The organism is Gordonia mangrovi, assembly GCF_024734075.1.
Taxonomy (GTDB): Bacteria; Actinomycetota; Actinomycetes; order Mycobacteriales; family Mycobacteriaceae; genus Gordonia; species Gordonia mangrovi.
The window spans coordinates 286,532-400,472 of sequence record NZ_CP102850.1 but is presented as its reverse complement, the minus strand read 5'-3'; the positions used below and the strand labels follow the sequence as shown (position 1 = coordinate 400,472).

109 protein-coding genes and 4 pseudogenes (1 of these 113 only partly in view) are annotated in these 113,941 nt (G+C 67.7%); 66 read left to right on the top strand and 47 right to left on the bottom strand.

What is annotated here, in order from left to right:
* Positions 1-39: 39 nt before the first annotated feature.
* From ychF to NWF22_RS01905, 4 genes are read left to right on the top strand one after another with little or no spacing between them, the layout of a single operon-like run.
* Entirely contained in the window at positions 40-1,119 is a 1,080-nt protein-coding gene (gene ychF, locus NWF22_RS01920) for a redox-regulated ATPase YchF (protein ID WP_160900872.1), read from the top strand.
* 33 nt (positions 1,120-1,152) lie between these two features.
* Complete coding sequence (locus NWF22_RS01915) at positions 1,153-1,434, top strand: type II toxin-antitoxin system RelE/ParE family toxin (RefSeq protein ID WP_160900873.1); 282 nt, start codon at positions 1,153-1,155, stop codon at positions 1,432-1,434.
* Positions 1,421-1,723: a HigA family addiction module antitoxin gene (locus NWF22_RS01910; RefSeq protein ID WP_129907290.1), complete on the top strand. Its 303-nt coding sequence runs from the start codon at positions 1,421-1,423 to the stop codon at positions 1,721-1,723. The genes NWF22_RS01915 and NWF22_RS01910 overlap by 14 nt, the downstream gene beginning before the upstream one ends.
* Positions 1,720-2,004, top strand: a complete 285-nt coding sequence (locus NWF22_RS01905; protein ID WP_160900874.1) for a putative quinol monooxygenase — start codon at positions 1,720-1,722, stop codon at positions 2,002-2,004. The genes NWF22_RS01910 and NWF22_RS01905 overlap by 4 nt, the downstream gene beginning before the upstream one ends.
* A gap of 69 nt (positions 2,005-2,073) precedes the next feature.
* Here the strand turns inward: NWF22_RS01905 and NWF22_RS01900 are convergent, their stop codons facing one another.
* Positions 2,074-2,877, bottom strand: coding sequence for an ABC transporter permease (locus NWF22_RS01900; RefSeq protein WP_160900875.1), 804 nt, complete (start codon positions 2,875-2,877; stop codon positions 2,074-2,076).
* Positions 2,874-3,809: an ABC transporter ATP-binding protein gene (locus NWF22_RS01895; protein WP_160900876.1), complete on the bottom strand. Its 936-nt coding sequence runs from the start codon at positions 3,807-3,809 to the stop codon at positions 2,874-2,876. Before NWF22_RS01895 ends, NWF22_RS01900 begins: the two co-directional genes overlap by 4 nt.
* Positions 3,810-4,019: 210 nt before the next feature.
* On the opposite strand from NWF22_RS01895, the gene NWF22_RS01890 reads away from it, so the two are divergent.
* The gene (locus NWF22_RS01890) at positions 4,020-5,207 is read left to right on the top strand and encodes a winged helix DNA-binding domain-containing protein (RefSeq protein WP_160900877.1); all 1,188 of its coding nucleotides are present in this window, start codon (positions 4,020-4,022) and stop codon (positions 5,205-5,207) included.
* Between the two features lie 735 nt (positions 5,208-5,942).
* Here the strand turns inward: NWF22_RS01890 and NWF22_RS01885 are convergent.
* A complete protein-coding gene (locus NWF22_RS01885; RefSeq protein WP_160900878.1) occupies positions 5,943-6,695 on the bottom strand; it encodes a hypothetical protein in 753 nt (250 codons plus the stop codon).
* A 464-nt stretch (positions 6,696-7,159) separates the two neighbouring features.
* Here NWF22_RS01885 and NWF22_RS01880 point away from each other — a divergent pair, with 464 nt between their 5' ends.
* The 5 genes from NWF22_RS01880 to NWF22_RS01860 all read left to right on the top strand — a co-directional run bounded on the left by NWF22_RS01880 (position 7,160) and on the right by NWF22_RS01860 (position 13,314).
* Positions 7,160-7,504 (top strand): hypothetical protein, encoded by a 345-nt coding sequence (locus NWF22_RS01880; RefSeq protein ID WP_160900879.1) that lies wholly within the window; start codon positions 7,160-7,162, stop codon positions 7,502-7,504.
* A gap of 103 nt (positions 7,505-7,607) precedes the next feature.
* Positions 7,608-8,567 carry a glycoside hydrolase family protein gene (locus NWF22_RS01875; RefSeq protein WP_258321408.1) on the top strand — a complete coding sequence of 320 codons (960 nt, stop codon included), beginning with the start codon at positions 7,608-7,610 and terminating at the stop codon, positions 8,565-8,567.
* Positions 8,568-8,873: 306 nt separating this feature from the next.
* Positions 8,874-9,803 carry an alpha/beta hydrolase gene (locus NWF22_RS01870; RefSeq protein WP_258321297.1) on the top strand — a complete coding sequence of 310 codons (930 nt, stop codon included), beginning with the start codon at positions 8,874-8,876 and terminating at the stop codon, positions 9,801-9,803.
* A 151-nt stretch (positions 9,804-9,954) separates the two neighbouring features.
* Positions 9,955-11,220: an ATP-grasp domain-containing protein gene (locus NWF22_RS01865; protein WP_160900882.1), complete on the top strand. Its 1,266-nt coding sequence runs from the start codon at positions 9,955-9,957 to the stop codon at positions 11,218-11,220.
* A gap of 57 nt (positions 11,221-11,277) precedes the next feature.
* Entirely contained in the window at positions 11,278-13,314 is a 2,037-nt protein-coding gene (locus tag NWF22_RS01860) for a hypothetical protein (RefSeq protein ID WP_160900883.1), read from the top strand.
* Between the two features lie 7 nt (positions 13,315-13,321).
* On the opposite strand, the gene NWF22_RS01855 is transcribed toward NWF22_RS01860, so the two are convergent.
* Complete coding sequence (locus NWF22_RS01855; protein WP_202398178.1) at positions 13,322-13,972, bottom strand: Rossmann-fold NAD(P)-binding domain-containing protein; 651 nt, start codon at positions 13,970-13,972, stop codon at positions 13,322-13,324.
* Positions 13,972-14,346, bottom strand: a complete 375-nt coding sequence (locus NWF22_RS01850; RefSeq protein WP_202398179.1) for an SDR family NAD(P)-dependent oxidoreductase — start codon at positions 14,344-14,346, stop codon at positions 13,972-13,974. The genes NWF22_RS01855 and NWF22_RS01850 overlap by 1 nt, the downstream gene beginning before the upstream one ends.
* Before the next feature lie 270 nt (positions 14,347-14,616).
* Between NWF22_RS01850 and NWF22_RS01845 the strand changes: the two genes are divergently transcribed.
* Both NWF22_RS01845 and NWF22_RS01840 read left to right on the top strand, forming a co-directional pair.
* A complete protein-coding gene (locus NWF22_RS01845) occupies positions 14,617-15,333 on the top strand; it encodes a methyltransferase (protein ID WP_160900884.1) in 717 nt (238 codons plus the stop codon).
* Complete coding sequence (locus NWF22_RS01840; protein ID WP_160900885.1) at positions 15,330-15,530, top strand: CDGSH iron-sulfur domain-containing protein; 201 nt, start codon at positions 15,330-15,332, stop codon at positions 15,528-15,530. Before NWF22_RS01845 ends, NWF22_RS01840 begins: the two co-directional genes overlap by 4 nt.
* Positions 15,531-15,568: 38 nt before the next feature.
* On the opposite strand, the gene NWF22_RS01835 is transcribed toward NWF22_RS01840, so the two are convergent.
* Positions 15,569-16,615, bottom strand: a complete 1,047-nt coding sequence (locus NWF22_RS01835) for an iron-containing redox enzyme family protein (protein ID WP_160900886.1) — start codon at positions 16,613-16,615, stop codon at positions 15,569-15,571.
* 157 nt (positions 16,616-16,772) lie between these two features.
* On the opposite strand from NWF22_RS01835, the gene NWF22_RS01830 reads away from it, so the two are divergent.
* A complete protein-coding gene (locus NWF22_RS01830; RefSeq protein WP_160900887.1) occupies positions 16,773-17,771 on the top strand; it encodes a YihY/virulence factor BrkB family protein in 999 nt (332 codons plus the stop codon).
* Positions 17,772-17,859: 88 nt separating this feature from the next.
* Here the strand turns inward: NWF22_RS01830 and NWF22_RS01825 are convergent, their stop codons facing one another.
* From NWF22_RS01825 to NWF22_RS01795, 7 genes and pseudogenes are all read right to left on the bottom strand, one after another.
* On the bottom strand, positions 17,860-18,756 hold the full coding sequence (locus NWF22_RS01825) for a formate/nitrite transporter family protein (protein ID WP_160900888.1): 897 nt from the start codon (positions 18,754-18,756) through the stop codon (positions 17,860-17,862).
* Positions 18,757-18,912: 156 nt separating this feature from the next.
* Positions 18,913-20,538: a LuxR C-terminal-related transcriptional regulator gene (locus tag NWF22_RS01820; RefSeq protein ID WP_160900889.1), complete on the bottom strand. Its 1,626-nt coding sequence runs from the start codon at positions 20,536-20,538 to the stop codon at positions 18,913-18,915.
* A 56-nt stretch (positions 20,539-20,594) separates the two neighbouring features.
* Positions 20,595-21,704 carry a flavin-containing monooxygenase gene (locus NWF22_RS01815; RefSeq protein ID WP_160900890.1) on the bottom strand — a complete coding sequence of 370 codons (1,110 nt, stop codon included), beginning with the start codon at positions 21,702-21,704 and terminating at the stop codon, positions 20,595-20,597.
* Between the two features lie 176 nt (positions 21,705-21,880).
* A pseudogene (locus NWF22_RS01810) lies at positions 21,881-22,797 on the bottom strand (class I SAM-dependent methyltransferase).
* A 97-nt stretch (positions 22,798-22,894) separates the two neighbouring features.
* Positions 22,895-23,248 carry a Fe-S protein gene (locus NWF22_RS01805; RefSeq protein WP_160900891.1) on the bottom strand — a complete coding sequence of 118 codons (354 nt, stop codon included), beginning with the start codon at positions 23,246-23,248 and terminating at the stop codon, positions 22,895-22,897.
* A gap of 63 nt (positions 23,249-23,311) precedes the next feature.
* Positions 23,312-24,688, bottom strand: a complete 1,377-nt coding sequence (locus NWF22_RS01800) for a diacylglycerol/lipid kinase family protein (protein WP_258321296.1) — start codon at positions 24,686-24,688, stop codon at positions 23,312-23,314.
* A gap of 15 nt (positions 24,689-24,703) precedes the next feature.
* The gene (locus NWF22_RS01795; protein ID WP_258321295.1) at positions 24,704-25,165 is read right to left on the bottom strand and encodes a PNPOx family protein; all 462 of its coding nucleotides are present in this window, start codon (positions 25,163-25,165) and stop codon (positions 24,704-24,706) included.
* A 121-nt stretch (positions 25,166-25,286) separates the two neighbouring features.
* Here NWF22_RS01795 and cynS point away from each other — a divergent pair, with 121 nt between their 5' ends.
* A complete protein-coding gene (gene cynS / locus NWF22_RS01790) occupies positions 25,287-25,739 on the top strand; it encodes a cyanase (RefSeq protein WP_160900892.1) in 453 nt (150 codons plus the stop codon).
* Between the two features lie 141 nt (positions 25,740-25,880).
* Here cynS and NWF22_RS01785 read toward each other — a convergent pair whose 3' ends face one another.
* Together NWF22_RS01785 and NWF22_RS01780 are read right to left on the bottom strand one after the other, a co-directional pair.
* The gene (locus tag NWF22_RS01785; protein ID WP_258321294.1) at positions 25,881-27,305 is read right to left on the bottom strand and encodes a S1C family serine protease; all 1,425 of its coding nucleotides are present in this window, start codon (positions 27,303-27,305) and stop codon (positions 25,881-25,883) included.
* 118 nt (positions 27,306-27,423) lie between these two features.
* Positions 27,424-28,023 (bottom strand): TetR/AcrR family transcriptional regulator, encoded by a 600-nt coding sequence (locus NWF22_RS01780; protein WP_160900893.1) that lies wholly within the window; start codon positions 28,021-28,023, stop codon positions 27,424-27,426.
* A gap of 115 nt (positions 28,024-28,138) precedes the next feature.
* On the opposite strand from NWF22_RS01780, the gene NWF22_RS01775 reads away from it, so the two are divergent.
* Complete coding sequence (locus tag NWF22_RS01775; RefSeq protein ID WP_160900894.1) at positions 28,139-29,200, top strand: oxygenase MpaB family protein; 1,062 nt, start codon at positions 28,139-28,141, stop codon at positions 29,198-29,200.
* A 2-nt stretch (positions 29,201-29,202) separates the two neighbouring features.
* Here NWF22_RS01775 and NWF22_RS01770 read toward each other — a convergent pair whose 3' ends face one another.
* The gene (locus NWF22_RS01770; protein WP_258321293.1) at positions 29,203-29,907 is read right to left on the bottom strand and encodes a guanylate cyclase; all 705 of its coding nucleotides are present in this window, start codon (positions 29,905-29,907) and stop codon (positions 29,203-29,205) included.
* A 34-nt stretch (positions 29,908-29,941) separates the two neighbouring features.
* On the opposite strand from NWF22_RS01770, the gene NWF22_RS01765 reads away from it, so the two are divergent.
* From NWF22_RS01765 to NWF22_RS01755, 3 genes are all read left to right on the top strand, one after another.
* A complete protein-coding gene (locus NWF22_RS01765; RefSeq protein WP_160900895.1) occupies positions 29,942-30,136 on the top strand; it encodes a hypothetical protein in 195 nt (64 codons plus the stop codon).
* The gene (locus NWF22_RS01760; protein ID WP_160900896.1) at positions 30,133-31,185 is read left to right on the top strand and encodes a PHP domain-containing protein; all 1,053 of its coding nucleotides are present in this window, start codon (positions 30,133-30,135) and stop codon (positions 31,183-31,185) included. The genes NWF22_RS01765 and NWF22_RS01760 overlap by 4 nt, the downstream gene beginning before the upstream one ends.
* A 136-nt stretch (positions 31,186-31,321) precedes the next feature.
* A complete protein-coding gene (locus tag NWF22_RS01755; protein WP_160900897.1) occupies positions 31,322-31,720 on the top strand; it encodes an Rv0313 family protein in 399 nt (132 codons plus the stop codon).
* Between the two features lie 39 nt (positions 31,721-31,759).
* Here NWF22_RS01755 and NWF22_RS01750 read toward each other — a convergent pair whose 3' ends face one another.
* Positions 31,760-32,242, bottom strand: a complete 483-nt coding sequence (locus NWF22_RS01750) for an acyl-CoA thioesterase (protein ID WP_160900898.1) — start codon at positions 32,240-32,242, stop codon at positions 31,760-31,762.
* A 157-nt stretch (positions 32,243-32,399) separates the two neighbouring features.
* Here NWF22_RS01750 and NWF22_RS01745 point away from each other — a divergent pair, with 157 nt between their 5' ends.
* Positions 32,400-33,602: a cation:proton antiporter gene (locus tag NWF22_RS01745; RefSeq protein WP_160901431.1), complete on the top strand. Its 1,203-nt coding sequence runs from the start codon at positions 32,400-32,402 to the stop codon at positions 33,600-33,602.
* A 110-nt stretch (positions 33,603-33,712) separates the two neighbouring features.
* On the opposite strand, the gene NWF22_RS01740 is transcribed toward NWF22_RS01745, so the two are convergent.
* The 3 genes from NWF22_RS01740 to NWF22_RS01730 form a co-directional block, all read right to left on the bottom strand.
* Entirely contained in the window at positions 33,713-34,033 is a 321-nt protein-coding gene (locus tag NWF22_RS01740) for a transglycosylase family protein (RefSeq protein ID WP_160900899.1), read from the bottom strand.
* A gap of 286 nt (positions 34,034-34,319) precedes the next feature.
* Positions 34,320-34,955, bottom strand: a complete 636-nt coding sequence (locus tag NWF22_RS01735; RefSeq protein WP_160900900.1) for an HhH-GDP family DNA glycosylase — start codon at positions 34,953-34,955, stop codon at positions 34,320-34,322.
* Positions 34,956-35,110: 155 nt separating this feature from the next.
* Positions 35,111-36,427 (bottom strand): cytochrome P450, encoded by a 1,317-nt coding sequence (locus NWF22_RS01730; protein WP_160900901.1) that lies wholly within the window; start codon positions 36,425-36,427, stop codon positions 35,111-35,113.
* On the opposite strand from NWF22_RS01730, the gene NWF22_RS01725 reads away from it, so the two are divergent.
* A complete protein-coding gene (locus NWF22_RS01725) occupies positions 36,426-36,596 on the top strand; it encodes a hypothetical protein (RefSeq protein WP_160900902.1) in 171 nt (56 codons plus the stop codon). The genes NWF22_RS01730 and NWF22_RS01725 overlap by 2 nt on opposite strands.
* Before the next feature lie 56 nt (positions 36,597-36,652).
* Here NWF22_RS01725 and NWF22_RS01720 read toward each other — a convergent pair whose 3' ends face one another.
* The 4 genes from NWF22_RS01720 to NWF22_RS01705 all read right to left on the bottom strand — a co-directional run bounded on the left by NWF22_RS01720 (position 36,653) and on the right by NWF22_RS01705 (position 42,907).
* Positions 36,653-37,798, bottom strand: a complete 1,146-nt coding sequence (locus tag NWF22_RS01720; protein WP_160900903.1) for an acyl-CoA dehydrogenase family protein — start codon at positions 37,796-37,798, stop codon at positions 36,653-36,655.
* Between the two features lie 49 nt (positions 37,799-37,847).
* Positions 37,848-39,083 (bottom strand): acyl-CoA dehydrogenase family protein, encoded by a 1,236-nt coding sequence (locus NWF22_RS01715; protein WP_160900904.1) that lies wholly within the window; start codon positions 39,081-39,083, stop codon positions 37,848-37,850.
* Positions 39,084-39,253: 170 nt separating this feature from the next.
* On the bottom strand, positions 39,254-40,429 hold the full coding sequence (locus NWF22_RS01710; RefSeq protein ID WP_160900905.1) for an AI-2E family transporter: 1,176 nt from the start codon (positions 40,427-40,429) through the stop codon (positions 39,254-39,256).
* Between the two features lie 90 nt (positions 40,430-40,519).
* Positions 40,520-42,907 (bottom strand): acetyl-CoA acetyltransferase, encoded by a 2,388-nt coding sequence (locus NWF22_RS01705; RefSeq protein ID WP_160900906.1) that lies wholly within the window; start codon positions 42,905-42,907, stop codon positions 40,520-40,522.
* Positions 42,908-43,052: 145 nt separating this feature from the next.
* Between NWF22_RS01705 and abmR the strand changes: the two genes are divergently transcribed.
* Complete coding sequence (abmR, locus tag NWF22_RS01700; RefSeq protein WP_160900907.1) at positions 43,053-43,571, top strand: ATP-binding transcription factor AbmR; 519 nt, start codon at positions 43,053-43,055, stop codon at positions 43,569-43,571.
* Between the two features lie 195 nt (positions 43,572-43,766).
* On the opposite strand, the gene NWF22_RS01695 is transcribed toward abmR, so the two are convergent.
* Positions 43,767-44,741 (bottom strand): hypothetical protein, encoded by a 975-nt coding sequence (locus NWF22_RS01695; protein WP_233750881.1) that lies wholly within the window; start codon positions 44,739-44,741, stop codon positions 43,767-43,769.
* A 58-nt stretch (positions 44,742-44,799) separates the two neighbouring features.
* Positions 44,800-45,366, bottom strand: a complete 567-nt coding sequence (locus NWF22_RS01690; protein WP_160900908.1) for an HhH-GPD-type base excision DNA repair protein — start codon at positions 45,364-45,366, stop codon at positions 44,800-44,802.
* Positions 45,367-45,492: 126 nt separating this feature from the next.
* On the opposite strand from NWF22_RS01690, the gene NWF22_RS01685 reads away from it, so the two are divergent.
* Entirely contained in the window at positions 45,493-45,927 is a 435-nt protein-coding gene (locus tag NWF22_RS01685) for a hypothetical protein (RefSeq protein ID WP_160901432.1), read from the top strand.
* 170 nt (positions 45,928-46,097) lie between these two features.
* On the top strand, positions 46,098-47,618 hold the full coding sequence (locus NWF22_RS01680; RefSeq protein WP_160900909.1) for a sugar porter family MFS transporter: 1,521 nt from the start codon (positions 46,098-46,100) through the stop codon (positions 47,616-47,618).
* Between the two features lies 1 nt (position 47,619).
* Here the strand turns inward: NWF22_RS01680 and NWF22_RS01675 are convergent, their stop codons facing one another.
* The 4 genes from NWF22_RS01675 to NWF22_RS01660 all read right to left on the bottom strand — a co-directional run bounded on the left by NWF22_RS01675 (position 47,620) and on the right by NWF22_RS01660 (position 51,542).
* Positions 47,620-48,324 (bottom strand): lysoplasmalogenase family protein, encoded by a 705-nt coding sequence (locus NWF22_RS01675; RefSeq protein WP_160900910.1) that lies wholly within the window; start codon positions 48,322-48,324, stop codon positions 47,620-47,622.
* Entirely contained in the window at positions 48,321-49,511 is a 1,191-nt protein-coding gene (locus tag NWF22_RS01670) for a lipase family protein (RefSeq protein ID WP_160900911.1), read from the bottom strand. The genes NWF22_RS01675 and NWF22_RS01670 overlap by 4 nt, the downstream gene beginning before the upstream one ends.
* A gap of 35 nt (positions 49,512-49,546) precedes the next feature.
* The gene (locus NWF22_RS01665; protein ID WP_373691974.1) at positions 49,547-50,383 is read right to left on the bottom strand and encodes a hypothetical protein; all 837 of its coding nucleotides are present in this window, start codon (positions 50,381-50,383) and stop codon (positions 49,547-49,549) included.
* Positions 50,384-50,678: 295 nt separating this feature from the next.
* On the bottom strand, positions 50,679-51,542 hold the full coding sequence (locus NWF22_RS01660) for an Rv1157c family protein (protein WP_373691973.1): 864 nt from the start codon (positions 51,540-51,542) through the stop codon (positions 50,679-50,681).
* A 272-nt stretch (positions 51,543-51,814) separates the two neighbouring features.
* Here NWF22_RS01660 and NWF22_RS01655 point away from each other — a divergent pair, with 272 nt between their 5' ends.
* From NWF22_RS01655 to NWF22_RS01640, 4 genes are read left to right on the top strand one after another with little or no spacing between them, the layout of a single operon-like run.
* Complete coding sequence (locus NWF22_RS01655) at positions 51,815-52,855, top strand: thiamine ABC transporter substrate-binding protein (protein ID WP_373692001.1); 1,041 nt, start codon at positions 51,815-51,817, stop codon at positions 52,853-52,855.
* Positions 52,831-54,453 (top strand): ABC transporter permease, encoded by a 1,623-nt coding sequence (locus NWF22_RS01650; protein ID WP_160901436.1) that lies wholly within the window; start codon positions 52,831-52,833, stop codon positions 54,451-54,453. Before NWF22_RS01655 ends, NWF22_RS01650 begins: the two co-directional genes overlap by 25 nt.
* Before the next feature lie 17 nt (positions 54,454-54,470).
* The gene (locus tag NWF22_RS01645) at positions 54,471-55,508 is read left to right on the top strand and encodes an ABC transporter ATP-binding protein (protein WP_160900912.1); all 1,038 of its coding nucleotides are present in this window, start codon (positions 54,471-54,473) and stop codon (positions 55,506-55,508) included.
* The gene (locus tag NWF22_RS01640; protein ID WP_202398181.1) at positions 55,505-55,909 is read left to right on the top strand and encodes a (deoxy)nucleoside triphosphate pyrophosphohydrolase; all 405 of its coding nucleotides are present in this window, start codon (positions 55,505-55,507) and stop codon (positions 55,907-55,909) included. The genes NWF22_RS01645 and NWF22_RS01640 overlap by 4 nt, the downstream gene beginning before the upstream one ends.
* Positions 55,910-55,936: 27 nt before the next feature.
* Here the strand turns inward: NWF22_RS01640 and NWF22_RS01635 are convergent, their stop codons facing one another.
* Both NWF22_RS01635 and NWF22_RS01630 read right to left on the bottom strand, forming a co-directional pair.
* Entirely contained in the window at positions 55,937-56,374 is a 438-nt protein-coding gene (locus tag NWF22_RS01635) for a VOC family protein (protein WP_160900913.1), read from the bottom strand.
* 25 nt (positions 56,375-56,399) lie between these two features.
* Positions 56,400-56,576: a hypothetical protein gene (locus NWF22_RS01630; RefSeq protein ID WP_202398182.1), complete on the bottom strand. Its 177-nt coding sequence runs from the start codon at positions 56,574-56,576 to the stop codon at positions 56,400-56,402.
* Positions 56,577-56,739: 163 nt separating this feature from the next.
* Between NWF22_RS01630 and typA the strand changes: the two genes are divergently transcribed.
* From typA to dapC, 9 genes are all read left to right on the top strand, one after another.
* On the top strand, positions 56,740-58,665 hold the full coding sequence (gene typA, locus NWF22_RS01625; protein WP_160900914.1) for a translational GTPase TypA: 1,926 nt from the start codon (positions 56,740-56,742) through the stop codon (positions 58,663-58,665).
* Positions 58,666-58,841: 176 nt separating this feature from the next.
* Positions 58,842-60,644, top strand: coding sequence for an ABC transporter family substrate-binding protein (locus NWF22_RS01620; protein WP_160901438.1), 1,803 nt, complete (start codon positions 58,842-58,844; stop codon positions 60,642-60,644).
* Between the two features lie 14 nt (positions 60,645-60,658).
* Positions 60,659-61,561, top strand: coding sequence for an N-acetyl-1-D-myo-inositol-2-amino-2-deoxy-alpha-D-glucopyranoside deacetylase (gene mshB, locus NWF22_RS01615; RefSeq protein ID WP_160901439.1), 903 nt, complete (start codon positions 60,659-60,661; stop codon positions 61,559-61,561).
* The gene (locus tag NWF22_RS01610) at positions 61,561-61,935 is read left to right on the top strand and encodes a facilitated glucose transporter (RefSeq protein ID WP_160900915.1); all 375 of its coding nucleotides are present in this window, start codon (positions 61,561-61,563) and stop codon (positions 61,933-61,935) included. The genes mshB and NWF22_RS01610 overlap by 1 nt, the downstream gene beginning before the upstream one ends.
* Before the next feature lie 66 nt (positions 61,936-62,001).
* Positions 62,002-63,126 (top strand): FO synthase, encoded by a 1,125-nt coding sequence (locus NWF22_RS01605; protein WP_160900916.1) that lies wholly within the window; start codon positions 62,002-62,004, stop codon positions 63,124-63,126.
* A gap of 17 nt (positions 63,127-63,143) precedes the next feature.
* The gene (locus tag NWF22_RS01600; protein WP_160901440.1) at positions 63,144-64,628 is read left to right on the top strand and encodes a flavin-containing monooxygenase; all 1,485 of its coding nucleotides are present in this window, start codon (positions 63,144-63,146) and stop codon (positions 64,626-64,628) included.
* A complete protein-coding gene (gene cofG, locus NWF22_RS01595) occupies positions 64,625-65,869 on the top strand; it encodes a 7,8-didemethyl-8-hydroxy-5-deazariboflavin synthase CofG (RefSeq protein WP_160900917.1) in 1,245 nt (414 codons plus the stop codon). The genes NWF22_RS01600 and cofG overlap by 4 nt, the downstream gene beginning before the upstream one ends.
* Before the next feature lie 518 nt (positions 65,870-66,387).
* On the top strand, positions 66,388-66,717 hold the full coding sequence (gene fdxA, locus NWF22_RS01590) for a ferredoxin (RefSeq protein WP_160900918.1): 330 nt from the start codon (positions 66,388-66,390) through the stop codon (positions 66,715-66,717).
* A 9-nt stretch (positions 66,718-66,726) separates the two neighbouring features.
* Positions 66,727-67,848 carry a succinyldiaminopimelate transaminase gene (gene dapC / locus NWF22_RS01585; protein WP_160900919.1) on the top strand — a complete coding sequence of 374 codons (1,122 nt, stop codon included), beginning with the start codon at positions 66,727-66,729 and terminating at the stop codon, positions 67,846-67,848.
* Between the two features lie 34 nt (positions 67,849-67,882).
* Here the strand turns inward: dapC and dapD are convergent, their stop codons facing one another.
* Entirely contained in the window at positions 67,883-68,851 is a 969-nt protein-coding gene (dapD, locus tag NWF22_RS01580; protein ID WP_160900920.1) for a 2,3,4,5-tetrahydropyridine-2,6-dicarboxylate N-succinyltransferase, read from the bottom strand.
* Between the two features lie 38 nt (positions 68,852-68,889).
* On the opposite strand from dapD, the gene NWF22_RS01575 reads away from it, so the two are divergent.
* Positions 68,890-69,597: a DUF6597 domain-containing transcriptional factor gene (locus NWF22_RS01575; protein ID WP_160900921.1), complete on the top strand. Its 708-nt coding sequence runs from the start codon at positions 68,890-68,892 to the stop codon at positions 69,595-69,597.
* On the opposite strand, the gene NWF22_RS01570 is transcribed toward NWF22_RS01575, so the two are convergent.
* A complete protein-coding gene (locus tag NWF22_RS01570; RefSeq protein WP_160900922.1) occupies positions 69,579-69,989 on the bottom strand; it encodes a VOC family protein in 411 nt (136 codons plus the stop codon). The genes NWF22_RS01575 and NWF22_RS01570 overlap by 19 nt on opposite strands.
* A gap of 136 nt (positions 69,990-70,125) precedes the next feature.
* Between NWF22_RS01570 and dapE the strand changes: the two genes are divergently transcribed.
* From dapE to NWF22_RS01525, 9 genes are all read left to right on the top strand, one after another.
* Positions 70,126-71,226: a succinyl-diaminopimelate desuccinylase gene (gene dapE, locus NWF22_RS01565; protein ID WP_160901441.1), complete on the top strand. Its 1,101-nt coding sequence runs from the start codon at positions 70,126-70,128 to the stop codon at positions 71,224-71,226.
* A 17-nt stretch (positions 71,227-71,243) separates the two neighbouring features.
* Positions 71,244-72,071, top strand: coding sequence for an LOG family protein (locus NWF22_RS01560; RefSeq protein ID WP_160900923.1), 828 nt, complete (start codon positions 71,244-71,246; stop codon positions 72,069-72,071).
* Positions 72,068-72,604, top strand: a complete 537-nt coding sequence (locus tag NWF22_RS01555; protein WP_160900924.1) for an LOG family protein — start codon at positions 72,068-72,070, stop codon at positions 72,602-72,604. The genes NWF22_RS01560 and NWF22_RS01555 overlap by 4 nt, the downstream gene beginning before the upstream one ends.
* A 96-nt stretch (positions 72,605-72,700) precedes the next feature.
* Positions 72,701-74,497 (top strand): long-chain-acyl-CoA synthetase, encoded by a 1,797-nt coding sequence (locus NWF22_RS01550; RefSeq protein ID WP_160900925.1) that lies wholly within the window; start codon positions 72,701-72,703, stop codon positions 74,495-74,497.
* A gap of 68 nt (positions 74,498-74,565) precedes the next feature.
* On the top strand, positions 74,566-75,429 hold the full coding sequence (gene folP / locus NWF22_RS01545; RefSeq protein ID WP_160900926.1) for a dihydropteroate synthase: 864 nt from the start codon (positions 74,566-74,568) through the stop codon (positions 75,427-75,429).
* Positions 75,426-76,493 carry a glucosyl-3-phosphoglycerate synthase gene (locus NWF22_RS01540; RefSeq protein ID WP_160900927.1) on the top strand — a complete coding sequence of 356 codons (1,068 nt, stop codon included), beginning with the start codon at positions 75,426-75,428 and terminating at the stop codon, positions 76,491-76,493. Before folP ends, NWF22_RS01540 begins: the two co-directional genes overlap by 4 nt.
* 73 nt (positions 76,494-76,566) lie before the next feature.
* The gene (locus NWF22_RS01535; RefSeq protein WP_160900928.1) at positions 76,567-76,944 is read left to right on the top strand and encodes a DivIVA domain-containing protein; all 378 of its coding nucleotides are present in this window, start codon (positions 76,567-76,569) and stop codon (positions 76,942-76,944) included.
* 161 nt (positions 76,945-77,105) lie between these two features.
* A complete protein-coding gene (locus NWF22_RS01530; protein ID WP_076479797.1) occupies positions 77,106-77,273 on the top strand; it encodes a DUF3117 domain-containing protein in 168 nt (55 codons plus the stop codon).
* Positions 77,270-78,196, top strand: a complete 927-nt coding sequence (locus tag NWF22_RS01525) for a putative RNA methyltransferase (RefSeq protein ID WP_373692000.1) — start codon at positions 77,270-77,272, stop codon at positions 78,194-78,196. Before NWF22_RS01530 ends, NWF22_RS01525 begins: the two co-directional genes overlap by 4 nt.
* Here the strand turns inward: NWF22_RS01525 and glgA are convergent.
* Positions 78,183-79,349 (bottom strand): glycogen synthase, encoded by a 1,167-nt coding sequence (gene glgA / locus NWF22_RS01520; protein WP_202398185.1) that lies wholly within the window; start codon positions 79,347-79,349, stop codon positions 78,183-78,185. The genes NWF22_RS01525 and glgA overlap by 14 nt on opposite strands.
* A gap of 127 nt (positions 79,350-79,476) precedes the next feature.
* Here glgA and glgC point away from each other — a divergent pair, with 127 nt between their 5' ends.
* Positions 79,477-80,691 (top strand): glucose-1-phosphate adenylyltransferase, encoded by a 1,215-nt coding sequence (glgC, locus tag NWF22_RS01515; RefSeq protein WP_160900929.1) that lies wholly within the window; start codon positions 79,477-79,479, stop codon positions 80,689-80,691.
* Between the two features lie 34 nt (positions 80,692-80,725).
* Here the strand turns inward: glgC and NWF22_RS01510 are convergent, their stop codons facing one another.
* The 3 genes from NWF22_RS01510 to cofD are packed head-to-tail and all read right to left on the bottom strand — an operon-like array spanning position 80,726 to position 83,687.
* The gene (locus NWF22_RS01510; protein WP_160900930.1) at positions 80,726-81,295 is read right to left on the bottom strand and encodes an NUDIX hydrolase; all 570 of its coding nucleotides are present in this window, start codon (positions 81,293-81,295) and stop codon (positions 80,726-80,728) included.
* Positions 81,292-82,650 (bottom strand): coenzyme F420-0:L-glutamate ligase, encoded by a 1,359-nt coding sequence (locus NWF22_RS01505; protein WP_160900931.1) that lies wholly within the window; start codon positions 82,648-82,650, stop codon positions 81,292-81,294. The genes NWF22_RS01510 and NWF22_RS01505 overlap by 4 nt, the downstream gene beginning before the upstream one ends.
* Positions 82,647-83,687: a 2-phospho-L-lactate transferase gene (cofD, locus tag NWF22_RS01500; protein WP_160900932.1), complete on the bottom strand. Its 1,041-nt coding sequence runs from the start codon at positions 83,685-83,687 to the stop codon at positions 82,647-82,649. Before cofD ends, NWF22_RS01505 begins: the two co-directional genes overlap by 4 nt.
* Before the next feature lie 692 nt (positions 83,688-84,379).
* Here cofD and NWF22_RS01495 point away from each other — a divergent pair.
* The gene (locus tag NWF22_RS01495; RefSeq protein WP_171011557.1) at positions 84,380-84,637 is read left to right on the top strand and encodes a WhiB family transcriptional regulator; all 258 of its coding nucleotides are present in this window, start codon (positions 84,380-84,382) and stop codon (positions 84,635-84,637) included.
* A gap of 62 nt (positions 84,638-84,699) precedes the next feature.
* On the opposite strand, the gene NWF22_RS01490 is transcribed toward NWF22_RS01495, so the two are convergent.
* Positions 84,700-85,146 carry a metallopeptidase family protein gene (locus NWF22_RS01490; RefSeq protein ID WP_160901444.1) on the bottom strand — a complete coding sequence of 149 codons (447 nt, stop codon included), beginning with the start codon at positions 85,144-85,146 and terminating at the stop codon, positions 84,700-84,702.
* A gap of 255 nt (positions 85,147-85,401) precedes the next feature.
* On the opposite strand from NWF22_RS01490, the gene NWF22_RS01485 reads away from it, so the two are divergent.
* From NWF22_RS01485 to manA, 3 genes are all read left to right on the top strand, one after another.
* The gene (locus NWF22_RS01485; RefSeq protein WP_160900934.1) at positions 85,402-85,881 is read left to right on the top strand and encodes a DUF3499 domain-containing protein; all 480 of its coding nucleotides are present in this window, start codon (positions 85,402-85,404) and stop codon (positions 85,879-85,881) included.
* Between the two features lie 126 nt (positions 85,882-86,007).
* Positions 86,008-87,126: a hypothetical protein gene (locus NWF22_RS01480; protein ID WP_160900935.1), complete on the top strand. Its 1,119-nt coding sequence runs from the start codon at positions 86,008-86,010 to the stop codon at positions 87,124-87,126.
* Positions 87,127-87,130: 4 nt separating this feature from the next.
* Complete coding sequence (gene manA / locus NWF22_RS01475) at positions 87,131-88,372, top strand: mannose-6-phosphate isomerase, class I (protein ID WP_160900936.1); 1,242 nt, start codon at positions 87,131-87,133, stop codon at positions 88,370-88,372.
* Here manA and eccE read toward each other — a convergent pair.
* Positions 88,369-90,132: a type VII secretion protein EccE gene (gene eccE, locus NWF22_RS01470; protein ID WP_233750883.1), complete on the bottom strand. Its 1,764-nt coding sequence runs from the start codon at positions 90,130-90,132 to the stop codon at positions 88,369-88,371. The genes manA and eccE overlap by 4 nt on opposite strands.
* A 146-nt stretch (positions 90,133-90,278) precedes the next feature.
* Between eccE and eccB the strand changes: the two genes are divergently transcribed.
* Complete coding sequence (gene eccB, locus NWF22_RS01465) at positions 90,279-91,772, top strand: type VII secretion protein EccB (protein ID WP_160900937.1); 1,494 nt, start codon at positions 90,279-90,281, stop codon at positions 91,770-91,772.
* 4 nt (positions 91,773-91,776) lie between these two features.
* Here the strand turns inward: eccB and hpxO are convergent, their stop codons facing one another.
* Together hpxO and NWF22_RS01455 are read right to left on the bottom strand one after the other, a co-directional pair.
* Complete coding sequence (hpxO, locus tag NWF22_RS01460) at positions 91,777-92,934, bottom strand: FAD-dependent urate hydroxylase HpxO (RefSeq protein WP_160900938.1); 1,158 nt, start codon at positions 92,932-92,934, stop codon at positions 91,777-91,779.
* A gap of 127 nt (positions 92,935-93,061) precedes the next feature.
* Positions 93,062-93,703, bottom strand: a complete 642-nt coding sequence (locus NWF22_RS01455; protein ID WP_373691972.1) for a TetR/AcrR family transcriptional regulator — start codon at positions 93,701-93,703, stop codon at positions 93,062-93,064.
* 108 nt (positions 93,704-93,811) lie between these two features.
* On the opposite strand from NWF22_RS01455, the gene NWF22_RS01450 reads away from it, so the two are divergent.
* From NWF22_RS01450 to nrdF, 8 genes and pseudogenes are all read left to right on the top strand, one after another.
* Positions 93,812-94,381: an NAD(P)H-dependent oxidoreductase gene (locus NWF22_RS01450; RefSeq protein WP_160900940.1), complete on the top strand. Its 570-nt coding sequence runs from the start codon at positions 93,812-93,814 to the stop codon at positions 94,379-94,381.
* A gap of 600 nt (positions 94,382-94,981) precedes the next feature.
* A complete protein-coding gene (locus NWF22_RS01445) occupies positions 94,982-95,215 on the top strand; it encodes a redoxin NrdH (protein WP_160900941.1) in 234 nt (77 codons plus the stop codon).
* Between the two features lie 153 nt (positions 95,216-95,368).
* On the top strand, positions 95,369-95,839 hold the full coding sequence (nrdI, locus tag NWF22_RS01440) for a class Ib ribonucleoside-diphosphate reductase assembly flavoprotein NrdI (RefSeq protein WP_160901446.1): 471 nt from the start codon (positions 95,369-95,371) through the stop codon (positions 95,837-95,839).
* A 59-nt stretch (positions 95,840-95,898) separates the two neighbouring features.
* A pseudogene (locus NWF22_RS24475) lies at positions 95,899-96,486 on the top strand (ribonucleotide reductase N-terminal alpha domain-containing protein); the annotation flags it as partial.
* Positions 96,475-97,386 (top strand): annotated as a pseudogene (locus NWF22_RS24470) (Hint domain-containing protein); the annotation flags it as partial. The pseudogenes NWF22_RS24475 and NWF22_RS24470, both read left to right, overlap by 12 nt.
* A gap of 315 nt (positions 97,387-97,701) precedes the next feature.
* Positions 97,702-99,318, top strand: a pseudogene (gene nrdE, locus NWF22_RS24465) (class 1b ribonucleoside-diphosphate reductase subunit alpha); the annotation flags it as partial.
* A gap of 13 nt (positions 99,319-99,331) precedes the next feature.
* Entirely contained in the window at positions 99,332-100,075 is a 744-nt protein-coding gene (locus NWF22_RS01430) for a maleylpyruvate isomerase family mycothiol-dependent enzyme (RefSeq protein WP_160900943.1), read from the top strand.
* 58 nt (positions 100,076-100,133) lie between these two features.
* A complete protein-coding gene (gene nrdF / locus NWF22_RS01425; RefSeq protein ID WP_160900944.1) occupies positions 100,134-101,135 on the top strand; it encodes a class 1b ribonucleoside-diphosphate reductase subunit beta in 1,002 nt (333 codons plus the stop codon).
* Between the two features lie 47 nt (positions 101,136-101,182).
* On the opposite strand, the gene NWF22_RS01420 is transcribed toward nrdF, so the two are convergent.
* From NWF22_RS01420 to NWF22_RS01405, 4 genes are read right to left on the bottom strand one after another with little or no spacing between them, the layout of a single operon-like run.
* Positions 101,183-101,974, bottom strand: a complete 792-nt coding sequence (locus NWF22_RS01420; RefSeq protein WP_160900945.1) for a hypothetical protein — start codon at positions 101,972-101,974, stop codon at positions 101,183-101,185.
* Entirely contained in the window at positions 101,971-104,901 is a 2,931-nt protein-coding gene (locus tag NWF22_RS01415) for a DEAD/DEAH box helicase (protein WP_160900946.1), read from the bottom strand. Before NWF22_RS01415 ends, NWF22_RS01420 begins: the two co-directional genes overlap by 4 nt.
* Positions 104,902-104,961: 60 nt before the next feature.
* Complete coding sequence (locus tag NWF22_RS01410; protein WP_160900947.1) at positions 104,962-105,711, bottom strand: isocitrate lyase/PEP mutase family protein; 750 nt, start codon at positions 105,709-105,711, stop codon at positions 104,962-104,964.
* Complete coding sequence (locus tag NWF22_RS01405) at positions 105,698-106,633, bottom strand: TroA family protein (protein WP_202398361.1); 936 nt, start codon at positions 106,631-106,633, stop codon at positions 105,698-105,700. Before NWF22_RS01405 ends, NWF22_RS01410 begins: the two co-directional genes overlap by 14 nt.
* Positions 106,634-107,016: 383 nt before the next feature.
* Here NWF22_RS01405 and ctaD point away from each other — a divergent pair, with 383 nt between their 5' ends.
* Genes ctaD through NWF22_RS01385 form a run of 4 tightly spaced genes read left to right on the top strand, consistent with a single transcriptional unit; the run spans position 107,017 to position 111,287 of the window.
* On the top strand, positions 107,017-108,801 hold the full coding sequence (gene ctaD / locus NWF22_RS01400; RefSeq protein ID WP_160900949.1) for an aa3-type cytochrome oxidase subunit I: 1,785 nt from the start codon (positions 107,017-107,019) through the stop codon (positions 108,799-108,801).
* Between the two features lie 23 nt (positions 108,802-108,824).
* On the top strand, positions 108,825-110,054 hold the full coding sequence (serB, locus tag NWF22_RS01395) for a phosphoserine phosphatase SerB (protein WP_160900950.1): 1,230 nt from the start codon (positions 108,825-108,827) through the stop codon (positions 110,052-110,054).
* 8 nt (positions 110,055-110,062) lie between these two features.
* A complete protein-coding gene (locus tag NWF22_RS01390; protein WP_160900951.1) occupies positions 110,063-110,833 on the top strand; it encodes a peptidyl-tRNA hydrolase in 771 nt (256 codons plus the stop codon).
* The gene (locus NWF22_RS01385) at positions 110,826-111,287 is read left to right on the top strand and encodes a cupin domain-containing protein (RefSeq protein WP_160900952.1); all 462 of its coding nucleotides are present in this window, start codon (positions 110,826-110,828) and stop codon (positions 111,285-111,287) included. The genes NWF22_RS01390 and NWF22_RS01385 overlap by 8 nt, the downstream gene beginning before the upstream one ends.
* A gap of 32 nt (positions 111,288-111,319) precedes the next feature.
* On the opposite strand, the gene NWF22_RS01380 is transcribed toward NWF22_RS01385, so the two are convergent.
* Entirely contained in the window at positions 111,320-112,315 is a 996-nt protein-coding gene (locus NWF22_RS01380; protein WP_160900953.1) for an LLM class flavin-dependent oxidoreductase, read from the bottom strand.
* A 155-nt stretch (positions 112,316-112,470) separates the two neighbouring features.
* Here NWF22_RS01380 and NWF22_RS01375 point away from each other — a divergent pair, with 155 nt between their 5' ends.
* Complete coding sequence (locus tag NWF22_RS01375; protein WP_160901447.1) at positions 112,471-113,301, top strand: ABC transporter ATP-binding protein; 831 nt, start codon at positions 112,471-112,473, stop codon at positions 113,299-113,301.
* An 89-nt stretch (positions 113,302-113,390) separates the two neighbouring features.
* Positions 113,391-113,941: the 5' portion of an NUDIX hydrolase gene (locus NWF22_RS01370; RefSeq protein ID WP_160900954.1), read on the top strand. The gene runs 265 nt beyond the window's last position; the window shows 551 of its 816 coding nt (coding positions 1-551); the start codon lies at positions 113,391-113,393; its stop codon lies off the right edge, out of view.

Here is a 113,941-nt window from a genome sequence, read left to right as displayed (position 1 = left end):
ACGACGGGCGACGATCGGCGGCCGATAGACTGGACGCCCGTGAGTCTCACCCTCGGAATCGTCGGTCTTCCCAACGTCGGCAAGTCGACCCTGTTCAATGCGCTGACCCGCAACGACGTGCTGGCGGCCAACTACCCGTTCGCGACCATCGAACCGAACGTCGGTGTCGTGGAGATGCCCGACCCGCGGCTGAATCGGCTGGCCGAGATCTTCGGCAGCGAGCGCATCCTGCCAGCGACGGTGTCCTTCGTCGACATCGCCGGCATCGTCAAAGGTGCCTCCGAAGGCGAGGGCATGGGTAACCAGTTCCTCGCCAACATCCGCGAGGCCGACGCCATCTGTCAGGTGGTGCGCGTGTTCGCCGACGACGACGTGGTGCACGTCGACGGCCGGGTGGATCCGCTCTCCGACATCGGCGTCATCGAGACCGAGCTGATCCTCGCCGACCTGCAGACCATCGAGAAGGCGCTGCCGCGGCTGGAGAAGGATGCGCGGAAGAAGAAGGACCTCGCAGAAACCGTCGCCGCGGTGCAGAAGGCGCAGGTGATCCTCAACGAGGGCACGACGTTGTTCTCGCAGAAGGATTCATTCGATCTGGCCACGGTTCGCGAACTCCATCTGATGACCGCCAAGCCGTTTCTGTACGTCTTCAACGCCGATGAGTCGGTGCTCACCGACGACGCGCGCACACAGGAACTGCGGGATGCCGTCGCGCCCGCGGACGCCGTGTTCCTCGACGCCAAGGTGGAGAGCGAGTTGCTCGAACTGGACGAGGAGGACGCGCAGGAACTCCTCGACTCGATCGGCCAGACCGAGCCGGGGCTGCGGTCGCTGGCCCGCGCCGGATTCCACACCCTCGGCTTGCAGACCTACCTGACCGCCGGACCCAAGGAGTCGCGTGCGTGGACCATCCACCGCGGTGACACCGCCCCCAAGGCCGCCGGAGTCATCCACACCGATTTCGAGAAGGGCTTCATCAAGGCCGAGATCGTCTCCTTCGATGACCTGGACACCAACGGTTCGATGGCTGCCGCGAAGGCCGCCGGCAAGGTGCGCATGGAGGGCAAGGACTACGTGATGGCCGACGGCGATGTCGTGGAATTCCGGTTTAACGTCTAGCGTTATTAACGCATCGCGGTATATTCTGGGTGCGTGATCCGGTCGTTCGGCAACAAGGACACCGAACGCCTCGGGCGTCGTGAACGCGCTCGCTCGATCGATCCGCGGATTCACCGGGTCGCGCTGCGCAAACTTCGTCAGGTGGGATCGGCAGAGTCGCTCGACGACCTCACGGTCCCACCCGGGAATCGGCTCGAAGCACTGAAAGGTGATCGGGCGGGACAACACAGCATCAGAATCAATGACCAGTGGCGAATCTGCTTCGTCTGGGCGGACACTGGGCCGGAGGAGGTCGAGATCGTTGACTACCACTGACAAGATCGCGCCGATCCATCCCGGGGAAGTCCTCATGGAGGACTTCATCGAAGGTTTCGGCATCACGCAGAACAAGTTGGCGGTGTCAGTGGGTGTGCCTCCGCGGCGCATCAATGAGATCGTGCACGGCAAGCGCGCGATCAGCGCTGACACGGCCTTGCGACTTGGGAAGTACTTTGGCACATCGGCTCAATTCTGGCTCAATCTGCAGTCGCATTACGACCTGGACCTCGCCGAGGACCGTGCAGCAGAGCAGATTGCCGCGATCATTCCGCTTCAGTCGGCATGACAGAGGTCGTCATTGCGGGATTCCTGGTCTGTGCGAATGCCGAGGAGGCCGACACTGTCGAACGACACCTGATGCGGCACGTCGACCTGACACGAGCAGAGCCGGGATGCTTGTCCTTCGATGTCGACCGGACCGGCGATCCACTGATCTGGCGGGTTGACGAGCGATTTGTCGACGAGGCGGCGTTCGCCTTCCATCAACAGCGAGTGGCGGACAGCGAGTGGGGCCGCGCCACCGCCGGCATAGAACGCCGGTACTCGGCCACAATCGGGGAAGGCTGATGCACGGTTACCGGTCACGCAATCCGGTCGAGTTCCGGTCGGCGCACAGCGGCCTGGGCCACCTGGTGGCTACTTGACTTCTGTGTGCAGCACCCGCATCACACCAAGCGTCAGCGGAATGGCGACCCAGATGACGGCCGACACGGTCAGACGACTCCACTCCCCACCGGCGGCCCAGTCGCCGGATTGAAACGGCACACTCGTGGTGGTGAGATCGACCCACCCGGCCAGGTTGTTCTTGAACCACGGCACCAACTCCGAGAGCAGCGACATCGCGGTGGGCAACGCGAAGTAGGCGACGATCGCGCCCGGCGTGTTGAGAATCAGTGCGGCGAAGCCGAATCCGACAAGCAGCCACAGCATCTGTAGCGTGAACGAGTTGATCAGCGCGGCGGCGGTGAACTCCCACGAGCCGGCCGGATCGCCGTAGATCAGGCCGGCCACCACATTCGCCACCGCCCCAAAAGTCAGCGACACCACGACAGCTGTGATACCGGCGATGAGCGCGACCCCCAGCTTCGCGAGCAGGATACGTTCGCGCCGCGGCTCCATGGTGAAGGTGGTCAACGCATTTCGCTGACTCCACTCGCTCGTGACGAGCAGGATCGCCATCACCGGAAGGATGGTCGAGATCGGTATGTTCATCATGGCGAAGAATTCGATGAAGTTCAGATGCCCGAGACTCTGCCGATCGGCGATCAGCATGGCGATCACCACGATCGCCGAGATGACTCCGACAGATGCGGCCAGCCAGAAGCCGGCCCGGGTGTCGACGAGCTTGCGGAGTTCGACGCGGGTGAGTCTGCTGAGCGGGATCGGCGCAGCATCGCGCTCGACGGCAAGCGACGGTGGTCGATGGAGGGTGGTGGTCACGACTGTGCTCCTTGCAGGGCGGTGGCGTCACGAAACGTCGGGACGGATTCTCGTTGGGTCTGCTGGGTCAGTTGCAGGAACATCTCTTCGAGTTGTGCGCCGTCACCGACGCGGAGCTCGACGAGTGGAATCTGTTGTCGCAGTGCGATCCTGCCGATGTCTTCGGGCGCGGCGTCGGCGGTGAATCCACCCTCAGTCACCGGTTGCGCGGCGATGCCGGCCACCGACATCGCGTGCGCCAGCGCGTCGTCATCGAGGGAACGCACCCGCGTGCCACTGCCCGCGAGGAGTTCTTCCTTGGTGCCCTCGGCGACGATGCGTCCCTGGCCGATGACCAGGATCTCGTCGGCGATGATCTCGATCTCGTGCAGCAGGTGCGACGACAACAGCACGGTACCGCCGCGATTGGCATAGTCGCGCAACAGGCTTCGCATCCAGTGGATTCCTGCGGGGTCGAGACCGTTGGCCGGCTCGTCGAGGATGAGGATGTGCGGGTCGCCGATGAGTGCGTTGGCGATGCCGAGTCGTTGCCGCATGCCGAGTGAGTAGTTGCGGACGCGACGGTTCGCCTCGTCCGGGGTCAGGCTGACGAGATCGAACATCTCGTCGACTCGACTGCTCGGCACCCCCAGTGTCATCGCGGTCAGGCGCAGGATCTCCGCGCCGGTCCGTCCGGCATGCTGCGCCGACGCGTCGAGCAGAACCCCGACTTGAGCTGCCGGGTTGGGGATTTCGCGATACGGGCGATCGCCGATGCGAACCGAGCCCGACGTCGGCGGGGTGAGGCCGACCATGATGCGCATCGTGGTGGACTTGCCGGCGCCGTTGGGGCCGAGGAAGCCGGTGACCAGGCCCGGCTTGCACACGAACGAAACGTCGTTGACCGCGACATGGTCGCCATACCGCTTGGTCAGGTTCTCAACTGTGATCATGGGACTAGATCGTGTCGCGTCGAGTACCTCGGCCACATCGGGTGGAAGGCTGAAAACCACCCTGATTGTTGCCGTAGACCGCACGGGTGAGAGCCGGGGTTTACCCCGAGTGCGGCGCGCGGCTCATCTCCGCGTGCCCGATCCGCGGCCGGAGCGCGACGCTCTGATTGCTGCGACTGCGGTGGTCCGCGGCCTGACTACGCTGGCGTCATGGCTGAGGTGGTCGAGCGCGCGGATGTGGTCTCGTATCGGCTTGCCTCACATGGGCTGAGTCTGCGCGCCGCCCCGGATCAACTCCTCGCGGTCGTAGGTCGGTGCGGCATCCAGAACACCCCGCCTGGTTCAGCGCTGCTTGCGCTCCATGCTCGGGCCGCCAAGGTCGGACCGGACTCGATCGACCGAGCAATCGAGTCCAGGTCACTTCTTCTGACGTGGAGCATGCGCGGTGCTCCGTACTACATGCCGACGTCGGACGCCTGGGTGTTCACGACCGGCGTCTTGCCGACGACCGATCACGCTGCTCGGCACTTCGTTCCCGGTGTTGAGCAGGCGGTCGACTGGCTCGGGATGTCTCTTGGTGAGGCGACGGACCGAGTTGCTGATGCGACGTCGACCGTGCTGCGCGGACGAGAGTTGGCGATCAACGAGCTGGGGGCGGAGGTCGCGAAGGTGATCGCTCCTACGCTGACGCGAGAGCAGCGGGAGGTGTGGACCTCTGAAGGTCCCTACGCGAAAGGGCAGCCGATCGGTGAGGCGGTCGTGCACTTCTGCGTCCGCTTGCTCGCACTTCGGGGACTCGTGTGCTTCGCGCCTCGATCCGGGAACAAGGCACCGTTCGTTCTCACGAACGAATGGTTGGGGCATCCGATCGACGTGATGGATCCTGCCAGGGCCCGAGCAGAGCTGCTGCGTCGTTATCTGCATGCCTACGGGCCATCGACGCGCGGTGACTTCGCTGCGTGGCTTGGTGTGCAAACCGGCGACGTCGATCCCTGGTGGAGTTTGCTCGATGGCGAGCTGGCCGAGGTCGACTACGGCGGGACGAGGTGGATGCTCACCTCTGAGCTCGACTCACTGCGAGCTGCCTCGATGCCTGCCGGAGTGAGGATTCTCCCGCCGCGCGACCCGTACACGCAGCTTCGTGACCGTGAGACGATCGTCGCGAAGAAGTATCACCGGGACGTGTGGAAGTCCGCTGGTGACCCTGGGACGTTGCTTGTTGACGGCGAGGTCGTGGGCATCTGGCGTCCACGCAAGAGCGGGCGCGACCTGCACCTCACGTTCGCGACGTTCGGAGGTTTGCCGAACGAGACGCGAGACGCCCTCGACGTCGAGGCGGCGTCGATTGCGCCGCTGAGAGGTGCGGCGTCGGTGTCGACGGAGTTCGCCACCTACTGATCTTTGGCGATCACCTGAGGTTGCGCCGTGCCGCAACCCGATCGAGTTCAGATTCAATGCGTAGAGAACCCCCTCGGCCGACCGGCCGAGACGTCGCGCGCCCGGCAACCAATCGCGCGTGCAATTGCGCGCGCGGTTGATTGGCGGGCGCGCGAGGGGGCCGAGGCCTGACATCGTCGCCGTGCGGCGGGATTCCGCTGGTAGTCATTTCCCAGTAGACGGTGAGCGCAAGTCAGCGATTCGCCGTCGATACAAGCGTTGCCGTACCGCTACTCGTGGCGTCTCACACCGCTCACGACGTGGCTAGATCCCAAATCGGCGGCCGGCCGCTGGCACTCAGCGGACATGCCCTGCCGGAGACGTATTCGGTGCTGACGCGTCTCCCTGGTGACGCGCGAGTGTCACCGTCGGACGCCGTACTCCTGATCGACGACAACTTTGTCGAGACGCTCGGCCTCCCCGCCGGCGGTCATCGGTCGCGACAGCGGCCGCTATCGCTTCCTCCTCCGCCTTGTCAGGAACAATCGGATCGCCCAATCCCGTTGGCGTGAACCTCTGACCCAGATGTCACCACAGCGGGTGGTGACGATGGTGGTCGACGTCGGGACGCGCTCAGGTGTCATCTGGGACAGCGCCGACACCGGGGTTGAGCCCTGACGTCCCGCACCGGGGCCTCACAGCCCGTGCCATCGCAGCGGTCCGCGGAGTCCGATGACGACGTGGGCACCAGCTGTTTCACCGAGCCGGCATGTTCGGATACGTCGTCGCCGGCGTGCTCGGGCGGGGTGGACGGGTTCCGTAGATGATGAGCAGCACGCCCCCGACGAGCAGCAGCGCTCCCGCGACTCCCAGCGTCCAGGCGAGCGGGACCACCAGGTCGACGCGAGCCCCGGCCGTCAGGTCCGCGGTCACGCCGGGCGTGCCGTCCGCGTTCATCACCACCATGGTGTAGGTCCCGGGTTGCAGGTCCCAGGTGAGGGTCTGTGTACCGCTGCCGCTGGCCTGCGCGGTCCAGAATGTCTGCTCGGTGGGCGGACCGTCAAGGACACCGTCGCCGCCTCGTCGGGTGAGGGCGGCCCGAAAGGGTTCGGCCGTGATGTCGCTGACCTGGTCGTAGCCGGCCGGACCGAGGTAGCGCTCCACATCGCTGCTCGGCGCGATCCCCACGAAGACGTCGGAGTCCGGCGACTGCGCGCTGAGCCGTATCGTCGCGAGGTTGCCGTCCGGCCACCAGTCCGTCGGCCCGAGCTCCCCGAAAGCGAGGTGCTCGCTGGCTATCGCGACAGTCGGGGTGCTGTAGCGCTCGCTCGGTGTGGAGAAGAATCCGTCGTCGCGCTGAGCGAGCACCCACCCCAGTCCGGCCCCGGCCAAGAGGAGCGGAACCGCGACGAGTAGGAGGAGGACACCGATGATCAGCGGCACCGGACGGGTCCGACGAACTGGCGCGACCGGCGGCACCGGGGTGTAGCGCTGAGGCATCTCGGTCATGGCACTGATCTCCTTTACCCGCCTGCGTTGGTCATGAGAATGCGGCGGCCGTGCGCGGCACGACCACGTCGGTGAGGTAGTCGACGAACTCGTCGGGCTGCTCGAACAGCGGCCGGTGACCGGATCCACCACGCGCACAGCAGCGCCCACAGCGCGACCGGTACCAGGGCTGCGACGTGGCGCGCGGTGAACCAAGAACTCCCCGAACCGGATCGGAACGCGGCGGCGGCCGCGCCGCCGTCGCGCTGAGCGTCGTCGGCTGCTTCGGTGCACCCCGAGTGGGGTCGGCCAACCCTGGTCGGCACTGGAAATCTCCTGGTGGTGTTCCGTTGTGGTGGTTCCACTCTGCTGCTGCGGCGCCGGCCGCTCAAGAGCCGATGGTCGCGGTGCGAAGGACTTTGGTCCGATGCCCCGGACCGGCGGCGAGGCCCGCGCAACTACTCGCCGCAGCGCGTCGCACGTCGGTGACTGCGCCCGTGTTCATCGTGTGCGCGTGGTCGGCCCGCCGCCACGGGGCGGGACCGGCCACCACCACGGTGATCGCACTGCTCGGGTTCGACCTCGGCGGTGGAGTGTATGTCAACAACACCCGGGCATGCGCACGGTGGTACGAACATCCCGGTCAGGGCACGAGAGAGCACCTGGCGTTCGCCGGTGGCGGTCTCGTGCTCGACAGAGTGCTCGGTCCCTCGCACGCCGCGGGCTGGTTCGCGGGGGCGTACTACCCCAAACTGCTGATGGGCCATGCGGCGGCATCGCTGTGGTCTGACGAGCAGCTGCACGCCCCTCCGCCACCGACTCTGCCCTGAGTGCGGCCGCAGACGTGCCAAATCCCTGCACAGCGTGATCGTCGTGGTCGATACTGCATCGGTGATGCATCTTCGGCGAGGTGTCTGCGTTGCCCTGACGGTGATGTGGTTGGCCGTCACGACAGTGGCGGTCGTCGGCGCAGGGACGGGCGGAGCCGCACCGCCGACGGGCTGGCGATACACAATGGTGGCGTTCAGCAATGCCAGCGACCGCGACATGGACGTCTACACCTCGAGCGACGGTACAACGTTCCAGCTCCTGCGTAAGGCGGCCTATCGGCCACCGGCAGGTCGGGTGCGCGATGCGAGCATCATCCGGCACTCCGACGGCTGGTACTACATCACCTACACCACCATCGACGGCGCGAACATCGGCTTCGCGCGCAGCCGAGATCGGCTCGGCTGGACGCACATCGGCAACTGGCCGGTCCCGCTGTGCTGTGCACTACTGCCGGGGACGGGCGACGGCCGCGGACTCGGTTCCTCGAGCGGACCCGGCTCGTCCGGCTCGTCCGGCTCGTCCGGTTCGATCGGGTCGAGCGACCTTCCGTCCCTGTCACCGTTCACCACCAAGGCCTGGGCGCCGGAGTTCTTCGTCGACGGTGGTCAGGTCAACATCATCCTTTCGATGTCGACCGGTGGCGGCTTCGTGCCGTATCTGATGACAGCGCTCGATCCTGCGCTGCGACTGTGGAGTCCGCCGGTGCCCATCGTCGGGATCGGTGCCGACCACATCGACACCACCGTCGTGAAAGTCGGCGCGACGTACCACGCATTCACCAAGAACGAGACGACGAAGGTCATCGAGCATGCCGTGGCGCCGTCGCTCGTGGGGCCGTACAGGTTCGTACCCATCCGGAACTGGGGCCGCTTCGTGGAGGGGCCGGTGCTGACCCAGTTGCCCAACGGTGCGTGGCGGATCTATCTGGACGCCTATAAGAGCGGACGGTATCTGTACTCCGACAGCACCGATGGGCTGCGCACCTGGTCTCGGCCGGCGACGGTGCCCCGTCTGTCGGGGACGGTGCGGCATGTCGGCGTGGTGCGCGAGCAGGTTCCCTGACGTGACCTGCGGAATTGCGATGGGCGAGTGAGCTTCGCGGCCGAACCGTTGTCGGGGGTGTTTGCGGCATTCGCCGGTGTGGCCGCGATCGACCCATTCAGCGACCGCATGGGCGGCCCGCGGCACCGTGTGAGTGGTCGCTGCGGCATCACCGCTGCCCGTGACTCGTCTGCTCGCCCGGTGACCGGTGCGCCCATCCGGTAACTTCTGTGTGGTAGATCACCGATCGTGGGGCGGGGGAGAACGTGGGGGAACTCTGTGCTCAGAGCTGCTTGGCGTGCGGCGTGTGCCGTTTGCCTGATTCTGGTGAGTACGGTCGCGGTCGGAACGGCCGACGCCGAGCCGCAGGCGCACATCACCGCGGTTGTGCAGGAGACCGACACGCGTAGCGCCGTCTGGGTGGACTCGCCGGCCTTGGGACGCAGCATCAAAGTGTTCGTGTTGACCCCGCGTCGGGTGAACGGCCCGCGGCCCATTCTGTATCTGCTCGACGGAGCGGGTGCTCGAGGCAACGACAGCGACTGGCTCCGAGCCGGCGGTGCCGAGGAGTTCTTCGCCGACAAGGACGTCACCGTCGTGCTCCCGACCGGCGCGTACGGCACCTTCTACACCGACTGGGAGCGGCGCGACCCGGCGGTGGGCAAACCCATGTGGGAGACATTCCTGACCAAGGAACTACCGCCGCTGATCGACACCCGGTTCGACTCCACCGGCCGCCGGGCGATCGCCGGCGTCTCGATGGGCGGGCAGGCGGCCTTCACGCTCGCCTCGCGGGCACCACACCTCTACCGTGCTGTCGGATCGCTCAGCGGCTGCCCCCCGGTGTCATCTCCGGAGGGTGAGGCCTATGTGCGCGCCACCCTGTCACGCGCCGGGGCGAACGCCGACAACATGTGGGGACCCGTGGGCACCGACGGCTGGCGTGCGCACGATCCCGCTCGGCGGCTGGACGAACTCCGCGGCAAGACACTGTTCCTCTACGCGGGCGCGGGTCGGCTCGGACCGGCCGACATCAAACGCGACGTGACACCGGAGGAAGGGCTCTACCAGGTCGTTCTCGCAGCCTCGTCGGCATTTGAGGTCGCCGCGCACAACTGCTCCCAGCAGTTCGGGGCGCAGTTGCGCGCCGCCGGGCTGCCGTTCACCGACGCCGTGCAGGTCGTCGGGACACACCACTGGTACTACTGGGCCAAAGAGTTGTCGACCATGTGGGACGCGGTCTCGCCGGCCCTCTGACCTGCGCTCACCCCGATTTGCCCTGGTTCAGGCGCTGGGTGTCTCGGGTATTGCAGCCGGCGCTGGTGGAGTCCGGCGTTGCCATCTATGTACCGTGGGTCGCAGGAAGAAGCAGCATGAACCGCGCACGATCTGCAGCGAAAGGACATGCATGACCACGCCTGCCACGACAACACAGGACGCGCCCGCGAAGGCGATCAAGAATCCCGACAAGGGGTATGTGGCCCTGCTGGGCTGGAGTCTCGGAGCCATCGAGGCCGCGGACCGATTCGACCGCCGCTACGTGGTGGTGGCCCCCGAATGGGCCGAAGACTACTGCGCCGAGCACGACATCCCGTATCTGTCCTGGAATTTCGAGCGACTCAACGACCGATCGATGGAGATCGCCGAGACGCTGCGGGACATGGGCGTCGACGTCGCGATCCCGCTGTTCGAGGAGACCGTGGAGTGGGCCGGCGCCATCAATTCGGTGTTGATGGACAAGCCTCGGCTGTTCGGCCAGGCGATGCTGCTGCGCGACAAGGCGTTGATGAAGCGCCGCGCGCAGCTCGGTGGCATCCGGGTCGGCATCTTCGAAGAGGCACACGACCGCGACGACGTGGTCCGCTTTCTGCGCCGGGTGAACCAGACCCTGCTCAAACTCGACGGCGATCCGAACGACCCGATCCACCTCAAGGCGTTCGACAAAGCGGGCTGCCTCGGACACCGCGTGATCCGCACCCCGGATGAAGTCGACACGATTCCCGACGAAGAGTTCCCGGTGTTGATGGAGTCCCATCTCGACGGGTGGGAATTCGCGGTCGAGGCGTGGGTCCACAACGGGAAGATCAAGTTCCTCAACATCTCCGAATACGTTACGTTGGGGTATTCGGTGTTCGTCCCGGCCACTCCCGAGCTGGAGAAGTATCGCCCGGCGATCACCGCGCAGATCGAGAAGCTGATCAAGACCTTCGACATCGACTTCGGGTTCGTGCACCCCGAATACTTCGTGACCAACGACGGCGAGATGTACTTCGGTGAGGTCGCCTATCGGCCACCGGGCTTCAAGGTCTTCGAACTGTTGGAGCGTGCCTACGGATTCAATGCCTATCAGGCGCTGATTTTGTCCTTCGATCCGAAGACCACCGAGGAGGAGGTCGACGCATTCTTCCCGCGTGAGGTCGAGGACGCCAGTGGTGTCGCGGGATGTTTCGGCGTCTACCCACGCCGCCGGGTGGTCTCCAACCTCGAGATCCCCGACGAGACGGCAGACGACGACTACTACGAGACCAACGACCTCTCCGAGCCACTCGAGGAAACCGTCACCAAACGCACCGCCTTCGGAACGCACTGGGGTCTGCTGTACTTCTTCGGTGAGGATCCGTACCGGATGCGCGACCTGCTCAAGCGTCAGGAAGAACTCGATTTCTACGTGTGAGCTGACGATGCGGGCCATCAGGGCGCGCGTGCAGCGAAAGCGCGAGAACGACAAAGGATGCCAGTGCCCGTGACATCTATCGACCACCCCGACACCGGCCGGGCATTGGCGTCGCGGGTCGAGCAACTCGATCATGCGACGTCCGCCATGGCCGAGGCGCCCGATTTCGCCAAGCCGGGCAAACTGCGCCGCGTGTTGGATGCGCTACGGCGAGTCCTCACCCAGCCGGGCGGTTGCGCGGCCGTGCGCGCGCGGGCGGCGGCCCTCGAACACGCGGGTGTCTTCACCGGCTCCGACTGGGATCAACCCGACATCCTGGTACCGGCGCTCGCGGGTCCCAGCCTGCACAGTGAGCACACCGACACGGTGATTCTCGAGTCGACGAGCGAGTTGCGGCTCGTCGCCATCGCCGTCGGCGAACACCACCGCCCGGATATGACCGCCGACGATGCGCGCCGCTTCCTGTCGCAGGTGCTGGCGCTGAACCTGGATCTGTTGCTGGCCCCGATGTCCGAGGCGGAACGGGCCCGGCAGGGCGGCAGCGCGCGGGTGGCCCGGGCCGTGTTCGGCTACGTGGTCGACGAGATCGGCTATGGCAGCGTGCTCGACGAACTCGTGGAGGAGATCTGGCGGATTCTGCGCCAGCGGCCGATTCAGGTCGATCATGTGAAGGCCATGGTGACCCGGATCGCGATCCACCGCAGCGACCCCGACGTCGACCTGGGCACCGCGGCGCAGGGACTCGACCGGTTGACGACCGCGCTGTTCGGTCCCACCGAGGCGTGTCGCGAGGACCCGGGCATTGACGTCTACCTGTCGCGGCTGTCGGCCATGGACGCCGAGGGCCTGGAGTTCGAGGCCCGCGGGTTCGCCCGGGCCATGCACGACACCGGCTTGGTGTCCGGGTATCACGCAGCGTTGGTGCGATTCCTGGTGGAGGACAACATGTTCCTCCTGCCCGAGGCGCTCGGCCTGTCGGAGGTGGGACGCAATTGCCTGCTCCGCTACACCGATCTGGTGCAGCAGTTGATCCTGCGTGCCGTGAACCCGCAGCATGCGCAATGCCTCTACGGTCTGGCGCTGCTACTCGATCGCGGGATTCTGCATCAGCCGCCCGTCGTTCCGTCGCTCTGGCGTCAGGTGTCGTTGACGCTGGCACCCGCGGTACGGGAACGTCTGCACTCGGCCTTCGGGCCGGCGGTGGCACCCGAGGCGCTGTTGCTCGGCGGTCTGTTGTCCATGCTGGGGCAGCCATTGGGTGTGGGCCAGGGCGACAATCCGACCTGCCAATCGGCCCGAGCCCTGTCGATGTGGGCGTACAACGATCCCGACTACCTGCTGCAGGTGGTGGCGTGGGCGGCCCGCGACGACGAGGTGGTGGCCCACTTCGAAGGTCAAGCCATCTCGTCGGCCGAGAGCGCCGGCGGCGTCGCGGCGGCCGATCCGATCGATCTCGATCCGGTGTCGTTGCTCGTCGTGCCGCATCTCGACCGCATCTACGCCGAGATGGTGCGGCGCTGTGCCGACCGTCCCGGCGATCCGCACCGCTGGGTGAACCCGGAATTCCACGGCTGGTGGTCGGCCCGCGGTTTCCGCATCAACGTCGACGTGGCAACCGGCGACATCGTGGACCTCGACGACTTCATCCGCCGGTTCTACGCCGCCTATCATCCGCGCTACAACGGTGATCAGCCGCTGATCCACCCGCAGCCGGCCGGGATCGCGTTCACCGACAGCGCGGCCCGCTATGTCGGCTGGCACGCCATCACGATCCTGCGGGTGGCCGCGGACCCGAACGGCGACATCCGGGTCTACTTCTTCAACCCCAACAACGACAGCGGTCAGGACTGGGGCGACGGCGTGGTGGTGGGGACTGCCGGCAACGGTGAACGACCGGGTGAGGGATCACTGCCGTTCGCGCAGTTCGCTTCTCGGCTCTACATCTTCCATGCCGATCCGCTCGAGGACGGCGCGACCGCCGATGTCCCGGCCGGCGACGTCGCCGAGGTGATCGGCTACGTCGAACGCAGCTGGGGCGCCGACCGGGTGATGCGGGCGCTCGAAGCCGGCGCGGCCGACGACCCGGCTCCCTGATGAACCATCACCCGGCGAAGAAGTCGGCAAGGCCGGTCGTCGCCAGGCTGGTCTCCCAGAGCACTCGCTCCGATTCCGCGTCGCGTTCGGCCGGGAGCAGTTGTGCCGCACCCGGCTTGCCGCGTCCGGGTGGCCCGTAGAAGTCGCCGCTGCGGGCATCGGCATCGCACGCGGCGCGGGTGATGCCATCGGCACCGGCCTCGACCGGCTGGGCGACGCGCAGTGTGCGCCACAGGATCAGCCGGTCGATGAGCGCAGTGCCGCCGGCCGCGGCCGTCTTCGCCTGTAGTCCGGAATCGGTGGGCCCCGGGTGTGCGCACAGGCTCATCACGCCGGACTCCGCCGGCGGAATCCGATCATGCAACGCATAGGTGAACATCAGATTGGCGAGCTTGGACTGCTGATACCTCCGCCATTTTCCGAATCCGGTAAACCCGTCGCCGCCGAGGTCACCGCCATGGGCGGCGAGATAGGTGGCGTCCAGCGGTTTCCCCCGCCGGGCGCCGCTGGTGTGGTTCACCACCCGGGCCTGTCCGCGTTCGGCGGCGGCCGTCGCCAGTGCCGGCCACACCAGCGCCGTCAAGAGGAAGTGCGACAGATGGTTGGTCTGCATCTGGACGTCACAGCCGTCGACGGTCGCCTGGTCCGGCAACCCCATCACGCCGGCGTTGTTGCACAGCACGTCCAGCCGTTCGGGCAGATCTCGGTGAGCATCCGGGCCGCCGCCCGCACGCTGTCGAAGCTCTGCAGATCGCACGGCACCGCCACCACATCGACGCCTGCACCGCGCAGCTCGCGCAGCGCGGTGTCCGCGCGTGCCGACGGTCGATTCAGCAGGATGATCCGCGCGCCCTGCATCCCGCATCGCGATGCCATCACCCGACCGGTGCCGCTGGTGGTGCCGGTGATCGCGATGGTGCGTCCGTCGAGTCGAGGCGGCGTGAAAACTGCGGAGTCGGCGGTGGGCGACGGCGATGATGCCGACGGTGACGGCGGCCCAGGGGACGACGACGAGGCAGGGGAGGCGGACACGGTGCTCTCCTCGTGTAGCGGCGGCAGCTGGATGAGGTGACCGAATGATCAGCACCATTAAACACCGCTGATACCGGTCGGCACGCTCAAGAGCAACCGTCGGCGCGCAGTTGCGTTTCAGAGTCCGTGCCGGTGGGAACGATGCCGAGGCGGGGACATCATCTTCCGCATGCGACGGCCGAAAGGTGGAGGCGTGACGTTTTCCGTGGATCACGCAGGAATGCGAGGACTTCCGGTGGCAGCCGGTCTCGGCATACCGGCGGTCCGGCCATGACGGTGGCGCCGCTGGTCGCGGCGGGGATCTCCGTCTTCGATGCCGACGTCTACCTCCCTCAGCAGGACACCGCTCTTCTGATCGACGCAATGCACGCCCTCGGCGTGCGGGGTGTGCGCGTCCTGGATCTGTGCACCGGCAGCGGTGCGGTCGCGATCGCCGCTGCCGCCGCCGGGGCCCGCGAGGCAGTTGCGCTCGATTCCTCGCGGAGTGCGGTGGAACATGCGCGGGCGTCGGCTTTCGCGGCCGGCCGATCGATCACGGTGCAACACGGCGATCTCGCAACCGCGACCGGCTGGTTCGACGTGGTCACCTGCAATCCGCCCTATGTCCCGACGCCGACGGCCGAGAACCCCGCATTTCACCCGCCCGGACCCGCCCATGCCTGGGATGCGGGCGTCGACGGGCGAGCGGTCCTCGATCCGCTGTGCGCGCAGGCACCCACCTTGCTGGCACCTGGTGGCACACTGCTACTGGTGCACTCGGAATTCGCCGATGAGGATGCCTCGCTCACCGCGCTGCGTGGCGGGGGGCTCGAAGCCGACGTGATCGGTGAACGCGTCATCGCCTTCGGGCCGGTGATGACCGCCCGCGCGCGGTGGCTCGAGGCGCGCGGGCTCCTGGAGCGCGGTCGCCGAGTGGAGCGGCTGGTGGCCATTGCGGCGACCGCGCCCGACCCGATGTTCCAGCCGAGTAGAGGGCGACTCCGATGACGTCGGCTCGCCGGCGGACTGTACGCGTCGTGCGCGGTGGCCCGGTCCTGGTCGAGGGGCCGGTCGACATCGAGTTGCCCGATGGCACGCGTGTCGAGTCGGATCGCTTCATGGTCGCGATCTGCGCGTGCGGCCGCAGCAAGAACTACCCCCTCTGCGACACCAGCCATCGCAGGCGTCGACGCCGGACGAGCTGACCGACCCCAGACCGCCGAGCACCCGCCGACGCGGGCGGCTACAGATCCCCGGCGAGTGCGCTGCGGCCCTCCCGCCAGGCGGTCATCAGGTGTGCATCCAGCGCGTCCTCCACGAAGAGGAAGGCGCGGATGCCGAACACGACATCGGCCTCGCAGTCGGGCTCGGCGCGCACCAGGTCGCCGACCACGTCGGTGCGCAGGATCTGTTCGTGGACCGCATCCGCCTCGACATGCTCGCGGTAGAAATGCCGGCAGGCCTCGGGTGCCTGCAGGCGCTCGAGCCCCGACAGCAGCCGCTGCGACCCGGGCGGCGAGGTGATCTCCGTGGCCGCGAGATGTCCGACTGCTGCGCCGCGGTACCGGCGATGGAGGCCGAACAGCGACATCAGGTTCACCGGTGTGAGGGCCGCCGCCGGGGCGATGTCGAGATAGCCGAGGTAGTCGTCGCCCAGGCCTGCGGCGCGCAGCAGGTCGGCGAACAACTCCTGGTGGACGGCCTCCCCGCGTCCACCGCCGAACTCGTCGAATTCGACGGCGACGTAAGCAGCCTTGGCGTGGCCGCGCAGCCGCGGAATCGCCCACGCGTGCGGATCGGCCTCCTTGAGGTGAAAGACGGAGCGCACCGCGAACATCTGGCGGTACTGATCCCACGTTCCCGCGTCACGCAGGTGATAGGAGGCGCCGTCGCCATCGGGAGACTCGATGCTCAGTTCATCCATCTCATGCGCAGCCGTGTCGCCGGGCCCGACCGGGACGTCGTGGTGCAGGGCGGAAAGAAAGTGTCCTTCGAGCTCGCCGCGCACCGCCAACAGCGCGGGGTGCCACTCCCAGGCGGGGTCGACGCCGGCGAATCCGACGTAGTGCAGCTCGTAACAGAGGTAGAGCGCGAGCTGGAGATCATCCCCGTACGGGTCGACGGCCGACAGCGCGGTCTCGGCGACCGAGCCCGGCGTACGGATCTCGCGCGGCACATGCGGATCGGCGCGCAGATACTCCGTGACCAGGGTCGACAGTGGCCCCCGGGCGGCGGGCAGCGGGGGAGCCGATCCCCGGGTGGCCGTGGGGCCGGTCAGTTGGCTCGTCATCCTCGTATCGTGCCTCTCGTCGGCGTTGCCCGTCAGCGAGCGTCCCTACCAGTAGACATCCGGAGTAGCCGTTCCGCCCAGACATGAAACAGCGGCTTGTCGGACCGGCGCATCGCCGGTGGGCAGTCCGCCGTGACCTTTGGGTACCGTTGCCTCGATGCGCGCGGTGTGGGAACGGTTCAGAGCCCGACTGCCACCGCGCGCGCGATCCGGTGTCGACCTCGCGGTCGCGACGGTCAAGGATTCCGGGGACGACCGCATCACCGGGCTGGCGAGCGAGATCGCCTTCTGGGTGCTGCTCAGTCTGCCGGCGGTGTCCATCGCGATGGTCTCGCTGGCCGGCCTGCTCGACCCGGTGCTGGGTTCCGACGCCCGTGTGCAGCTCATCGAACGCATCGAGGAGATCGCCGCGCAGGTGTTCCGTCAGCAGACCGTCGACGATGTGATCGCCGCGATGCTCGACCGGTTGCTCATCGAGGGGTCGCCGTCGGTGTTCTCCATCTCGTTCCTGATCGCGGTCTTCACCGCCAGCCGCATCCTGCGGGTGCTGGTGTTGGCGGTCACCATCGCCTACGACCTGGACGAGGAACGTCCGACGTGGATGGCCCGGGTGCTGGGGCTGGTGTTCTCGGTGATCGGCTTGGTCCTGGGTGTGGTGTTGGTGCCGCTGGTGGTGGCCGGTCCGCAACTGGGCTACATCGTCGAACGACGGTGGGGTCTGGAGTCGCTGCCGCTGGGCGAGATCTGGACACTCGCGTACTGGCCGGTGGCCGTCGTGGTGCTGACCCTGGTGGTGGCGTCGCTCTTCCACTGGGCGACCCCCCGTCGGACCCCGTTTCATCGAGATCTCCCCGGGGCGCTGCTCGCCACGTGTGGCGGGCTCGCGGTCAGTGCGGTCCTGCGTCTTTACACGGACACCGCATTCGGCGGCGACGCGGTGTATGCCCCGCTCGCCGCGCCGCTGGCCATCCTGGTGTGGGTGTGGGCGGTCGCGATCGTGCTCCTCTTCGGTGCCGAACTCAACGCCGAGATCGAGAAGGCACACCCCAGCAACGGCTGGCCGCCGCCGCGCCGGCGCTCCCCGGTGGAGGTCGGCGCCAGCGGCCTCTCCCGTATCCGACGGATAACGGGTCCCGATCGCCGCGACGCCGAGTGAGCGCCCAACGCGGTTGGTCCCCGGGACCTGCCACATCCTCCACGAGTTCGGAGAGGAGTTGCGAAGTCCCGGGACGAATGGCGCGTGATCAGGAATCGGCGACGACTGCGCGCTCCTTGGCGTCGGACTTCTTCGCCTCCACCTCCTGCGCGACGTCGATCTCCGTGGTGCCGGCCGGGACCCGGCGCGAGGGGCCGGTCCGCCCGTGCGTCGCATACAGCATCAACCCGACGAACGTCAGACCGCCGACCAGATTGCCGAGCACCGTGGGGATCTCGTTCCACACCAGGTAGTCACCGATCGAGAAGTCACCGCCCAGCATCAGACCCGACGGGAACAGGAACATGTTGACGATGGAGTGTTCGAAACCCATGTAGAAGAACAGCATGATCGGCATCCACATGCCGATCACCTTGCCGGGCACCGACGTCGACATCATCGCGGCGACCACGCCGGTCGACACCATCCAGTTGCACAGCACACCGCGGATGAACAGTGTGAGCATGCCCGCGGCGCCGTGTTCGGCGTAGCCGACGGTGCGGGAATGGCCGATCTCGCCGAGCTGCTGTCCGACCGCATCGGGGTCGGTGCTGAATCCGTAGGTGACGATGATCGCCATGAACACGGCGACGGTGAACGCGCCCAGGAAGTTGCCCACGAACACGAGGCCGAAATTGCGCAGCATGCTCTTGAACGTCACGCCGCGCCGTTTGTCGATCAGCGCCAGCGGCACCAGGGTGAACACGCCGGTCAGCAGGTCGAAACCCAGCAAGTACAGCAGGCAGAACCCGACGGGGAACAGCACTGCACCCAGCAGTGGCTCACCTGTCCGGACGGTGATGGTGACCGCGAATGCTGCGGCGAGCGCGAGTATCGCACCCGCCATGTAGGCACGGATGAGCGTGTCCCGGGTGGACAAGAACGTCTTCGCCTCGCCGGCGTCGACCATCTGTTTCGCGAACTCGGCCGGCTTCACGTACGACATGAGAGCTCCTCAGGTTGACGGTGAACGCGTGCCAGTCAATCGAGTCAGAATGTCGGTTTTGTGTCATGGCGTGGAGACGGTGTTACGTCCTTCTCACGGGGCCGGCGGGCGGCTGTGAAGTGGTGTCCGTTGTCGCCGACGTGGCCTTGCCCACAGTCACATCAGGTCGTGCTCGTAGGCGAACGCGGTCGCCGCGGTCCTGGTGTTGACGTCGAGTTTGGCGAAGATGTTGGTGAGATGGCGTGACACCGTCTTCTCGCTCAACGTCAATCTCTGAGCGATCTGGCTGTTGCTGCGCCCGGTGGCGACGAGCTGCAACACCTCGACCTCGCGATCGGACAGACCGTTGGGGTGGGTGCCGGGCCGCAGCAGACCGGCGACGGCCTCGGCGTCCGGTCGGGTACCCAGGTCGGCGAAGACGCGGCCGGCGGCGATCAGCTCGTGCCGGGCCGAATCGGCATCCGACAGGGCGAACAGGCCCCGGCCGATCGCCGCCTGGCACCGCGCCGCCTCATACGGGCAGTTCAAACCCAGCCACAGCTGCCGGGACTTGCGGAGATAGGGCAGCGCACCTGCGGGATCATTGTCGGCGAGTTCGACGGTGCCCGAACAGAATGCTGCGGCGGCCTGCAGCGCGATGCAGCCGAACCGTTCGCTGATATCAGTGAGTTCGGTTGCCAGCGGCCGGGATTCGTCCACCGAACCTGTGGCCAACAGGATCTCGATCGCACCCGGCAGGATGTGCGCCCGATCCACCGGATCCCCGGACTCCACCAGCAGCCGGTGAGCCGCAGCGGCAGCGGCGTGCGATCGCCCGCGTGCCAGCCACAATCGGGCGAGGGCGGGTTGCGGATCGTATCCGTGCGCCTCCGCGTCGGCGAACGAACGCTCTGCGCTGTCGAGGTCGCCGAGAATCCGATACACCTCGCCGCGCTCGGCGAAGGCGAGTCCGGCAGCGGGCGCGGATGTCTCGCGGTAGCGCGCCAATGCCGCATCGAACTCGGCGATGGCGTCGAGAAACCCGCCGAAGAGCTTGCACATCTGCCCGCGATGGACGGCGCACTGTCCGGTGAACGGCACCAGCCCCGGTTGGCGGTCGCACCACCGGGTCAGCGCTTGTGTCCAGGTGGCAGCCCGCCCGACATCGAAGACCCGTTGGCAGCCCTCGATCATGGTGCAGTACACCTGTCCGGCGAACACCGCCGATACCTCACCGGCGGCCACTCCGGTCATCGCCTCGTCGAACAGGGACAGGCCCTCGGGCACCTGGCCGCCTTCGAGGGTCAGCCTGCCCTGTGAAGCGATACCCACCGCGACGAGATCAGGATCGTGATGGCGGTGACCGACGTCGGTGACCTTTCGCGCGCTATCGAATGCCTGTGGCCAGTCGCCTGCACCGATGTGTGCGTACATGCGCAAGATCGCGATGTAGCCGCGCTCCACGACATCGGCATCGTGGTCGGCGAGCAGTCGGTCCGCACGGGCGGTCCAGCCCTGCCCGACGACGGGATCGCCGGCCATGGAGGCAATCAGGGCCACCCAGAATGCGCAGCGCACGGCTGCGGGTACGTTCGCGTCGTCGAGTTCGGCTGCGAACGCGCGTTGCAGGGCGTCGACCGCGGTCTGATCGTGTCCACCGAGGTAGGCGGCGACGCCGAGCCTGCCCAGATCGTCCGGGCGGAGATCGTCCGGGTCGACAGTCATCCACCGCCGCAGGGCCGCCGACCAGTCGCCGGCCTCGAACTCTGCTCGGGCCCGCTCGAGTTCGCCGGCGACCGCCATCGACCTCACCACCTCCGCTTCGAGCCTAAAACCCTCCGGCGGTGACGATGGGCGCCTCAGGCCAATTGATGCTCGATGGTTGTCTCGTCGTCGGCCCGGCGGTGGATACGGTCGGCGATATAGGCCGCGTCGCGACCGACTCCGGGCAACACCATCGAGCTGAATGCGTACTGGAACGACAGGCCACAGAAGTACAGCCCCGGCGCGTCGTCCACGACGCCACGCATCTCCTCGGGCCACCCGTCGGGGCCGAACACCGGGAGGTGTATCCAGTCGAACACCTGGCGGAAGCCGGTGCACCAGACGATGTTCGCGACGTCGAGCACCTGACCGTCGGCGGTTTCCGGGCGACCGTCACGAGCACCGGAGATCCGTTGCTCGATCCGGGTCACATCGCGGTCGCGCAGATCTGCGGGCTTGACCCGCAAGGCGGGGGCGCCGTGAAACCGCACCTTCGGCATCTGCTTGCGGCCGATGGGGGTGCATCTGGTCAACACGTGCCGCCACGCGAAGATCATCATTGGAAACAGCAGCCGTGCCTGCCAGGACTCCGGGCGCACCGGAATCGAGCCGCAGTCGCGGCCACAGAGGATGGTCGGGCGCGTCGCAGCGACCTCGTAGGCGATGTCGGCGCCGGAGTGGGAGGCCCCGACCACCAGGGTCGGACCGTCACGCAACTGCTCGGGTCGTCGATACTCGCTGGAATGCAATTGCAGGATCGCCGGATCGAGGTCCGACGCGCACTCCGGAATCGCAGGGGTGCGACCGAAGGTGCCTGTCGCGACCACCACATTCCGAGCTGCCAGAGTGCCGGCGTCGGTGTCGACGAGGAACCCTCCGTGCGCGTCGGGGTCGACGCTGCGCACCCGGGTGGACAACCGCACCGGCAGCCGGAAGCGGTGCGCGTAGGCCTCCAGATAGTCGGCCACGTCGTCTTTGCCGGGAAACGACCACCCGGTGGCGGGGAACGGCATACCGGGTAAGCCGTCATAGCGGGCAGGCGAGTACAGCCGCAGACTGTCCCATTGGCGTCGCCAGTTATCCCCCACCCGTGTGTTGGCGTCGAGCACCAGGCACGGCCGGTCGTGGTTTCGTAGGTGATAGGCGGTGGCCAGGCCTGCTTGGCCGGCGCCGACGATGACGGTGTCGATCTGCTCTGTGCGCATGACGTCCTCCTGAGTCGACCGGGTATCGGATTCGCTGATCGGTGGCGTCGCCGATCGACTCTGACGCTAGGCAGTAGCAGCGCCGGCGACATCGGACGGCAACCCCATCTACGTTGCCGGTGACGTGCGGTGTTCACCCCATGGGGCGACCAGGAAGAGCTATGACGCAGCGGTGGTCAGCCGGCCCGGCGTGCGGTGATCTGATCGACGCCCATCCGTCCGTCGCGAAACGCCATCCGTCCGCCGACGAGGTAGAGGCGCCACACGCGGGCCACCTCCTCGCCGACGAGGTCGACGACGCGGGCCCAGTTCTTCTCGAAGGTCTCGTACCAGGCGTCGACGGTTCGGACGTGGTGTTCGCGCATCGCCTCCACGTCACGGATCTCGAGACCCGATGCCTCGAGGAGGTCGACGGTACGGCCGACCGGGCGCATGTACATGTCCGGGGCGATGAACGCCTCGATGAACGGCCCACCGCCGGGATGGTTGTGCGCGGGCCGCGACATCTGCTGAATGCAGACGAGCCCGCCGGGTACCACCTTGTCGTGCAGGACCCGTGCGTAGACCGGGTAGTTGCGCTGTCCCACATGCTCACCCATCTCGACGGAGGTGACCGCGTCGAACCCGGCGTCGGGGATGGCCCGATAGTCCTGCACCCGGATGTTCACCAGATGGCCGAGGCCGCGGCGTGCCACCCGGGCGTCGATGAAGGCCTTCTGCTCGCGTGAGATCGTGACGCCGACGACGTGGGCGCCGAAGTGCTCGGCGGCGTAGAGCGCCAGCGAGCCCCAGCCACACACCCGACGTCGAGCAGCCGCATCCCGGGATGGGTGTCGAGACCGACCTTGCGACAGACCCGAGCGAGTTTGTCGGCCTGGGCGTCGGCAAGGGTGTAACCGGGATCGTCCGAGGTCCAATAGGCGCTCGAGTACGCCATGTGCTCGTCGAGGATGAGCGCCTCCGGCCGGTAGAGGACGACCCGCGGCGCGTCCCGAGGACCGGCCGAACTGCCGTCCCATGCGGTGACATGAACCGGCAAGGGCCCGTTGACATGCCGCTCGACGGCCTCGGCGATGGTGGCTGCGACCGTCATGACCCTCCTGTGCGCACCGTTGCCCGGCGCGGGGTCTCCGGTCGGGCTGTCGTCAGGGGTTCGGTGCCGATCGGCCCACGGATGGGTCGAGACGCAGCTACCAGAGCACGGCGATGCCGGCGGCCGCCAACGACAGCAGCCCGGCGACGAGGAACATGGCGCGCGGTACCGGTTGCCCGGTCCGGCGTTGCCGCGCACTGCCCATGCCGAGCACAGCGCCCAGGACGAGCAGGATGGCCAGTTTCACGCCGATCTTGGCGTAGTTGAGTTCGATTCCCGCCGGCCAGGGTGCGGCCAGTGCCAATCCGGTCACCAGCGACAGCAGCAGCCCGTACTCCATCAGCCGGGTGAACCCGAAACGGCGCGCCGCCGCCTCAGCGGTCCAGGCGCCGAAGGTGATCGCGAAGCCGACGATGTGCAGGAAAACAACGACGTTGCGTAGTAGGTCCACACGGGCAGATTACCCGAACCGGACACCCGTCAGTCGCCGACCGGCCGGGCGCCATCACCCCGGTCAGAGCCGCGGTAGCCGTCCTGCGGCCACGTCCACCAGCGCCCGCAGGTTCACCTCGCGTGCCTGTCGTCGTGCGGCGATTGCCTCGTTGTCGGACGGCACCAGCAGGCGCAGTCCGCGCGGATGGGAACGGATGGTGAGCGGCGTGGTCAGCTCGACCGGCTCGCCGTCGATACCCGCGGCGGCATGGCCGCTGCGCGATCGGATCTCGACCGATCCGGCGGTGAACTCATGCCAGAACGGGCTCGTCTTGCGCAATCCCACCGCAGACCTGGCCATCAACCGGGCGGCCTCGGCGGCAGTGGACGTGGACACGGCGATGACCCCCAGGGTGCCGGTGTCCATCCGGCGGCGGGTCGCGGCATCCAGCGAGGTGTTCGCGACGTAGGGGTTGTTGGACACCAGGATCACGAAGGCACCGTCGACGTGCCGTCCGGACGGGGTGGTCAACTGCAGGTCGAAGGGTCGGGCGGTCGGGCCCAGTAGGTCGGGGAGCATCGCCGCCGCGGTGTGGGCCTTGTCGGCGCGGTAGGACTCCTCCGCGACGATGGTCGCGTAGACCCCGAGCGACACGTTGTTGACGAACAGTCGACCGTTGACGGTGCCGTAATCCACCCGTCGCTCCACCGCGTCGCGGAAGGCGAGCAGAGTACGGCGCGGATCGTCGCGGTCGAGACCGAGATCGAGCGCGAAGTGGTTGCGGGTGCCGGCGCTGACGCAGACGAACGGCAGATCGTGTTCGACGGCGACGGCTGCGACGATCGCCTGCGAGCCGTCGCCGCCGGCCATCCCGAGGCAGTCGGCCCCCCGCGCCACCGCGTCGCGGGCGAGTTGTTCGAGGTTGCCGCCCGGCTCGAGTTCGATGGTCTCGACACCGAGTTCGGCTGCCGCCGAACGCAGGCCGAATCTCTCCACCTTGCCGCCGCCGGATCGGGGATTGCAGATGAGAACCGGTCGCTGTGGGCGCTGTGTGTCCCGGCGACGGTCGAGCGCGTGCAGATCGGGGGCCAGCGCGTAGCGCGCGCTCGCCACGGCCACGCCGAGCACGCCGACGGCGATGATCAGGCGTAGCACGATGGCGTCGGCCGCGACCAGCGCATGGCCCATCGCCCAGGTCATGACGACGAATCCGGCGGCGATCGCCGCCGCGCCCCAGATCCGCCGGCGATCGCGTTCGGTCACCACCCACCACGCGCCGCCCACCGCGAGGGCGAGGCCGCCGACGGTCGCAACGATGGCCAGGACGCTGTTGATCACGAAGACGAGCGACAGCACACCGAAGACGACCATGCCGGCCAACGCGAGCAGTGCGGCGGCTCGACGCCAGAGATCCGGCAGTCCGGCGAGGCCCGTACGCCCTTCACGGTGCTGGTCCACGTCGGCCGATCGATCTCAGCGCGGAGTGAGCCGGAACGTGCGGGCGCCCGCACGCCACGCGGCGTGCAGATCCGCTGTGACCGGGTTGCCGTTCGGGTCGAGCCCGATCTGATTGAACTTCGCGAATTGCGGGTTGTCCCGGCAGATCGCGGCATAGTGCGCGACCACGTCGGCCTCGTCGGCGAATGCCTGCACATCGGCGGGCAGGCGGTGGCCGTGCAACCGCACCTCGACCCGGCTGCCGCTGTGCAGGTTCCGGCTCCAACCGAACGGTGTGCCGATGAGCAACGTCGACTCGAGTCGAGTGTAGGCAACCGGAAGGGAGTATCGCCGACCGGACTTGCCGCCCACCACGTACAAGGTGATCAGCCGGCCACTCACGACCCGATGTAGTCCCGGAGTGGCGAGCAGCACCCGGACGACCCGGTTGGCGGCTTCCTGCATCTTCATCTTCTGCGGCGCCTGTGGACTGGTCACGATCCTCAGGGTACCCAGCGGCCGGGTGCCCGACGTGCGACCGGCGCCCGGCGTCGTGTGGCGGATGCCGCCGCCAGGTCGCAAGGTGGTCTCGACAGTGAACCCGAACGAGGAGTGAGAGATGACCGCCCCGATCATGCCCAAGGCCGACGCCGCCGAACTGATCACTGCCGCGCGAATCCGGCAGGGACTGACGTGGTCCGACATCGCCGAGCGGATCGACGCACCGGTGGTGTGGACGGTCGCCGCGTTGCTCGGGCAGCATCCGGTGCCGGCGGAGAAGGCCGCTGTCGTGGTCGAGGTCCTCGGGCTCGGCGAGGGTGTCGCGGAAAGCCTCACCCGCCAACCGATGCGCGTCGCCGACGACGCGGCGGCCTCGGATCCGACGATCTACCGATTCCATGAGGCGCTGGCCGTATACGGTCCGGCGATCAAGGAACTGATCCACGAGGAGTTCGGCGACGGCATCATGAGCGCGATCAATTTCAAGGTCGATGTCGCGCGCCGTGCCGACCCCGACGGCGACCGAGTGGTGGTGACCTTCGACGGCAAGTTCCTCGACTATCGGTGGTGATGCCGTCGTCTCCCGGAAGCGGCGAATGGGCACGACCCAGCTGACGAGGTTCCGCGGCAGGCGCGGACGCCGCCCCCTCCGGTGACGGCACAACGGCTCCGCCGGTCGGTGACCGACGGAGCCGCCCCGTTCCCCGGGGTATCAGGGCACGAGCCCGCCGAAACCGCCGAACGGTGACCGCGGCTGGTTCGACTGACCGTCGGATTCGGCAATCGTGGTCTGCTGCTTGTCGACCGCGCTGTCCAGCGTCACCTGTACGGTGCGGGCGTCGCTGCCGGAACCCACGGTGACCGGTACGGTCTCGCCGGGGGTGTGGGTCAGGACCTGAGCCATGAGGTCGGCGTAGTTGCTGATCGGCGTGTCGCCGATCTTGGTGATGACGTCACCTTCGGAGATGCCGGCTTGGTCGGCCGCACCGCCGGACTGCACGGCGGAGATCTGCGCACCGTCCTCGGAGTCGTTGGTCGCCGCGAGCGAACCCGAGACGCCGAGAACGGGTTTGGTTGCCTGACCGTCCTGCAGCAGTTCGTTGCCGATCCGTTTGGCGGTGTTGACCGGGATCGCGAATCCGAGGCCGTAGGCCTGCACGCCACCGCTGGCGGCCTGGCCGGTGTCGACCGCCGAGTTCACGCCGACGACCTGTCCTTTCAGATTCACCAGCGGCCCACCGGAATTGCCGGGGTTGATCGGGGTGTCGGTCTGTAGACCGTTGTACACGGTGACGCCCGAACCGCTCTCGTCAGCGGCGGTCACCGTGCGCGACAGCGCGCTCACGATGCCCGAGGTGACGGTGTTGGACAGATTCTCCGGGCTGCCGACGGCCACGACCTGGTCGCCCACCTGCAGTCCATCGGAGTCGCCGAGCGCCGCCGGTGTGAGACCGGATGCGCCGTCGAGTTTGATCACCGCCAGGTCGTAGGAGGGCGAGGTGCCGGTCACCTCGGCCCCGTAGGTCTTGCCGTCGCTGGTGGTGGCCTGGATCGTGCTGCCGCTGCCCGCCATGGCGACCACGTGATTGTTGGTCAGCACATAGCCGTCGGGGGAGAGGACGATGCCGCTGCCGACCGCAGAGCCCTGTGCTCCGGCGACCTTGATGTCGGCGGTCGACTTCGACGCGACCTGGGCCGCGTAGGTGACCGAGCCGGGCGCGACGTCTGCGGCGTTGTTCGCGGTGTCGGGCTGCGAACTCAGCACCGGAACCGAGCCGGAGCTGTCGTTGTTCAGCAATGCGCTGCCGCCGACCCCGACCGCACCGCCGAGCAGGCCGGCCAGCAGGGCGGTCGCGATGATCGGTTTGGTCACGCCGCCGCGGGGGCGCCCCGGTGCGCTCTGCGGGCCGGCCGGGTGGTGGGCTGTGGCGTGCGCAGCGGTGTGCGAGGTCGTGGCGTATCCGCCGGCGGGTCCGTGCACCCACGGCTGATGGTGCTGCCCAGATGCGTATGGGGACTGGTGCGCGGCAAACGGAGTGGTCACCGGTTCGGTGACATGGTCGGTGGCCGGCGGGGTCTCGGGGGCGCCGTGCTCGGGGTGTGCATCACCCGGATCGGCGGGAGGAGTTGCGTTCACGACACCACGATGCCCACTCAGGATGAGAGGACCGCAAGAATCGGGCTGCGGATTCACTGTCAAAACACTGGTCGGAATCTCAGGTAAATCAGAGATTCCCACCCCGGGATTTGCCGGCTCACCGAAGGACGAACGCCACCGCCCGATCGACGACGGCGTCGAGATCGTCGCCGAGATTCCCCGCCAGCCACTGGTGGGCGAGTTCGGCCATCGCCCCGGTGAACATGGTGGCGCCGGTGTGCAGCGCGAGCGGGTCGCGTGCCGACCGCGCCGCCGCGGAGGTCTCGGCGAGGGTCAGCTCCGTGAGCAGGTCCCGGGAGGCCGAGCGCCGTGCGGCCAGGACCGGGTGGGTGCGGCCCTCGGTGAACAGGATGCGCCCGCACCGGGGATCGTCGGAACCGAACCCGAGAACGGCGCGAACCCCGGCCGCCGTCCGCGACCGTACCGACGGACCTGCCGCCGACATCGCCTCCTCCACCCGGACGGCGAGCCGGCCGGCGACCATGTCGTAGGCTGCGCCGAGCAACTCGTCGGTGTCGGCGAAACTCTCGTAGAAGTAGCGGGTGTTGAGGTCACATGCGCGGCAGACCGAACGTACCGACAGGCCGGCGGCACCGAGAGTGCCGAACACGTCGAAGGCCGCGTCGATCAGCAGCCCGCGTCGCTCGATCCGGCGGTCGGTGAGCGGAACTCCTGCCCAGCGGGTGGGGGTGGACATCGCCCAAGCGTACGTCCTCGGCGACCCGGTTCACACCAAGTCTGGTCACAGCTGTCACCAGAACGTAGTGTGGGAGCCGAGAAGCAATTCTGGCCGACTACCCGAAGGATGTGCGATGTCGCTGACGTTGAGCGCGCCGTCAATTCCTCGAGTGCCGCTGGTGCCGCCGATCCCGACGGCGCTGCAGTTCCCACTGCCGCATCAATTGATGGGTATGTGGCTCAACGGCCGATTCGACGACATGGTGCGGGCGAAGTTCTTTCGGGGCATGCAGTTCGACGAACCACCGGGCGATCCGGGGTGGTTCGGCCCGGACAGTGCGACCTGGTACGTCCACCAGCACACGCCGGCGTTGATCTTCGGTCTGCAGTGCGCGTCGTATCTGGAACGTCTGGACCCGAGCATCTTCTGGATGGGGGTTCATCATTCGCGTCTGGTGGAGAAGGCCGCCGACGGCGAACCCACCGGCCGGATCGATCCGGCCGGAGCTGCGGTGCGGTTGGGTCATTCGCTGGCGTTCTTCATCGGCACCGCATACGGATCGAGCGAGACGGCCGAGCGACTGGCCCGCACGGTGCGGGCGATGCATCACACCATCAAGGGAACGCGTCCCGACGGACTGGTCTACGACGCCGATGATCCGGACTGGCTCCGGTGGAACTACGCCACGGTGGTGTGGGGTATCGCCACCGCGCACGAGATCTACCATCCGCGTCCGCTGCGTGGCGCGGAACTCGACCGCTACTACGGCGAGTTCGTTCGAGTCGGGCATGCGTTGGGCGGCGTCGACCTGCCCGCCACGAAGGCCGACACCCTTGCGTGTCTGGCGGAGTACCTGCCGCGGCTCGCACTCACTCACGGCAACGCCGTCGCCACCGGTTCGAACCTGACCAATCCGGCACAGGCCGCGGTGGACTGGGCGATCCGCGACACCATGCCGGAGTGGGCTGCCCAACTGGTTATGCACCGGCCGCCGCACCCCATCGAACGTCGCGCGCGGCGCAGCGTGGTGTGGAGCGCGCTGAACGGCCTGCAGGCGACCATGGGTGACCTGCCCGAATTCGTGGCGGCGCGGGCGCGGGTCGCCGACGGTGTCACGGTGGAGCACACCGAATCGAGTTTCGTCCTCGGCAGCGACCCGGACCTGTCTCGCGCCGAGGTGGAGGCTGCGCTCTGATCTCAGCGCCGCACCTCGATTTCCGCGCCCAGCCGGAAACCGGGCGTCATCGGTAGTTGGTCGCCGCTCCAGAATCGGCCGGGGTCGAACCAATTGGAGTCCTTCGCGGCGTCGAGCACGCCCATGTCGCGGTAGGTGATCGCCACGACCTCGGCGCAATAGGCCGACTCCAGTCCGGTGTCGTGGGAGTGTCTGCGCGCTTGCCGGTCGCGCGCGAGGCGATCGAGGTACGGGATGCCGCGGACCACGTCGACACTGTTGGGTACGCGTCCCCGAAACCATCGGCCGGCCAGCCGCGCGGTCGCCGGGAACGGTGTTCCGTCGAGCCGCGCGATCACCTGCAACAGGCTGTCCTCCTGGGCGCGGCTGATGTCGGGGGTCAGCTGTCGGAGCCAACAATCCTGGTCGTACCGATCCATCCACTGCCGCACGGCGTCGCGCGCATCGTGCAGTTGCACACCGCGGTGGTGGCGGCCGGTCCACACATCGGTGAGCCGGTCGCCGAGTTCGGCATGCCAGAGCAGCGGCGGCAGATCGTCGATGGCAACGGTCATCGCGACGTGGTTGACCGGCGCGTTGGTCAGGGTCCGGATGGCCCGATCCGGTCCCGAGCGACCGCGGAACAGCCAGATGTCGCCGGTGCGGGTCACGTCCAGCGCCCGCTCGAGTTCGATCCCGGACCCGCCGGTTCCCTCACCTGTGCGCACCAGAGCAGCGTAGGACAGCCACTATCCTCGAGCCATGCGCAACGCGTGGAAATGGGTGGGGCTCGCCGGCGCCGTCGGCGTGGCGGCCGGCGGCGTGCTCGTGGCCCGGGATCAACGACAGCGCAACTCCTACAGTGCCGACGACGTGCGGCAGCGGCTGCATCAGCGGCACGCGGAGGCCCGGGCGCGCGCCGACGACGATGACGGTGACGGTGGTGGCCCACGGTGAGAGGCCTGCCGGCGCTCGATGCCCCGGTGGACCCGGTGTCTGCGCTGCGCCGCATCGCCTGGCTGCTCGAACGTGACCGGCAGATCACCTATCGGGTGGAGGCGTTCCGCCGGGCAGCACGCGCGGCGCATGAGGTCGGGCCGCAGGAACTGCACCGCCGCGCGATCGCGCGAACCCTGACCGACATCGCGGGGATCGGCCCGAGCACGGCGACGGTGATCGCCGAGGCCGTCGCCGGCGATCTTCCCGACTACCTGCGGCGACTACAGGAGTCGGCGCCCGAATCGTTGGCCGAGGGCGGATATTCGCTGTACGCACAGCTGCGCGGCGATCTGCACGCGCACACCGACTGGAGCGACGGCGGTGCCACCATCGACGAGATGGCCTCGGCGGCAGCGGTACTGGAACATGAGTGGTTGGCGATCACCGACCACTCACCGCGTCTGACGGTGGCCAACGGCCTCAGCGCGGAGCGGTTGCGCCGCCAACTCGGCGAGATCGAGGCGTACAACGACCGTTTCGGCGACGAGATCCGGTTGCTCGCCGGTATCGAGGTCGACATCCTCGACGACGGCACGCTCGACCAGACCGATGACATGCTCGACCGGCTCGACATCGTCACCGCATCGGTTCACTCCAGGCTCCGGATGGACGCCGCCCCGATGACCCGGCGCATGGTGGCCGCCGTCAGCGATCGGCGGGTCAACGTGCTCGGCCACTGCACGGGCCGGCGGGTCGGGTCCGGTCGTGGAGCCCGTCCGCCGTCGACCTTCGATGCGCGAGCGGTGTTCGGCGCATGCGCCGAACACCACACCGCGGTCGAGATCAACTCGCGTCCCGAACGCGTCGATCCGCCCGATGACCTCATCGAGTTGGCGCGAGATCTCGGTTGTCTGTTCGCAATCGACTCCGATGCCCATGCCCCCGGCCAACTCGATTTCAAGGCGCTCGGCGCACACCGCGCCGAACATCTCGGCATCGATCCCGATCGCATCGTCACCACCTGGACTGCCGATCGGGTGGTCGACTGGGCGGCGGGTCGGACCTGACCACCGGCCACGGCCGCGAGACCCTCGCCGCGCGCCCGAGGCCGGCCAGGCGTCGGATGTGGCGGAGTCGTCCAAACCTGTGGACACTGGACACCACAGGGCTACGATGCCGACCCGCTGCACGAGGAGGTCTCACATGGCGGAGAACAACGGTCCGTTCGGAATGAGTCCGGAGGACTTCGATCGCTTCGCCCGTGAGGCCACCGACGGGGTCCGCGACATGGTCGGGAAGTTCCTGTCGGGATCGGGTGCCCAGGGCGCGGCCTGGTCGACCCTGTTCGAGGAGACCGCACGCCCGCGTCGGCGGGAGCCGGAGACCGCGGGGGAGACCGGTACCGGTGTGTGGGCCGTGTTCGTGGTGAGCGATGACGGTGGTGCCCGGGTCGAGCAGGTCTACGCCTCGGAGATCGACGCGTTGCGGGCGAACAAACACAACACCGATCCCCGACGGAAGGTGCGATTCCTGCCGTACGGCATCACCGTGAGCGCCCTGGACGAGGACGACACAGCCGAAGACGACACAGCCGCGGACTGACCCGGTCGGGTCGCACCCGACACCCGCCGGACGAGTCGGTCACTGGGCCGACCGCAGTGCCGTGCGCCGCTCCTGGGCCTCGGCGAATCGCCGGCGCTGTACCTCGGTGCGCGGTACCAGCTGCGGCACCGGGTGGGGACGGCCGTCGTCATCGGTGGCGACCATCGTGAAGTAACAGCTGTTGGTGTGCCGGCGCTGCCCGGTGAGCACGTTCTCGGTGTCCACCCGGATGCCGACCTCCATCGACGTCCGGCCGGTGTAGTTGATCGACGCGGACAGGGTGAGCACCTCACCCACGCGAATCGGTTCGCGGAAGATCACCCGATCCACCGACAAGGTCACCGCGTACCGGCGGGAGTATCTGCTCGCGCAGGCGTAGGCGACCTGATCGAGAAGTTTGAGCAGGGTACCGCCGTGTACGTTGCCGGTGAAGTTCGCCATGTCCGGCGTCATCAACAGCGACATCGACAAGCTGATCCGGTCGTCGTCCGCGGCGTCCGAATCGTCGGTGAAGTTGTCCATTCATGGCTCCCGTCCGGGCTGATCCGATGTGACCCGATCAGCCTGTCACCTACCGGCCGGTCAGGTCGGAGACGAGGCGAGGCGACGTCCGCAGGGCGCGCGATGTGAGCGTTGCGAATGCGCTGGCCGCCCGTCGATGTGCCAGGATATCCGGGTGATGGTGATCGCCGAGGCATCCTCGTCAGCCGATACCTCCGCGATCGAATCACTGTTCTGGATCACCGTGGCCGCGGTCGCGTCGCCGATCGTGGCCCGGATCTCCCGCGGGTTCGTGCCGGATGCGGTGGTGTTGTTGGTCTGCGGTATGGCGATCGGCCCCAACCTGCTGGGCTTGGCCGACGTGGACAGCGTGCAGATCCTGAGTGAACTCGGTCTGGGTATGTTGTTCCTGCTGGCGGGCTACGAATTGAACCCGAAACTGCTCGGTGGGACGTCGGGCAGAGTCGCGCGACTGACCTGGCTGGTCGGTCTCGTGATCGCGCTGATCGCGGTCACCTTCGCCATACCCGAGGAGAACTTCAGCGCGCACATCGCGGTGGCCATCGCACTGACCTCGACCGCGCTGGGCACCCTGTTACCCATCATCAAGCAGGACGGGTTGCTCGACACACCTCTGGGACGATCGGTGATGGCGCACGGCGCGGTCGGTGAGTTGGCGCCGATCATCGCGATGTCGCTGTTGCTCACCAGCCGAAGTGTCGGCGGTGCGCTCGTCGTGCTCATCTTGTTCGGTGTCGCCGCCGTGCTCATCGGCGCGGTACCCCAGCGCATCGTCGAGCGCGTTCCGGGTGTGCGCTATGCCGTGTCGGAGATGAGTGGTGGCACAGTTCAATTGCCGATCCGGGTGGTGTTCCTGCTGCTGGTGACCCTCATGACGGTTGCTGCCGTCTTCGATCTCGACGTGGTGCTGGGCGCGTTTGCCGCCGGTCTGATCCTGCAGAGGCTCATCGGCCCGCAGAACCACGAGGTCGGAAAGTCGCTCGAGGTCGTCGGCTTCGGGGTGCTGATCCCGGTCTTCTTCGTGGCCTCGGGAATGTCCATCGATGTGACCGCCGTTCTCGGGCAGCCGGTGTTGTGGCTCGGGCTCGTCGGGGCGATCGGCGTGGCCCGGGGTCTGCCGGTGTGGCTCAGTGAGCGCTACGTGCAGCACGGCAGCAACCTGGTGAGTCCGCGTGAACGGACCCAGCTCGCCCTGTACGCCGCGACCGGTCTGCCGATCATCGTGGCCGTCACCGGGGTTGCCACCGCCGCCGACCTGATGTCGGTGCAATTGGCGTCGGTTCTGGTGGCCGCGGGCGCCACCACCGTCCTGGTGTTCCCGCTCATCGCGCGGCTCATGACGCGTCGAGAACGCGGGTAGATGGCGAAAACGCGTGCCGCCGCCGCCCCGGTCGGGGACGACGGCCGCAGCACGATCACGGGCGCTGTGTGGCGCGTGTCAATGCGCGCGCAGCGTCAATGCTTTCGGTGTCAGAGGTAGGCACCGCAGTGTGGCCACGCGCCGGCACCCTGGGTGGCGAGCACGTTCTCGGCCACCCGGATCTGCTCGGCCTTCGATGCGTTGGCCGGGTTGCCGCTACCGCCGTTGGCCTCCCAGGTGCTCTGCGAGAACTGCAGTCCACCGTAGTAGCCGTTGCCGGTGTTGATCGCCCAGTTGCCGCCGCTCTCGCACTGGGCCACCGCGTCCCAGTTGTTCGCGGACGCGGTGCCGGCGACTGCAGCGAACGGGGCCAGGGACAGGGCGCCGACGATTCCGGCGCGCACAGCGAGCTTCTTCATGCTCATGGTCATCGTTCCTCCTATCGCCACCCCGTAGCTGGCTGGGCGGCTGATCTTGGGATCGGTGGCGACCGTACAAGGTGATAACGAGAAGGTCACATCGAGGCGGTGACCTGCACGATTGTGATCACGCGCCGATAACGTGGGCGCGATTGCGGAGAATTCCCTGCGCACCGCGGCGATTCGGGCGTGTCGGATCACGATCCGACATCGGATTTACTGTGACGAATAGCACAGCGGAAATGTGGTATCGGTCACTGCTCTCGGCGTGCCAAAGGTTCCGTTGTGTGGCCACTTCTCAGGGCAGGCCGGCCCGCACATCGTCGTCGAGCGACGCACGCACCAGCGCGGCTGCGAGTACCGCGCGACGACCGTCGGCCAGCGCGTCCAGGCCGGCCGGATCGTCGGTCAATCCTACGTCCGTAGCGGCCGAGAGCGCACGCTTGTCGAAGTAGGGGGCGACCCACTCCCACACATCCTGCACCTCACGCAGAAACACCGAGGCACCGGTGGGGCCGATCCCGGTGAACTCCTGCAGCAGTCGGGCGGCATGGTCCACGTCCCCGTCGGCGCGATCGGCCAGTCTGCGCAGATCTCCCTGATAGTCGTCGACGACCCTACGTCCGGCCTCGCCGAGCCTGGTGGCGGTGCTCTCGTCGTAGCGGACGTAGTGTCCGCGCCCGAGCGCGTCCACCAGATCCTGCCAGTCGGCGTCGGCCATCTTCGCCGGTGTGCGGTAGCCCGCGGCGAACAGCTCACGTGCGGCCGCCACCGCGATGCCCGCGGAGATCCTTGCGCTCAGCAGCAGTGACAGCACCAGGAGCTGGAACAGGGGAGCGGGCGTGTTCTTCAGCGTGATGCCGGCCTCGTCGGCGTAGGTGCGACCGGCGCGCTCGAGGAGTGCAGAGGCGATCTGCTGGTGGTGCTTCGACACGGTGACCCTCTCGTCTCGCGGTGGCGTCTCACGGTCGACTGCGGCGCCCACCGTCTGGAGAGGCGTTACCCGGACGGGGGCCTGATCAATCGCGGGTCGCCAACACGGCGTGGTGTGCGATCGAGAGAGCGGTCCGATGATTCGGACTCGTGCGGTCAGTGGCGCCGGTGCAGTGCGACGCGTCCGCCGCGAGCCGGCGCGTAGGCGACGCCGCGGGAGTGCCAGCGTTCGTCCGGCGCCGTCGAGGGCTCGATCGTGAAATCACGCAGCAGCGTGCGTAGGACCACGTCCATCTCCATCTGTGCGAATGCTGCACCGATGCAGCGTCGGGTGCCGCCGCCGAAGGGCAGCCACGCCGGACCGGGGGTGCTGCCGACAAAGCGCTCGGGGTCGAACCGCTGTGGATCACGGAACTGCCGGCTGTCGTCGTGCAGCAGAGATATGGACACCATGATGTTGCGGCCCTTGGGGATTCGATACGGGCCGAGTTCGACGATGTCGTCGACCACATGCCGGCCGGCGAGATCGATGACCGGTCGGCTGCGCTGGATCTCGGTGATGGTCGCGGTCATGTACTCCTGGCCGCCGGCGTCGACCTCATCGGCCAGCCGCGCGAGTACCGCGGGATGGCGCTGTAGGCGTTCGACGGCCCAGGCGAGGGTCGTTGCGGTCGTCTCGTGCCCCGCGACGAGCAGGGTGAGCAGTTCGTCGGCGATCTCGACGTCGGTCATCGCCGAGCCGTCGTCATATCGGCTCTGCACCATCAGCGCCAGGATGTCGTCACGGTTCCCGAGATCAGGGTCGATACGCGCAGCGGCAATGAGTGTTTCGACGACCCGGTTGTAGGTCGCGCGTCGGTGGGCGAATCGGCGACGGGGATCGACGCGACCCAGGGACACCGGCAGGTCGGGGATCGTGGCCAGCCGTGATCCGGTGGCCACCATCGGCGGGATGATGCGGCGCAGCGTGGCGAGATGGGCGCCCTGCGCTCCGAAGACGGTGCGCAGGATGACATTGAGGGTGATCCGCATCATCGGCTCGAGCGTCGCGAACGGCGTATCGAGGGGCCAGTCGCGGGCCTCGGCGCGGAACTCTTCGGCCACCACCGTTTCGTAGCGTCGAACACGTTTGCCGTGCAGTGGAGGTGTGAGCAGCCGGCGCCGACGACGATGATCGGCGCCTTCGAGGGCGAACAGGGAACCCGGGCCCAGGACGCGGCCGAGGTTCGGGCGTTCGTTGACGACACGATCGGTGGAGGTGGTGAACAGTTGCCGAGCCATGGTGGGGTCCGCGATCACCACCGTCTCGCCGAAGATCGGGATCCGGATCGTGAACGCCGAGCCGTAGCGACGCGACAGGGCGGCCACCGTTTGCCGCCGGCGAGTCACGAAGCCGAGGCCTTGCACGAGTGGTGGCAGATGGGGGCCGGGCGGCAGGACGGGTGTGACGTCGGCAGCCTGTGCGGTACTCATGCCCGCCTCCCCTTCCTGTTTCCACGCCGATCGGTACGGAGATGTACCACCCGACGGTATCCGCGAATTGGCGGCATCCACGATGGAACAAGACAGATCGCAGTACACCATCGTCGAACCGGTGGTCGCCGCGTGTGCCGCGCTCATCGGCGCCAACATCGCGAGTTGAGCCGGGAACGCCCGGTGCGCACCGGCGCACCGGGGCGTTGCGGACTCGTCGATCGATCAGGCGCCGGCCAGCTTCGCGAACCGTGCCAGATGGGCGTCCGCCGAGCCGAACTCGTACTCGACAGCGGTCAGTCGGCGGAAGTAGTGGCCGATGGCCAGTTCCTCGGTCATGCCCATGCCGCCGTGCAGCTGGACCGCGTTCTGTCCGATGAACCGGGCCGCGCGACTGACGGTGGCCTTGGCCGCCGACACCGCCGTCGCCCGCTCGGCGGGTTCGGCATCGAGGGTCAGGACGGCGTAATACTGGGCGGCGACCGCTTGTTCGAGCTCGATGTGCATGTCGACCATCCGATGCTGCAGGGCCTGGAAGCTGCCGATGGACTGGCCGAACTGCTGACGCTGCTTGGCGTACTCGACGGTGTCGTCGAAGACCTTGCGCATCGCCCCGACTGCCTCGGACACCACGGCGGCGGTTGCCTCGTCCCAGGCGTGCTCGAGCAGCCCGAGCGCCTGCCCCTCGGTACCGATGAGCGCATCGGCGTCGACCCGGAGGTCGGTGAAGGTGAGGTCGGCGGCACGACGGTCGTCGATGGTGCGTACCGCATGAATCGTCAACCCGTCGGGAACGGCGTCGCCGAGGTCCACCAAGAACATCGACACCCCGTCGCCGTCGCGGGTGTCGCCGGAGGTCCGGGCGGTGACGATCAGATGATCGGCGAGCGGGGCAGTGGTCACAACGGCTTTGGCGCCGTTGATGATCCACGAGTCGCCCGACTTCTCGGCGCGCGTCCCGACATGATTGAGCATGCCGCCCGAACCGTCTTCGACCGCGGCGAGCGCTGTCAGCGCACTACCGCCGACGATCTGCTCACCGATCGCGATCGCCCGCGGGTGGCCGGTGCGCGCCAACAGTCGGGCGCCGAGCACCACGGTGTCGATGAACGGTTCGACGACGAGCGCGTGTCCGAGAGCCTCGGTGACCACCATCAGTTCCTCGGGGCCGCCGTCGTCACCGCCGATCGATTCGGGCAGGCAGGCGCCGATCACGCCGAGTTCCTCGGCGAACGAACGCCAGATCTCGGGTTGCCATCCGGCGCCCACCTTGGCCGCCTCGCGACTGGCTTCCAGGTCGTAGCGCGCGCCCAGGAACTTGGTGAGGCCGTCGCGCAGCAGTTGCTGTTCCGGGGTGAGTGTGAAGTCCATTGTTTGTCTGTGCTCCGTTGTCTGGCCGGGTTGGTTGTGGGATCGGGCTCTACCCGAGTCCCAGCGCGGCCTTGGCCAGGATGTTTCGCTGGATCTCGTTGCTACCGGCGTAGATCGATCCGGCGCGGTCGTTCATGTAGTGCAGCGGCGCCACCGCCTGCCATGCCTCACCGCTGACATAGCCGTCCGACGGCGGGGTGTACCGGTTGATCGGCCCCCCGGGCGCGGCGGCATGCGGCTGATACACGCGGCCGTGAATCCCGGCGGCCTCCAGGTCGAGTTCGGTGATCTTCTGACTCAGTTCGGTGCCGAGGATCTTGAGCATCGACGCGAGCGACCCGGCGTCACCGCCGGAACTCATGGCCGCCAGCGCGCGGTACTCGAGAACCTCCAGGATCTTCGCTCGCACCCGCACGTCGGCGAGCTTCGCGGCGAATGCCGGCTCCTCGATGAGCGGTACACCCGACGGGCCGGTCATCGAGGCGGCTTCGTCGGCGATGTTCTCGGCCATCACCTGCAGGGCCGGCGCCGCAGCGCCGCCGCCACGCTCGAAGATGAGCAGGTACTTGGCCACGGTCCAGCCTTCGTCGATCTTGCCGAGCACGTTGCGCTTCGGTACCCGCACGCCGTCGAAGAAGACCTGGGCCTGCACCTGCTCGCCGGAAGCCATCACCAACGGCTGCACCTCGATGCCGGGCGAGTTCATGTCGATCAGCAGGAAGGTGATGCCCTGCTGCTTGCGTTCCTGGCGCGAGGTCCGGACCAGGCAGAAGATCCAGTTGGCTTCGGCCGCGTGCGTCGTCCAGATCTTGCTGCCGGTCACCACGAAGTCGTCACCGTCGCTGACCGCCGCCATCGACAGTGACGCGAGATCCGATCCCGCCTCGGGCTCGGAGTAGCCTTGGCAGAAGAACACGCTGCCGTCGAGGATGCCGGGCAGGTAGAAGTCCTTCTGTTCCTGAGTGCCGAACGCCATGATCGCGTGCGACACCATGCGGATGCCCATCGGGGACAGCGCCGGCGCGCCGGCCAGGATCGATTCGCGGCTGAAGAGGTAGTGCTGGCCGAGGCTCCAGTCGCAGCCGCCGTATTCGACCGGCCACGCGGGGGCGGCCCAGCCGCGCTCGTGCAGGATCGCCTGCCACTTCATGGATGCCTCGTGATCGGCGTACACGCTGGTCCGCAGACGTCCGGCGGCGCGGAGGTCAGGTGTCAACTTGGCTTCCAAGAACTCGCGCACCTCATCGCGAAACGCGATGTCGGAGTCCGACCATGTCATGTCCATTTCGAGCTGCCACCCCTGTCTTCACTGACGCCGAGTCACTACGTATCAAATATATGTGACACGCCGAATGTATCGGACTTGGCCCGCGTGAGGAAGCAGATGCGGGTTTTGGCGGCGACGGATTCCTGCCGACGGTCAGTGTGACGGTGTGCAGTCCGAGCGCGGCAGCATCAGCCCGGCTGCGGCGACGGGCCGGCCTCGCCCGTGCTGTCCGGTCCGGGATCGGCCTCGGCATCACCGTCGGCGTCGGGAGGAGGCCCGGTGGTCGAGTCGGGTTCGGACTTGGGCGCCGACGACGACAGCAGGATATCGGCCCACCGCGTGGACGGATCGATGTCGATGAGCAGGGCTTTGGACATCAGGGTCAGCGGCACCGCGAGGATGGCGCCCAACGGTCCGATGACCCACGCCCAGAACACGAGTGACAGGAACGTCAACGTGGTGGACAATCCGACGGCGTCGCCGACGAATTTGGGTTGGATCACCGACTGGATCACCACGTTGATGACGCTGTAGATGGCGATCACCAGCAACATCTGTCCCCAGCCGCCGTCGAGCAGCGCCAGCAGGGCCGGCGGGATCAGGCCGATCACGAAGCCGATGTTCGGGATGTAGTTGGTGATGAACGAGAGCAGGCCCCAGAGGATCGGCAGCGGGATGCCGACGATCCACAGCGCGACCGAATCGAAGACGGCGACGATGAGACCGAACACCGTCGACACCAGCAGGTAGCTACGAGTGCCCTGGGCGAAGCTCTGAAACGCCATGGCGATGTCGGGCCGGATGCCGCGCAGGACGTTGATGCGCTTGTCGTACGACAGCGCGTCGGCGGACATGAACAGCAGCAGCGTGACCACGAGTATCAGTGCCGAGGCGACCGACAGTGTGCCCTCCAGGACCTCGGACATATAGCCCAGCGCCTTGCCGGGGTCGATGTGGGAGATCATGTCCTGCACGTTGTCCGAGCTCACGCCATGACTGGTCAGGAACTCCTGGAAGTTGTCGACGAGACCTTGGAACTTGTCGGCGTATTCGGGCAGGATCGTCGCGAGCCGGGCGATCGAGAAGGCCAGCGACCCGAAGAGCGTCAGCAGGATGCCGTAGACGGCGAGCAGAGTGGCGATGAAGGCGAGCCACGTGGGCACGCCCTTGCGACGCAGCCAGACCGGGATCGGCTGGACCGCCACGGTGAGCATCAGCGCCAGGAAGATCGGGCCGACCAGGCCGGACACCGCCTTCATACCGCCGACGGTGACGATCAACCCGGTGGCCGACAGCAACACGATCGTGCCTCGCGGCATCGACCAGCCCTTGGGCTCTTCGGTGCCTGCCTGCTCAAGCGTCATTCCGGGCCTCTCGTCGTCTGGCCTCGGCGATACCTCGCCGATGGTCGGAGGAATGGTAACCCTCCGACCACCGAACCGGAGTTCAAGACGTCATCGGCCGGTCCAGCGCGGCGGTCGTTTGGTGACGAACGCGGTGATTCCTTCGATCGTGTCCTTGCTCACCAGCAGACTGTCCATCGCCGCCGAGGTCGCTTCGATGGCCTCGATCTCGTCGGGGATTGCTGCGGCTGTTTCCATGGCGCGCAACGATTCCCGGACGGAGGTCGGTGATGCCGCCAGTATCTCGCCGGCCACGGTGCGCGCGAGCCCCATCACCTCGCCCGCGGGTGCGACCCGACTGACGAGTCCGGCGGCCAGTGCCGCCGCGGCGTCGAGTCGTCGTCCGGTGAGGATCATGTCCCGGGCCAGCGCGCCGCCCACAGCGGCCGGCAGGCGGACCAGTCCGCCGGCGAGCGCGGCCAGGCCGACCTTGACCTCGGGGAGGCCGAAGGTGGCTCGCTCGTCGGCGACGACGATGTGGCAGGCCAGGGCGATCTCGCAGCCGCCGCCCAACGCGAAACCGTTGACCGCGGCGATGACGGGTTTGGGCATCGACCGGCGTGCGGTGAGTCCGGCGAAACCGTTCTGCGGGACGGCCAGCCCGGCGCCGGACGTCTGCGCGAGGTCGTTGCCGGCCGAGAACGCCTTGTCGCCGGCGCCGGTCAGGATCGCCACCCAGAGTTCCGGATCGGCGAAGTAGGCGTCGAAGATCTCATCGAGCTCGGCATTGGCGGCGGGATGCAGTGCGTTGCGTGCGTCGGGACGGTTGATCGTCACCTCGAGCAGGTGACCGTCGCGGCGTACCTCGACGTGCTCGTAGGACGAACGGAATGCCGGAGCGGTGGGTGGGTGGCGACGCAGCATCGCGGCGCGATCGGTGAACACGCGGTTGGCATTCGCGCTCGACCGGACGTAGATGTCGGTGCCGATGGGGTCGTCGGTCGCCAGCAGGTCGAACATCGGTTCGTCGTCGGTGTTCACGGTGGCCACGAACCGTCGGCCGGAGCCGAGGCGGCCGACGACGATGCCCTTACGTGCGCCGTCGCGTCCCGGCAGCACCGTGAATGCTTCGAGTGTCGCCGGACCGTCCGCATAGTCCGACGTCCGCACGGGCGAAGCGGAATCGAGTCGCTCCTGTACCCCGCTCGAGTCGTCGGGCGACCATTCGACCGGGCGGGTGCTGTAGACGCCGACCGACGTCTTGCTGAGGATGCCCCCGTTGGCGACCACGAGCGCGAACGAGTCGCGCTCACCGCGGCAGCGGTCGACCGCCTCGGCGATCGCGTGCATCGAGTAGTTATTGCCCGGGCCACCGAAGAAGGGCAGGCCGCCGGTCAGGGTCAGTCCGCGGGGATCGTCCGGAGCGATACCGAGTGGATCGATCACGTTGAACACCGCGATCGGGAAGCAGCTGTAGATGTCCAGGTGACGCACATCATCGAGGTCGATGTCGGCCACCGCCAGCGCATGCCGTACGGCTGCGGGGGCCGCAGGGCCGGTACTGAGGTCCGGCCGCTGCATCAACGGTCGCTCGCGGGTGTCGGCGTGGCCGTGCAGGAACACCCATCGGCTCGGATCGATGCCGAGTTGGTGTGCCGTCTGCACGGACATGACCACGACGGCGGCCGCTTGGTTGACCTGATCGCGCGCAACGATGAACCTGGTGAACGGGTCGGCCACGACACGGTTGGTCTCGGAGACGGTGACCAGCTCCCGGGCCGAGCGCGCAGTCGGGGCGGCCGCATGCGGATTCTCCGCCGCCACCTGCGACATCGGGGCGAACAGTTCGCCCATGGCCGCGGAGTACCGATCACGGGGGAGCCCGATGCGGTGCCGGCGGGCATTCTCCAGGACCGCATACTGCGCCACCGGCGACAGCAATCCGTGTTTGGCCTCCTGGTGCGTGGTGAGACCCGCGATGTCGAAGCCGCGGTCGTCGAGTTGCCCGCCGACCTGTTCGGTGAAGTCGGGTCGGGCGTCGTCCACGGTTGTCGCCATCAGGTGGCGCACCGTGGACATGACCTCGGCGCCGAAGAGCAGCACTGCCGAGGACCGGCCGGCGGCGATGGTGCCGGCGAACTCGGTCAGCAGGCTCTGCGGGGTCTGTCCACCGGTCACGCCGAGTACCGCGCTGCGCGGATCGATGCCGATCCGCTTGGCCACGGCACGCGGCATGTTGTCCGGTCGTCCCAGCGGGGACGACGACATCGGAGTGGATTCCTCGAAGGTGCGCACGCCGACGATCGTGTCGAGCTCGGCGGCGACCGACGGCACGGTCACGCCGGTGTCGGCCAGCGCCGTCTCCACCGCCCGCGAGGCGAGGTCGGCTTCACAGAGTCCGCGGTAGTCGTCGTCGGTGAGACGCTCGGACGCCTGGCCGACTCCCACGATGACCGGGGTGTTCGGATCGAGCGTGTTGCTAGAGACAGAACTCGGCATGTGTCCATTTATTCACCCCGCCACCAACGAGCGCTGAGACACCCCCGCATCTGTCCCGGGTCGCCGGAGATTCGCCACTCTGAGCTCTCGCTTTTCAGAAATTACCGAACTACAGTGATTACAAGTAATCGCATAGGAGGCGACCATGTCCGAGACCGAAACGGCGGTGTCAGGATGGCTCGCCGGGCGTCTGCCCGACGATCTGTTCACCGGCGCACCCGAGGTGTCCATCGACCGCGAGGAGATCACGATCGTCGGCGCCATCGCTGTGCCCGAGACCGAGGAGGGCACCGACGCGGCGGCGGTGGCGCAGGCCGAGGCCGGTCGGATCGCCCGGTTCCGAGAGGCGACCCGCGATCAACGAATCGAGGTCGCACGGGAGATCGAGCATCGATTCGACCGCAAGGTTGCGTGGGGTGTGCGATGCGGCGATTCGTCGCAGTTGTTCACCCACCTCGCCGTGCCGGTGATGACCCGACTGCGACAGCCGCAACGCCAGGTGCTCGACACCCTGGTGGCCGCCGGGGTGGCGCGCAGTCGGTCCGACGCCCTCGCGTGGTGCGTGAAGCTCGTCGGCCAACACACGGATTCGTGGTTGAACGAACTCCGCGACGCGATGCGGCGGGTGGACGAAGTACGTGACACGGGTCCCGCAGTCGACTGAGGCTGAGTAGCGCTTCTCACGCGGAGACCTCACCTCTCGCCGAAGACCTCGGGAGCGCGGAGGGTCCCTGCACACCGGTGAGGTCGCTGCGTGTTCGACGTCCAGGTCACCGTGCCGGTGTCCGCTGTTCACCGCAGGCTTTCCCGCGATCTCGCCCGCACAGGGCCTGACCCATGGGGTCCACGGCACCCCCGATCAGGAATCGGCCGACTCGCCGCCCCCGCGCGCGTAGCCGTTTCGTTCGGAGCCGTTTCGTTCGGAGCCGTCCGTGATGGCCGGACCGGGGGGACCGCCCGCCGGTGCGGATCCACCCGACGGTGCGGATGATCCACTGCGCGAGCCGCGGGTGAGGCGCTTGGGCAATCGGTCGGCGAGTCCACCCAACGGTGCGACGGTCTGATTCAGCAGATCGACGGTCTCGGCCAACTCGTGCACGGTGTCCTGCATCGCCAGCAGATTCGGGGCGAGCTGTCCGATCACTTCGGTCAGTTCGGTGATGCGGTCCAGCGGACCATTCGGGGCGATCGCCCGCTCCACCGCGCCGTTCTCGCCGACGAGTTGGTCCAGCAGCCCGCCGTCGGCGGCCATCCGGTCGAGCACCCCACCGTCGGCGGTCACCTTCTCCATCACACCGTCCGGTGCGGTCAGCTTGTCGACGATGCCGCCCTGGGAGGTCAAGCGTTCGAGGATGCCCTCGTTCTCCGTGAACTGGTCGACGACGCCACCCGGTCGGGTGAGCCGGTCCAGCGGACCGTCTTTCGCCGTCAGCCGCACCAGGATGCCGCCGTCTTCGGTCATCTGGTCCAGCAGTCCACCCTCGGCGGTGAGTTTCTCCAGTATGCCGTCGGGTGCGGTCAGCCGGTCGATGACGCCGTCGGGGTTGAGCAATCGCTCCAACGGTCCGCCGGCGGCCAGGATCTTGCCGAACGGACGATCCGGTCCGAGTAGTTCGGCGAGCTGATTGAGCAGGGCGATCGGCGTACGTGCGCTGCCGAGTTCGTCGCCGGAGAGCCCGAGTACGGTGTTGACCTCGTGTTGGACGCTGTTCGCGGTGAGCCGGGCAACCGTGATTGCCGCCTCGGCGGCGGTGAGTACGACGCCGGTGACGGCGAAACCGAGCCGAAAGGGCAACTCCACGACGCTGTGGGGCTCGGGATTGGTGGCGTTCATGATCTTGACATTAGGCGATGTCAGGATCTGACGGGAGTGACCCGCGACTGCTGCCGGCTCAGCTCTTCTTGGCGGCCGCCTTGGCCGCCTTCTTGAAGTCGCGCACCTTCTGCAGTGACACCGGGTCGGTCACGTCGGCGACCGACCGGAAGCCGGCCTTGCCGTAGTCGCCGACCACCTTCGTCCAGCCGGACGGTTTCACGCCGAGCTGCTTGGCCAACAGCGCGGTGAAGATCTTCGCCTTCTGATCGCCGAAACCGGGCAGGGCGCGGATGCGGTCGAACAGGTCGGCGCCCGAGGACGCCCCGGTCCAGATCTGCTCGGTGTCGCCGCCGTACTCGTCGACGACGACCTGGGCCAGCGCCTGTACCCGGCCGGCCATCGAGCGGCCGTAGCGGTGGATCGCGGGCGGTGTCGCACACAGATCGGCGAACGCCTCCGGGTCGGCGGCCGCGATGGCATTCGGTTCCATGGTCCCGAATCGATCGCGGATCTTGGCCGGCCCGGCGAATGCCCGCTCCATCGGAAACTGCTGATCCAGCAACATCCCGGTCAGCAGTGCGAAGGCGTCGGTGGACAGCAGGGCATCGGCGGCCGGGTCCTGCGCAATCTGGAGATTCGCCATGGGGTCATCGTAGATGGCCCTAGACTCGGCCCCATGGGGATTGTGCGCAGGGGGTTCGATAGGCGTGGGCGAGTGGGCCGATTCGCCGGTGCGACGCTTGTCTCGGCCGCTGTGCTCGGCGCGGTGATGGCGGGCGGAGCCGGGGTGGGGTCGGCCATCCCGGAATACACCGAGCCCAACCTCGTCACCACCCTGCGCTGCGACAGCGCAAACCCGCTGCCGGGCCCGGACATCCCCATCCACGTCGATGTGTTCAACCAGATTCCCTTTCCGGCCGACGGGCTACCGGGGCCGGCGATCTCGCTGATCGCCTCCAACCGCGCGCAGCCCGCGATCCTCGACTACACCATCGAGACGCGGGTGTCCTGGCGCAACCTCGCCAGCGGCCGGAGCGGCACGGTGACCGTGCCGACTCGCGCTCGCACGGTGACCTGGCAGGTCGACCTGCATCCCGGTCCGGGCCCGGTCGCGTTCAGCATCCATCAGAAGATCGGCGTCATGGCGTTCGTGCCGATGGTGGGTGCCACCACGTCGACGTGCGGTGGTCGCGCAACAGCCTGAACCATCGCCTGAGCGGAATCCCCTGAGCGGCACCTGCTGTCCACAGCGCCACAGTCGATGTCGATATCGAATAGTGCGCGCAAATGCCGCGGAGCACTCGCTCGCGGCTAGTAGCCTGACAATCGCACTCCGCCGCGATGTGGCGGTATTCGACGGTGAGGACACGGCACATGGCGCAGTCGCACAACCCCGAGGCCGCTGAGCAACATACCGCGAAGGTCATCGGCGTCACGGTCGCCGCCGCGGTCGGCGGGTTCCTGTTCGGCTTCGACAGTTCGGTCGTCAACGGTGCCGTCGAGTCGATCGAGGACACCTTCGGCATGGCCGAGCTGCTCACCGGATTCGCAGTGGCCATCGCGCTGCTCGGTTGCGCACTCGGTGCCTGGTTCGCCGGCCGACTCGCCGACGTGTGGGGCCGCAAGCGCGTCATGCTGCTCGGGTCGGCGTTGTTCATCATCAACTCGATCGGTACCGCGTACACCCAGACCGTGCCCGATCTGCTGCTGTGGCGTGTGTTGGGCGGCATCGGTATCGGTATCGCGTCGGTGATCGCACCCGCCTACATCGCCGAGATCGCACCGGCCCGGTTCCGCGGCGCGCTCGGTTCGTTGCAGCAGTTGGCGATCACGCTCGGCATCTTCGCGGCCCTGCTGTCGGACACGCTGCTGCAGAACGCCGCCGGAGGTCCGGAGAACGATCTGTGGTGGGGCCTGGAGGCCTGGCGCTGGATGTTCCTGGTCGGCGTGGTGCCCGCGGCGGTGTACGGAATCCTCGCGCTGCTGATTCCCGAGTCGCCCCGCTACCTCGTGGGGCGCCACCGCGACGAGGAGGCCGCGCGAATCCTGCAGGAGGTCACCGGCGAACCCAATCCGCTGGACCGGGTCAAGGAGATCCGGATCACGGTCAAACGCGAGGCCCGCACCTCGTTGAAGGACATCCGTGGTCCCTCCTTCGGGCTGCATCCCCTGCTGTGGGTGGGTATCTGGCTGGCGATCTTCCAGCAGTTCGTCGGCATCAACGCGATCTTCTACTACTCGACCACCCTGTGGCAGTCGGTCGGCTTCACCACCGACGAGGCATTCGTCACGTCCGTGATCACCGCAGCGATCAATGTCGGGATGACCTTCGTGGCAATCCTGTTCGTCGACCGCGTCGGTCGGCGCAAGCTGTTGCTGAGTGGCTCCGTCGGCATGTTCATCGGACTCGTCTTGGCGTGTATCGCATTCACCCAGGCGTCCTACCTCGATTCCGGCACCGTCGGTGACACGACCTGTACGCCCGGCAACACCAACGCCGATTGCCTTGCGCTTCCGGATCCCTGGGGCCCGGTGGCGCTGGTCGGCGCGAACCTGTTCGTGATCTTCTTCGCCGCGACGTGGGGCCCGGTGATGTGGGTGATGCTGGGCGAGATGTTCCCCAACCGCATCCGCGGTGTCGCGCTCGGTGTGTGCACCGCGGCGAATTGGCTGGCGAACTTCACCATCTCGATGCTGTTCCCGGAGATGAGCAAGACCGTCGGGCTCGGATGGATCTACGGCTTCTTCGCCTTCTGTGCCGCAGCGTCGTTCTTCTTCGTGCGATCCAAGGTGGAGGAGACCAAGGGGATGGAACTCGAGGAGATGGATGCCGCCGCCGAATCGCGCCTCACCCAACTCGAGGCGATCCGCTCGGCGAAGGCCGGGCGGCGCTGACTCAGTCCTCGTCGCCGCGGGTGGCGCCAAGACCGGTCAGCAGCAACCACTGTGCGGCGAAGTAGCTCGCGAGTACCCATGCCTCGCCGGCCGCCGCCAGGCGTCGGTTACGGACGAGATGGCGGCGGTTGATGATCGTCAGGTCGGAGGCCAGGAAGAGCAGCCCGCCCGTCCGCATCGCCGGTTGGGGGTCAGACATCCCGGCCGCCGTCGCCGACATCAGTGCCAGGGTGTTGCCGTAGCCGCCGAGCACCGGCAGCAGGCGGGGGCGGTGCAGCGCGAGGACGGTCGCGGATTCGGCGAGTACCGCGGCGCGGGTGATCAGGCCACGCGCGCCGGGCCGTGCCCCGCGACGCATCATCGCGGCGGTCAGGCACAACTGCGCGCCGGCGAACAGGGAGGCGCCGACCCGCAGATGCCGATCCTTCTCGGTGGGTTCATCGGCGAACTCCTCGAGCAACATCGCGCGATCGCCGGCGGTGGAGAACGCAATCGCGCCGGCGAGCAGGGCATTGTCGAACGCCGACCGGGCACCTGCGCGCCGTGCGATACGGGTGCCGAGCAGCAGCAGGGGCAGCGGTTTGGTGAGGGCTGCCAGAGAGCGATGGTGGGCAGCACCTGCCGCTGTCGCTGCGGCGGCCGCGACAAAGTAGGCGTCGCGGCCTCGGTCGAGCCGTCGCTGGATACGCCCGGCGGAGGCCGTCACCGACCGGCCACACGCGCCACGAACCAGCGCATGTCGTTGTCGGACAACGACTCGGACTGCTGCTGATTGAACGCGAGGTAGGTGCGTGCGGTCACCCGGCGGTCGGCGTGCTGTGCGTCGTTCAGGTACCGCAACGAGAGCGGGACGACGACGTTCTGGTCGAACAGACTCTGCGTCATCATCACCGGCCGGGTGAACCCCTTGATGGGGATCATGTGGGTGCGAGAGACGACGTCGAGTAGCTGCCCATTGCCCGACAACGGTTGCCGGAACAGCGATCCGAGGGGCGTGCCGGAGAACTCGGCGGTCAGGTCGTCGGCGCACACCGCGGCGGCGCGGTCGAGCCAACGTATCCCGGACTCGGTCAGGAACGCATCGAGATCGACCGATGAACGAGCGTTGCGGATGGCGCTGAGGGTGAACAGCACGGTGGACTCGACGCCACTGGCCATGGTGCCGGTGTCGGGTCCGAGCCCACCGATCAAGGTGTCGAACTCCACCGGGATCGACGACACGGCCGAGCCGCGGTAGTCCAGTTTGGGCCCCTGGAGGCGGGTCGCGGTGCGGGCGAGTTCGATTGCCGCCGCGGCGCCCTGACCTTCACCGACGACGACCCATCGGCGGCCGAGATTCTCGGTGACATCGCGACTGGCCCGGACGGCGTCGACGATGTTGCGCGAGGTGGTGTCGGTGTCGAAGTACTCCGGTGTGCCGCTGGTGCCCAACCCGGCGTAATCCGGTGTGACCACGGCATATCCGCGGTCGAGCCAACGTCCGATCTCATCGCTGTCCGCGCGGGTCGGGTGCGCCGACGGCGCGCACTGATCTGCGATTCCGCGGCTGCCATGGGCCCACACCAGGATCGGCCAGCCGTCCTTGGGTGCCTGTCCGGGCGGCACCTCGACCGACCCGGTGGACAGCCGCGGCTCGCGATCGGTTCCCGTGCTCCAGTAGGTGAATGCCGAGCCCGTGGCGGCCTTCGGCGTCAGTCGGTTCTCGGGCAGGTCGCGGTTGGCGAACACCGACCCGGCGGCCCCTGCGGCGGGGGTGGCGCCCGGTGCGCCGGTCGCGGTCGCCGGGCTGAGCACCGACGTCGCGCTCAGCAGGAGCGCGGCGGCCACGACCGGTAGTGCGGTGCGCGCGGTTCGCCGACCACGACAGGTGCGTCGGGGGCGGGGCGTGGGCATGTTCGTGGCCGTTTCTCGTTGTCGGGGCGGGGGTCTCATGCCTCGACGATGCCCACGGCGGGCAGGAAGAAGCACGATCGCCCGGCATTCTCGGCGGTGCCGTAGACAGCCGACAACACGGTGCCGTTGCCGGTCTGCACCGGAGCCAGGCGGACTCCGGACAGCAGCGGCATCGCGGCGAGGACGGGCGCGTCACTGATCGGTTCGAGGTCGGCGAATCCGCCTTGGAGGGTTGCGACGTTGAACCAGGCGACCTGCATCGTGGCGTCGGTCGTCCCGGCGGACGCCGGCACGAACGCATACGCGGTCTCGCCGTCGTCGACGAGGTTCAGCTTCGGCATCGTGATACCCAACAGCTCCTGCAGCGGCGCCAGCGGCTCCTGCGCCAACGGCCAGGGGCCCGCCACAGCACCCGCGCCGGCGGTCACCAGACCCAACGGGTTGTCGTCGGTGGGTTCGGTGCAGAACGGGGCGACCGAGGGGGTCAGCGGCTGGATACCGAGGGTGCTCAACAGCGTCATGGGGTCTGTGTCGGCCACGGGCACGCCCGCGCTGCGGGCTGCGAGCTGTTCGGTCGAGAGCTGGCCGACACTGGTCATGATGGCCTGCGCAGCGTCGAGGGCCATGCGGTCGACCCCGGCGTCTTTGAGCAGGCGGACCGCGGCCGCGAGTTCGCTGTCGAACGGGATGTCGGGCAGGGTCAGCGAATTGGGCTGCACCACCGGCTCGGCTGCGGCCGGCGCCGCCAGAGCCGGCACGCACAGTCCGGCGGCGGCCGCGACGGCAACACCGACCACGCCGGCCCGCAGGCGGTACGAACGACGAGTGCACCGTGTCCGCGCACCGGTGTCTTCCATCTCGCTGCCAAGCATGTCTTCTCCTTCATCGATCCAGCCCGCCGGGAGGTTGGCCCAGCGTGGTACGCATGTGACAGATGTTGCTCAAGTTAAAAGAGAGCACGATTGAAGTCGCCGGGGCAAGTCGTGAGTCCGACCTGTGACATCGCCGCGATCAGTGGGCGACATGGGCTCGGAGATCCGACGAAACCGCTGGTCAGAACTGTGTTGCTGGTCACAGTGGGCCGCCAACGACGACACCCCCGGCGACCGATGTCCCGGGGGTGTCGAAGGTGCGAGCGCGGCGAGCCGTTCTCGGGTGACTCGCGGATCAGACGATCGCGAGGCCGATCGTCGGCACGATGGGGCAGCTGTTGATGCGGCCGTCGCTCTTGGTGGTCACTTCGCCGTAGATCGTCGACACGACGCGGCCCTTGCCGGTCTTGGCGATTCCGGTGAAGGTTCCCGGCCCGTCTTCGACGTTGATCTTCGGATTGCGCTTGAGCTGCAGCTGACCGGTGCGCCCGTTGTCGATGTTGAGCCAGGTCACCCACAACTTGCGGTTCGGGTTGTTGATGGCCGGGCCGGTGCCCAGGGCGGTGTAGACGTATCCGGCCTCGCCGCGCTTGGGGCCCGGTGCGGGTGCATCCTGCGGGCCGGCGGTCAGGAGTGCCCGACCCAGCGAGTTGCCGCCGTCGGGGCTTCCGTTGCCTTCCATGCAGCCGAAACCCAGCGTCGGATAGAGGAACTCCTGGATCTTCGGTGCGTTGGGCCCTTGCGGGATCTCGGGCTCGCCGGGCCGGCGTTCGGCGGCCAGGTGCCGTTGCGCGGCCACCCGTCCGGGCTCGCCGAGGAAGTCGATCACGTCCTGCCATATCTCGCTGACCTTGGGTGGCAGGCCCGGCGCGGCCGACAGCGCCTTGGCCTGATCGAGCAGTTGCGGGCTGATCTTTCCATCCGGGCCCTTGGTGGCCACGGCGCCGATGATCGCCGGGGCGAAGGCGCCGAGCGAGTCGAGAACTCGCTGATCGACCTTCGGCGGCGCGGGTGTGGGAGCGGCCTCGGCGACGGCGGGCAGAGCCAGGGAGGTCGCCGCGGCGAGGCTGATCGCCGCGATCGCGGTCCGGCGTGCCGGACGGCCGGTGATGCGATGAGCGCGGCGCGGGCGCGAGCTCGGGAGTGCAGGCAAACGCACTGGTTCCGGTCCAATCGGTCGTCGGTGCGGGCCGGTCGTGGCCACACACTCCGCGGTCAGTGACTGACGACGCAGATCGCGTCGCGCGTCATTCTATGCACCCGCCGATGGCGGGCACCGTCCAGGGAGCCTAACCCCTGGCGCTGTTACCAATGAGGTTATTGATGCAATTGTTACTGGTGGGATTTATCGGCCGCGCGCTCGTGTAGTCGTGGAGTTACTGGTTAGATCGAGCAGTGGCCAGACGAGCAGAGAGGTGGCCGTCCATCGTGATCGGTGTCCGCAGGCGCACATACGTGACCAGGGCAGGTGCCGCCCTCGCAGCACTGCTGACCGCTGCGACCGCGGTGGTGGGCTGTGCCGATGACGTCGAGCGGAGCGCCGAGGTAACCCTGCTGACCCACGATTCGTTCACGTTGCCGGATTCGGTGTTCGACACCTTCCAGCAGGAGACCGGGCTGACCCTGAAGGTCGTCAAGTCCGGGGACGCCGGGCAACTCGCCTCGACCGTGTCGCTGACCCCCGGGTCGCCCAAGGCGGATGCGGTGTTCGGTATCGACAACACCTTCGCCTCTCGTCCGATCGAGGCCGGGGCCCTGGAGCCGTATCAGTCTCCGATGGCCGCCGACGGTGCGGCCGAGTATGCGCTGCCCGACAGCAACAACGAACTGACCGCGGTCGACCGTGGCGACGTCTGTCTCAACGTCGACGACGACTGGTACGCGTCGCGCGGTGAAGAGCCCCCGAAGAGCCTGCGTGATCTGCGTGACCCGAAATATGCGTCGCAGGCGGCCCTGCTCGACCCGGGTACCTCCTCGCCCGGGCTGGCGTTCTTGCTGACCACCATCGGAGTGTTTCCCCAGGGCTGGCAGGACTACTGGACGACGGTGACCGCCGGTGGCGCCACGGTCGTCTCCGGCTGGGAGATCGCCTACAACCAGTTGTTCTCGGCCGGTGAGGCGAAAGGCGACAAACCCATCGTGCTGTCGTATGCGTCGTCGCCGGCCGCCACCCCGGGGACCTCCGCGCTGCTCGACAGCTGCTGGCGACAGGTCGAGTACGTCGGAATCCTCAAGGGCACCGACAACCTCGCGGGTGCTCAGCAACTGGTCGACTTCATGCTGTCGCCGACGGTGCAGGAGGCGCTGCCGTCGTCGATGTATGTCTATCCGGTACAGCAGGGCACCCCCTTGCCCGACGGGTGGGCGCAGCGCGCCCCGGTGCCGTCCTGGACCGTGAGCCTTCCGCCCGCCTTTGTCGCGCAGAATCGGGAGGCGTGGCTGCAGGAATGGCGCGACGCCGTCGGACGGTGACTCGAGGTCTGGGCACGGTCATGCTGCGGGTGGTACCCGCGCTGTTCATCTTGATCTTCTTCCTGTGGCCACTCGGTGCGCTGGTCCGGCGCGCGGTCGAGGCGCGGTCCGACGAGGGGATCGGTGAACTCCTGCGGCGCACCCACGCGCTGGACCTGTTGGGGTTCACCCTGTTCCAGGCGGCCGTGTCGACGATGCTCGCGCTGGTGGTCGCCGCGCCGATGGTCTGGCTCATCGCCCGCGTCGACATCCCCGGCTCGCTGCTGCTGACCGTGGTGGTGACGGTGCCGTTCGTGCTGCCGACGGTCGTCGTCGGGGTCGCATTCCGCGCGTTGCTCGACGGTCCGCTGGCCTTCCTGAACATCTCGTCAGGCCTCTGGCCGATCCTGTTGGCGCACGCGTTCCTCAATGTCGCGGTGATCGCGCGAGTGGTCGGGGCGGCCTGGGGGTCGCTGGATCCGCGGCTCGGGGAGGCCGCGCAGACGCTCGGCGCCGGTCGGCTGCGCGCCTTCCTCGACGTCACGCTGCCGCGACTGCTCCCGGCGGTGGGCGCTGCCGCGGCGTTGGTCTTCCTCTTCTGCTCGACGAGTTTCGGGGTGATCATCATCCTGGGCAACGGGGAGATCCGGACGTTGGAAACCGAGATCTACACCCAGGCGATCAGCTACTTCCGTATCCCCGAAGCGGTGATGCTGTCGATGCTGCAGATCGTCGTGGTGGTTGCCGCGCTGTTGTTCACCCGGCTGTTCACCGAACCCGGTGGCTCGGCCGCGTCGACGGCCGCACGGACCCGTTTCCGGCCACACGGCCGGCAATGGCTGCCGGTGTCGGCCGCCTTGGCCTGGGTTGCGCTGGTGCTGGTGGCGCCGTTGGCGGTGCTGGTGCTGCGATCGGTCCGCCCGGGTGCCGACGGCGAGTGGACGTTGGCCGGCTACCGCGCACTCAACGAGTCGGTCAACGGCGTGACACCGCTGGAGTCGTTGCGCTACTCGTTGGGCACGGCCGCACTCGCCATGGTGATCGCTCTGGCGATCGGACTCCTCGCGGCGATCGCGATGCATCGTTCCACCGGGGCGTGGGCGGCCGCGGGGGGTGTGGTCACCACCATCCCGCTCGGGATCAGCGCCGTGACGCTGGGATTCGGATACCTGATCGTGCTCGCCGCGTTGCCCCGTGATGTCGCGGCCTCGCCGCTGGTCATCCCCTGCGTGCAGGCCCTGATCGCCATCCCGGTGGTGGTGCGGGTGGCGGTGCCGGCGCTGGAATCGGTGTCGTGGCGCCTCCGGCAGGCCGCCTCGACGCTCGGCGCCTCGCCGCTGCGGGTGTTCCTGACCGTCGACCTCCCGATGATCGGTCGGTCACTGTGTGCCGCAGGCGGCTTCGCTTTCGTCATGGCGCTCGGCGAGTTCGGCGCGACGAGTTTCCTGGCTCGTGCGGACACCACGACATTGCCGGTCCTGATCGGGTCCGCGTTGAATCGGCCCGGTGCGGAGAACCTGGCCACCGCGATGGCGGCGTCGGTGGTGCTCGTCGCCGTGACCACGCTCGCGGTGACCATCGTGGAGGCAGTCCGGCCGCGCCAGGGGGCGTTGCTCTGAGATGGTGGGTCGTTGAGATGCTGGAACTGGACAACGTGGCCGTGCACTACGGGTCGACCGAGGTGATCGACGACCTCAGCTGGTCGATGGGTACCGACGGGTCGGTGGTGACCGCACTGCTCGGGCCGTCCGGGTGTGGGAAATCCACGCTGATCCGCGCCATCGCGGGTCTGGAGGCGCTGACTGCCGGGCGGGTCGTGTTCGACGACCGGGACCTCGTGAACACACCGGCCCATCGGCGCGATTTCGGGGTCGTCTTCCAGGACGGCCAGCTCTTCGGCGGCCGTTCGGTCGCATCCAACATCGCCTACGGGCTGCGGATGCGTCGGTGGTCACGGCCCGCGATTCGCAGCCGGGTCGACGAGATGCTCGACCTGGTCCGCCTGAACGGTTTCGGCGACCGTCGCGTCGAGGAGCTCTCCGGTGGCCAGGCCCAACGTGTCGCGCTCGCCCGGGCGCTGGCACCCCGCCCACGACTGTTGCTGCTCGACGAGCCGCTCGCCGCGCTCGACCGGCTGCTCCGCGATCGACTGGCCACCGAGATCAGCGACATCGTCCGGGCCACCGCCACCCCGACGGTCGTGGTGACCCACGACCACACCGAGGCCGCGCTGATGGCCGATTCGATCTCGGTGATGCGTGCGGGGGTGTTGGTGCAGACCGGCGCGCCCGAAGAGCTGTGGCTGCGCCCGACCGATGAATGGACCGCGCGGTTCCTCGGGGTGACCACGGTGCTCGCGGCCGAGGTCACCGATGGCCGGGCGGTGACCTCGCTCGGCGACACCGTGCTCGATCTGCCGGACGGAGCCGCGTCTCTGGGGTTGCGGCCCGAGTCGGTGCGTGCCGAACGGGCCGTCGGCGAGGATCGATCGCTCGGTGTCGTCGCGGCCGTGGCCGATCTGCCCACCGGCCGTCGGCTGCGGGTGCGCACCGCCGACGCCGAACTCGACGCCATCACATCGGACCGGTTCGGTGTCGGTGACCAGGTCGCCCTCGTGCTCGTCCCCGAGCGGGTCGCGGTGATCCAAGGCGACGGGGCGGGAATCGACGGATGACCCGACACCGGATGGTGGTTGCCGGGGCGGTACTCGAACCCGGCCGATTGCTGCTCGCGCAGCGGCGATACCCACCCGAGGTGGCCGGCAAATGGGAACTGCCGGGCGGCAAGGCCGAGCCGGGGGAGAGCCCCGAGGCGGCGCTGCGGCGTGAGTTGGCCGAGGAGATCGGAGTCTCCGTCACCGTGGGTGCGGCGCTGCGCGAATCGGTCGCCTTGCGCGACGACCTGATGATGATCGCCTTGCGCGCGCGGATCGAGGCCGGCGTACCGCATCCCGCCGAGCACGAGGCGTTGCAGTGGGTGGACGCCGCGCAGCTGCGGGCGATGCTCGACGCGGGCCGATTGGTGCCTGCGGACACCGTGTGGGTCCCGGAGTTGCTCGCCGACCTCGGGCCGTGACCCTCGGGACACGCCGGCGGCGGCGTCTCAACCCGTGCGCAGGTCCTCGGCGAGCATGACGATGATGCCGCTCGGGCCGCGTACGTAGGTGAGCCGATAGATGTCCTGATAGGTGCCCACGCCACGCAGGGGGTGACATCCGTGGCGTGCGGCGATCTCGAGCGCCGCGTCGAGGTCGTCGACCGAGAACGCGACGCGGTGCATGCCGATCTCGTTCGGCCGGGTGGGTGCGGTTTCGATCGCCTCGGGGTGGAGGTATTCGAAGAGTTCGAGCCGGCCGTGCCCGTCGGGTGTCTGCAGCATCGCGATCTTTGCGTGGTTGCCGTCGAGTCCGACGGCGGTGTCGGTCCACTCTCCGCTGACCGTGTCGCGGCCGAGTACCTCGAGGCCGAGGTCGGTGAAGAATGCGATCGTCGCATCGAGGTCGCGCACGGCGATGGCGACGTTCTCGAGTGTGATGGCCATGGTCGGATTCTATGAGGTGTGGACCTCAGGCGGCCCGCGCCTTCTTCAGCGCTTTGGTGAGCTGCTTCTTCGACATCTGCGTGCCGTCGAGTTTGCGCATCCGGTGGATGACGACCGGGCACCGCACGCATCGGGTCGACTTGCGGCAGCACTTGCGCTTCGGCTTCAGTTCGGCGATGTCCGCCGGGTGGACCTTGCCCATGCGCCGGACATTAGCATGCCCTAACTTGTGTCCCGACCCGGAGGCGTGATCGCGATCTCAGCGTCGGGTGTCGTGCGCCGGCACGACACCGGCCCGATACCCTGTACGCGTTGACTTGTCCACCGGTGATCGACCGGTACCCATCGCAGTGAAAGAGAGCTCAGTGAGCGCTGTCCACAACTTCCGCAACGTCGCCATCGTCGCGCACGTCGACCACGGCAAGACCACGCTGGTGGACGCGATGCTGCGCCAGTCGGGGGTCTTCGGCGAGCGCGCCGAACTCGTCGACCGGGTCATGGACTCCGGTGACCTCGAACGCGAGAAAGGCATCACCATTCTCGCCAAGAACACCGCTGTCCACCGCCGCCAGCCCGACGGCACCGAGGTCGTCATCAACGTGATCGACACGCCCGGCCACGCCGACTTCGGTGGTGAGGTCGAACGCGGTCTGTCCATGGTCGACGGAGTGGTGCTGCTCGTCGACGCCTCCGAGGGCCCGTTGCCGCAGACCCGATTCGTGATGCGCAAGGCGCTGGCCGCCTCGCTGCCGGTCATCCTCGTGGTGAACAAGACCGACCGCCCTGATGCGCGTATCCAGGAGGTCGTCGACGAGAGCCAGGACCTGCTCCTCGACCTGGCCTCCGACCTCGACGACGAGGCCGCCGCCGCGGCGGAACTCGCGCTCGAGCTCCCCGTCCTCTACGCCTCCGGCCGCGCCGGAGTCGCCAGCACCGAGCAGCCCGCCGACGGCGAGGTGCCCTCGGGAGAGAATCTCGACCCGTTCTTCGACGTGCTCCTCGAGCACGTCCCCGCCCCCAAGGGTGACCCCGAGGCGCCGCTGCAGGCACACGTCACCAACCTCGACGCATCGGCCTTCCTCGGCCGCCTCGCGCTGGTCCGCATCCACAACGGCACCATGCGCAAGGGCCAGCAGATCTCCTGGTGTCGTGAGGTAGCCAAAGAGGACGGTACAGCGGAAGCCGTCGTCGAGAAGGCCAAGATCACCGAGTTGCTCGCGACGATCGGTGTCGATCGGGCGCCGGCCGAGTCCGCGGCCGCCGGTGACATCGTCGCGGTGGCCGGTATGCCGGAGATCATGATCGGTGACACCCTCGCCGACCTGGAGGACCCGCAGCCGCTACCGCGGATCACCGTCGACGAGCCGGCGATCTCGGTGACCATCGGGACCAACTCGTCGCCGCTCGCCGGCCGGGTGTCGGGCCACAAACTGACCGCCCGGATGGTGAAGTCGCGCCTGGACTCCGAACTCGTGGGCAACGTGTCCCTGCGCGTGCTCGACATCGGGCGCCCCGACGCCTGGGAGGTCCAGGGCCGTGGTGAGCTCGCACTGGCAATCCTGGTCGAGCAGATGCGACGCGAGGGCTTCGAACTCACCGTCGGCAAACCGCAGGTGGTCACCCGCAAGGTCGACGGCAAGGTGCAGGAGCCGTTCGAACATCTCACCGTCGACGTGCCCGAGGAGTACCTGGGTGCGGTCACCCAGCTGCTGGCCGCCCGCAAGGGTCGGATGGAACACATGAACAACCACGGCACCGGATGGGTGCGGATGGAGTTCATCGTGCCGTCGCGAGGTCTGATCGGTTTCCGCACCGACTTCCTGACCGAGACGCGGGGAACCGGCATCGCCAACGCCGTCTTCGACGGGTACGACGCGTGGGCCGGCGAGATCCGCGCCCGCCACACCGGATCGTTGGTCAGTGACCGCACCGGCACCGTCACGCCGTTCGCGATGATCCAGCTCGCCGACCGCGGCACCTTCTTCGTCGAGCCGGGCGCCGACACCTATGAGGGCATGGTCGTCGGGATCAACCCGCGTGCCGAGGATCTCGACATCAACGTGACGCGCGAGAAGAAGCTGACCAACATGCGCCAGTCTTCCGCCGACGTGATGGAGACCCTGGCCAAGCCGATGCAACTCGACCTCGAGGGAGCGATGGAGTTCTGCGCGGCCGACGAGTGTGTCGAGGTGACACCCGAGGTCGTGCGGGTGCGTAAGGTCCATCTCGATGCATCCACGCGCGCCCGGGAACGGTCGCGGGCGAAGTCGCGTGACCAGGCGGCCGGATAACGGGCGCGTGTGCGCCGGGCGCCGAGCCGGCGCGTGAGGAGCTCGTGGGGGTGGTGTTGGTGAGTCGTTGGCAGGCGGGATCGGTTGCGAACCGCCCGCGACGGTCCCTCGCGGGCGGGTACCGCGCTCGACTGCTGGCACTGCTCGGCGCTCTCGCGCTGCTCTCGACGGCATGTATGTCGAATCCACCCCCGCCGGTGCGGGAGACTGCTCCGCCGCCGACGCCCGCCGAGTATCCGACGGAGAAGACCATCTACGTCGCCACCGATTCCGTCGGGGGCGGCTTCAACCCGCACATCGGTGCCGATCAGGGCACCGTCACCACCGCGGTGGCGGCGATGACCCTGCCCAGTGCCTTCCAGCCCGTCGCGACCCCGGAGGGGGTGGTCTGGCAACGCCAGGGCGCCTTGATCACCTCGGCAGAGGTCACCTCGCGGGACCCGTTCACGGTCACCTATCAGATCCACACCGACGCCCAGTGGTCCGACGGACTACCCGTGACCGGCGACGATTTCTCCTATCTGTGGCAGCAGATGTCCCGCCAGCCCAACGTTGTGGCTCCGGCGGGCTACCGGCTCATCGACTCCGTCCAGTCGCGGGCAGGCGGCAAGGAGGTGCAGGTGACGTTCGCCCGGCCCTATCCGGCGTGGCGTCAGTTGTTCACCGGCCTGCTGCCCAGCCACGTGCTGCGGGGCGCACCGGCCGGTTTCCAGACCGGCATGGACAGCGGCAAACCGGTGTCGGCCGGTCCGTTCGCGATCGTCTCCATCGACCAGACCCGAGACGAGGTGCGGTTGGCCCGCAACGACCGGTACTGGATGGAACCGCCGAGTCTCGATCAGGTGGTGCTGCGTCGTGCCGGCACGGCATCGCAGATGGTCGAATCGGTGCGCACCGGCGATTCGGCGATCGCCGCGGTGCGCTCCGGTCCCGCTACCACCGCCGAACTGTCGGCCGTCCCCGGGTTGCAGACCCGTCGCAGCCCCACGTCCCGGGCGTTGTCGATCAGCGTGAACGCCCGCACCTCGACGATGCGGTCGCTGCCGATGCGCCGCGCCGTCCTGGGGATGATCGATCCTTCCCTGGTGACGCTGGCCGGTGCCGGCGACGACATCGTCACGCCGTTCGCCAACACGGTGTTCGCGCCGACCGATCCCGGATACTTCCCGGTGGACCGCGCGCGTCCGTCAGCCGACCAGATCGCCGGCCTGCTGGCCGATGAAGGCTACCAGCGAGCATCACCCGGCGAGCAGCCCCCGAATCCGTCCGACTCGCCGTCGACTTCCGCGTCGGGAAGCCCGTCGAGTGCGGCCGGCGAGTCGAACCCCGACGGCAGCAGCGAATCGACCGGCGACGTGCAGGCAGAACCGCTCCCGGCCGGGATCGAGCCCTACCGCAGGGACGGCGACGACCTGGTGATCCGGGTGGGCGCGATCAGCGGTGACCCGCGGTCCACGTCGGCCGCCGCCAACATCGTCGACCAGTTGCGCGGGCAGGGCGTCCGGGCGACCGTCCTCGCGCTGCCCAACAGCGAGCTCTACGGCGTCGCGCTCACCAACGCGCGGGTCGACCTGGTGGTCGGCTGGCAGGGCCTCGGTGTCCCGGCTGCGGCGTCGCTGGCCTCCCAGGTCGATTGCGACCAGCCCAAACCGGGGACCGCGCCGTCACTGTCCACGCCGCCCACTCCGACGGGCGTGGCCCCGGGCCAGGACGCCGCCGCCGACGACAGCTACGCCAGCAACGTCTCCGGGATCTGTGATCCGCAATTGATCGGGCTGGCCCGCGAGGCGTTGTCGGCGGCAAACCCCATCCCGCTGCTCACCGAGGCCGAGCCGCTGCTCGCCGAGCAGGCGATCTATGTCCCGCTGTACCAGGACAGCATGTTCGTCGGCCTCACCGACCAGGTCGTGGGGGTTCCGCTGTCCGGTCCGATCCAGGTCGCCATCTTCGGCGATACGGTCGCCTGGGAGCAACGATGACGAACGACGCAGCGATGACAAACGATCCGGTCCGGCGACTGCTACTGCTGCACGCACACCCCGACGACGAGACGATCATGACCGGCGGCACCATCGCCCGCTACCTCGCCGAGGGCGTCGATGTGCGCGTAGTGACCTTCACCCTCGGTGAGGAAGGCGAGGTCATCGGCGACGAGTGGGCGCAGCTGGCTGCCGACGGCGGGGCCGATCAACTCGGTGGCTACCGCATCCTGGAGCTGACCCGTGCCCTGGCCGCGTTGAGTCCGGCCGGCCGGCCGGCGCTGCGACCGCGATTTCTCGGTGGCGCCGGGCACTGGCGGGACTCCGGGATGGCCGGTGCGCCCTCGGCGCAGCATCCGCGAGCGCTGGTGCAGGCCGGGTTCGACGATCTCGTCGACACCGTCGTCGCCGAGATCGTCTCGTTCGCCCCTCAGGTCGTCGTCACCTACGACAACGCCGGCACCTACGGACATCCCGACCACAAGCTCGTCCACGCGTCGACCGTCGCGGCCTTGCCACGGGTCGAGGCCCGGATGGCCGGCCGACCGTTGCCGGCGCCGGCCAAGGTCTACGAGTCGATCACCGAACGCTCCGCCCTGCACGCCGGGTTGTCGGCGGCGTCCGGCCGGGTACCGGGTGGTTGGCGACTGCCCGCCGCCGACGAACTGCCCAGCCATCCGGACGAGACCATCACCACCGAGATCGACGTCCGTGCCGTCGTCGACCGCAAGGCCGCCGGGTTGCGCGCACATGCCACCCAGGTGACCGTCGCACCGTCCGGGACCGAATACGCCCTGTCCAACAACATCCTGCAACCCATTCTCGATCGAGAGCACTTCGTGCTGACATCGGCGGCCGACGGTCTGTGGCCCGAGCCGGGGCAGCGCGAGACCGACCTGTTCGCCGGACTCGACTGATGCGCCCGGTCGACCGCTTCTTGTTGGCGTTGCTGGTGGTGGACGGTTTCGTCGTCGGTCTGCTGTCGGTGGCCTTCGCCTACCTGCGTGTCGGCGGGGTCGCCTTCCCGGTGGCGGCGGTGCTCGCCGGGATCGTCAACTGTGTGCTGCTGTGGCTCACGGCGGCGATCAGCGACGGGCCGGCGCGCTATCTTCCACTGTTGGCCTGGCTGCTGGCCCTCGTCGTCGGTGCGCTGCCCGGCCCGGGCGGCGACGTGGTGCTCTCACCGGACGGTGCGCTGATGCTGCCGACCCTGGGTCTGCTCGCGATCGGCGCAGGTCTGCCGTTCGTGCTGGTCCGGTCTGGCCGGCTGCCGGCCCCCGACGACACCTGAGCAGCGCCCCGGCCGCGCGCTGCGGGGGCTCGTGGACCGCTCACCGCCTGCCGTTAGAGTGAGGGAATGGTCCTGCGGGAGTGGGCTCGGGACGCGCACGCCACGGCGCAGGCCGCCCGGGCGGCATTACGTCACGTCGCCGACGACCCGGCAGCACTCACTGATGAACAGTGGGTGGCGCTGCTCGGTGCGTCCGGCGCCGAACTCGAGCAGCTCTGCGAACTGGCCGACGACACCCGCCGGATGGTGACCGGCGGCGACGATCTCACCTTCGTGGTCAACCGCAACCTCGACACCACGGTCATCGCGTCCGGCCGCGCGGAGGTTGCCACCCTCGAGGAACTGGTCATCGAGGCGCGGTCACTGGGTGCCACCGAGATCTGCCTGCAGGGGCCGCTGCCCGTCGACGCTCCCGACGACGGATATCTGCGCCTGGTGCACACCATCCATGCGGCGGCTCCCGACCTGCATCTGCACGCGTTCCGGCCGCCGGAGGTCCGCGACGCGGCCACCCGGATGGGACTCGGAGTGACCGAGTTCCTCCGTCGCGCGCACGCGGCGGGACTGGGCTCGGTGCCGGGCACCGCCGCGCAGATCCTCGACGACGATGTCCGCGCCCACCTCGCCGGCGGAGCGTGCCCATCGGTGGCCGACTGGGTGTCGACCATCGAAACCGCCCACCAGGTCGGATTGTTCTCCACGGCGACGATGCTCTACGGCCACGTCGAGACGCCGCATCACCAAGTCGCCCACCTGCGGATGCTGTGCGAGATCCAGCGCCGCACCGGGGGGTTCAGTGAGCTCATCGTGATGCCCATGCTGCCGGCGAACGCGCCGCCGCATCTACGCGAGGCGGCCACCGCGCGGGCCACCCGACGTGAGACCCGCGCCGTGCATGCGGTGGCCCGACTGCTCACCCAGGGCAGCTTCGACCATATTCAGGTCGCCTGGACCAAACACGACCCCGAGACCACCGAGGCGTTGCTGGCCGGCGGGGCCGACGACATCGGCGGTCTGCTCATCGACGGCGAGCTGATGCCCGCCGCCGGGCAGGAGGCCGGGCGTGTGCTCGGCGTCGACACCCTGGCCGATCTCGCCGCTCGAACCGGTCGCACCCCGAGACAACGAACCACCGGCTACGCCGACCCGCCCGTGGAGCGACAGATACCGATTCCGCAGGTTCGTCGGTGAGCGGGGTGCCGGACGCCATGCCGCACGTCATCGATGTGGCGATCGTCGGTGCCGGATTCGCCGGCATCGGCATGGCCACGCAGTTGGCCCGGCGTGGGCGTGAGTCGTTCGTGGTACTCGAACGTGCCACCGGCGTCGGCGGAACCTGGCGCGACAACACCTACCCCGGCATCGCCTGTGACATTCCGGCGCAGCTGTACTCGTTCTCCTTCCGGCCCCCGTGGGAGTGGGAAACGCTGTATCCCCGAGGAGCCGAGATCCGCCGCTATCTCGAACAGACGGTGCTGGACGAGGGGCTGACCCCGCACATCAGATTCGGCTGTGAACTCCGGAATGCTCGCTGGGTCGACTCCACCTCCCGGTGGGAGATAGCGACCACTGCGGGATCGGTACACGCCCGGGTCCTGGTGATGGCCGTCGGACGGCTCTCCGACCCGCACGTACCCGATATCGAGGGTCTCGAATCCTTCACCGGCACAGTCGTTCACACGGCCCAGTGGCGTTCCGACCTGCTCACCGGCGGTGAACGGATCGGTGTGGTGGGCACCGGCGCCTCCGCCGTGCAGGTGATCCCGCATCTCGCCGCGGACGCCGACGAACTGGTCGTGTTCTCCCGGACTCCTCCGTATGTGGTGCCTCGCGAAGACCGGCGATTCACCGCCGAGGAACGAGCCCGGCTCGCCGTACCCGACCATGCGCGCGCCGTGCGCGAACAGATGCTCGTCGACGCCGACCGGGCCTTCCGGCAGCGATTGGGATTGCAGCCCGACATCGACGCCATTCGCGATCGTGCCCTCGGGCATCTGCGCCGGCAGGTCGCGGCGCCGGGACTGCGGGCGGCACTCACTCCGGACTACGAGATCGGTTGCAAGCGAATCCTTCTCAGCGATGATTTCTATCCGGCCCTGCAACGCCCGAACGTCGTGTTCGAGCCGACCGCACTCGACTCGGTCGTCGAGTGCAAGGCGCGCGCGGTCAGTGGGCACACCTACGATCTCGATGTGCTGGTGATGGCCACCGGTTTCGAGGCGACCCGGCTGCCCGTCGCGGTCCGCGTACAGGGGCGCCACGGTGAGGTCCTCTCCGATCACTGGTCGGCGGGAATGGTCTCGTTCGCCTCCACCGCGGTCAGTGGTTTCCCGAACATGTTCGTCCTCGACGGACCCAACGCGGCACTGGGCCACAACTCGGCGATCTACATGATCGAGACCCAGCTCGGCTATGTCCTGGGCGCGCTGGATCACATGGCGCGCAACACCTTCGACGCGATGGAAGTCACCGCTGCGGCAGAGCAGGCCTACACGCGCGAGATCGATCAGCGCAGCGCCTCGACGGTGTGGCTGACCGGATGCAACAGCTGGTACGTGGATCCCCGAAGTGGGCGGCTCACCCTGCTGTGGCCCGGCACCGCCGCATCCTTCCGGGAACGCAACGGCACCTTCGATCCGCAGCCGTATCTGATCGAGTCCCGACCCGTCGACGAGGGAGGTCGAAACCCGTGACAGCCAAGACGATCGCCGAAGCACTCGACGCCGCCCGCAACGGCGCGGATCTCGATGTGGCACAGGCCGCGGCGTTGCTGACGTGCTCCGGGGAGGATCTGACCGCGGTGCAGGAGATCGCGTCGGGGCTGCGCGACGAGGGGCTCGCGGAGGTCGGCCGCGACCGCCAGATCACCTACTCCCGCAAGGTGTTCGTCCCCCTCACCCGGCTGTGCCGAGATCGGTGTCACTACTGCACCTTCGTCACGGTGCCGGGCAAGCTCACCCGTGCGGGCCACGGCATGTATCTCGAGATCGACGAGGTACTCGAGATCGCCCGCAACGGAGCCGCGCTCGGTTGCAAAGAGGCACTGTTCACGCTCGGCGACCGCCCGGAGGCGCGGTGGGCGCAGGCGGGCGAGTGGCTCGCCGCTCGCGGCCACGACTCCACGCTCGACTACGTCCGGGCCGCGGCGGTGGCCGTCCTGGAGGAGACGGGCCTGCTTCCGCATCTGAACCCGGGCGTGATGAGTGCCGAGGAGATGCGCGCGCTGCGACCCGTCGCGCCGTCGATGGGGATGATGCTCGAGACCACCTCGCGTCGACTGTTCACCGAGAAGGGGCAGGCCCACTACGGCAGCCCGGACAAGGACCCACTCGTCCGACTGCAGGTGCTGCACGACGCCGGCGCCGAGCGCATCCCGTTCACCACCGGCATTCTCGTCGGGATCGGCGAGACCGTGGGGGAGCGGGCCGAATCCCTCCTGGCCATCCGCGACGTACATCGGGCGCACGGCCACATCCAGGAAGTGATCGTGCAGAACTTCCGGGCCAAGCCGGACACTGCGATGCGCGGCGCACCGGACGCCGAGATGACCGAGTTCCTGGCCGCGGTCGCCGTCGCCCGAATTGTGCTGGGACCGCAGATGCGGGTGCAGGCGCCGCCGAATCTGGTGTCGGCCCGGGAGTGTGCGGCGCTCATCGCATCCGGTGTCGACGACTGGGGCGGCGTGTCACCGCTGACCCCCGATCATGTGAACCCGGAGCGTCCGTGGCCCAACCTCGACGCGCTCGCCGACATCACCGCGCAGATGGGCCATGTGCTCACCGAACGCATCACCGCGCAGCCGCCCTATGTGCTCGCCGGTGCGGACTGGATCGATGCGTCGCTGGCCGATCACGTCGCGGCGGTGGCCGATCCCACGACCGGTCTCGCCGCCGAGGTCCATCCACAGGGCCGTCCCTGGCCCGCCGTCGCCTGATCGGGCCCGCCCGCCGTCCCGCCGACGGAACCCCAAATCCCGCCGACGGAACCCGGCGGCGCCGGCATGTCGATCACTCCGGTCGGTCGGTCGGTCAGTTCGGTACAGGAACGGCGCAATCTACCGGGCCGACCACGTCGTAGAAGGACATGGCCGTCAGCCGCGGTGAATACGCACGGACACTCGAGGCCAGCGGTGCCGTCCACCGCTCGACCGCGTCCCAGCGAGGCGGCAGTAGGCGGTCGTACACGCCGTCGAGGATTGGACGCGCAGCGACCGCAACGATAGGCCATGGTGTGATCCGCATTACGTCTGGCCTCATGGAACGGGGGCGGGTGTCGAACCGGGGGGCGGCCGCCCGATACTCTTGGACACGGACTCATGTGTATGTGGCCCGATCGTTCGTGGTCGCCGCGCGGTCCGTGATCCGGTGCGTTCAGCCCACGCACCGACCCCGGCGACGACCCCCGTGACCGCGATCGTTGCCGGGCCGCGAGTGTTTTGCAGCGAAGGAGAGTGTGGTGACCTACATCATCGCGGAGCCTTGTGTCGACGTCTTGGACAAGGCCTGCGTCGAGGAATGCCCGGTGGACTGCATCTACGAAGGGGACCGGATGCTCTACATCCAGCCCGACGAGTGTGTCGACTGTGGTGCCTGTGAGCCGGTGTGTCCGGTCGAGGCGATCTTCTACGAAGATGATGTGCCCGACGAGTGGGAGCCATACGTCAGCGCCAACGCCGACTTCTTCGACGACCTGGGCTCGCCGGGTGGCGCGAGCAAGGTCGGCAAGACCGAGGCCGACCCCGCGTTCATCAAGGGGCTGCCGCCGATGAACGAAGAGGAATGACCTGACCCCGTGAGCACGTCTGGTTTCGCGACACGACGGCGGGTCAGCTCGGTACTCCCGGACTTCCCCTGGGACACCATCGGCGCTGCCCGCGCGCGAGCCGCCGAACACGCCGGCGGCATCGTCGACCTGTCGGTCGGGACACCGGTCGATCCGGTCGACCCCGTGATCCGCGCGGCGTTGGCAGCCTCCGCGGAGTTCCCCGGTTACCCGACGACGATCGGAACCCCGCAACTCCGTGCCGCCGCAGTGGGTGCACTGGAACGCCGGTTCGGGACCACCGGTCTCGACGAGTCCTCGATCCTGCCCGTCATCGGCACCAAAGAGGTGATCGCCGGGATGGTGTCGATGCTCGGTATCGGCGCCGGCGACGTGGTGGTGATCCCCGAGGTCGCCTACCCGACCTACGAGGTCGGGGCGCTGCTGGCCGGCGCCACAGCCGTGCGGGCGGATTCGACTGTACAGCTCGGCCCCACTGCGCCGGCGCTGCTGTTCCTGAACTCGCCATCCAACCCCACGGGCAAGGTGCTCGGCATCGACCACCTGCGCAAAGTCGTCGAATGGGCCCGTGAACGCGGCACGATCGTGGTGTCCGACGAGTGTTACCTCGGCCTGACGTGGGAGGGCGAGGCCTACTCGATCCTCGATCCCCGCGTCAGCGGCGGGGATCACCGCGGCCTCATCGCGGTGCATTCCCTGTCGAAGGTCTCCAACCTTGCGTCCTACCGCGCGGGATTTCTTGCCGGCGACCGGGAACTGATCGGCGAACTGCTCGCGGTCCGCAAGCATGCCGGGATGATGGTCCCGTTCCCCATCCAGGGCGCGATGGTGGCCGCCCTCGACGACGATGAGCACGCGCGCGTCCAGCACGAGCGCTACCGGGCCCGCCGTGAAGTGTTGCGCACCGCGGTCACCTCGGCCGGGTTCCGGGTCGACCACTCGGAGGCCGGCCTGTATCTGTGGGCCACCCGGGACGAGGATTCGCGCACCACCCTGGATTGGCTCGCCGACCGCGGCATCCTCGCAGCACCCGGCGACTTCTACGGCCCCGCGGGCGCGCAGCATGTGCGCATCGCACTCACCGCGACCGACGAACGCGTCGCCGCGGCCGCCGAGCGTCTGAACCGCTGACTGTGCCCGGTGGAAGACCGGGCACAGTCAGCGGTCAGTTGTGCTTGTGCAGCGCCTCGTTCAGCGCGATACCGTCGCCCTTCCACGGCACCACCTCGACCGCGCCGGTGAGGCTGTTGCGGCGGAACAGCAGGTTGGACTGTCCGGACAACTCCCGGGCCTTGACCGCAGTGCCGTCGGGACCGGTGACCTTCGTGCCGGCGGTCACATACAGACCGGCCTCGATCACACAGTCGTCGCCGAGCGGGATGCCGCAGCCGGAGTTGGCACCCAGCAGACAACGCTTGCCCAGCGAGATGATCTCCTTGCCGCCGCCGGACAGGGTACCCATGGTGGATGCTCCGCCACCGATGTCGGACCCGTCACCCACCACGACGCCGGCCGAGATGCGGCCCTCGACCATCGACGACCCGAGGGTGCCCGCGTTGTAGTTGACGAAACCCTCATGCATCACGGTGGTCCCGGGGGCGAGGTGCGCGCCGAGCCGCACCCGGTCCGCGTCCCCGATCCGCACGCCGCCGGGCAACACGTAGTCGACCATCCGGGGGAATTTGTCGATGCTGTACACGGTGACCGGACCGCGCGAACGCAGACGCGCCCGGGTGGTCTCGAAACCGTCGATCGGGCAGGGTCCGTGGTTGGTCCACACGACATTGGTCAGCAGACCGAAGATGCCCTCGAGGCTCGTGCCGTGCGGCGTCACCAGGCGGTGGGAGAGCAGGTGCAGGCGTAGGTAGACGTCGTAGGCGTCGACCGGCGCCGACGACAGGTCCGTGATCGAGGTCCGCACCGCAACGGTCTTCACACCGCGGGCGGCGTCCTCGCCGACCAGATCGCGCAGGTCGTGCGGGACGGCGTCACCGTCGAGTGTGATGGTCTCGCTCGTCGCGGGACTGTCGAGTTCCGGCTCGGGGAACCAGACGTCGAGGACCACGCCCGGGTCCGCGGACCCGCCGTTGGTCACCGTGGCAATACCGGTTGCGAAAGCGCCGTTAGTCGTCACGGGTGCACAGCCTACCGGGGACGGGTGATACTCGATCCATGGCCAGGGCGCAGTCAACGGACGCCGCACGGGGCACCGTGTGGTCGGCTCGCCACCCCGTCGGCCCGGCCGAGATCCTGCCGGATGGCTGCATGGACCTGATCTGGACCGGTCGGCGTCTGCTGGTGGCCGGTCCCGACACCCGCCCACATCATCGTGTCTGTGATGCCGTCGAGCACATGGTGGGAATTCGTCTCGCTCCCGGCGTGGCCCCCTGCGTGCTCGGTGTTCCGGCCCAGGAGCTCCGCGACCTGCGGGTGGATCTCACGGACCTGTGGTCGCCGGCGGACGCGGCGCCCTGGATCGAGAAACTCGCCGCCGCCGGACAACCGGCCGCGGTGCTGAAACGGCTGTCGGACACCCGACGATGGGAACTACCGGGGTGGGTCGCGCCGGTGGCGGTTGCGCTGGCCGACGGCAGCCGCGTCGACGACGCTGTCGACCTGCTCGGCGGCACGACCCGCACCTTCCATCGCCGCTCGCTACGGCATTTCGGCTACGGACCCAAGACGTTGCAGCGTATTCTGCGGGTCCGCGCGGCCCGGGCCGACCTCGCGGCCGGCGCCGAACCCGCTGCCGTCGCCGCCGATCGACGTTTCGCCGATCAGTCGCATATGCATCGGGAGTTCGTCGACCTCGTGGGACGCGCGCCGGGCACATTTGCACGCACGCCCGGGTCGGCCACGGATCAGTCGAGCGCGCAGTAGAAGTCGACCGGGTTGCCGTCGGGATCGCAGACCACCGCGTAGCGCTGGCCCCAGAACGCGTCGAACGGTTCATGGGCGGACAGGTGGCCGGCGTCGACGAGACGTGCGTACAGTGCATCCACCTGCGCGGGTGAGGCGCACTCGAAGGCCAACGCCATGCGATGACCACCCGACGGTGTGGTCCAGTCGGGCGTGAATGATCTGACGACGTCTCGGGTGTCGAACATGATCCGCAACCCGCCCACGGTGATGTCGGCATGTGGTTGGTCGTCGGCATCATCGGGAAATGTGAGGCCGCAGAGCCGGTAGAAGGCGAGAGTTGCGCCCATGTCGCGGGTGACGATGGACACGGCGTTGGGTACGGGAGTCGGGGCGGGGTCGACTGAGGTCATGACCGCGACGCTACTGCGCTGGGTGGTCGGGGTCTTGAACGTTTCGGACAGCTGCCACATCCGGCGTCGCCGGCGGGCCGAGATACCTCCCCGCGGTGGGCAGCAGCAGGATGCGGCCGACCGCTACGGTGATGGGATGACTGCTGCCGCTCTCGATCTGCATGCCGATCCGGTCGACCTGACCGCGGCACTCGTCGACATCCGGAGCGAATCGCGCGACGAGGCGGCCATCGCCGACGCCGTGGAGAGTGCGTTACGTTCCCAGACAACCGGTTTCGACATCGTTCGGCACGGCAACCGCGTGCTGGCGCGGACCGATCGGGGCCTGTCGAGCCGGGTGATCCTCGCGGGCCATCTCGACACGGTGCCGGTGGCCGACAATCTGCCACACCGCCGTACCGACGACGATCAGGGCGACGTCCTGCACGGCTGCGGCACCGTCGACATGAAATCCGGCGACGCGGTGTTCCTGCACCTCGCTGCCACCCTGGCCGACCCGGCACACGACCTGACGCTGATCTTCTACGACTGCGAGGAGATCGCCGCGAAGTACAACGGGCTCGGGGTGATCGAGCGAGAACTGCCGGACTGGCTGCACGGCGACGTCGCCATCCTCGGGGAACCGACCGGTGGTCTCATCGAGGCGGGTTGCCAGGGCACCCTGCGGGTCCGGCTGTCGGCGGCCGGCGTACGCGCTCACTCGGCGCGATCGTGGATGGGTGACAACGCCATTCACAAACTCGGCGGTGTGCTGACCACACTCTCGGAGTACCGGCCACGGACGGTCGACATCGACGGCTGTGCATACCGGGAAGGGATGTCGGCGGTCGGTGTCGGCGGCGGTGTCGCGGGCAACGTGGTGCCCGACGAGGCGCATGTCGACGTGAACTTCCGCTTCGCGCCGGACCGCAGTATCGATCAGGCGGTCGGGCATGTCCGAGAGGTGTTCGCCGACGACATTTCCGGTGCCGAACTCGGTTTCGAGGTGACCGATTCGGCGGCGGGAGCCCTGCCGGGGCTGTCGAACCCGGCCGCAGCCGCGTTGGTCGATGCCGCCGACGGCCGATTCCGGGCGAAATACGGGTGGACCGACGTCTCCCGATTCTCGGCGTTGGGCATCCCGGCGGTGAACCTCGGCCCCGGCGATCCGAGCCTGGCCCATCGCGTCGACGAACGGGTGCCGGTGGCCCAGATCGGGCAGGTCGCGGATCTGCTGCGCGCATTCCTGTCCGGCTGACCGATAGCGAGAATCTCATGTCCTCCACCCAGTACGACTCCGACCCCGACGAGTCGGGTCGTCACCGCGCAGACAATCCGTCGGCGGGCCTGGAAACCTGCTACGTCGGTCCGATCCGCGTGCGTCGGGAACCCGATGAGGCGGCAGAGACCACCGACCGGCGCCTTCTCGAGTGGGTCGATCCGCGGGACCGGGCCCTGCGGGCCGACCGCACCATGCGCGACTCGTGGCGGGTCTTGCGCATCCAATCGGAATTCGTCGCCGGGTTCGATGCGCTGAGCGAGGTCGCCGAGGCGGTCACCGTCTTCGGGTCGGCCCGCTTGGTTCCCGGCAGCGACGAATTCGATCTGGCGATCCGCCTCGGTCGGGCGTTGGGCGAGGCCGGCTACGCGGTCATCACCGGCGGTGGTCCCGGCGCGATGGAAGCGGCGAACCGAGGAGCATCGGGCGCCGGTGCGCAGAGCATCGGGCTCAACATCGAGTTGCCCTTCGAACAGCACCTCAACGAGTGGGTCGATGTGGGCATGAACTTCCGGTATTTCTTTGTGCGCAAGACGATGTTCGTCAAATACGCGCAGGCCTTCGTGTGCCTACCCGGCGGCTTCGGCACCCTCGACGAGATGTTCGAGGCACTGACGTTGGTCCAGACCAAGAAGGTCGTGCGGTTTCCCATCGTGCTGATCGGTCGGGACCACTGGGCCGGGCTGCTGGAGTGGATGCGTGATGTATTGCTGGCCAAGGGGATGATCTCGGCCGACGACCTCGACCTGCTCTTCGTGGTCGACGAGCCCGCCGAAGCGGTCGAGATCATCGCCGCCGCGGCCGCCGGGCGCGGTGATCGATGAGCGCGATCTGTGTCTACTGCGCCTCCGGCCCGGTCGATCAGAGCTATCTCGATCTCGCCGCCGATCTCGGCGCCGCGATCGCCGCGGCCGGTCACACGGTGGTGTCCGGTGGCGGCAACATCTCCATGATGGGTGCCCTCGCGGAGGCGGCGCGGGCGGCCGGCGGCACCACTGTCGGGATCATCCCGCGCGCGCTGATGGAGCGTGAGGTGGCCGACCTCGGTGCCGACGAACTGGTGGTCACCGACACCATGCGCGAGCGCAAGCGACTGATGGACGAGCGGGCCGACGGCTTCATCACCCTGCCCGGCGGGATCGGCACGCTCGAGGAGCTGTTCGAGACGTGGACCGGAGGCTACCTGGGCATGCACAGCAAACCGGTGGTGCTGCTGGATCCGACCGATTTCTATGCGCCGCTGCTCGGCTGGCTGGATGATCTGTGCGGGCGAGGATTTGTCTCCCGACGTGCGCTGGACCGACTGCTCCTTGCCCGATCCATCCCGACCGCGATCGAACTTGCTACTGCTCGGTAAGGTAGTGCGCACAGCGGGTCGCGGCGTGTGCCCACGGCGCCCCACCAGCGTGAACGCCCGAACAGAGCCAACACAAGGATGTGGAGTAGAGATCTGATGCCGAGCAGTGACACCCACACGGACGCACCCAAGGCCCAGCCGGTCCGGCTGACCGACCTGCTGCGGGGAGTGGTCAAGATGGCGCCGCACGCGCTCAACATGATCAAGCACGCGCCGGGTCTGATCCACCGCCCGCCGGAGGCCAAGCGGACGATCGGTTCGGTCTTCCAGAAGCACGCGGCCGATCACCCCGATCGTCCGTTCATCCGCTTCGAGGGTCGGTCGATGACGTACGGCGAGGTGAACCGCCGGGTCAACCGCTACGCCGCGCTGCTGGCCGACAAGGGGGTGGGCACCGGTGACGTGGTCGCCATCCTGTCGAAGAACAACCCGACCGACCTGATGCTGATCCTCGCGACGGTGAAACTCGGGGCCGTGGCGGGCATGCTGAACTACAACCAGCGCGACAAGGTGCTGGCGCACAGTGTGTCGCTGCTCGAGGCGAAGGTCTTCGTGCGCGATCCGGACTGTGCCGAGGCCTTCGAGTCGATTCCGGCCGACGTCCTGCCGCCGCATGTCTTCGACTTCGCCGAGTTCGACGCGGCCGCCGAGGGGCGTGCCGAGGACAATCCGGCGATCACCGAGAGTCTGCCGGCGTCGACCAAGGCGTTCCTCATCTTCACCTCGGGCACCACCGGTATGCCCAAGGCCAGTGTGATGAGCCACAACCGGTGGCTGGCGAATCTCTCGGGAATCGGTGGACTGGCAGTCCGGCTGCGACACAACGACACCATGTACGTCCCGCTGCCGCTCTATCACAACAACGCGCTGTCGGTGTCACTCGGCTCGGTTCTCGCCTCGGGTGCGTGTATCGCGATCGGCCGGTCCTTCTCGGCCTCCAGGTTCTGGGACGACGTCATCCTCAACCGGGCCACCGCGTTCTGCTACATCGGTGAATTGTGCCGCTACCTGTTGGCGCAGCCGGAGAAGCCCACCGATCGCCGCCATGCGGTGAAGGTGATCATCGGCAACGGTATGCGCCCCGAGATCTGGGATGAGTTCGCCGAGCGTTTCGGCATCGACCGCATCGTGGAGTTCTACGGCGCCAGCGAACTGAACCTCGCGTTCGTCAACGCATTCAGTGTGAAACGCACCGCGGGTTTCTCTCCGCTGCCGTACAAGATCGTCGAGTACGACGAACACGGCGAACCCGTGCGCGATGCGAACGGACGCCTCACCGCGGTGGGCAAGGGAGGAGTCGGTCTGCTGATCGCGGAGATCAGCGAACGGGTGCCGCTCGACGGCTACACCGACTCCGACGCCACCGAGAAGAAGATCATCCGCGACGCCTTCGATGACGGCGATGCCTACTTCAACTCGGGTGACCTGGTGCGCGATCTGGGCTACGCGCACATCGCCTTCGTCGATCGGCTCGGTGACACCTTCCGCTGGAAGGGCGAGAACGTGGCCACCACCGAGGTGGAGGGAGCGCTCGATTCGCATCGAGCGGTCGCGCAGTCCGTGGTCTACGGCGTGGAGGTCCCCAAGACCGACGGCCGCGCCGGGATGGCCGCGATCAAACTCCGCGAGGGTGTCGATCTCGACCCGACCGAATTGTCGAGCCACCTGTACTCGCATCTGCCGTCGTATGCGGTCCCGCTCTTCGTGCGGGTGGTCGACCATTTCGAGCAGACCTCCACGTTCAAGAACCGCAAAGTGGAGCTACGCGACGAGGGCTATTCCGACACCGGCGACGACCCGCTCTACGTGTTGGCCGGTCGCGACAAAGGCTATGTCGAGTTCTATGCCGATTACCCCGACGACGTCGCGAACGCGAAGGCCCCGACGGGCTGAGTCAGCGGCATCCTGCTGGTCGAGCGCAGCGAGGAGCCGTATCGAGACCCCTCGTTACCCTGGCAGACATGCTCCCCACGCTGTGCGGCAAGTCCGTGGCCACCGACCGCGCCCTGGTGATGGCCATCGTGAACCGGACGCCCGACTCCTTCTACGACAGGGGCGCCAGCTTCACCGACACGGCTGCCCAGGAGCGGATCGCACAGGTCGTGGCCGAGGGAGCCGACATCATCGACGTCGGTGGGGTGAAGGCCGGGCCGGGCGACGAGGTGGATGTGGCCACCGAGACCGCGCGGGTGGTGCCGATGATCGGCTGGATCCGCGAGCGGTTTCCGGATGTGTTGATCAGCGTCGACACCTGGCGCGGCGAGGTGGCCGAGCAGGCGTGTGAGGCGGGTGCGGATCTGATCAACGACACCTGGGCGGGTGTCGACCCGGGGTTGGTGAAGGTGGCCGCGGCGCACGGTGCAGGCATCGTGTGTTCACACACCGGTGGGGCCACCGTCCGGACCCGGCCGCATCGCGTCGCCTACGCCGATGTGGTCGCCGAGGTTGTGGCAGACATCACCGAGGCGGCCCGCAGAGCCGCCGATGCCGGTGTCGCACGTGACTCGATCGTGATCGATCCGACACATGATTTTGGCAAGAACACCCACCACGGGCTTGCCTTGTTACGCCACGTAAACGTTCTTGTTAATACCGGCTGGCCAGTGCTTATGGCACTGAGCAACAAGGACTTTGTAGGGGAGACTCTGGGTGTGGATCTCGATGCTCGGCTGGAGGGAACCCTGGCCGCGACCGCTCTGAGTGCCGCTGCCGGCGCCCGGATCTTTCGCGTCCACGAAGTTGCCGCCACCCGTCGCGTGGTCGACATGGTCGCTGCCATCGCGGGAACACGCCCTCCCGCCCGAACAGTCAGGGGACTCGCATGACCGAACAGGTACGTCGAACCCAACAACAACGTCGGCCGGCTCGTGCCGGGGGTCGCACCGCGACCGTTGCCAACAATCGGGACAAGACCACCATGTGGCCGACACCGGCGGACACCATGGGTGCCAAACAGCGGTGGTCGGCCACCAACACGTGGGAGCAGCCGGACTGGACCATCGACGAGCTCGTCGCGGCCAAGGACGGACGCACCGTCTCGGTGGTCCTGCCCGCGCTCAACGAGGAGGAGACCGTCGCCGACGTCATCGCCTCGATCCGGCCGCTGTACGGCACCCTCGTCGACGAACTGATCGTCCTGGACTCCGGCTCCACCGACGCCACTGCAGAGCTGGCGCGGGAGGCCGGCGCCACGGTGGTCAGCCGTGAGGAGGCGGTGCCCGGTCTCGAACCCGTCAAGGGCAAAGGCGAGGTGCTGTGGCGGTCGATCGCCGTGGCCACCGGTGACATCATCGCCTTCGTCGACTCCGATCTCATCGACCCGGACCCCATGTTCGTGCCGAAGATGCTCGGACCGCTGCTCGTCGACCCCAAGATCCAGCTGGTGAAGGGCTACTACCGCCGGCCGCTGCGCACCGGGGGTCAGCAGGATGCCAACGGCGGCGGCCGGGTCACCGAGTTGGTCGCACGTCCGTTGCTCGCCTCCCAGCGGCCCGACCTCACCGGCGTTCTCCAGCCCCTCGGCGGGGAGTACGCCGGCACCCGCGAACTGCTGTCGTCGGTGCCCTTCGCGCCGGGCTACGGCGTCGAGATCGGGTTGCTGATCGACACGTTCGACCGCTACGGACTCGACGGCATCGGTCAGGTGAACCTCGGGGTCCGGACCCACCGCAACCGTCCACTGATCGAACTGGGTGTGATGAGCCGGCAGATCGTGGGCACACTGATGCGTCGCTGCGGGATCGACGACTCGGGCATCGGACTGACCCAGTTCACCGCCGAGCCCGACGGCTCGTTCACCCCGCACACCACCGAGGTCTACCTCGAGGACCGGCCGCCCATGAGCTCTGTCATCCTCGAGGAACCCGACGACGAGGAGATGGCGTCCTAGCGGGTCATCGGCTCACCGCTGAGGCAACGACCGTCGCGACCCGTCCGACCGGACGTCTGCCACTATTGGTGCCATGCAGACGATGCTGCTGTATCTGCTGATCATGGCCGTGGTGGTCGCGGCGGTCTTCGCCGTGGTCTGGTTCGTGTTCGGTCGCGGCGAGGAGGTGCCCCCGATCGATCGGGGTACCACGCTGACCCGTCTGCCTCGCGCCGGCATCACCGGAGACCACGTCCGCGGCCTCGTCTTTCGGCAGAATCTGCGGGGTTACTCGACGGCGGAGGTGGACTGGGCGATGGAGAAGCTCGCCCGGGAACTCGACGAACTGCGCGGGGTGGTGCTCGACCTGCAGGCACGCGACTCGGCAGACGCGCAAGCGGTGCGCGACGACTCCGATGTCCTCGACGCGGCGAGTCCCGACGTCTACCCACCCCGCACCGACACCACGTGACAGACCGGGCGTGAGGAGACCGCTTTCGGCACGTCGCGGCACAGTGCAGCGGTGATCGCCGACGCCACCACGTATCATTGTCCTGGCACCTGTAGCAGTCCGTTCGATGCACCGGATGTCGTTCCACACCGTGTGGCGGATGCTCTGAAAGGAGTTCGAGAATGGCGGCGATGAAGCCACGTACTGGGGATGGCCCCCTCGAAGCGGCCAAGGAGGGACGTGGAATCGTTGTCCGGATTCCGATCGAAGGTGGTGGACGCCTGGTGGTGGAACTGAGTGCCGACGAGGCAGCTGCCCTCGGTGAGGAACTGCGCGGAGTCACCGGCTGAGCCGATCAGATGATCGGCAGTCACCGCTGCACGTCGCCGGGTCCGCGCTACGGTGTCCTGTCTGTTCCGCCGCCCTCGAGGTCGCCGGCGACGATCGATCGCTGATCTGTGTGGCGTCGCACCGATTCGACATCGCCCGGCAGGGTTATGTCTCGCTTCTCGATGGCCGATCGACACCTCATCGCTCCGACACCGCCGCAATGGTCGCCGCGCGGCGTCGTGTCCACGAATCCGGACTGTTCGACCCGGTTGTCCGCGCGGTCGCCGACGCTTCGGGCACACCGACAGACCGCGCCGGAACATCCGACCGGCCCCCGCTCGTGCTGGACGCGGGCGCCGGAACCGGTCGCTACCTCGCCGGCGCTCTCGCCGGTTCCGATGCGTGGTGGGGAATCGGCCTGGACCTGTCCAAATACTGCGCGCGCGCCGTCGCGCGCGTCCATCCGCGTGCGGCGGCGGTGGTCGCCGACATCTGGCGTCCGTTGCCGATCCGTACCGCGTCGGTCGGTGTCGTCCTCTCGGTGTTCTCACCCCGCAACATCGACGAGTTCGCCCGGGTACTGCATTCCGGTGGGGTGCTGGTGGTGGTGACACCCAACGCCGACCATCTCGCCGAGATCGTCGGGCCGATGGACATGTTGGGCATCGCGGAGGACAAGGACCAACGGCTGCGTACGGCGCTCGGTGACCGTTTCGAGATCACTGCGGAGCACGAGGTGCGTCACCGCGCCGATCTCGATGCGACGGCCATCGGCGACCTGGTGGCGATGGGGCCGTCGGCCTTCCATCGCACCGCCGACGAGATCCGGTCCGCCGCCGAGGCGGTGACCCACGGATCCGGTCGATCAGCGGTGTCGGTGTCGGTGTCGGTGTCGGTGACGGTCTGCCGGCCGACCCCACCAGGACCCCTCACTGCAGAGTGAGTCGATAGACCTCGAGAGTTTGTTCGGCGATCGACGCCCAGGAGAACTCCGCCTGCGCACGTTCGCGCCCCGCGGTGCCCATCGCCTCGGCGTCGGCCGGGTTCGCCACGACGGCGTTCACCGCCTCGGCGAGGCCCACCTCGAACGCACGGGGCTCGACCGGGTCGTAGGGCACCAGGCGTCCGCTGACGCCGTCGCGGACCACCTCCGGAATACCGCCGACCGCCGACGCCACGACCGCGGTGCCGCACGCCATCGCCTCCAGGTTGACGATTCCGAGCGGTTCATAGATCGACGGGCACAGAAAAACGGTTGCTGCGGTGAGGATCTCGCGAATCCGAGGTTGCGGGAGCATGTCGCGTACCCAGAACACGCCGTCGCGGGACTCCGCTAGTTCGCCGACCGCCGCCTCGATCTCCGCGCCGATCTCCGGGGTGTCGGGAGCGCCCGCGCACAGGACCAACTGGATGTCCGGGTGGAAGTGGTGGGCGGCGGCGACGAGGTGGGCGACGCCCTTCTGGCGGGTGATCCGACCGACGAATGCGACGATCGGGCGGCTCGGGTCCACCCCGAGTCCGACGAGCGCCGATTCCGGTCCGAACGGGTCCTCCACCGGGAACCAGCTCGTGGTGTCGATGCCGTTGCGCACCACGTGAACCCGCTCCGGATCCAGACGGGGATAGGTGTTGCAGACATCGGTGCGCATTCCCGAGCTGACGGCGATGACAGCGTCCGCGTACTCGACGGCATTGCGCTCCACCCAGCTCGAGACGCGGTACCCGCCGCCGAGTTGCTCGGCCTTCCACGGCCGCATCGGCTCGAGGGAATGGGCGGTGAGCACATGCGGAACACCGTGCAGCGCAGCCGACAGGTGGCCCGCCAGACCCGTGTACCAGGTGTGTGAATGGACGATGTCTGCGCGCTGGGACCCGATGGCCATCCGCAGGTCCGTCGACAACATGGTGATCGCCGCATTCGCTCCGGCCAGGCCCGGATCGGGCTGGTAGACGTGCGCCGTCTCCCGGTCGGCACCCATGCAGTGCACATCCACCGTGGTGAGTGCGCGCAGATGTCTGACGAGTTCCGTGACGTGTACGCCGGCACCGCCGTACACCTCGGGTGGATATTCCCGGGTCATCATCGCCACCCTCATGGGCACGACGCTAACCGGATCGTCGCGACTTCGCCATCGGTGCCGGAAACTGGTGTCGCACGACACCGGGGGCCGGTAGCGGCCATTCACCTAGCCGCGACGTTCGATGCCAGTTAAGTTGGACCATGTGAGATCACAGCCGCACGTGCTCGGAATCGTTCTCGCAGGCGGTGAGGGGAAGCGCCTGTACCCCCTGACGATGGATCGTGCGAAACCGGCGGTGCCATTCGGCGGTTCCTACCGCCTGATCGACTTCGTGCTCTCCAATCTCGTCAACGCCGGCTACGAACGCATCTGTGTTCTCACGCAGTACAAGTCTCATTCACTCGACCGTCACATCTCCCAGACCTGGTTCTCCTCGGGCTTTCACGGCGAGTACATCACCCCGGTGCCCGCGCAGCAGCGGCTCGGCCCGCGCTGGTACACCGGCAGCGCCGACGCGATCTTCCAGTCGATGAACCTGATAACCGACGAGCGGCCCGAGTACATCGTCGTCTTCGGTGCCGATCACGTCTACCGGATGGATCCCTCGCAGATGGTCGAGGCCCACATCGATTCGGGCGCCGACGTCACCGTCGCCGGCATCCGGGTCCCCCGGGCCGAGGCGACCGCGTTCGGCTGCATCGACTCCGATGCGTCGGGCCGGATCACCCGATTCCTGGAGAAGCCGGCCGAGCCGCCCGGGACCCCGGACGATCCCGACGTCACCTTTGCGTCGATGGGCAATTATGTGTTCACCACCGATGCCCTGGTGGATGCGATCCGCGCCGACGCCGCCGACTCGGACTCCGACCACGACATGGGTGGCGACATCATCCCGGCGTTCGTGCGACGGGAACGCGCATACGTCTACGATTTCAAGGACAACGAGGTGCCGGGGGAGACGGAGCGGGACAAGGGATACTGGCGAGACGTCGGTACGCTCGACGCGTTCTATGACGCCCATATGGATCTGGTGTCCGTGCATCCGGTCTTCAATCTCTACAACCAGCGCTGGCCGATCCGGGGCGAGACCGTCAATCTGCCGCCCGCGAAGTTCGTCCAGGGCGGTACCGCGCAGGATTCGGTGGTCGGCGCCGGCTGCATCATCTCCGCCGGGACCGTCAGTGACTCGGTGCTGTCGGCGAATGTGGTCATCGAAGACGGTGCGATCGTCGAGGGCAGCGTGCTGATGCCCGGCGTGCGGATCAGCAAGGGCGCCGTGGTTCGTCACGCCATCCTCGACAAGAACGTCACGGTCGGTGAAGGGGTGCAGCTCGGGGTCGACGCCACCGCCGATCGGGAGCGATTCTCGGTGAGCGGCGGGGGTGTCGTGACCGTGGGCAAGGGTTTCCGCGTCTGAGTCCACGTCTGCGACGCCCGCAGGACCGTATCGGCTACCGAAGGACGTCGAGGCCTTGTCGGATCAGCTCCGGCACGTCGGCGTTGTCGGCGTTGTCGGGAAGTGCGTCGATCGACCACCACGCCAGATCGATCGACTCGTCGCTGCGCACGATCGGTGGGGGCGATCCGTCGGGGGTCGGCTCGGCGACGGCGGCGTAGCGCACGTCGAGATGCCGGGTCGGCAGGCCGAGCGAGCAGGTGATCGGGTGGGTGTGCAGGTGCACCGGCGACGACGAGAGATGCAGGGTCGCGATACCGGACTCCTCGCCCGCCTCCCGGGCGGCTGCGTCCGCGATCGTCGCGTCGTCGGGTTCGCAGTGGCCGCCGAGCTGAATCCACTTGCCCACCCGCGGATGCAGCGTCAGCAGCACATGGCGCAGCGTCGCGTCGAAGACGATCGCCGACGCGGTGATGTGGCCAGGTTCGCTGGCACGCAGACAGGCATCCGGGGACGCGGCCAGGAATGCGAGGTAGGTGTGTCGCAACGAGTCCTGCTCGGCCCCGGGAGCACCCCACGACTCCAGGGCGGCCACCGTCGACGCATGCAGCGACGACACGCTCATCGCTCGATCACCAGGCCCGCGGTGTCGGCGGGTGCGCGCGTCGGGCTGTCGGTCAGCGGTCGGCCGACGGCGACCGCACCGAGCGGGTGCCAGCGGGCGTCGAGCTCGAGCACCCGGCGCACCACCTCCGGTGCGAAGATGGTGGAACCGATCCAGCAGCTGCCGACCCCGCGCACCGACAACGCCACCAGCAGTGCGTTCACCGCGCCGCCCGCGGCGACGGTGAACATCGTGTGCTCGGCGGCGTTGCGTCGCGCGTCGGGATACTCGTGGGCGCCGTCGGGAACCAGGAAGGGGATCACCAGCTCCGGTGCGTCGTAAAGGATCTGGCCTCGGTTCAGTCGCCTGGTCACCGACTCCGGTGACTTCGCATCGCCCTCCAGATCGACACGCCAGGCCTGCCGCATCTCGTCGAGCAGCTGCGCTCGTCGATCCCCGGACCGCACCCAGACGAAGCGGACGGGATGGGTGTGGTGGGGGGCGGGCGCGGTCAACGCATCCGCGAACGCGGCGTGCATGATCTCGCTGTCGATGGGTTCGGGCGCGAACGACCGGACCGATCGGCGGGTCAGCAGCGCCTCGCGTCGGCCGACCTCGATCGCCTCGGCGGTGCCGAGCCGGAACAGATCCTCCTCGGCGGGCCGGACCAGGTCGGCCGCTCGCGAACCATCGTCGATGGGATCCAGGCCACGGATCACCGCCACGGGCACGCCGCCGAGTTTGCCCTTGACGAGGTCGGCCGCAGCGGCGATCTCGTCGGCGACGGCGATGTCGGTGACGATCAATGGGTTGCCGTGCGCATCGACGCGGCCGTCATAGGGATGGGAGACGGCCACCCCCGCTGAACCGATCGCGACGTCGGTCTGGCCGTTGCGCCAGGCCCGGCCCATGGTGTCGGTGACCACCACCGCCACGTCGAGCGCGGCCAGCTCCCGGAGGCGACTCCGGAGGGCGGCCGCGCTGGCGTCCGGGTCGACCGGCAGCAGTGCGAGTCGGTCGGTTGCGACGTTTGAGCCGTCGACCCCGGCGGCGGCCTGCACGAGGCCGTTGCGGTTCTCGGTGATCAGGGTTCGGTTCTTGCGCGCCAGAACCCGCACCGATTCTGCCTCGATCAACCGGCGGCGCAGGGCATCTCGCTCATCGGGGTCGGTCGGCGCGGTCACCATGCGCCCCTCGACCTTGGAGAAGATCTTGCTGGTCGCCACGATCACGTCGCCGTCGGCGAGCCACGGGGCCGCGGCGAGGAGTTCGGCGGCGATGTCCATACCGGCCGCGAACTCGCCGAGGCCGGTGACCGGCCGGATCTCGAGGCCGGCGGTCGCCGCGTGATCGACCGGGCCGGTTTCACCGGTCATGACGGCTCTCCGGCGGGGCCGAGGTTCACGTCGGGAGTGGTGACGCCCACGAGTGCACACGCATCGCGCACCATCTGCGCGGTGGCGGCCGGATCGCTCATCAACAACGGCGCCGAGCCGATGGCGATGCCGTCGACGACGGCGTGGTCGCCCTCGGCCACGAGCCAGCCATCGAGGATTCCGTTGCCGCTGCGGGCGCCGTAGTGGGCCGCGATGGCTTCTGCGGAGGACTGCACACCGATCACCGACAGGCATTCATCTGCCATCCCACGCAGCGGCCGATTGTCGATCACCGGAGAGATGCCGACCACCGGCGCGGATGTGGTCCGCAGCGCACTGCGGATGCCGGGCACGCTCACGATTGCGCCGATGCTGACCACCGGATTGCTCGGGGCGATCAGTACGACGTCGGCGTCGGCGATCGCCTCGGCGACCCCCGGTGCCGCCCGGGTGTCGTCCGAGCCGACCTGTGCGAATCCGAAGGTGGGTATGCGGGCGCGATGGCGGACCCACCATTCCTGGAAGTGGATCGCCACCCGGTCGCCCTCGTCGCCGTCGGGTTTGGCCACCACCACATGGGTCTCGTGCCGGTCGTCGGTGGCCGGCAGCAAGCGCACCCCGGGCTGCCATCGGCGACAGAGGGCGGCGGTCACGTCGGAGAGTCGGTAGCCGGCATCGAGCATCTGGGTGCGGATCAGATGGGTGGCCAGGTCGCGGTCTCCGAGGCCGAACCAATCCGGGTCGGCACCATAAACGGCCAACTCCTCCTTGGCGTGCCACGTCTCGCCCGTCCGGCCCCAGCCGCGGGTGGTGTCGATGCCGCCGCCGAGGGTGTACATGCAGGTGTCGAGGTCCGGGCAGATGCGCACACCGTGCATCCAGGCATCGTCGCCGACGTTGACGATCGCGGTCACCTCGTGCTCCCGGCCATCGGCATCGTCGACCGGATCGGGAAAGGGTGTGGGGCCGAATATCTCCCGCACGCCGGACAGGAAACGGGCGCCACCGACGCCGCCCACGAGGACCGTCACTCTCACCTTGTTCACTCTAGTGATGTCCGGACCGGATCTCGCGACCGCGGTGCGTCCGCCGAAAGGTGGAGGTCACGGTGGGTGGGGAGACAAGGGGGCGTCCATCTGCCGCGGCATTCGCTATCATGGGTGCCACTCTGGGGGGAGGAGATCGACAATCTGTGAGATTGCAGATGTCCACCCGCCGGTCCGTGTCGGACCGAGGGATCCCGAATACAGGTGGTAATAAGGAATCTTTCGGTTTAACTTGACCGCGATGGCCTCGGCCGTGTGTAATCACATCAGTGTCATTCCGAGTTTCGAGATCGAGAATCGATGGAGCGCAAGGCTTTCGCTCACATGTTCGAAGGGCTCGGAGGGTATGCACCCGGACACGCGGTGAGATCGACGGTGTGGGCAGATGCGGCGGAGCGGCAGGGTGGCCGCATCCGGCGGTAACTGGAACTGACAGACTCTCGAGCTAGGAGGCGCCGACGATGGCTTTTGAGAACCCGATCGGCAATCCCCTTGAACCACGTAATGTTTCCGATCAATACAGCCCTGCCGCGCCGATCGATCGGACGGAAGAGCTTGCCGGGGCCGACATGGGGATCAATCCCATTGGGCTGGCCCCTGATTCGTCCATGCCGACGATGATCAGCGTGGATTCCGCTGAGCCGGTGGAGAATTCGCCGTGGCCTCAGCGCCGCCATCTTTCCCTGGTGCCCAATGACTTCGACGACCTCTTCGACGCGGTCGAGGAGCAGTGGCAGGACCGCGCGTTGTGTGCGCAGACCGATCCGGAGGCCTTCTTTCCCGAGAAGGGCGGGTCGACGCGCGAGGCCAAAAGGATCTGCCAGGGCTGCGAGGTGAAGTCGGAGTGCCTCGAGTACGCACTGCACAACGACGAGCGCTTCGGCATCTGGGGCGGCCTCTCCGAGCGTGAGCGGCGTCGCCTCAAGCGCGGGATCATCTGACCCGCTTCATCTGACCGGACCGGATCGTCCCGATCGCGCGGCCGGGGTCATCGGGCCGGCACTCACTCCGGTCCGCGGTCGACGGTGTCCTCGTCGACGCCGAGGTGGGTGGCCACCTGCTGGACCAGCACTTCGTGCACCAGCTCCAGCAGATCGGCACCACGCTTGGCGCGGATCTCCAACGGCCGACGAAACAGGATGATCTGGGCCCGGGTCGGTTGACCGGTCACATCGACGCCGGCGGGAATGAGGCGGGCCAGCGGTACGGCACCGTCGGCGGTGACCTCGTCGGGCCACTGGATCGACTCCGGATCTCTCGGCAGCATGCGCGGGATGTCGTCGACGGCGATGTCGAGTCCCACGAGTTGCTCGTGCCAGCGCGCATCGATCTCTGCGAACGCTTCGAGCGCGACCACGTCGAACGAATCGGCCCGGCTGGCGAACGCCGGCACCGACTGCGGCAACAACGGTGAGCGCAGGCCTCGCCCGCGCCGGTCGCGCACTCCCATCCGCCGGCCGGACCGACGGGCGGGCCCACCGGTTCGCGACTCGGTGGACCGGCCGCGGATCTGGTTCACCCGCCCCCGCCCATCCTGCCCACGACCGCGTGGGTCGTCGGCACGGCCACGCGACGGGCGGGGCGGATCGAAGCGCATGTCGAGAGTGTAGGTAGTTGTCACGGCGCTGTCTCGGGTGAGGTGGGTTTCGCCGTGCGCGCGTGTCGCCGCGGGCGGCGACCGCCCCGCGGGGCTAACCTCGACTGCGTGAAGCTCCCCCGACAGTGCTGCAGGCCCGGCTGCGCCCGTTCCGCGGTGGCTACCCTGACCTTCGTCTACGCCGAATCGACCGCGGTGATCGGTCCGTTGGCCGGCAGTGCCGAGCCGCATTCGTGGGATCTGTGCGACGAACATGCCCGAAGGATCACCGTGCCGCGAGGTTGGGAGATGCTGCGCAGCGAGAGCGGGTTCTCCGCGCCGATCGCCGAGGACTACGAGCTCACCGCGCTCGCCGAGGCGGTCCGAGAGGTCGGCGGGTCCGACCGCGTCGATGTGGCGCCGGGCTTTCCCGATCTGTTCGACCCGGTGGACGACACGCCGTCCGGTCGCCATCGGCGCGGTCGCGGGGTGTCGTCGCCGGAACCCCCGCCGCCGGCCGAGGGGCCGACGGGTCGCTCGCCGCATTCGGCCCGGCCGCGACCCGGACGGCGCGGGCATCTGCGGGTGCTGCCCGACCCCATCGACTGAGTGCATTGATCGGCGACGGCCGAATCCGTGGCGGTTCGCCCGCCGACGGCGCGGCCGGGGCCGGCGTCGTGCCCGGGCGATCGGCAAAGTGGTTGGCGGGTCGGCTCCGTGGTTAGGCTAGATGTCATGCGCACCGGTTCCCTCGACCTCGATGACGTCGAGGAGCTGATCGATGCCGACGTGGACGGCTTGTTGCCGGCGGCGGCTCTCGCGGGCGCCCAGGTGCGCGCGGTGGCCGAGGCGCACCGTGAAGGTGTGCTGGACCCTCTCGGGCACCTCCGTCCGCGCAGCGTGGTGATCGTGTGTTCGGCCACCGGTGCTGCGGCGCCCGCGGCCGCGCTGGTGACCGCGGCGGTGGGCGCTCGGGTCGACGTCCCCATCGTGTGTGGCTCGGTTCTGCCGGGCTGGATCGGTCCGCTCGATGTGGTGGTGATCGCCGGCGACGATGCCGGCGACATGATGCTCGCCGATGCCGCGGCGCGATCGTTGCGTCGTCGCGCGGAGGTCGTGGTCGCCGCGCCGGTCGAAGGTCCACTGCGGGAAGCGCTGGGTGGTAACGGTATCGATCTGTCGCCGCGGGTCGGAGTCGATCCGCGTTTCCGGTTCCCCGGATTCGTCGCAGCGTTGCTGGCGGTTGTCGCGTCGCTGTCGCAGGTCCGCTTCACGGGCCGGGCTCCCGGTCTGGCCGAGCTCGCCGACGCCATCGACGCGGAGGCCGGCGCCAACCATCCACGTCAGGAGAGTTTCCACAACCGTGCGAAGGCCCTCGCCGGGCGACTCGACGGGCGCTCGGTTCTCTGGGTCGGCGACACCCCCGCGACCGCGGTGGTGGCCGCGCAGGCCTCCCGGGCGTTGATCGCGCTGGCGGGCGTCATCTCGGCGAGCGCCGAGATCGGCGACGTCGTGCGGGTGAACCGGGAATGGTCCGAGCGCACCGGTTCGGCCCCCACCGATTCGATCTTCTACGACCCCGAGCTCGACGGCCCCGCCGCGGAGTCGCCGCCGCGTGTCCTCGCGGTCACGACCCCGGGACGGGAATGGTATCTGCGCCGGCGCCTCGAGCCGATCGGCGATCTCGACGTGCTGACCGGCGAACCGGGTGACGCCACGCCACCGTCGGGCACGGCGGCGCCGCCGGCGCCCGACGAAGCGGCCGCCGACGCCCCGGCCGACATCGAATCCCTGCTGCTGGTGGTGGTGCGGATCGAGATGGCTGCCGTGTATCTCCGGCTGATCAGGACCTGAGGTGATGAGAACTCTGGAAGGCGTCGTGCGGCCCTACGCGTGGGGCTCCCGAACCGCGATCGCGTCGATGCGGGGCAAGGCGGTACCGTCTCCGCACCCGGAGGCCGAATTGTGGTTCGGTGCGCACCCGGCCGGCCCGGCGTCCTGCCTCGACGCCGATGGGCAGATCGACACCGACTTGTTGACCGCCATCGACGCGGACCCGGCCGCGATGTTGGGTGCGCACACAGTCGAGAGATTCGGCGGTCGGCTGCCGTTCCTGATGAAGGTGCTCGCTGCCGAGGAGCCGTTGTCGTTGCAGGCGCATCCCAGTGCCGACCAGGCGCGCGACGGGTACGAGCGGGAGAATGCGCTGGGCCTGCCCATCGATGCCTCCGATCGCAACTACCGGGATCCCTGGCACAAACCCGAACTCATGGTGGCGCTCACCGAGTTCGAGGCGTTGGCCGGATTCCGCGATCCGTCCGAGACCGTCGAGCTACTCCGCGAGCTGCAGGTGGCCGAACTCGACCCCTATCTCGGAATGCTTGCCGGGCAACCAGATTCAGAGGGTCTGCGGGCACTGTTCACCACCTGGCTGACCCTGCCGGACGCCACCATCACCACGCTGGTGCCGGCGGTACTGGCCGCTGCGGTGCAACTCCTCAGCTCGGGGACACCGCGATTCGCCGCGGAACTGCGCACCGTCCTCGAACTCGGTGAGGTCTATCCGCGTGATCCGGGGGTACTGGCGTCATTGTTGCTCAACCGGATTCATCTCGAGCCGGGTGAGGGACTGTATATGCCGGCCGGGAATCTGCATGCCTACCTGCGTGGTACCGGCGTGGAGATCATGGCGAACTCCGACAACGTGCTGCGCGGGGGATTGACCCCGAAGCACATCGACGTGCCCGAACTGCTGCGCGTCCTCGACTTCACTCCCGCCGCTGTCGACGATCTCGTCCCGTCGGTGCGCACCGTCGGTGCCGAACGCGTCTACGTGACCGCCGCACCCGAATTCCGGTTGTCGCGGGTGGAACTCGACGGCACCGGGTTGCGGTATGCGTCGTCGATCTGCTTCGACATGCCCGGCCCGCAGATTCTGGCGGTACTGGCCGGCACGATCGAGGTCCGACCGGCGGGTGGTCGAGCGATCACGGTCCGCGCCGGGCAGGCGGTGTGGATCGCCGATTCCGAACCCGATGTGGTGGTGCACGCCTCGTCGTCGCGGGCGGTGTTCTTCCGGGCGCTCGTCCCGGTCGGCTAGCGGCCGAGCATCTTCCATTCGTCGGGGGTGGCGACCATCGTCACGGCCACGCGTTCGTGCGCCGTTGTGACCGAGATGTCCTGTGGCGCGCGAGGATTCTGACGCACGATGACAGCGGCGTCGGGCACCAGGTCGGTCACCCGCGGGTCACCGGGTGCAAGGACGGTCAGGTGTGTCGTGTGCGGCTCGGCCGGAGGTGGCGTGAGTCCGTCGTAGACGGCGACGCGGTGACCCATCGGCGTCTGGACCCGATCGGAACTCAACGCGAGCCGACGCTGATCACCCACTTGCGCGATCAGGTTCTGCCAGTGCGTCGGCCGCACGGAGTGCACGGTGACCGCGGCGCCGATCGCGATCGCCCGCAGGATCACCTGGCCGACCACCTGCGGTCCGGCGCACACCGCGACCGCCCGCACATCCGGGCCGAGCAGCGGGACGGCGACGGCGCGGCCGCTGTGGTCGGCGCCCACCAGTTGTCCGCAGCCGCCGGCCGGTATCCGTATCGCACGCAGCAGCGCGAGCGCATCATCGCCGTGCGCCCCGTGGAGGTGACGGTCGAGGCGGCCGGGGACCGCGATGGGCAGACTCGCGGCGAGGGCGTCGAACTGATATCCCTCCAGCACGGTGAGACCCGCCGGGAGCGAATCCACCGCACGGCCCGCCGACGGCAGTTCGGCGAACCGGACCATCCCGCTGACCTCGAGTCCGCCCTCGGAATCATGTCGTAGTCGCACCGTGGTGGTGGTCGACAGTGCGGTGTTGACCCAGATCGTCGACAACACGGTGTCGAGGACGGCCGGGTCGATGAGCGCGCTACGGAACCGCAGGTCGCCGGCGGCGATCGAATCCCATTCTTCGCCCATGTCGTCGATCGGTGCGCCCTCGGACAACTGGGTGGTGACCGTGGTGATCTCGGCGGCATTGAGGACGGCGACCCGCAGGCCGCTCTCGGACAGCCGGTTGGCCACGCGACGCGTACTGATGGTGGCCGTCCGCAGTGCTCCGACCGCGCCGCCGCCGCGACGGGCCACCGCGTCTGCGCAATCGAGAGGATTGAGACGCAGCACCACCAGCACCGAGCGGTGGGCGGTCGCGGCCAGCGGGCCCAGCGTGCGGTGGTAGGTCTGGGCGATCGGGCCACCACCCCAACTGCGCACACCGTGGCTGATGACCTCGATGGAGTCCAACCGGATGTCGAACGGGTTGATGCACTCGGCGAGCGCGTCGAGAGGCACCAGCTGGCCGGTCGGATCGCTCACCGTCGCGCCGGCCGGCGTCAGATAGGTCACCGCAGGCGTCCCGGGCGACACCCGGAGCACGGTGATCAGTGTGTCGCCCACCCATCGGGCCCCGATCGTGTCGGTTCCCGAGGTCGGGGTCCGCAGCGGGGTGCGTCCGGTCTGCGGTCCGGCCGGGATGTCGAAGGATGCCGGTATGAGGTCGGTGGTGGCCCGCCGGGCCCGAGCCCAGCGGAAGCCGGCACGGTGCGACCAGGCGCCGGCCATCGAGCGGCGCCCGCGCAGCGGAATGAGCGCCAATGAGGCGAGTGCTGCGATGATCAGCGCGATCCATCCGAGCGAGGACCCGCTCACCGCCCACCCGACGAGTCCGGCCGCGAGCACCCCCTCGATCAGCACCAGGGTGGGCAGCGGCAGATTCCGGCGCCCACGGTGCGTGGCCTCGGGCTGCTCGACTGTCGCCGACGACCGCGTGGGTCGCGGGCTCGTCGCGGTAGTTGTCGGTGCGCCCCGCATCACCATGGAACCCCCCTCAGTTCTCCGGATGACAGCCACGACACCCGCGGAAACGTATCGGCTACGCTACTACGCGGCGAATCCTCGGTGACCACGTGATACTCGGTGACCGGGGATATGCCCGTGTCTGCCACGCAGTCGGAAGGGGGACGATGGCCCGGCAGCTCACCACCAGGGCGCAGGTGAACGGTTACCGTTTCCTGCTGCGCCGTCTGGAACATGCACTGGTTCGGCGAGACGTGCGGATGCTGCACGATCCGATGCGCTCACAAATCCAGGCGCTGCTCGTCGGTACCGTACTCGGCCTTCTCGTGCTCGGCGGCTGCGGGGTGTGGGGTCTCATCCGGCCACAGGGCTCGGTGGGCGACGCGAAGATCGCCGTCAGCAAGGACGGCGGTGGGAACTACGTCGTCATCGACGGCACCCTGCATCCGGTGTTGAATCTCGCGTCGGCCCGCCTGATCACCGGCAGCAGTGAGTCCCCGGCGTCGGTCAGCGACGGCAAACTCGCGTCCTATCCGCGCGGTCCGCTGCTCGGGATCCCCGGCGCGCCCGGCGCGCTGCCGGCGTCGGGACACGGCGGCGAGTCGTACTGGACGGTATGCGACACGGCCACCGTCTCACCCAATGTGTCCGGGGAGTCGATCACGCTGACGGTCATCGGTGAGCGGCCGCAGCTGGGCGGTTCGATCGACGCCGCGACTGACGACGACGCGGTCCTGATCACCAACGGCGGCACCACATTTCTCGTGTACACCGTGATGCGTGACGGCAGCCCGCAGACGGTGCGGGCGACGGTGGACACCGACAGTGTCCCGGTGATGCGGGCACTGGGTCTCGAGGACGCCACACCCCGGCAGATGAGCGCCGGATTGCTCAACGCCTTCCCCGAGGTCGACCCGATCGAGGTGCCCGAGATCAGCGGCGAGGGTCGGCCCGGCGGCCTCGGGGACGAGGACATCCGAGTGGGTTCGGTGATCAAGTCCGTCGGCATCGACGATCGGACGAGCTACTACGTGGTCCTGCGTGACGGAGTGCAGCAGATCACCGAGTCGACGGCGGAGATCCTGCGGCTCGCCGACCGCGACGGCACCGCCCCGGTCCAGACGGTGGCGCCGGGTCAGATTGCGGCCACCCCGACATCCGCACGCCTGCCCGTCGACGACTTCCCCGAGCGCACACCGGATCTGGTGGATGTGGACACGGCGGGCACCCTGTGCCAGGCCTGGTCGCGGGGAGCCGACGATCCCGCCGCCACCACCCGCTTGCTGATCGGTCGGGCCCTACCGTTGCCGGACGGCGCCGAGCCGGTCCAGGTCACCTCCGCAGACGGTCCGGGCCCAGGCGTCGACCAGGTCTACCTCCGTCCGGGCACCGGCGAATACATCCAGGTGACCGGCGCCGAACCCGACAGCGACCGGGCCGAATCGCGATACTTCGTCAGCGACGTCGGGATTCGTTTCGGCGTCGCCGACGCCGAGGCCGGAGAGATCCTGGGGTTGGGGGAGAGCCCCGCGAAGGCGCCATGGTCGGTGATCTCGTTGCTCGGGTCCGGTCCGTCATTGTCGCGGACCGGCGCGCTGGTGTCCCACGACGGCGTCGCACCCGACCAGGACGGTCGGGCCATCCCCGAACCCGGGAACTGAACCCTCAGGTCAGTGGGCCACCGATGATGTTGGCGACGATGCCCCGGATGATCCGGGTGCCGTCTTCGGAGCGCAGTTCGTCGTACCAGGCGGCCGTGGCCTCGGGATCCTTGGCGTGGGTGACGTCACAGCGCCGCCGGGCGCGTAGCACGAGGTCGCCGGCACGCTCGGTGCGTGAGGACTCGTACGCGGCGAGCGCCGCGTACACGTCGTCGGAGTGCTCTTTGCAGGCGAACTGCAGGGCCACCGCGTCTTCCATTGCCGAACAGCCCCCCTGTCCGATGTCGGGGGTTGTGTTGTGGGCGGCATCGCCGAGTACCGCGACCCGACCCTTGACCCAGGTGTGAAACGGATCGAGGTCGAGGATCTCGACGCGGTTGGTGGTCGCCGGGTTGAGTTTCTCGATGAGGCGTTGGACGCCCGGCGCCCAACCCGCGAAGTTCTCGGCCAAGACCTCGCGCGCGGTGCCGCGCTCGTACGGCTCACCTTCCGGCATCGGCACGTCGAAGAAGAAATAGAAGCGGTTGTCGGCGATCGGCATCACCGATACACGCTTTCCGTCGCCGACGTACGTGGTCCACTCGGTGGCCGGGCCGACGGCCTCATCGACCTCGACCAGGCCGTTGAAGTTCACATACCCCGCATAGCGGCGCTCCACCGGCGCACCCAGGACATACTCGCGTGTCAGGGATTTCGCGCCGTCGGCGCCGATCACGATATCGCCGGTGACGGTGGTCCCGTCGGCGAACTCGACCGTTGCCGCCTCCGGGCCGTCGGTGACGCTGATCATCTTCTTGCCGAAGTTGATGTCCTCCATGCCGTAGGCCTTCATCAGCATCAGCTGCAGCTCGGCGCGGGCGACCGGGTAGGGGCGCTGGCCGACCTCGTCGATCAGCGGTTGCATGCTGAATCGACACATGGTCTCGCCGGTGAATGCGTCCACGTAGGACATCGTGTCGACGATGCCGCCGAGCGCGGCCGTCTCGGCTTCGAGCCCGAGATGATTGAGGCATTTGACGCCGTTGGACCACACCGAGATCGCCGCACCCACCGGCTTGTTCTCGGTGACCTGTTCATAGACCTCGACGTCGAGCCCGATCTGCTTGAGCGCGATGGCAGCGCTGAGTCCGCCCATTCCGGCGCCGATGATGACAGCCTTCACCTCATTGGGTCCCTTCTCTCCGGTGTCGCCGTCCGCGCGGGGGATCGTTGCGACGAGTCCATCAAGGCTAAGACGGTTGCCGCGGGACCGCAGAACAGGCGAGGGCGCGACGGTCTCGAACCGGCGGTCAGGTGCCGACCACGCCGCGGGCCAGCGTTCGCACCATCGCCTCCCACTCGGCGGTGATCGTCTCGAGATCGAGCCCGACGATCTCGAGGAGGTGCTTGACCGCCGCCGCGTTCAGGGGGGACTGCACCGCCACCGAGATGACGTCCAGCTGAGCGCCGAACCCCAACTGCTGCAGCAGGATCTGGACGTGGCGATTGGACGCCGCCCACACCGGGTGGTTCAGGAAGTCGCCGCCGGCACCGCCCGCCTCGATCAGGATGTCGAGATGGTCGGAGGTCAGCTTCAGCCGGGCCCGGCCATAGGCGAGTAACCGATCCAGCGGCGGTGCCCCCGGTCCCAAGGGCTGCGGGCCGGAGAGGTAGGCCCGCTGGATCTCCGACTCCGAATGATCGAGCAGCGCCAACATCAGGCCCGTGCGGCTGCCGAACCGGCGGAAGACGGTGCCCTTGCCGACCCCGGCCTCGCGGGCCACCGCATCCATCGTCACCGCGGCGGCGCCGTGATTGTCGATGAGGTCCTGTGCGGCGGCGAGCAACAGTCGCCGATTCCGTGCGGCATCGGCCCGTTCGGTGTCCGCGCGTTCGCCGACACCAACGGACATGCGGAGAGGTATGAAACCCCCGTCGGGACCGTTCGACACAGTGACGAGCGTAACGGTTCGGGCGGATCGGGAATCGGTGGGATCGACCCGCTGTTGGGTCGTTCGAATGGCTAACCATCAAGTGGATGAGCAATGGAAGGAGCGTCGGTGAGCGAACGCAATGTGGAGATCGTGGCGCTGGTGGGAAGTCTGCGCCGGGCGTCGATCAACCGGGGTCTCGCCGAGCTGGCCGCCGACAAGGCTCCCGCGGGCACCGCTGTGACCGTCGTGGACGGCCTGGGCCACCTGGCGTTCTACAGCGAGGACGACGATCCCTCGATCGCGTCGGGAGCCACCCTGCCAGACGGCGTGGCCGACCTGCGCGACGCGGTCGCGGCCGCCGATGCCGTGCTGCTGGTCACCCCGGAGTACAACGGCACGATGCCCGCGGTGTTGAAGAACGCCATCGACTGGCTCTCGCGGCCCTACGGTGCGGGCGCACTGTCAGGCAAGCCGGTCGGGGTGATCGGTGCGGCGTTGGGACGGTTCGCCGGCACCTGGTCGCGCGAGGACACCCGCAAGTCGGTGACGATCGCCGGCGGACATGTCGTCGAAGAGGTCGAGTTCGGACTGCAGACGTCGGCCATGTCGGAGGCCGGCCTCGGAGACGCTGAGCTCGTCGCCGGCGTTGTCGACGCGGTGCGCCGTCTGGCCGACGAGGTGTCGGTGGCCGTCTGATCAACCGTCAGCGACGAGGCGCCGCCGCGAGCCCGAGGCTTGCGGCGGCGTTTGTCGTCCGAGGGACTGTGGAGCGTCGTGGGACACCCTGTGGACTGCCGGGGGACAACATGTGGACGACACGCCGGACGCGCCCGACTTCACGATCGCGCATGCCCGCGACCTGCGACTTTCACGAATGTTATTCACAACCTCTTGTGGTGGTGCGATTTGTCAGCCACTAGGTGTAGTGTTTTGGACACCAGCAAGGCGGGTTACCTACACGGATGTGATTCTGCGGAAATCGCCTCGGAGACAGTGATCTGAGTCACCATCTTCACGTTGGGAAAGTGTGGCCACCGCACTGCGTTGAACACAACAGGATGTTGAACACGACAGGGTTCGACGCGACAGGGTTCGACGCGAAGGGTGGCGGGGTTCAGTCCCTCCCGGGGAGTGAACGGTGACGGCCCCGAGGGGTCGGTGCCGGCGACAGCAGTACAAGCACAGCGCAGACGACGAGACGATCCGACGCGACGCCCGACCGGAGTCGGGCCCGCGCCCACCGACCAGACCAGCCAGATCCACCAGACGCATCAGATCGCACGAGGAGAACTCTTGATGGCCATCACCGTCTACACCAAGCCCGCCTGCGTCCAGTGCAACGCCACCTACAAAGCCCTCGACAAGCAAGGTCTGAGCTATGAGGTCGTTGACATCAGCACCGACGACGAGGCCCGGGACTACGTGATGGCTCTCGGCTACCTGCAGGCGCCCGTGGTGGTCGTCGGTGACGAGCACTGGTCGGGTTTCCGTCCGGATCGCATCAAGGCGCTGGCGGCATCGGCTGCCTGATCCGCGGTGGTCGGCCTGATGGGGAAGTCGGGTTCGGCGCCGTCGCCGATCGGGTAAGCGAGTACACGAGGTAGCGCACGAGTCAGGAGTTGGAGGTCGATCGTGACCCAGACCTCGAACCCGGATGTCCCGGTGCCGGATGTCCCGGTGCCGTTGTACGACGGGACGCCGTTGATCGTGTACTTCTCCTCGGTGTCGGAGAACACCCATCGATTCGTCGAGAAACTGCGGTTGCGTTCCATGCGTATCCCGGTTCTCGGCGATCCGGCGTTGTTCACCGTCGACGAGCCGTTCGTGCTGGTGCTGCCCACATACGGTGGCGGCAAGGCGACCGGTGACCGGTCGGGGTACGTACCCAAGCAGGTCATCAAATTTCTCAACAACATCCACAACCGCGCGTTGATCCGAGCCGTCATCGCGGCCGGGAACACCAACTTCGGTGAGGAGTTCTGCCTCGCCGGTGACATCGTCTCGCGCAAGTGCCGCGTGCCGTACCTCTATCGGTTCGAGCTGATGGGAACGGCCGAGGACGTCGAACGTGTGCGGGAGGGATTGGCCGAGTTCGCGCAGAGCGCGGCGTTCACCCATCCGGAGCGGGCTGGGCTGAGCGCCTCGCGCGCCTGAAACTGTCAGACCCCACGAGTACCTTTTCGATCACCATCATCTAGCTGCAGGAGTCTTTCGTGTCGCCAACCGCCGCACCCGTCTCGGACACCGCCTCGGCCAGCAAGTCCGGTGTGCACGCCGGCCCGTCGGGGCATGAGCCCGGCGAATTGGACTATCACGCGCTCAACGCGATGCTGAACCTGTACGACCGGGACGGCAACATCCAGTTCGACAAGGACCGCGAAGCGGCCAACCAGTACTTCCTGCAGCACGTCAACCAGAACACGGTCTTCTTCCACGACCTCGACGAAAAGCTCGACTATCTCCTCGAGGAGAACTACTACGAGCCCGAGGTCCTCGCCCGCTACGACCGCGAGTTCGTGAAACTCCTGTTCGGGCACGCCTTCTCGAAGAAGTTCCGATTCCCGACCTTCCTCGGTGCGTTCAAGTACTACACGAGCTACACGCTCAAGACCTTCGACGGCAAGCGCTATCTCGAGCGCTTCGAGGATCGCGTGTGCATGGTGGCGCTGACCCTGGCCGACGGCGACACGGCGCTCGCGCGTCACCTCGTCGACGAGATCATCGAGGGCCGCTTCCAGCCGGCCACCCCGACCTTCCTCAACTCGGGTAAGAAGCAGCGCGGTGAGCCGGTGAGCTGTTTCCCGGCCGGAACGCCGATCGACACCGACAACGGTCCCAAGGCGATCGAATCGTTGCGGCCCGGCGACCGAGTGCTGTCGCACGATGGCTCGTTCGCGAGGGTAGAGGAACTCATCGAGAACCCCAACGACCAGGCTTTGGTGTCGATTTCACACTTCGGGCACAAAGAGCCGATCCTCTGCACGCCGGAGCACCCCATCCTCGTCTGGACGACCCGTGACGTGGACACCATCATCGCTGGCGACGGGTCGGACAGCTTCAACGGCTTCGTCTGGCTGGCTGCCCAAGACGTCGACCCTGCCGACTTCATCGTCACAACAGCACCGACCGAAGTCCGTGAAGCACGTAGCCATGACCTGATGAAGTATGTCGGATCAGGCCTGTACGAAGAAGTCGACGGCCTGATCCAGAAGGTGAACACGGACAAGAAGCACCGAAACAAGCAGCGGCACAGTCAGACCTTCAACTCCGTCAATCGCTATGTCGAGGAGTCCTACGACCTCGGACTCATCCTCGGGTGGTATGTGTCGGAGGGGCATGTTTCCAAGCGCTCGACGGACCGGTCGGTTCCGAACGGCGTCCATTTCACGCTGGGTGCGCACGAGGTCTTCTACCAGAACGATCTCAAGGACGCGTTCAAGCGAGTGTTCGCGACTGACCTGACTGTGTACGAGAGCACTTCCGACCATTCGGTACGGATGGTGTGCAATAGCAAAGTTGTCGCCGAGTTGATGCTTTCGCTCGCCGGCACCGGGTACGGCACCAAGATTCTGTCGTCCGACGTACTGACTGCGGATGAGGAGTTCCAACTGGGTCTTCTCATGGGGCTGTTTCGCGGAGATGGGTGCTCGACGACCGGTGGAATGATGCTCGACCTGGTCAATCCCGAACTGATCGACCAGGTTCAGCTGATCCTGCGGCGACTGGGCATCATGTCGACGGTCCGCCGCTACGTCAATCGAGCCGGAAACATCACCGGTCAGGTCTTCGTTCCTGGGCTTCCCGGAACCAACGAGGACTTCATCTTCGACGTCGGCAAGAATCTGCACAACTACGTCGGCCGCAAGGGAGCCCTTCGGACGACGTATCAGGTCGTGCATGGCCGCCATGTCTACGGAATTCGTGAGGTCGTCCGCACCGACCAGACGCCGGAGAAGGTGTACAACCTGCACGTCGAAGGGACGCACACCTACTCGATTCGCGGAACAGTAGTGCACAACTGCTTCCTCCTTCGCATCGAAGACAACATGGAATCCATTGGGCGGTCGATCAATTCGGCTCTCCAGCTCTCCAAGCGCGGCGGAGGAGTGGCGCTGCTGCTGTCCAACATCCGTGAGCACGGCGCGCCGATCAAGAAGATCGAGAACCAGAGCTCGGGCGTCATCCCGATCATGAAGCTGCTCGAGGACTCGTTCTCCTACGCCAACCAGCTCGGCGCGCGCCAGGGCGCCGGCGCGGTGTATCTGCACGCCCATCATCCCGACATCTACCGCTTCCTCGACACCAAACGGGAGAACGCGGACGAGAAGATCCGCATCAAGACGCTCTCGCTCGGCGTGGTGATCCCCGACATCACCTTCCAGCTCGCCAAGGACAACGACGACATGTACCTGTTCAGCCCGTACGACGTCGAGCGCGTCTACGGGGTGCCGTTCGCCGATGTGAACGTGACCGACACGTACCACGAGATGGTCGAGGACAAGCGCATCCGCAAGACCAAGATCAAGGCCCGCGAGTTCTTCCAGACCCTCGCCGAGTTGCAGTTCGAGTCGGGCTACCCGTACATCATGTTCGAGGACACGGTGAACCGGGCCAACCCGATCGACGGCAAGATCACCCACTCCAACCTGTGCTCGGAGATCCTGCAGGTCTCCACCGCGTCAGAGTTCAACGACGATCTGTCCTACTCGCACATCGGTAAGGACATCTCGTGCAACCTCGGGTCGCTCAACATCGCCAAGGCGATGGACTCACCCGACTTCGGGCAGACCATCGAGACCGCGATCCGCGGTCTCACCGCGGTCAGCGATCAGACCTCGATCACCTCGGTGCCCTCGATCGAGAAGGGCAACAACGACTCCCACGCCATCGGCCTCGGTCAGATGAACCTGCACGGCTACCTGGCCCGCGAACGGATCTTCTACGGCAGCGACGAAGGTGTCGACTTCACGAACATCTACTTCTACACGGTGCTGTTCCACGCGCTGCGGGCGTCGAACAAGATCGCGCGTGAACGTGGCCATGCCTTCGGCGGCTTCGAGAAGTCGAAGTACGCCAGCGGGGAGTTCTTCGACAAGTACACCGAGAAGGTGTGGGAGCCGGAGACCCAGAAGGTACGCGACCTGTTCGGCCAGGCCGGAATTCACATTCCCACCCAGGACGACTGGCGGGAGCTGAAGGCCGCCGTGCAGCGCGACGGTATCTACAACCAGAATCTGCAGGCCGTCCCGCCGACCGGATCGATCTCCTACATCAACCACTCGACCAGCTCGATCCACCCGGTCGCCGCGAAGATCGAGATCCGCAAGGAAGGCAAGATCGGCCGCGTCTATTACCCGGCGCCGTACATGACCAACGACAACCTGGAGTACTACCAGGATGCGTATGAGATCGGGTACGAGAAGGTCATCGACACCTACGCCGCGGCGACCCAGCACGTCGACCAGGGGCTGAGTCTCACCTTGTTCTTCAAGGACACCGCCACCACCCGCGACGTCAACAAGGCGCAGATCTACGCATGGCGCAAGGGGATCAAGACGCTCTACTACATCCGTCTGCGTCAGCTCGCTCTCGAGGGGACTGAGGTGGAGGGTTGCGTTTCCTGCATGTTGTGAGGACTGATCACCGGTGACGCCAGAGGAGTGGCTGCGCGCGATCCGCGCCGAGAGCGCGGTGCTCGCCGATAGCGGTGCCGAGGTGTTGGGCGCCGAGATCCCGGCTTGCCCGGGCTGGACAGTGCACGATCTGCTGGGGCATGTCGGCGCCGTCCATCGGTGGGCGGCCGACCGGATCGACGGCACCCGCTTGTATCGGGGATACGACGGGATCGAGGTTCCGGCCGGTGAGGCGGTGATCGACTGGTACGTGGAGGGGCGCGATCAGCTGGTCGCATCCCTCACCGCCAAGGACCCGGACGACACCGTCCCCGCGATCGGCGGACCGAAGACCGTCGCCTTCTGGTATCGCCGACAGGCGAACGAGCTGGCCGTCCACCGGTGGGATCTCGAGTCGGCGACGGTTCCCGGTGGCCAACGTGCGATCGATCCGACCCTGGCGGTCGACGGCATCGACGAGTGGCTCGAGGTCTTCGCGCCCCGTTTCATTGCTCGTGGCAACGGCGTTCCCGCGGCCCTCGTCGGACGTACTGTCCACCTGCATGCCACCGACATCGACGACGGTGAATGGCTGTGTGAGATCACACCCGAAGGAATCTCACATCGGCGCGGCCACGCGAAGGCCGACGTCGCGCTGCGTGGGCCGATCTCTGATCTGCTCCTCATGCTCTGGCATCGGCGGTCGCACAAAGACCTCGACGTCGTCGGCGATGACGCGTTGCCCGTACCGATCCTGGAACTGGTGCATGTGACCTGACCGCACCCGCGACACCACAAGCCGAATCGAACCGCACACCGCCGTAGGAGACGACACGATGACCGCAGCACCGCACAGCCCCGCCGACGGCGCGCCCATCAAACTGGTGAGCCGCGTATCCGCGATCAACTGGAACCGCGTCCCCGACGAGAAGGACGCCGAGGTCTGGGATCGCCTCACCGGCAACTTCTGGTTGCCGGAGAAGGTGCCGGTGTCCAACGACATCCAGTCGTGGCACACGCTGACCGAGTACGAGAAGCAGCTGACGATGCGGGTCTTCACCGGCCTGACCCTGCTCGACACCATCCAGGGCACCGTCGGTGCGGTCTCGCTGATCCCGGACGCCACCACGCCGCACGAGGAGGCGGTGCTCACCAACATCGCATTCATGGAGTCGGTGCACGCCAAGAGCTACAGCTCCATCTTCTCCACGCTGTGCTCCACCAAGGAGATCGACGAGGCGTTCCGCTGGTCGGAGGAGAACGAGCAGCTGCAGCGCAAGGCGCAGATCGTCATGGACTACTACCGGGGCGACGACCCCCTCAAGCGCAAGGTCGCCTCGACCCTGCTCGAGTCGTTCCTGTTCTACTCCGGTTTCTACCTGCCGATGTACTGGAGCAGCCGCGCCAAGCTCACCAACACCGCCGACCTCATCCGGCTGATCATCCGTGACGAGGCCGTGCACGGCTACTACATCGGCTACAAGTACCAGCGGGGTCTCGAGGTCGAGACACCAGAGCGTCGCCAAGAACTCAAGGACTACACGTTCGAGCTGCTGTTCGAGCTCTACGACAACGAGTCCGACTACACCGAGGCGCTCTACGACGAGGTCGGTCTGAGCGAGGACGTCAAGAAGTTCCTGCGCTACAACGCGAACAAGGCGCTGATGAACCTCGGCTACGAGGCGATGTTCCCCCGAGACGAGACCGACGTGAACCCGGCGATTCTGTCGGCGCTGTCGCCCAACGCCGACGAGAACCACGACTTCTTCTCCGGCTCCGGCAGCAGCTATGTCATCGGCAAGGCCGTCAACACCGAGGACGAGGACTGGGACTTCTAGCGCGTCGGATTTCGTAGTACGGACCGGCGATTTTTCGCCGGTCCGTACTACGAAACCGGGCGGTCGCGGATGCGGTCGTAGAGGTCGTCGAGCAGGTCGATGGCCTCGCCGATGTCGGCGGGTGCGATGCCGGAGGTGCGTAGCGCTGCGCGGAGCGCGTCGGCGTCGAGCTCCATGATCGGGTTCAGGCGCGGGGGAGTGGGCAGCGGGGGCAGCACCGCGTTCGTTCCGTAGTAGTCGACAGTCGGGACGGCTGCGTCGCCGGCGGAGGCAGTGGTATCACCTGCGGACTCCGTCTCGTTGGCCGCGGCCAGTAGCTGCGCGGTGTCGGTGCCCATCACCGCGAGCAGCGTGGCTGCGCTGCGATCGATCTCGGCAGCCGTCTCGTAGGCGACGCACAGGACGTGGATGCACCGCGGCGACTCATCCGGGCACGTGCAATCCGCCGCGATGTCGGCGGACTCGGTCGGCAAGACCAATTCGCCGAGCGCCGACGGCTGCTCGCCACGGGTCAGCGCCATCAGGTCGCCGGTCGCATCGCCGCTGCGCAGCAATGTCACCACGGTCGCGGGGTCGACCGGACGCATGGTGAGGGTCACCTCGAACGGGTCGAGCTGGCTGCCCCGCACCGAGGCCGTCACCCGCGCCGCGCCGATCCGCAGGCGTTCGGCATGATGATCACGAAAATAGCGTCGCGCCTGGGTGATCCGCCGACGGTCCGCATCGCCGGTATGCACACCCTCGACGACGTCGACAAAGGCGCGACCCCAGCGCGTGACGCCGTAACCGCGGGTCGCCGACGCCCGCGGCGTGCGCCGTTGACTGCCGCGCGGGCTCACTCGCTCACCGCCTCATCGCGCAGCGCGAACAGGTCGAACAACTCGTCGTCGCCGAGTTCGGTCAACCAGTTCTCACCGGAGCGCACCGTGAGTCGGGACAGTTCACGCTTGGCGGCGATCATCTCGTCGATCCGTTCCTCGAGGGTCCCGACGCACAGGAACCGGTGCACCTGCACGCGCTGATGCTGGCCGATCCGGTAGGCGCGGTCGGTGGCCTGGTCCTCGACTGCGGGATTCCACCATCGGTCCACGTGCAGCACATGGTTCGCCGCGGTGAGGTTCAGGCCGGTGCCGCCGGCCTTGAGGGTGGCGATCAGCGCCGGTGGGCCGTTGCCGCTCTGGAACCGGGCCACCATGTCGTCACGGTCGGCCCGGCCGACACCACCGTGCAACACCGGGATCTCGGTGCCGAGCGCGTCGGCGAGCCACGATGACAACAACTCTCCGAAGGCGGCGAACTGGGTGAACACCAACGCCCGGTCGCCTTCGGCCGCGGCCGTGGAGAGGATGTCGAGGACCAGCTCGACCTTGCCCGACCGGTGCCGACCCCGACGCGTCATCGCCGATCCGTCGGCGAGATAGTGGGCGGGATGATTGCACACCTGCTTGAGGCGGGTCAGCGCGGCCAGGATGTTGCGTCGACGGATGGTGCGTTGCTGCTTGCTGCGCAACGCCTCCATCAGCTCGTCGATGACCGCGCGATACAGCGCCGCCTGTTCGAGGCTGAGGTTGGCGCGCACGGTGATGTCGGTCTTCTCGGGCAGATCGTTGATGATCGACGGATCGGTCTTCTCGCGACGCAGGATGAACGGTTGGGTCAGCGCGTTGAGCAGCCGCAGCGCGGCCGGATCGCGGTCGCGTTCGATGGGTTCGGCGAACCGGGCGCGGAACCGCGATGCCGAACCCAGCATGCCCGGGTTGACCAGATCGATCACCGCGCGCAGGTCCTCCAGCCGATTCTCCACCGGCGTCCCGGTCAGCGCGATCCGATGCTCGGCGGGCAATGCGCGAACGGCCTTGGCCGCCTTGGTCGCAACGTTCTTCACATGCTGGGCTTCGTCGACGACGACCCGCCGCCACCGCCGCGTGCCGAGGATCTCCCGATCGCGGGTGACGATGGCGAACGTGCTGAGTACGACGTCGGCGCCGGCGACGACCTCGGCGATGGTCGCACGCCCGGCGCGTGAGGTCCCGTGATGGACCACCACCCGCAGATGCGGTGCGAAGCGTTCGATCTCACGTTCCCAGTTCCCGACCACCGACATCGGGCAGATGATCAGCGTCGGTGCCGCCGACCCCGCCGTTCCGATTGACTTTTCGTGACAGATCAGCGCGATGACCTGGATGGTCTTGCCCAATCCCATGTCGTCGGCCAACACTCCGCCGATCCGGTGTGCGGCCAGATAGGCCAGCCATTCCAGCCCGCGGTGCTGATACGGACGCAACTGTGCGTGCAGTGAATCGGGCGCTGGGAGCGGGCCCGGTCGGAGCCGGCCGCCGGCAGCGATGTCGTCGAGCCAGGCGAGTCCTTCGATCGAGGTGACCGGCACGGGTACGGCGTCGACGACGAGATTGAACAGCTCACCCATGTCGGCCGGATGGTCCGATGCGGCGTGCGCACGTTGGCCGAGGATGAACGCGGCGGCCCGGTGCAGCGCACCTCCTTCGGCGCGAACCCAGGTGCCGCGGACTCTCACCAGATCACCCTGGCGGCGGGCGAGATCGGCCAGATCGGCTTCCGACAACGTCATCGCCGCCGGGTCGTCGCCGAGCGCGAGCCGCCACTCGAACTCGTCGACCTCGGCGACCCCGATCTGCGCTGCCCGGCCGGTGCTGGTGGCCACCGGACGGGCACGCAGCCCCAGGGTGGGACGGACCTCGGCGACAGTGCGGGGCAGCAACACCGGGCACCCGGCCTCGGTCAGCGCGGCGGCGCCCTCGACGAAGAGCTTCTCCACGGTGTCGGTGGTGAGCAGGAAGTCGAGGCTGTGCCGATCGGGTTCGGCGTGCGCGAGATCGGGAAAGGCGCGCACCGCGGTCGCCAGACCGCTGGTGACCCGGTCGAGTTCCTGCTGGTCGAGACGGTGCGGTTGCACCGCGACGATGCGGCCATCGGCATGACGGCGGCATACCTGTAGACGCCAGAGTGTCGCCTGTTCGCTCTCCCGTCGGGTCGGCGCGCCGTCCGACTCGTCCTCGGGTTCGTGAAGACGCAGGATCAGCATCGAATCGTCCTGCGGTGCAGCCGCATTCCACTGCATCCAGGCCGACTGCGCGGAACGGAGCCGGGATGACGTTGACGGTGCGAGTGGCGGCGGGTCCGGCATGAGTGCACCGATGAGCCACGCCGCGGGAACGTCGTCGGCAGCCGGCGGTCCGGCGGCCGCGATCCGTCCGCGACACTCGTGGTCGACGAGCTCGGCGATCAGGTCGTCGATCGCGTGGTGGCTCCCGTTGGCCGATACCAGCCCGGGCGCGGTGGCCGCCACCACGGCCAGCCAGCTCCGCCATGCCGGCGTCGGCACGGCCTGCCAGCGCAGGAGTGGTTCACCGGCGATCTCGGCCACGCCGGGGGTCACCGAACCGGCGCCGACCACCCGGCGGACACCGTCGAGCAGATACCGGTACCAACCGATTTCGCCGCTCACCGGGTATGGGCGGGTGAGATCGAGTATCGCGACCGCCGACGACGTGCTCAGTGTGATGGTGCTGACGAAATCCCGGCCACCGTCGGGCCCGATGACCGCGATGTCCCGACGGGATCGGCGTCGGGACAACTGATCGGCGACCACCTCGGGTAGGTCGTCCGGCCCGGCATCGGGGCGGGCCCACCACAGCGCCAAACCGACGCCCGGCCGCCACAAGGCGTGGATCGGCAGGGTGGTGGTGTCATCGGATGACGTGGGGCGCGGTGCATCGACAGGCATGGCGGATCACCGACGAGCCTAGTGTGCTCGTCGGACACTCTCGATCGGACCGTGGCCGACTCAGCGCCAGTCGGCGAGAACCTCGCGCGCCCGCTCGGCCAGCATCATCTGCCACAGCGGCCCGAAGCTCACCCGTCCGACACCGAGATCCGCGAGGTGGGTACGGGTGTCCTGCTCCGGGTGCCCGATCGCGTTCACCGGCAGCGGCAACTCGGATGTGAGTCGGCGGTGCACATCGTCGCTGTGAAAGCCCACGGGATACAAGCAGCGGGCGCCGGCGTCGGCGCACAACCGCAACCTCGACACGGCCAGATCCACCCGCTCGGATTCCTCACCGACCTGCTTGAGGAACACATCGGTCCGGGCGTTGATCACGAACGGCACGTCGGCGGCATCGGCCGCGGAGCGCAACGCGCCCACCAGATCGGCGTGCTCGGCGGCCTCGCGCAGCCGGCCACCTTCGGAGTGGACGGTGTCCTCGATGTTGAGGCCGACGGCGCCTACCTCGAGTAGGCCGTCGATGAGACGGGCCGGGTCCTCGCCGTAGCCGGACTCGATGTCGACGGAGACGGGCACGTCGACCGCGCCGGTGATTTGCCGGACCCGGGTGAGCAGTTCGTCGAAGGTCATGCCCTCGTTGTCGGCGCGACCGATCGAGTCGGCGACCGGATGACTTCCGACGGTCAGTGCTCCGAAGCCGGCGTCGACGGCGATCGCCGCCGACCACGCGTCCCACACCGTGGGAAACACGCCGGGATCGCCGGGGCGGTGCAGGTCAAGGAGGGTCTGGGCGAGATCACGAATTGCCATCGAGAGATTCCTTCACGTCGTTGAGCACCAGCCAGGCGGCCGCCAGACCAGAGGAGCGGTACCAGATCTCATCGTCCACCGACAGCACCCGTTTCCAGGTGGGCGCGCCCATGTCCAGCCAGCGATCGCTGAGCAGCACGTCCTCGCCGTGGTCGAGCCCCTCGTCGCCGACGAAACTGACGTAGATCAGATCGGCGTCGGCATCGGTGAAGTTCTTGTCGGTGACCGTGAACGATCGCGCGGAGCGCTGCGGCTCAGGTCGTTGCACCCCGATCATCGACAGGATCTGCCCGGCGAAGCTCTCCGTACCGGCGATCATCTCCGAGTCGCCGGTGAATCGAACCAGCGAGACCTGACTGTGGGCGGCATCCATCCGCCGGCCGGTCTTGCCGGCCTCGGTGCGGAACTCGTCGAGCAGTCGGGTGCCGCTCTCGCTGCGGCCGAGCGCATCGGCCACGGCCTGGAACTGCGCTTGCCAGTCGCCGTCGGTCGGGATGGTCACCACGCGGGCGTCGCCGAACGCCTCCGCCGACGTCGCAGATCGTGCGGTGGTCAGTACGATGTCGGGGTCGGCCTCGCCGGCTGCCGCCGACTCGGGAGACGACCCGATCGTGGGCACCGCCCCCAGTTGGGGGCCGAGATAGGCGGGGACGGAGCCCTCGTCGGCGGTCACCGCGACGACCTTCGGCCCGAGGCCGAGTGCACAGAGCGGGTCGAGCAGGCGCGGATCGGTCACCACGATGCGCGCGACGTCGCTCTGGCCGGCATCGGGAGCGGTCGGGGCGAGGCACGTACGGGTCAGGTCGCGATCGGCGTTGACGATGTTGACCTCGGCGACGCGGGTGGTGACGGTCGAGATCGGGGAGCCGTCCGGGGTCGTCAACGGCTCGTCTCCACTGCACGCGGCGACCGCACCGGCCATCAGAACCGCCGCCGCGACCCCACCGGCCCGCAGAACTCGACGGGTCCACGAGGCCCGATGGCCGCCGGCCGGAGGAGAGGTCACGACACTGCGCTGCACGCGATCACGCTAGCACCGGCAATCCCGGTGACGGCCCGGGGCGCGGGCGGGCGGTGGCGGCGGTTGCAGACGCCATCGGGATCGCGTCGCGCGTCGTCGCTCGGGTGGTCGTTGACCTGCGGCTACAGTGGCAATCGGAGTTCGAATACGACAGATCGTAGGACCCACTCGGCCACCGTCTGTATGAGGGTTTAGGATCAGTTACCAGCGCTCGTTTTGTTCATGTGGCGACCGCGGGGAAGTGGCAGATGACCGGCCCCGAGTTCGCGCAACGAGGAGGATCTGTGACCGCGGTTGACCAGCCCACCACGCAAGTGGCTCCAGTGCGTCCGTTTCCGGAGCGCTATCAGCCCAAGGGTTCGTTCATCTACAAGCTGATCACCACCACCGATCACAAGTTGATCGGCATGATGTACATCACCGCCTGCTTCGCGTTCTTCCTGATCGGCGGGCTCATGGCGTTGCTGATGCGTGGTGAACTCGCCCACCCGGGCATGCAGTTCCTGTCGACGGAGCAGTTCAACCAGCTGTTCACCATGCACGGCACGGTGATGCTGCTGCTGTATGCGACCCCGATCGTGATCGGCTTCGCCAACTTCGTGCTGCCGCTGCAGATCGGCTCGCCCGACGTCGCCTTCCCGCGGCTCAACGCGTTCGGGTTCTGGTTGTTCGTCTTCGGTGCGTGCGTCGCGCTGAGCGGCTTCCTGCTCCCGGGCGGTGCCGCCGACTTCGGCTGGACCGCGTATACACCCCTGACCGACGCGATCCATTCGCCGGGCTACGGCGCCGACCTGTGGATCATGGGTCTGGGCGTCGGCGGTCTGGGCACCATCCTCGGCGCGGTCAACATGGTGACCACCGTCGTCTGCCTGCGCGCACCTGGCATGACGATGTTCCGCATGCCGATCTTCACCTGGAACATCCTGGTCACCAGCGTGCTGATCCTGCTGGTCTTCCCGCTGTTGACCGCCGCGCTGATGGGCCTCGAGGTCGACCGCCAGTTCGGTGCGCACCTCTATGATCCGGCCAACGGTGGCGTGATCCTGTGGCAGCACCTGTTCTGGTTCTTCGGTCACCCCGAGGTCTACATCATCGCGCTGCCGTTCTTCGGAATCGTGTCCGAGGTCTTCCCGGTGTTCTCGCGCAAGCCGATCTTCGGCTATTCCGGCCTGGTGTACGCCACGCTGGCCATCGCGGCGCTGTCGGTGGCCGTGTGGGCACACCACATGTACGTCACCGGCGCGGTTCTGCTGCCGTTCTTCTCCTTCATGACCTTCCTGATCGCGGTGCCCACCGGTGTGAAGTTCTTCAACTGGATAGGCACGATGTGGCGCGGTCACATGACGTTCGAGACGCCGATGCTCTTCTCGGTGGGCTTCATCGTCACGTTCCTCTTCGGCGGCCTGACCGGTGTGCTGCTCGCGAGCCCGCCGCTGGACTTCCACCTGTCCGACAGCTACTTCGTGGTCGCGCACTTCCACTACGTGCTCTTCGGCACCATCGTGTTCGCCACCTACGCCGGTATCTACTTCTGGTTCCCGAAGATGACCGGGCGCATGCTCGACGAACGGCTCGGCAAGATCCACTTCTGGCTGACCTTCGTCGGCTTCCACACCACCTTCCTGGTGCAGCACTGGCTCGGTAACGAGGGCATGCCGCGCCGCTACGCCGACTACCTGCCGTCCGACGGGTTCACCACCCTGAACATCATCTCCACCGTCGGTGCCTTCATCCTGGGTCTGTCCACACTGCCGTTCCTGTGGAACATCTTCCGCAGCTACCGCTACGGCGAGGTCGTGACCGTCGATGACCCGTGGGGCTTCGGCAACTCGCTCGAGTGGGCCACCAGCTGCCCGCCGCCGCGGCACAACTTCACCGAGCTGCCCCGGATTCGTTCCGAGCGCCCGGCGTTCGAGCTGCACTATCCGCACATGATCGAACGGATGCGTGCCGAGGCCCACGTCGGCGCCGGCCACAACTCGGGCAAGGACCGCCACATGGAAGACGCGCGGCGCAGTCCGTTGACCGTGGGTGACCACGAGGGTTCCCCGGATCCGGATCCGAGCTGACGCGCACACACTCCGCGAAACACGTGATCAACGAATCGGGTGACACCACAGTTCTGATCACCGTCACCGGGCCGGACAAACCCGGCGTGACATCGGTGTTGATGGGTGCGCTGGCCGGCCAGCAGGTCAGTCTGCTCGACGTCGAGCAGGTGGTGATCCGCGGCCGCCTCACCCTGGGTGTGCTGGTGTCGGCGTCGGGTGACGCCGAGGAACTACAGGACGTGGTCGAGCAGGCGATGGCCTCCATCGGGATCGACGTCATCGTCGAGGTGGGCGCCGCCAGTGCCGGCCGACGACCGTCGAGTCACGCAGTGGTGGTGCTGGGAAGTCCGGTCACCGCGCGCGCATTCCGGGCGCTGGCCGGAGCGCTCGCCAAGCAGGGCGGCAACATCGACTCCATCCGTGGGGTGGCCGACTATCCGCTCACCGGCCTGGAACTGATGGTCAGCACCGGTCGCGACGACGTGGCCGCCGACGCCGCCCTGCGTAAGGGGTTGGCCGCGGTCGCCGCCGACCACGGCGTCGACATCGCGGTGGAGCGCGGTGGTCTGGCGCGGCGTGCCAAGCGGGTCATCGTGTTCGACGTCGACTCCACCCTGATCCAGGGTGAGGTCATTGAAATGCTCGCTGCCCGCGCCGGCCGTGAAGCCGAGGTCGCGGCGGTGACCGAGGCCGCGATGCGCGGGGAACTGGACTTCTCCGAGTCGCTGCATCAGCGGGTGGCCGTCCTCGCCGGACTCGACGCCAGCGTCATCGATGATGTCGCCAGCTCGCTGGAGTTGACACCGGGGGCGCGCACCACCATCCGCACCCTGCATCGACTCGGCTATCACTGCGGGGTCGTATCCGGCGGTTTTCGGCAGGTGATCGACGGGCTGGCGCACGAACTCGAACTCGACTTCGTGCGGGCCAACACGTTGGAGATCGTCGATGGCAAACTGACCGGCCGGGTGATCGGCGAGGTCGTGGACCGGGCGGGCAAGGCCAAGGCATTGCGGGCCTTCGCCGACCAGGTCGGCGTCGCCATGGAGCAGACCATCGCGGTCGGCGACGGCGCCAACGACATCGACATGCTCAGCGTGGCCGGGATGGGGATCGCCTTCAACGCGAAACCCGCGCTGCGGGAGGTGGCCGATGCCGCGTTGAGCCATCCGTTCCTCGATGCGGTGTTGTTCATCCTCGGCGTCACCCGCGACGAGATCGAGGCGGCCGATGCCGCCGATGGGGTCCTGCGACGCGTGCCGCTCAGCTGACGGCCGGCATGTCGGATTCCGCCGCATCCACCAGCTGTGATGGTCACCTCGACCCGTTCGACGAGGCCTACCGACGGCTGGTGGGCTACGTCGGCGGTGGTGAGGACCCGGCCGACCCCGCCGACGTCCTGGCCATGCAGATGGTTCTGCGGATCGAGAAGTCCGACCCACCGAGCCGCGCGGAGCTCCTCACCGCCGCGGCGCGCGCGGTGGCGTTGCTGTGTCTCGACGATCGCGCCGGCGGAGGTGGGCCCTGGGCGACGCCGATGGACACCTGGTGCGATGCCCGAATTCGCAAGATCGCGCGTCGCGCGCGCGGTGCGCAGTGGGTTGCCGCGCAGGAGGTGTCGGGACTGACCGTGACCGAGGGCGCAGCGCAGGCACGTGCGTTGGTGCCCGGCCGGGTGGGGGATGTCGATCGCCGGATCTCGCGACTGCAGATCGGCGGTACCGACCTGTCGGGAGAGTTGTCGTCGACCGCCGATGCGGGCGGAGTCGTCCTGTGGCTCAATCCGGGTGTGACGATGACCGTGGGCAAAGCGGGCGCACAGGTGGGACATGCGGCCATGCTCGCGGTGAAACTGATGCGTGCGGCGCAGGCCCGGGCCTGGCGGAGCGCGGCCTGCCCGCTGACGATTCGCGCGGCGACCCCTGAGCGGTTCGCCGCGCTGCTCGATTCCGAGAAGCGTGGCACGGCTGTCGCGGTGCGTGACGCCGGGTTCACCGAGATCGCGCCGGGCTCGGTGACCGTGATCGCGGAGGTGACCAACGGTGAGTGAGAACATCCTGCCGGAGTGGGCGCGCGACCTGGGGCTGGTGGCCCACCCGGAGGGCGGCTGGTACCGGGAGACCTGGCGCAGTCCCGTCCGCATCCCGGCGGACGTTCTGCCGCCGGGCTATTCGGCCGAACGTCCGGTCGCCACCGCGATCCTCTTCCTGCTGTTGCCCGGGGAGCAATCGGCGTGGCACACCGTTCGCAGCGCAGAACTCTGGCTCTATCACCGGGGTTCGGCGGTCCTGCTCGAACTCGGCGGCGACGGTGATCAGCCGGCCGCACCCACCGAGATCCACGTCGGTGCCGACATCTCGGCCGGCCAGACGCCACAAGCCGTGGTGCCGCCCGGCGTGTGGCAACGGGCCCGGCCGCTCGGCGACGAACCGGTGCTCGTCAGCTGTGTCGTCTCACCCGGGTTCGACTTCGCCGATTTCCGGTTGGCCGCGCCGGACGCGTGAGGCCCCGCGCACCTCGATCGGTGGGATGCCGGTCAGTCGCCCGTCGCCGACAACGCCGGTGCCGGCGCGATGTGGGCCAACGTGTTCAGCCAGACGTCCCGGTCGGGTGCAATGGACGCGACGATGAGCTCGTCGGCCTGGGCGTGACCGGTGAACCAGTCGAGGTAGTCGGTGACCTGTGCCGGGGTGCCGACTCCGGAATACGTCATCATCGCGTCGATCTGCCGGCCCTGGGGCAGGTCGAGCACCATGTCCGCCTCCTCGTCGGTGAATCGGCGATCGCGTGCGAACAAGGCGTTGACCCGGGCCCGCTTGGCCTTGCGGAGCTGTTCGGCGGCCACCGCCTCGTCCTCGTCGGCGATCACGCACACCCCCGCGATCACGTACGGCGCGTCGAGTTGCTCGGACGGCTGGAACTCACGGCGGTACAGCGCTACCGCCTCTTCGAGCGCCTGCGGGGCGAAGTGTGACGCGAACGCGTACGGCAGGCCCAGTGCCGCGGCGAGTTGGGCACCGAACAGCGATGACCCGAGGATGTAGAGCGGCACATCGGTTCCCGCGCCGGGGGTGGCGGTGACGCCCTCCACCCGGGAGTGACCGCGCAGATATCCCTGCAGTTCCAGAACGTCGGAGGGGAACCGATCCGCCGACGCCATCGTCCGGCGCAGTGCGGCGAATGTCTGCTGATCTCCGCCGGGGGCGCGGCCCAGCCCGAGGTCGATGCGGCCGGGATGCAATTCGGCGAGCGTGCCGAACTGTTCGGCGATGGCCAGCGGCGAGTGATTGGGCAGCATCACCCCGCCGGCGCCGAGGCGGATGGTCTCGGTGTTCGCCGCGACGTGTGCGATCAGCACGGCGGGGGCGGCCGATGCGATGCTGGACATGTTGTGGTGTTCGGCGTACCAGATACGCCGGTACCCCCACTTCTCGGCGCGCTGCGCCATGTCCACGCTGGCGGCGAAGCTCTCGCCCACCGTTTCGCCGGAACCGACCTGTGCGAGGTCGAGGACGGACAAGTCAACACTCATGCTCTCCTCAAGGCGACAGCGTGCACGGGTATTCCGATCGACTCCGAAGACGTTCTCGCGGAGGACGTGTCGCCCTGCTCACGACGCGTACGCGACACGTGGTGCACGATAGGGGGGTGACGAACCCGAGCGATCCGAGTGCCGCCGCCGACGACGTGTACGAATCCGATCCCGATCTTCTGGTCGACTTCCGCGACGTCACTCTGGTGCGGGGCGGCAACACCCTGGTCGGCCCGGTGTCCTGGCAGGTGGAACTCGACGAGCGCTGGGTGGTCATCGGACCCAACGGTGCGGGCAAGACATCGCTGATGCGTCTGGCCGCCGCCCAGGAACATCCCACCTCCGGCGCCGCGTTCGTGCTCAACGAGCAGCTCGGCAAGGTCGAGCTCCGCGAGTTGTCCACCCGGATCGGTGTGTCGAGCGCCGCGCTCGCCGAACGGGTGCCGCCGGACGAGATCGTCAGCGATGTGGTGATCTCTGCCGGTTATTCCGTCCTCGGTCGTTGGCGGGAGAAGTACGACGAGATGGACCGCGAGCAGGCCGTCGAATCCCTGGAATCCATGGGCGCCGAACATCTCGCCGACCGGACCTTCGGCACGCTGTCCGAAGGCGAACGCAAGCGCGTGCTCATTGCGCGCGCGTTGATGACCGACCCCGAACTCCTGCTGCTCGACGAGCCTGCGGCCGGGCTCGACCTGGGCGGGCGGGAGGAACTGGTGGACCGTCTCGGTCGGCTTGCCGCCGACCCGGAGGCCCCGGCGATGGTGCTCGTGACCCACCACGTCGAAGAGATTCCGGACGGGTTCACCCACGCGATGTTGCTGTCCGAAGGCGAGGTGGTCGCCCAGGGGTTGCTCGACGAGGTGCTCACCAGCCAGAACCTGTCGTCGGCGTTTCGGCAGCGGATCACCCTCAGTCGGCCCGGGGGCCGGTATTTCGCCCGTCGCTCGCGACGAGCGGGTGGGCATCGGCGCGCTGCCGGCTGAACCGGGCGCGGTATCGGTTGAGCACGCGCGTTACTGTCGAGGCACCGTCCCGCCCAGCAGGGGTTGCGCGCAGACAGGAGATCGCCGTTATGAGCTCATCGCCGCCGACCGAACCCGCCCCATTGCGCGATGCCGCCACGGTGGTCCTCGTTCGGGACACTGCCGCCGGGCCCGAGGTGTTTCTGCAGCGCCGGGTCAAACAGATGGCCTTCGCCGGCGGTGTCACGGTGTTCCCCGGCGGCGGCGTCGATCCACGCGACGCCGAAGCCGATGTGGACTGGACCGGACCGGGTGCCGGCCGGTGGGCCGAGGCCTTCCACACCGATGAACACACCGCACAGTCTCTGGTGTGCGCCGCCGTTCGGGAGACATTCGAGGAATGTGGTGTCCTGCTGGCATCGCGGGCCGACGGCTCGTTCCCCGACCCGGATGCCTTCACCGCCGAGCGCGCTGGCCTCGTCGACAAGTCGCTGTCTTTCGCGCAGTTCCTCCGCGACGCCGGTCTCAGTCTGCGTGCCGACCTGCTGCGGCCGCTGGCGCACTGGATCACCCCCATCCTCGAGAAGCGCCGATACGACACCCGGTTCTTTCTCGCCGCGCTGCCGCCGGGACAGACCGCCGACGACAAGACCACCGAGGC

What these genes read in the sequence shown, in the direction of transcription:
- NWF22_RS01510 (WP_160900930.1), bottom strand. Translation starts at nt 81,295, where the DNA reads ATGAGCGTGTCGTCGCTGCATGCGTCGACGGTGGCCGCCCTGGAGTCG.
- NWF22_RS01415 (WP_160900946.1), bottom strand. Translation starts at nt 104,901, where the DNA reads ATGCCTGTCGATGCACCGCGCCCCACGTCATCCGATGACACCACCACC.
- NWF22_RS01530 (WP_076479797.1), top strand. Translation starts at nt 77,106, where the DNA reads ATGGCGGCGATGAAGCCACGTACTGGGGATGGCCCCCTCGAAGCGGCC.
- NWF22_RS01860 (WP_160900883.1), top strand. Translation starts at nt 11,278, where the DNA reads ATGCCAGTGCCCGTGACATCTATCGACCACCCCGACACCGGCCGGGCA.
- NWF22_RS01610 (WP_160900915.1), top strand. Translation starts at nt 61,561, where the DNA reads ATGCGCCCGGTCGACCGCTTCTTGTTGGCGTTGCTGGTGGTGGACGGT.
- NWF22_RS01640 (WP_202398181.1), top strand. Translation starts at nt 55,505, where the DNA reads ATGACCCGACACCGGATGGTGGTTGCCGGGGCGGTACTCGAACCCGGC.
- NWF22_RS01575 (WP_160900921.1), top strand. Translation starts at nt 68,890, where the DNA reads ATGGCCAGGGCGCAGTCAACGGACGCCGCACGGGGCACCGTGTGGTCG.
- NWF22_RS01825 (WP_160900888.1), bottom strand. Translation starts at nt 18,756, where the DNA reads ATGTCGTACGTGAAGCCGGCCGAGTTCGCGAAACAGATGGTCGACGCC.
- NWF22_RS01905 (WP_160900874.1), top strand. Translation starts at nt 1,720, where the DNA reads ATGACAGAGGTCGTCATTGCGGGATTCCTGGTCTGTGCGAATGCCGAG.
- NWF22_RS01690 (WP_160900908.1), bottom strand. Translation starts at nt 45,366, where the DNA reads ATGGCGAATCTCCAGATTGCGCAGGACCCGGCCGCCGATGCCCTGCTG.
- NWF22_RS01750 (WP_160900898.1), bottom strand. Translation starts at nt 32,242, where the DNA reads ATGGACAACTTCACCGACGATTCGGACGCCGCGGACGACGACCGGATC.
- NWF22_RS01705 (WP_160900906.1), bottom strand. Translation starts at nt 42,907, where the DNA reads ATGCCGAGTTCTGTCTCTAGCAACACGCTCGATCCGAACACCCCGGTC.
- NWF22_RS01765 (WP_160900895.1), top strand. Translation starts at nt 29,942, where the DNA reads ATGCGCAACGCGTGGAAATGGGTGGGGCTCGCCGGCGCCGTCGGCGTG.
- NWF22_RS01840 (WP_160900885.1), top strand. Translation starts at nt 15,330, where the DNA reads ATGACGTCGGCTCGCCGGCGGACTGTACGCGTCGTGCGCGGTGGCCCG.
- NWF22_RS01730 (WP_160900901.1), bottom strand. Translation starts at nt 36,427, where the DNA reads ATGAGTACCGCACAGGCTGCCGACGTCACACCCGTCCTGCCGCCCGGC.
- NWF22_RS01890 (WP_160900877.1), top strand. Translation starts at nt 4,020, where the DNA reads ATGGCTGAGGTGGTCGAGCGCGCGGATGTGGTCTCGTATCGGCTTGCC.
- NWF22_RS01390 (WP_160900951.1), top strand. Translation starts at nt 110,063, where the DNA reads ATGTCGGATTCCGCCGCATCCACCAGCTGTGATGGTCACCTCGACCCG.
- NWF22_RS01885 (WP_160900878.1), bottom strand. Translation starts at nt 6,695, where the DNA reads ATGACCGAGATGCCTCAGCGCTACACCCCGGTGCCGCCGGTCGCGCCA.
- eccE (WP_233750883.1), bottom strand. Translation starts at nt 90,132, where the DNA reads ATGGTGATGCGGGGCGCACCGACAACTACCGCGACGAGCCCGCGACCC.
- NWF22_RS01635 (WP_160900913.1), bottom strand. Translation starts at nt 56,374, where the DNA reads ATGGCCATCACACTCGAGAACGTCGCCATCGCCGTGCGCGACCTCGAT.
- NWF22_RS01605 (WP_160900916.1), top strand. Translation starts at nt 62,002, where the DNA reads ATGGTCCTGCGGGAGTGGGCTCGGGACGCGCACGCCACGGCGCAGGCC.
- NWF22_RS01895 (WP_160900876.1), bottom strand. Translation starts at nt 3,809, where the DNA reads ATGATCACAGTTGAGAACCTGACCAAGCGGTATGGCGACCATGTCGCG.
- NWF22_RS01830 (WP_160900887.1), top strand. Translation starts at nt 16,773, where the DNA reads ATGCGCGCGGTGTGGGAACGGTTCAGAGCCCGACTGCCACCGCGCGCG.
- NWF22_RS01875 (WP_258321408.1), top strand. Translation starts at nt 7,608, where the DNA reads ATGTGGTTGGCCGTCACGACAGTGGCGGTCGTCGGCGCAGGGACGGGC.
- NWF22_RS01755 (WP_160900897.1), top strand. Translation starts at nt 31,322, where the DNA reads ATGGCGGAGAACAACGGTCCGTTCGGAATGAGTCCGGAGGACTTCGAT.
- NWF22_RS01505 (WP_160900931.1), bottom strand. Translation starts at nt 82,650, where the DNA reads ATGACCGGTGAAACCGGCCCGGTCGATCACGCGGCGACCGCCGGCCTC.
- NWF22_RS01715 (WP_160900904.1), bottom strand. Translation starts at nt 39,083, where the DNA reads ATGGACATGACATGGTCGGACTCCGACATCGCGTTTCGCGATGAGGTG.
- NWF22_RS01480 (WP_160900935.1), top strand. Translation starts at nt 86,008, where the DNA reads ATGCGCACCGGTTCCCTCGACCTCGATGACGTCGAGGAGCTGATCGAT.
- glgA (WP_202398185.1), bottom strand. Translation starts at nt 79,349, where the DNA reads ATGAGGGTGGCGATGATGACCCGGGAATATCCACCCGAGGTGTACGGC.
- NWF22_RS01600 (WP_160901440.1), top strand. Translation starts at nt 63,144, where the DNA reads ATGCCGCACGTCATCGATGTGGCGATCGTCGGTGCCGGATTCGCCGGC.
- NWF22_RS01685 (WP_160901432.1), top strand. Translation starts at nt 45,493, where the DNA reads ATGGCGGGCGGAGCCGGGGTGGGGTCGGCCATCCCGGAATACACCGAG.
- NWF22_RS01820 (WP_160900889.1), bottom strand. Translation starts at nt 20,538, where the DNA reads ATGGCGGTCGCCGGCGAACTCGAGCGGGCCCGAGCAGAGTTCGAGGCC.
- NWF22_RS01410 (WP_160900947.1), bottom strand. Translation starts at nt 105,711, where the DNA reads ATGGCAATTCGTGATCTCGCCCAGACCCTCCTTGACCTGCACCGCCCC.
- eccB (WP_160900937.1), top strand. Translation starts at nt 90,279, where the DNA reads ATGGCCCGGCAGCTCACCACCAGGGCGCAGGTGAACGGTTACCGTTTC.
- NWF22_RS01695 (WP_233750881.1), bottom strand. Translation starts at nt 44,741, where the DNA reads ATGAACGCCACCAATCCCGAGCCCCACAGCGTCGTGGAGTTGCCCTTT.
- NWF22_RS01835 (WP_160900886.1), bottom strand. Translation starts at nt 16,615, where the DNA reads ATGACGAGCCAACTGACCGGCCCCACGGCCACCCGGGGATCGGCTCCC.
- NWF22_RS01490 (WP_160901444.1), bottom strand. Translation starts at nt 85,146, where the DNA reads ATGGGAGTGCGCGACCGGCGCGGGCGAGGCCTGCGCTCACCGTTGTTG.
- NWF22_RS01380 (WP_160900953.1), bottom strand. Translation starts at nt 112,315, where the DNA reads ATGAGTGTTGACTTGTCCGTCCTCGACCTCGCACAGGTCGGTTCCGGC.
- NWF22_RS01720 (WP_160900903.1), bottom strand. Translation starts at nt 37,798, where the DNA reads ATGGACTTCACACTCACCCCGGAACAGCAACTGCTGCGCGACGGCCTC.
- folP (WP_160900926.1), top strand. Translation starts at nt 74,566, where the DNA reads ATGCTCCCCACGCTGTGCGGCAAGTCCGTGGCCACCGACCGCGCCCTG.
- dapE (WP_160901441.1), top strand. Translation starts at nt 70,126, where the DNA reads ATGACTGCTGCCGCTCTCGATCTGCATGCCGATCCGGTCGACCTGACC.
- NWF22_RS01670 (WP_160900911.1), bottom strand. Translation starts at nt 49,511, where the DNA reads ATGCCCACGCCCCGCCCCCGACGCACCTGTCGTGGTCGGCGAACCGCG.
- NWF22_RS01445 (WP_160900941.1), top strand. Translation starts at nt 94,982, where the DNA reads ATGGCCATCACCGTCTACACCAAGCCCGCCTGCGTCCAGTGCAACGCC.
- mshB (WP_160901439.1), top strand. Translation starts at nt 60,659, where the DNA reads ATGACAAACGATCCGGTCCGGCGACTGCTACTGCTGCACGCACACCCC.
- NWF22_RS01855 (WP_202398178.1), bottom strand. Translation starts at nt 13,972, where the DNA reads ATGGGGTTGCCGGACCAGGCGACCGTCGACGGCTGTGACGTCCAGATG.
- nrdF (WP_160900944.1), top strand. Translation starts at nt 100,134, where the DNA reads ATGACCGCAGCACCGCACAGCCCCGCCGACGGCGCGCCCATCAAACTG.
- NWF22_RS01680 (WP_160900909.1), top strand. Translation starts at nt 46,098, where the DNA reads ATGGCGCAGTCGCACAACCCCGAGGCCGCTGAGCAACATACCGCGAAG.
- NWF22_RS01405 (WP_202398361.1), bottom strand. Translation starts at nt 106,633, where the DNA reads ATGGCCGGTGCGGTCGCCGCGTGCAGTGGAGACGAGCCGTTGACGACC.
- NWF22_RS01620 (WP_160901438.1), top strand. Translation starts at nt 58,842, where the DNA reads ATGTCGAATCCACCCCCGCCGGTGCGGGAGACTGCTCCGCCGCCGACG.
- NWF22_RS01540 (WP_160900927.1), top strand. Translation starts at nt 75,426, where the DNA reads ATGACCGAACAGGTACGTCGAACCCAACAACAACGTCGGCCGGCTCGT.
- NWF22_RS01815 (WP_160900890.1), bottom strand. Translation starts at nt 21,704, where the DNA reads ATGCGCACAGAGCAGATCGACACCGTCATCGTCGGCGCCGGCCAAGCA.
- NWF22_RS01555 (WP_160900924.1), top strand. Translation starts at nt 72,068, where the DNA reads ATGAGCGCGATCTGTGTCTACTGCGCCTCCGGCCCGGTCGATCAGAGC.
- NWF22_RS01560 (WP_160900923.1), top strand. Translation starts at nt 71,244, where the DNA reads ATGTCCTCCACCCAGTACGACTCCGACCCCGACGAGTCGGGTCGTCAC.
- NWF22_RS01535 (WP_160900928.1), top strand. Translation starts at nt 76,567, where the DNA reads ATGCAGACGATGCTGCTGTATCTGCTGATCATGGCCGTGGTGGTCGCG.
- NWF22_RS01780 (WP_160900893.1), bottom strand. Translation starts at nt 28,023, where the DNA reads ATGTCCACCCCCACCCGCTGGGCAGGAGTTCCGCTCACCGACCGCCGG.
- NWF22_RS01775 (WP_160900894.1), top strand. Translation starts at nt 28,139, where the DNA reads ATGTCGCTGACGTTGAGCGCGCCGTCAATTCCTCGAGTGCCGCTGGTG.
- NWF22_RS01630 (WP_202398182.1), bottom strand. Translation starts at nt 56,576, where the DNA reads ATGGGCAAGGTCCACCCGGCGGACATCGCCGAACTGAAGCCGAAGCGC.
- NWF22_RS01865 (WP_160900882.1), top strand. Translation starts at nt 9,955, where the DNA reads ATGACCACGCCTGCCACGACAACACAGGACGCGCCCGCGAAGGCGATC.
- cynS (WP_160900892.1), top strand. Translation starts at nt 25,287, where the DNA reads ATGACCGCCCCGATCATGCCCAAGGCCGACGCCGCCGAACTGATCACT.
- NWF22_RS01745 (WP_160901431.1), top strand. Translation starts at nt 32,400, where the DNA reads ATGGTGATCGCCGAGGCATCCTCGTCAGCCGATACCTCCGCGATCGAA.
- manA (WP_160900936.1), top strand. Translation starts at nt 87,131, where the DNA reads ATGAGAACTCTGGAAGGCGTCGTGCGGCCCTACGCGTGGGGCTCCCGA.
- NWF22_RS01665 (WP_373691974.1), bottom strand. Translation starts at nt 50,383, where the DNA reads ATGCTTGGCAGCGAGATGGAAGACACCGGTGCGCGGACACGGTGCACT.
- abmR (WP_160900907.1), top strand. Translation starts at nt 43,053, where the DNA reads ATGTCCGAGACCGAAACGGCGGTGTCAGGATGGCTCGCCGGGCGTCTG.
- NWF22_RS01645 (WP_160900912.1), top strand. Translation starts at nt 54,471, where the DNA reads ATGCTGGAACTGGACAACGTGGCCGTGCACTACGGGTCGACCGAGGTG.
- NWF22_RS01570 (WP_160900922.1), bottom strand. Translation starts at nt 69,989, where the DNA reads ATGACCTCAGTCGACCCCGCCCCGACTCCCGTACCCAACGCCGTGTCC.
- NWF22_RS01740 (WP_160900899.1), bottom strand. Translation starts at nt 34,033, where the DNA reads ATGACCATGAGCATGAAGAAGCTCGCTGTGCGCGCCGGAATCGTCGGC.
- NWF22_RS01845 (WP_160900884.1), top strand. Translation starts at nt 14,617, where the DNA reads ATGACGGTGGCGCCGCTGGTCGCGGCGGGGATCTCCGTCTTCGATGCC.
- NWF22_RS01710 (WP_160900905.1), bottom strand. Translation starts at nt 40,429, where the DNA reads ATGACGCTTGAGCAGGCAGGCACCGAAGAGCCCAAGGGCTGGTCGATG.
- NWF22_RS01650 (WP_160901436.1), top strand. Translation starts at nt 52,831, where the DNA reads ATGGCGCGACGCCGTCGGACGGTGACTCGAGGTCTGGGCACGGTCATG.
- NWF22_RS01550 (WP_160900925.1), top strand. Translation starts at nt 72,701, where the DNA reads ATGCCGAGCAGTGACACCCACACGGACGCACCCAAGGCCCAGCCGGTC.
- NWF22_RS01725 (WP_160900902.1), top strand. Translation starts at nt 36,426, where the DNA reads ATGCCCGCCTCCCCTTCCTGTTTCCACGCCGATCGGTACGGAGATGTA.